General features: G+C 60.3%; 114 protein-coding genes, 2 tRNA genes and 2 pseudogenes (2 of these 118 running past the window's edge). 66 read left to right on the top strand and 52 right to left on the bottom strand.

Annotation, left to right across the window (positions count from 1 at the left end; all coding sequences use genetic code 11):
• The 6 genes in view from C5J26_RS09545 to C5J26_RS09570 are tightly spaced (at most 12 nt apart) and all read right to left on the bottom strand, a layout consistent with a single transcriptional unit that may run on beyond the window.
• On the bottom strand, window positions 1-1,147 hold the 5' portion of the coding sequence (locus C5J26_RS09545) for a glycoside hydrolase family 3 protein (RefSeq protein WP_105401549.1). 515 nt of this gene lie to the left of the window's left edge; the window shows 1,147 of its 1,662 coding nt (coding positions 1-1,147); it begins with the start codon at window positions 1,145-1,147; its stop codon lies beyond the left edge, outside the window.
• A 12-nt stretch (window positions 1,148-1,159) separates the two neighbouring features.
• Complete coding sequence (locus C5J26_RS09550) at window positions 1,160-2,920, bottom strand: sulfatase-like hydrolase/transferase (RefSeq protein WP_105401550.1); 1,761 nt, start codon at window positions 2,918-2,920, stop codon at window positions 1,160-1,162.
• Window positions 2,921-2,923: 3 nt separating this feature from the next.
• Window positions 2,924-3,736 (bottom strand): ABC transporter ATP-binding protein, encoded by an 813-nt coding sequence (locus C5J26_RS09555; protein WP_105401551.1) that lies wholly within the window; start codon window positions 3,734-3,736, stop codon window positions 2,924-2,926.
• Entirely contained in the window at window positions 3,733-5,496 is a 1,764-nt protein-coding gene (locus tag C5J26_RS09560) for a dipeptide/oligopeptide/nickel ABC transporter permease/ATP-binding protein (RefSeq protein WP_105401552.1), read from the bottom strand. The genes C5J26_RS09555 and C5J26_RS09560 overlap by 4 nt, the downstream gene beginning before the upstream one ends.
• Window positions 5,493-6,434 (bottom strand): ABC transporter permease, encoded by a 942-nt coding sequence (locus tag C5J26_RS09565; protein WP_046665924.1) that lies wholly within the window; start codon window positions 6,432-6,434, stop codon window positions 5,493-5,495. Before C5J26_RS09565 ends, C5J26_RS09560 begins: the two co-directional genes overlap by 4 nt.
• A gap of 12 nt (window positions 6,435-6,446) precedes the next feature.
• Entirely contained in the window at window positions 6,447-7,955 is a 1,509-nt protein-coding gene (locus tag C5J26_RS09570; protein WP_105401553.1) for an ABC transporter substrate-binding protein, read from the bottom strand.
• A 170-nt stretch (window positions 7,956-8,125) separates the two neighbouring features.
• Between C5J26_RS09570 and C5J26_RS09575 the strand changes: the two genes are divergently transcribed.
• Together C5J26_RS09575 and C5J26_RS09580 are read left to right on the top strand one after the other, a co-directional pair.
• The gene (locus C5J26_RS09575) at window positions 8,126-9,076 is read left to right on the top strand and encodes a LysR family transcriptional regulator (RefSeq protein ID WP_105401554.1); all 951 of its coding nucleotides are present in this window, start codon (window positions 8,126-8,128) and stop codon (window positions 9,074-9,076) included.
• 113 nt (window positions 9,077-9,189) lie between these two features.
• Window positions 9,190-10,731, top strand: a complete 1,542-nt coding sequence (locus C5J26_RS09580) for a sulfatase (RefSeq protein ID WP_172745809.1) — start codon at window positions 9,190-9,192, stop codon at window positions 10,729-10,731.
• A 9-nt stretch (window positions 10,732-10,740) separates the two neighbouring features.
• Here the strand turns inward: C5J26_RS09580 and iolB are convergent, their stop codons facing one another.
• From iolB to C5J26_RS09605, 5 genes are all read right to left on the bottom strand, one after another.
• Window positions 10,741-11,550 carry a 5-deoxy-glucuronate isomerase gene (gene iolB / locus C5J26_RS09585; protein ID WP_105401556.1) on the bottom strand — a complete coding sequence of 270 codons (810 nt, stop codon included), beginning with the start codon at window positions 11,548-11,550 and terminating at the stop codon, window positions 10,741-10,743.
• Window positions 11,547-12,458 carry a myo-inosose-2 dehydratase gene (gene iolE / locus C5J26_RS09590; RefSeq protein ID WP_105401557.1) on the bottom strand — a complete coding sequence of 304 codons (912 nt, stop codon included), beginning with the start codon at window positions 12,456-12,458 and terminating at the stop codon, window positions 11,547-11,549. The genes iolB and iolE overlap by 4 nt, the downstream gene beginning before the upstream one ends.
• A 1-nt stretch (window position 12,459) precedes the next feature.
• The gene (gene iolD, locus C5J26_RS09595) at window positions 12,460-14,283 is read right to left on the bottom strand and encodes a 3D-(3,5/4)-trihydroxycyclohexane-1,2-dione acylhydrolase (decyclizing) (protein ID WP_105401558.1); all 1,824 of its coding nucleotides are present in this window, start codon (window positions 14,281-14,283) and stop codon (window positions 12,460-12,462) included.
• Window positions 14,280-16,208: a 5-dehydro-2-deoxygluconokinase gene (gene iolC / locus C5J26_RS09600; RefSeq protein WP_105401559.1), complete on the bottom strand. Its 1,929-nt coding sequence runs from the start codon at window positions 16,206-16,208 to the stop codon at window positions 14,280-14,282. The genes iolD and iolC overlap by 4 nt, the downstream gene beginning before the upstream one ends.
• Window positions 16,209-16,336: 128 nt before the next feature.
• Entirely contained in the window at window positions 16,337-17,149 is an 813-nt protein-coding gene (locus C5J26_RS09605) for a MurR/RpiR family transcriptional regulator (RefSeq protein WP_105401560.1), read from the bottom strand.
• Between the two features lie 166 nt (window positions 17,150-17,315).
• Here C5J26_RS09605 and iolG point away from each other — a divergent pair, with 166 nt between their 5' ends.
• Both iolG and C5J26_RS09615 read left to right on the top strand, forming a co-directional pair.
• Window positions 17,316-18,311, top strand: coding sequence for an inositol 2-dehydrogenase (iolG, locus tag C5J26_RS09610; RefSeq protein ID WP_105401561.1), 996 nt, complete (start codon window positions 17,316-17,318; stop codon window positions 18,309-18,311).
• 117 nt (window positions 18,312-18,428) lie between these two features.
• Window positions 18,429-19,592, top strand: a complete 1,164-nt coding sequence (locus C5J26_RS09615) for a LacI family DNA-binding transcriptional regulator (protein ID WP_371681907.1) — start codon at window positions 18,429-18,431, stop codon at window positions 19,590-19,592.
• 3 nt (window positions 19,593-19,595) lie between these two features.
• Here the strand turns inward: C5J26_RS09615 and C5J26_RS09620 are convergent, their stop codons facing one another.
• Genes C5J26_RS09620 through C5J26_RS09645 form a run of 6 tightly spaced genes read right to left on the bottom strand, consistent with a single transcriptional unit; the run spans window position 19,596 to window position 27,735 of the window.
• Window positions 19,596-20,654, bottom strand: a complete 1,059-nt coding sequence (locus tag C5J26_RS09620) for a carbohydrate ABC transporter permease (protein ID WP_105401563.1) — start codon at window positions 20,652-20,654, stop codon at window positions 19,596-19,598.
• Between the two features lie 2 nt (window positions 20,655-20,656).
• Window positions 20,657-21,652, bottom strand: a complete 996-nt coding sequence (locus C5J26_RS09625) for a carbohydrate ABC transporter permease (RefSeq protein ID WP_105401564.1) — start codon at window positions 21,650-21,652, stop codon at window positions 20,657-20,659.
• On the bottom strand, window positions 21,639-22,757 hold the full coding sequence (locus C5J26_RS09630; protein ID WP_105401565.1) for an ABC transporter ATP-binding protein: 1,119 nt from the start codon (window positions 22,755-22,757) through the stop codon (window positions 21,639-21,641). Before C5J26_RS09630 ends, C5J26_RS09625 begins: the two co-directional genes overlap by 14 nt.
• Window positions 22,745-24,109: a glycoside hydrolase family 28 protein gene (locus tag C5J26_RS09635; RefSeq protein WP_046665911.1), complete on the bottom strand. Its 1,365-nt coding sequence runs from the start codon at window positions 24,107-24,109 to the stop codon at window positions 22,745-22,747. The genes C5J26_RS09630 and C5J26_RS09635 overlap by 13 nt, the downstream gene beginning before the upstream one ends.
• Window positions 24,106-25,200 carry a glycoside hydrolase family 105 protein gene (locus tag C5J26_RS09640; protein WP_105401566.1) on the bottom strand — a complete coding sequence of 365 codons (1,095 nt, stop codon included), beginning with the start codon at window positions 25,198-25,200 and terminating at the stop codon, window positions 24,106-24,108. Before C5J26_RS09640 ends, C5J26_RS09635 begins: the two co-directional genes overlap by 4 nt.
• Before the next feature lie 15 nt (window positions 25,201-25,215).
• On the bottom strand, window positions 25,216-27,735 hold the full coding sequence (locus tag C5J26_RS09645; protein WP_105401567.1) for a hypothetical protein: 2,520 nt from the start codon (window positions 27,733-27,735) through the stop codon (window positions 25,216-25,218).
• A 195-nt stretch (window positions 27,736-27,930) separates the two neighbouring features.
• Here C5J26_RS09645 and C5J26_RS09650 point away from each other — a divergent pair, with 195 nt between their 5' ends.
• The 16 genes from C5J26_RS09650 to C5J26_RS09725 all read left to right on the top strand — a co-directional run bounded on the left by C5J26_RS09650 (window position 27,931) and on the right by C5J26_RS09725 (window position 39,341).
• Complete coding sequence (locus C5J26_RS09650) at window positions 27,931-29,208, top strand: ABC transporter substrate-binding protein (RefSeq protein WP_105401568.1); 1,278 nt, start codon at window positions 27,931-27,933, stop codon at window positions 29,206-29,208.
• Window positions 29,209-30,051: 843 nt separating this feature from the next.
• Window positions 30,052-30,324, top strand: coding sequence for a helix-turn-helix domain-containing protein (locus C5J26_RS09655; protein WP_105401569.1), 273 nt, complete (start codon window positions 30,052-30,054; stop codon window positions 30,322-30,324).
• Window positions 30,321-31,559, top strand: coding sequence for a type II toxin-antitoxin system HipA family toxin (locus C5J26_RS09660; RefSeq protein ID WP_105401570.1), 1,239 nt, complete (start codon window positions 30,321-30,323; stop codon window positions 31,557-31,559). The genes C5J26_RS09655 and C5J26_RS09660 overlap by 4 nt, the downstream gene beginning before the upstream one ends.
• A 496-nt stretch (window positions 31,560-32,055) precedes the next feature.
• Complete coding sequence (locus tag C5J26_RS09670) at window positions 32,056-32,628, top strand: hypothetical protein (protein ID WP_046665904.1); 573 nt, start codon at window positions 32,056-32,058, stop codon at window positions 32,626-32,628.
• A gap of 60 nt (window positions 32,629-32,688) precedes the next feature.
• Window positions 32,689-33,081 (top strand): hypothetical protein, encoded by a 393-nt coding sequence (locus tag C5J26_RS09675; protein ID WP_046665903.1) that lies wholly within the window; start codon window positions 32,689-32,691, stop codon window positions 33,079-33,081.
• Between the two features lie 11 nt (window positions 33,082-33,092).
• Complete coding sequence (locus tag C5J26_RS09680; RefSeq protein ID WP_105401571.1) at window positions 33,093-33,536, top strand: hypothetical protein; 444 nt, start codon at window positions 33,093-33,095, stop codon at window positions 33,534-33,536.
• A 177-nt stretch (window positions 33,537-33,713) separates the two neighbouring features.
• The gene (locus C5J26_RS09685) at window positions 33,714-33,917 is read left to right on the top strand and encodes a hypothetical protein (RefSeq protein ID WP_046631777.1); all 204 of its coding nucleotides are present in this window, start codon (window positions 33,714-33,716) and stop codon (window positions 33,915-33,917) included.
• A 311-nt stretch (window positions 33,918-34,228) separates the two neighbouring features.
• Entirely contained in the window at window positions 34,229-34,396 is a 168-nt protein-coding gene (locus C5J26_RS09690) for a hypothetical protein (RefSeq protein WP_172717081.1), read from the top strand.
• Window positions 34,397-34,402: 6 nt separating this feature from the next.
• Entirely contained in the window at window positions 34,403-34,591 is a 189-nt protein-coding gene (locus C5J26_RS32615) for a hypothetical protein (protein ID WP_172745501.1), read from the top strand.
• 182 nt (window positions 34,592-34,773) lie between these two features.
• Window positions 34,774-35,010: a hypothetical protein gene (locus C5J26_RS09695; protein WP_105401573.1), complete on the top strand. Its 237-nt coding sequence runs from the start codon at window positions 34,774-34,776 to the stop codon at window positions 35,008-35,010.
• Between the two features lie 160 nt (window positions 35,011-35,170).
• Window positions 35,171-36,193, top strand: coding sequence for an ABC transporter substrate-binding protein (locus C5J26_RS09700; protein WP_105401574.1), 1,023 nt, complete (start codon window positions 35,171-35,173; stop codon window positions 36,191-36,193).
• A complete protein-coding gene (locus tag C5J26_RS09705; protein WP_105401575.1) occupies window positions 36,190-37,230 on the top strand; it encodes an iron ABC transporter permease in 1,041 nt (346 codons plus the stop codon). Before C5J26_RS09700 ends, C5J26_RS09705 begins: the two co-directional genes overlap by 4 nt.
• A complete protein-coding gene (locus C5J26_RS09710; RefSeq protein WP_105401576.1) occupies window positions 37,227-37,988 on the top strand; it encodes an ABC transporter ATP-binding protein in 762 nt (253 codons plus the stop codon). The genes C5J26_RS09705 and C5J26_RS09710 overlap by 4 nt, the downstream gene beginning before the upstream one ends.
• 130 nt (window positions 37,989-38,118) lie before the next feature.
• Entirely contained in the window at window positions 38,119-38,520 is a 402-nt protein-coding gene (locus tag C5J26_RS09715; protein ID WP_206051168.1) for a hypothetical protein, read from the top strand.
• Between the two features lie 196 nt (window positions 38,521-38,716).
• The gene (locus tag C5J26_RS33635) at window positions 38,717-38,953 is read left to right on the top strand and encodes a GCG_CRPN prefix-to-repeats domain-containing protein (RefSeq protein WP_370651217.1); all 237 of its coding nucleotides are present in this window, start codon (window positions 38,717-38,719) and stop codon (window positions 38,951-38,953) included.
• A gap of 202 nt (window positions 38,954-39,155) precedes the next feature.
• Complete coding sequence (locus C5J26_RS09725) at window positions 39,156-39,341, top strand: hypothetical protein (protein ID WP_105401577.1); 186 nt, start codon at window positions 39,156-39,158, stop codon at window positions 39,339-39,341.
• A gap of 23 nt (window positions 39,342-39,364) precedes the next feature.
• Here C5J26_RS09725 and C5J26_RS09730 read toward each other — a convergent pair whose 3' ends face one another.
• Complete coding sequence (locus C5J26_RS09730) at window positions 39,365-41,020, bottom strand: DapH/DapD/GlmU-related protein (protein WP_105401578.1); 1,656 nt, start codon at window positions 41,018-41,020, stop codon at window positions 39,365-39,367.
• Window positions 41,021-41,300: 280 nt separating this feature from the next.
• Between C5J26_RS09730 and C5J26_RS09735 the strand changes: the two genes are divergently transcribed.
• From C5J26_RS09735 to C5J26_RS09755, 5 genes are all read left to right on the top strand, one after another.
• The gene (locus C5J26_RS09735) at window positions 41,301-42,038 is read left to right on the top strand and encodes a FadR/GntR family transcriptional regulator (protein ID WP_080951073.1); all 738 of its coding nucleotides are present in this window, start codon (window positions 41,301-41,303) and stop codon (window positions 42,036-42,038) included.
• A 289-nt stretch (window positions 42,039-42,327) separates the two neighbouring features.
• Window positions 42,328-42,627: a DUF1778 domain-containing protein gene (locus C5J26_RS09740; protein WP_105401579.1), complete on the top strand. Its 300-nt coding sequence runs from the start codon at window positions 42,328-42,330 to the stop codon at window positions 42,625-42,627.
• 3 nt (window positions 42,628-42,630) lie between these two features.
• On the top strand, window positions 42,631-43,155 hold the full coding sequence (locus tag C5J26_RS09745; protein WP_105401580.1) for a GNAT family N-acetyltransferase: 525 nt from the start codon (window positions 42,631-42,633) through the stop codon (window positions 43,153-43,155).
• Between the two features lie 303 nt (window positions 43,156-43,458).
• Window positions 43,459-44,265 carry a DUF3800 domain-containing protein gene (locus C5J26_RS09750; protein WP_105401581.1) on the top strand — a complete coding sequence of 269 codons (807 nt, stop codon included), beginning with the start codon at window positions 43,459-43,461 and terminating at the stop codon, window positions 44,263-44,265.
• Window positions 44,266-44,693: 428 nt separating this feature from the next.
• Complete coding sequence (locus C5J26_RS09755) at window positions 44,694-44,978, top strand: type II toxin-antitoxin system ParD family antitoxin (protein WP_105401582.1); 285 nt, start codon at window positions 44,694-44,696, stop codon at window positions 44,976-44,978.
• Window positions 44,979-45,194: 216 nt separating this feature from the next.
• Here the strand turns inward: C5J26_RS09755 and C5J26_RS09760 are convergent.
• Window positions 45,195-45,857 (bottom strand): annotated as a pseudogene (locus tag C5J26_RS09760) (Fic family protein); the annotation flags it as partial.
• Window positions 45,858-46,033: 176 nt separating this feature from the next.
• Here C5J26_RS09760 and C5J26_RS33200 point away from each other — a divergent pair.
• Window positions 46,034-46,204 (top strand): annotated as a pseudogene (locus C5J26_RS33200) (integrase); the annotation flags it as partial.
• Window positions 46,191-46,328 carry a hypothetical protein gene (locus C5J26_RS32620; protein ID WP_172745810.1) on the top strand — a complete coding sequence of 46 codons (138 nt, stop codon included), beginning with the start codon at window positions 46,191-46,193 and terminating at the stop codon, window positions 46,326-46,328. The pseudogene C5J26_RS33200 and the gene C5J26_RS32620, both read left to right, overlap by 14 nt.
• 328 nt (window positions 46,329-46,656) lie before the next feature.
• On the opposite strand, the gene C5J26_RS09775 is transcribed toward C5J26_RS32620, so the two are convergent.
• A complete protein-coding gene (locus C5J26_RS09775) occupies window positions 46,657-47,304 on the bottom strand; it encodes a hypothetical protein (RefSeq protein ID WP_172745811.1) in 648 nt (215 codons plus the stop codon).
• 258 nt (window positions 47,305-47,562) lie between these two features.
• Here C5J26_RS09775 and C5J26_RS09780 point away from each other — a divergent pair, with 258 nt between their 5' ends.
• From C5J26_RS09780 to C5J26_RS09795, 4 genes are all read left to right on the top strand, one after another.
• Window positions 47,563-47,802: a helix-turn-helix transcriptional regulator gene (locus C5J26_RS09780; RefSeq protein WP_105401584.1), complete on the top strand. Its 240-nt coding sequence runs from the start codon at window positions 47,563-47,565 to the stop codon at window positions 47,800-47,802.
• Between the two features lie 213 nt (window positions 47,803-48,015).
• On the top strand, window positions 48,016-48,336 hold the full coding sequence (locus C5J26_RS09785; protein ID WP_105401585.1) for a hypothetical protein: 321 nt from the start codon (window positions 48,016-48,018) through the stop codon (window positions 48,334-48,336).
• Window positions 48,337-48,450: 114 nt separating this feature from the next.
• Window positions 48,451-48,666 carry a hypothetical protein gene (locus C5J26_RS09790; protein ID WP_105401586.1) on the top strand — a complete coding sequence of 72 codons (216 nt, stop codon included), beginning with the start codon at window positions 48,451-48,453 and terminating at the stop codon, window positions 48,664-48,666.
• A 26-nt stretch (window positions 48,667-48,692) separates the two neighbouring features.
• Window positions 48,693-48,968: a type II toxin-antitoxin system ParD family antitoxin gene (locus tag C5J26_RS09795; RefSeq protein ID WP_105401587.1), complete on the top strand. Its 276-nt coding sequence runs from the start codon at window positions 48,693-48,695 to the stop codon at window positions 48,966-48,968.
• Window positions 48,969-49,564: 596 nt separating this feature from the next.
• Here C5J26_RS09795 and C5J26_RS09805 read toward each other — a convergent pair.
• Window positions 49,565-50,356 (bottom strand): discoidin domain-containing protein, encoded by a 792-nt coding sequence (locus C5J26_RS09805; protein ID WP_105401588.1) that lies wholly within the window; start codon window positions 50,354-50,356, stop codon window positions 49,565-49,567.
• Between the two features lie 11 nt (window positions 50,357-50,367).
• Window positions 50,368-52,149 (bottom strand): heparinase II/III family protein, encoded by a 1,782-nt coding sequence (locus tag C5J26_RS09810; protein WP_105401589.1) that lies wholly within the window; start codon window positions 52,147-52,149, stop codon window positions 50,368-50,370.
• A 172-nt stretch (window positions 52,150-52,321) separates the two neighbouring features.
• On the opposite strand from C5J26_RS09810, the gene C5J26_RS09815 reads away from it, so the two are divergent.
• The 7 genes from C5J26_RS09815 (at window position 52,322) to C5J26_RS09845 (ending at window position 60,444) form a co-directional block, all read left to right on the top strand.
• Window positions 52,322-53,320: a carbohydrate ABC transporter permease gene (locus tag C5J26_RS09815; protein ID WP_206051169.1), complete on the top strand. Its 999-nt coding sequence runs from the start codon at window positions 52,322-52,324 to the stop codon at window positions 53,318-53,320.
• A 3-nt stretch (window positions 53,321-53,323) separates the two neighbouring features.
• A complete protein-coding gene (locus C5J26_RS09820) occupies window positions 53,324-54,160 on the top strand; it encodes a carbohydrate ABC transporter permease (protein ID WP_040125532.1) in 837 nt (278 codons plus the stop codon).
• 4 nt (window positions 54,161-54,164) lie between these two features.
• A complete protein-coding gene (locus tag C5J26_RS09825) occupies window positions 54,165-55,337 on the top strand; it encodes a glycoside hydrolase family 88 protein (protein ID WP_105401590.1) in 1,173 nt (390 codons plus the stop codon).
• 9 nt (window positions 55,338-55,346) lie between these two features.
• Window positions 55,347-56,456 carry an ABC transporter ATP-binding protein gene (locus tag C5J26_RS09830; RefSeq protein ID WP_046665887.1) on the top strand — a complete coding sequence of 370 codons (1,110 nt, stop codon included), beginning with the start codon at window positions 55,347-55,349 and terminating at the stop codon, window positions 56,454-56,456.
• A 21-nt stretch (window positions 56,457-56,477) separates the two neighbouring features.
• Entirely contained in the window at window positions 56,478-57,209 is a 732-nt protein-coding gene (locus tag C5J26_RS09835) for a DUF624 domain-containing protein (RefSeq protein ID WP_046665886.1), read from the top strand.
• A gap of 31 nt (window positions 57,210-57,240) precedes the next feature.
• The gene (locus tag C5J26_RS09840; RefSeq protein ID WP_105401591.1) at window positions 57,241-58,521 is read left to right on the top strand and encodes a sugar ABC transporter substrate-binding protein; all 1,281 of its coding nucleotides are present in this window, start codon (window positions 57,241-57,243) and stop codon (window positions 58,519-58,521) included.
• Between the two features lie 63 nt (window positions 58,522-58,584).
• Window positions 58,585-60,444: a DUF2264 domain-containing protein gene (locus C5J26_RS09845; protein WP_105401862.1), complete on the top strand. Its 1,860-nt coding sequence runs from the start codon at window positions 58,585-58,587 to the stop codon at window positions 60,442-60,444.
• Window positions 60,445-60,484: 40 nt separating this feature from the next.
• Here the strand turns inward: C5J26_RS09845 and C5J26_RS09850 are convergent, their stop codons facing one another.
• Entirely contained in the window at window positions 60,485-61,486 is a 1,002-nt protein-coding gene (locus tag C5J26_RS09850; protein WP_105401592.1) for a substrate-binding domain-containing protein, read from the bottom strand.
• Between the two features lie 193 nt (window positions 61,487-61,679).
• On the opposite strand from C5J26_RS09850, the gene C5J26_RS09855 reads away from it, so the two are divergent.
• The 8 genes from C5J26_RS09855 (at window position 61,680) to C5J26_RS09890 (ending at window position 71,183) form a co-directional block, all read left to right on the top strand.
• A complete protein-coding gene (locus C5J26_RS09855; RefSeq protein WP_172745812.1) occupies window positions 61,680-62,705 on the top strand; it encodes an ABC transporter substrate-binding protein in 1,026 nt (341 codons plus the stop codon).
• An 81-nt stretch (window positions 62,706-62,786) separates the two neighbouring features.
• Window positions 62,787-65,018: an iron ABC transporter permease gene (locus C5J26_RS09860; protein ID WP_046665882.1), complete on the top strand. Its 2,232-nt coding sequence runs from the start codon at window positions 62,787-62,789 to the stop codon at window positions 65,016-65,018.
• Complete coding sequence (locus tag C5J26_RS09865; protein WP_105401593.1) at window positions 65,015-66,076, top strand: ABC transporter ATP-binding protein; 1,062 nt, start codon at window positions 65,015-65,017, stop codon at window positions 66,074-66,076. Before C5J26_RS09860 ends, C5J26_RS09865 begins: the two co-directional genes overlap by 4 nt.
• A 28-nt stretch (window positions 66,077-66,104) precedes the next feature.
• Entirely contained in the window at window positions 66,105-66,926 is an 822-nt protein-coding gene (locus C5J26_RS09870) for an inositol monophosphatase family protein (RefSeq protein WP_105401594.1), read from the top strand.
• Window positions 66,927-67,030: 104 nt separating this feature from the next.
• A complete protein-coding gene (gene ugpB, locus C5J26_RS09875; RefSeq protein ID WP_105401595.1) occupies window positions 67,031-68,335 on the top strand; it encodes a sn-glycerol-3-phosphate ABC transporter substrate-binding protein UgpB in 1,305 nt (434 codons plus the stop codon).
• Window positions 68,336-68,400: 65 nt separating this feature from the next.
• Complete coding sequence (ugpA, locus tag C5J26_RS09880; protein WP_105401596.1) at window positions 68,401-69,282, top strand: sn-glycerol-3-phosphate ABC transporter permease UgpA; 882 nt, start codon at window positions 68,401-68,403, stop codon at window positions 69,280-69,282.
• Window positions 69,283-69,291: 9 nt separating this feature from the next.
• Entirely contained in the window at window positions 69,292-70,140 is an 849-nt protein-coding gene (gene ugpE, locus C5J26_RS09885) for a sn-glycerol-3-phosphate ABC transporter permease UgpE (RefSeq protein ID WP_105401597.1), read from the top strand.
• Window positions 70,140-71,183, top strand: coding sequence for a sn-glycerol-3-phosphate import ATP-binding protein UgpC (locus C5J26_RS09890; RefSeq protein ID WP_105401598.1), 1,044 nt, complete (start codon window positions 70,140-70,142; stop codon window positions 71,181-71,183). The genes ugpE and C5J26_RS09890 overlap by 1 nt, the downstream gene beginning before the upstream one ends.
• 379 nt (window positions 71,184-71,562) lie before the next feature.
• Here C5J26_RS09890 and C5J26_RS33205 read toward each other — a convergent pair whose 3' ends face one another.
• From C5J26_RS33205 to C5J26_RS32630, 4 genes are read right to left on the bottom strand one after another with little or no spacing between them, the layout of a single operon-like run.
• Entirely contained in the window at window positions 71,563-71,835 is a 273-nt protein-coding gene (locus tag C5J26_RS33205) for a hypothetical protein (protein ID WP_245441134.1), read from the bottom strand.
• 4 nt (window positions 71,836-71,839) lie between these two features.
• The gene (locus C5J26_RS09895) at window positions 71,840-72,253 is read right to left on the bottom strand and encodes a hypothetical protein (RefSeq protein ID WP_105401864.1); all 414 of its coding nucleotides are present in this window, start codon (window positions 72,251-72,253) and stop codon (window positions 71,840-71,842) included.
• A gap of 36 nt (window positions 72,254-72,289) precedes the next feature.
• Complete coding sequence (locus tag C5J26_RS33640; RefSeq protein ID WP_371681908.1) at window positions 72,290-72,565, bottom strand: hypothetical protein; 276 nt, start codon at window positions 72,563-72,565, stop codon at window positions 72,290-72,292.
• Entirely contained in the window at window positions 72,493-72,666 is a 174-nt protein-coding gene (locus C5J26_RS32630) for a hypothetical protein (RefSeq protein ID WP_172745814.1), read from the bottom strand. The genes C5J26_RS33640 and C5J26_RS32630 overlap by 73 nt, the downstream gene beginning before the upstream one ends.
• A gap of 386 nt (window positions 72,667-73,052) precedes the next feature.
• Between C5J26_RS32630 and C5J26_RS09905 the strand changes: the two genes are divergently transcribed.
• Together C5J26_RS09905 and C5J26_RS09910 are read left to right on the top strand one after the other, a co-directional pair.
• On the top strand, window positions 73,053-73,316 hold the full coding sequence (locus C5J26_RS09905; protein WP_105401599.1) for a hypothetical protein: 264 nt from the start codon (window positions 73,053-73,055) through the stop codon (window positions 73,314-73,316).
• Between the two features lie 682 nt (window positions 73,317-73,998).
• Window positions 73,999-74,904, top strand: a complete 906-nt coding sequence (locus C5J26_RS09910) for a nucleotidyltransferase and HEPN domain-containing protein (RefSeq protein WP_105401600.1) — start codon at window positions 73,999-74,001, stop codon at window positions 74,902-74,904.
• Between the two features lie 254 nt (window positions 74,905-75,158).
• Here C5J26_RS09910 and C5J26_RS09915 read toward each other — a convergent pair whose 3' ends face one another.
• The 3 genes from C5J26_RS09915 to C5J26_RS32635 are packed head-to-tail and all read right to left on the bottom strand — an operon-like array spanning window position 75,159 to window position 76,315.
• The gene (locus C5J26_RS09915; RefSeq protein ID WP_105401601.1) at window positions 75,159-75,446 is read right to left on the bottom strand and encodes a hypothetical protein; all 288 of its coding nucleotides are present in this window, start codon (window positions 75,444-75,446) and stop codon (window positions 75,159-75,161) included.
• Complete coding sequence (locus C5J26_RS09920; RefSeq protein WP_105401602.1) at window positions 75,443-76,117, bottom strand: AAA family ATPase; 675 nt, start codon at window positions 76,115-76,117, stop codon at window positions 75,443-75,445. The genes C5J26_RS09915 and C5J26_RS09920 overlap by 4 nt, the downstream gene beginning before the upstream one ends.
• Window positions 76,118-76,171: 54 nt before the next feature.
• The gene (locus tag C5J26_RS32635) at window positions 76,172-76,315 is read right to left on the bottom strand and encodes a hypothetical protein (RefSeq protein WP_172745815.1); all 144 of its coding nucleotides are present in this window, start codon (window positions 76,313-76,315) and stop codon (window positions 76,172-76,174) included.
• Here C5J26_RS32635 and C5J26_RS09925 point away from each other — a divergent pair.
• Window positions 76,314-76,625 (top strand): hypothetical protein, encoded by a 312-nt coding sequence (locus tag C5J26_RS09925; RefSeq protein ID WP_172745816.1) that lies wholly within the window; start codon window positions 76,314-76,316, stop codon window positions 76,623-76,625. The genes C5J26_RS32635 and C5J26_RS09925 overlap by 2 nt on opposite strands.
• On the opposite strand, the gene C5J26_RS09930 is transcribed toward C5J26_RS09925, so the two are convergent.
• The gene (locus C5J26_RS09930; protein ID WP_080951042.1) at window positions 76,617-77,462 is read right to left on the bottom strand and encodes a class I SAM-dependent methyltransferase; all 846 of its coding nucleotides are present in this window, start codon (window positions 77,460-77,462) and stop codon (window positions 76,617-76,619) included. The two genes, C5J26_RS09925 and C5J26_RS09930, sit on opposite strands and share 9 nt — an antisense overlap.
• Window positions 77,463-77,642: 180 nt before the next feature.
• Here C5J26_RS09930 and C5J26_RS09935 point away from each other — a divergent pair, with 180 nt between their 5' ends.
• Window positions 77,643-77,894 (top strand): glycosyl hydrolase 108 family protein, encoded by a 252-nt coding sequence (locus tag C5J26_RS09935; RefSeq protein WP_105401604.1) that lies wholly within the window; start codon window positions 77,643-77,645, stop codon window positions 77,892-77,894.
• An 18-nt stretch (window positions 77,895-77,912) separates the two neighbouring features.
• Window positions 77,913-78,197: a putative peptidoglycan-binding domain-containing protein gene (locus C5J26_RS09940; protein WP_105401605.1), complete on the top strand. Its 285-nt coding sequence runs from the start codon at window positions 77,913-77,915 to the stop codon at window positions 78,195-78,197.
• Between the two features lie 649 nt (window positions 78,198-78,846).
• Here the strand turns inward: C5J26_RS09940 and C5J26_RS33210 are convergent.
• Together C5J26_RS33210 and C5J26_RS09955 are read right to left on the bottom strand one after the other, a co-directional pair.
• Window positions 78,847-79,074: a hypothetical protein gene (locus C5J26_RS33210; protein WP_105401167.1), complete on the bottom strand. Its 228-nt coding sequence runs from the start codon at window positions 79,072-79,074 to the stop codon at window positions 78,847-78,849.
• Between the two features lie 262 nt (window positions 79,075-79,336).
• Window positions 79,337-79,708, bottom strand: a complete 372-nt coding sequence (locus C5J26_RS09955; RefSeq protein ID WP_105401607.1) for a hypothetical protein — start codon at window positions 79,706-79,708, stop codon at window positions 79,337-79,339.
• Window positions 79,709-79,813: 105 nt separating this feature from the next.
• Between C5J26_RS09955 and C5J26_RS09960 the strand changes: the two genes are divergently transcribed.
• The gene (locus C5J26_RS09960) at window positions 79,814-80,047 is read left to right on the top strand and encodes a helix-turn-helix domain-containing protein (protein WP_105401608.1); all 234 of its coding nucleotides are present in this window, start codon (window positions 79,814-79,816) and stop codon (window positions 80,045-80,047) included.
• Window positions 80,048-80,227: 180 nt separating this feature from the next.
• Here the strand turns inward: C5J26_RS09960 and C5J26_RS09965 are convergent.
• The 9 genes from C5J26_RS09965 to C5J26_RS10005 all read right to left on the bottom strand — a co-directional run bounded on the left by C5J26_RS09965 (window position 80,228) and on the right by C5J26_RS10005 (window position 85,694).
• Window positions 80,228-80,303, bottom strand: a tRNA-Phe gene (locus tag C5J26_RS09965).
• 166 nt (window positions 80,304-80,469) lie between these two features.
• Window positions 80,470-80,679: a DNA gyrase inhibitor YacG gene (gene yacG / locus C5J26_RS09970; RefSeq protein ID WP_046607348.1), complete on the bottom strand. Its 210-nt coding sequence runs from the start codon at window positions 80,677-80,679 to the stop codon at window positions 80,470-80,472.
• A 126-nt stretch (window positions 80,680-80,805) separates the two neighbouring features.
• Window positions 80,806-81,426 carry a Maf-like protein gene (locus C5J26_RS09975; RefSeq protein ID WP_046607347.1) on the bottom strand — a complete coding sequence of 207 codons (621 nt, stop codon included), beginning with the start codon at window positions 81,424-81,426 and terminating at the stop codon, window positions 80,806-80,808.
• A gap of 25 nt (window positions 81,427-81,451) precedes the next feature.
• Window positions 81,452-81,670 (bottom strand): translation initiation factor IF-1, encoded by a 219-nt coding sequence (infA, locus tag C5J26_RS09980; protein ID WP_004435948.1) that lies wholly within the window; start codon window positions 81,668-81,670, stop codon window positions 81,452-81,454.
• Window positions 81,671-81,822: 152 nt separating this feature from the next.
• Complete coding sequence (locus tag C5J26_RS09985; RefSeq protein ID WP_105401609.1) at window positions 81,823-82,302, bottom strand: low molecular weight phosphatase family protein; 480 nt, start codon at window positions 82,300-82,302, stop codon at window positions 81,823-81,825.
• 2 nt (window positions 82,303-82,304) lie between these two features.
• The gene (locus C5J26_RS09990; protein WP_046629732.1) at window positions 82,305-82,778 is read right to left on the bottom strand and encodes a UPF0262 family protein; all 474 of its coding nucleotides are present in this window, start codon (window positions 82,776-82,778) and stop codon (window positions 82,305-82,307) included.
• Between the two features lie 3 nt (window positions 82,779-82,781).
• Window positions 82,782-84,095 carry a histidinol dehydrogenase gene (gene hisD / locus C5J26_RS09995; protein ID WP_105401610.1) on the bottom strand — a complete coding sequence of 438 codons (1,314 nt, stop codon included), beginning with the start codon at window positions 84,093-84,095 and terminating at the stop codon, window positions 82,782-82,784.
• Between the two features lie 68 nt (window positions 84,096-84,163).
• Window positions 84,164-84,598, bottom strand: a complete 435-nt coding sequence (locus tag C5J26_RS10000; protein ID WP_105401865.1) for a DUF2948 family protein — start codon at window positions 84,596-84,598, stop codon at window positions 84,164-84,166.
• A gap of 205 nt (window positions 84,599-84,803) precedes the next feature.
• Window positions 84,804-85,694, bottom strand: a complete 891-nt coding sequence (locus C5J26_RS10005; protein ID WP_105401611.1) for a LysR family transcriptional regulator — start codon at window positions 85,692-85,694, stop codon at window positions 84,804-84,806.
• A gap of 103 nt (window positions 85,695-85,797) precedes the next feature.
• Between C5J26_RS10005 and C5J26_RS10010 the strand changes: the two genes are divergently transcribed.
• Window positions 85,798-86,667, top strand: a complete 870-nt coding sequence (locus C5J26_RS10010; RefSeq protein WP_105401612.1) for an SDR family oxidoreductase — start codon at window positions 85,798-85,800, stop codon at window positions 86,665-86,667.
• Between the two features lie 39 nt (window positions 86,668-86,706).
• Entirely contained in the window at window positions 86,707-87,180 is a 474-nt protein-coding gene (locus C5J26_RS10015; protein WP_105401613.1) for an SRPBCC family protein, read from the top strand.
• 174 nt (window positions 87,181-87,354) lie between these two features.
• Here the strand turns inward: C5J26_RS10015 and C5J26_RS10020 are convergent, their stop codons facing one another.
• A complete protein-coding gene (locus C5J26_RS10020) occupies window positions 87,355-87,567 on the bottom strand; it encodes a hypothetical protein (protein WP_206051170.1) in 213 nt (70 codons plus the stop codon).
• 265 nt (window positions 87,568-87,832) lie between these two features.
• Here C5J26_RS10020 and C5J26_RS10025 point away from each other — a divergent pair, with 265 nt between their 5' ends.
• From C5J26_RS10025 to C5J26_RS10045, 5 genes are read left to right on the top strand one after another with little or no spacing between them, the layout of a single operon-like run.
• A complete protein-coding gene (locus C5J26_RS10025) occupies window positions 87,833-88,798 on the top strand; it encodes a lysylphosphatidylglycerol synthase transmembrane domain-containing protein (RefSeq protein ID WP_172745817.1) in 966 nt (321 codons plus the stop codon).
• Window positions 88,795-90,123: a glycosyltransferase family 2 protein gene (locus tag C5J26_RS10030; RefSeq protein WP_105401615.1), complete on the top strand. Its 1,329-nt coding sequence runs from the start codon at window positions 88,795-88,797 to the stop codon at window positions 90,121-90,123. Before C5J26_RS10025 ends, C5J26_RS10030 begins: the two co-directional genes overlap by 4 nt.
• 1 nt (window position 90,124) lies before the next feature.
• A complete protein-coding gene (locus tag C5J26_RS10035) occupies window positions 90,125-90,895 on the top strand; it encodes a bifunctional 2-polyprenyl-6-hydroxyphenol methylase/3-demethylubiquinol 3-O-methyltransferase UbiG (protein ID WP_105401616.1) in 771 nt (256 codons plus the stop codon).
• Window positions 90,892-91,629 carry an FkbM family methyltransferase gene (locus tag C5J26_RS10040; RefSeq protein WP_105401617.1) on the top strand — a complete coding sequence of 246 codons (738 nt, stop codon included), beginning with the start codon at window positions 90,892-90,894 and terminating at the stop codon, window positions 91,627-91,629. The genes C5J26_RS10035 and C5J26_RS10040 overlap by 4 nt, the downstream gene beginning before the upstream one ends.
• A gap of 21 nt (window positions 91,630-91,650) precedes the next feature.
• Window positions 91,651-92,499: an FkbM family methyltransferase gene (locus tag C5J26_RS10045; protein WP_105401618.1), complete on the top strand. Its 849-nt coding sequence runs from the start codon at window positions 91,651-91,653 to the stop codon at window positions 92,497-92,499.
• An 86-nt stretch (window positions 92,500-92,585) separates the two neighbouring features.
• Here C5J26_RS10045 and C5J26_RS10050 read toward each other — a convergent pair whose 3' ends face one another.
• From C5J26_RS10050 to C5J26_RS10075, 6 genes are all read right to left on the bottom strand, one after another.
• Window positions 92,586-93,560, bottom strand: coding sequence for a bifunctional 2-polyprenyl-6-hydroxyphenol methylase/3-demethylubiquinol 3-O-methyltransferase UbiG (locus tag C5J26_RS10050; RefSeq protein WP_245441135.1), 975 nt, complete (start codon window positions 93,558-93,560; stop codon window positions 92,586-92,588).
• Window positions 93,561-93,585: 25 nt separating this feature from the next.
• A complete protein-coding gene (locus tag C5J26_RS10055) occupies window positions 93,586-94,593 on the bottom strand; it encodes a fatty acid desaturase family protein (RefSeq protein ID WP_105401620.1) in 1,008 nt (335 codons plus the stop codon).
• Between the two features lie 107 nt (window positions 94,594-94,700).
• The gene (locus C5J26_RS10060; protein WP_172745818.1) at window positions 94,701-96,230 is read right to left on the bottom strand and encodes a hypothetical protein; all 1,530 of its coding nucleotides are present in this window, start codon (window positions 96,228-96,230) and stop codon (window positions 94,701-94,703) included.
• Between the two features lie 523 nt (window positions 96,231-96,753).
• Complete coding sequence (locus tag C5J26_RS10065) at window positions 96,754-97,596, bottom strand: oxidoreductase (protein ID WP_105401622.1); 843 nt, start codon at window positions 97,594-97,596, stop codon at window positions 96,754-96,756.
• A 140-nt stretch (window positions 97,597-97,736) separates the two neighbouring features.
• Window positions 97,737-99,029, bottom strand: a complete 1,293-nt coding sequence (gene murA / locus C5J26_RS10070) for a UDP-N-acetylglucosamine 1-carboxyvinyltransferase (protein ID WP_105401623.1) — start codon at window positions 99,027-99,029, stop codon at window positions 97,737-97,739.
• Window positions 99,030-99,154: 125 nt separating this feature from the next.
• Entirely contained in the window at window positions 99,155-99,385 is a 231-nt protein-coding gene (locus tag C5J26_RS10075) for a hypothetical protein (RefSeq protein ID WP_105401624.1), read from the bottom strand.
• Between the two features lie 152 nt (window positions 99,386-99,537).
• On the opposite strand from C5J26_RS10075, the gene C5J26_RS10080 reads away from it, so the two are divergent.
• The 4 genes from C5J26_RS10080 to C5J26_RS10090 all read left to right on the top strand — a co-directional run bounded on the left by C5J26_RS10080 (window position 99,538) and on the right by C5J26_RS10090 (window position 104,023).
• Window positions 99,538-99,612: transfer RNA gene (locus C5J26_RS10080), tRNA-Thr, on the top strand.
• Between the two features lie 260 nt (window positions 99,613-99,872).
• Window positions 99,873-100,244 carry a hypothetical protein gene (locus C5J26_RS32640; protein WP_172745819.1) on the top strand — a complete coding sequence of 124 codons (372 nt, stop codon included), beginning with the start codon at window positions 99,873-99,875 and terminating at the stop codon, window positions 100,242-100,244.
• A 522-nt stretch (window positions 100,245-100,766) separates the two neighbouring features.
• Window positions 100,767-102,548: an ABC transporter ATP-binding protein gene (locus C5J26_RS10085; protein ID WP_105401625.1), complete on the top strand. Its 1,782-nt coding sequence runs from the start codon at window positions 100,767-100,769 to the stop codon at window positions 102,546-102,548.
• Window positions 102,549-102,775: 227 nt separating this feature from the next.
• On the top strand, window positions 102,776-104,023 hold the full coding sequence (locus tag C5J26_RS10090; protein ID WP_105401626.1) for a hypothetical protein: 1,248 nt from the start codon (window positions 102,776-102,778) through the stop codon (window positions 104,021-104,023).
• Window positions 104,024-104,133: 110 nt separating this feature from the next.
• On the opposite strand, the gene C5J26_RS10095 is transcribed toward C5J26_RS10090, so the two are convergent.
• On the bottom strand, window positions 104,134-106,131 hold the full coding sequence (locus C5J26_RS10095; protein ID WP_371681905.1) for a glycosyltransferase: 1,998 nt from the start codon (window positions 106,129-106,131) through the stop codon (window positions 104,134-104,136).
• 356 nt (window positions 106,132-106,487) lie between these two features.
• Entirely contained in the window at window positions 106,488-107,288 is an 801-nt protein-coding gene (locus C5J26_RS10100; RefSeq protein WP_172730132.1) for an FkbM family methyltransferase, read from the bottom strand.
• Window positions 107,289-107,851: 563 nt separating this feature from the next.
• Between C5J26_RS10100 and C5J26_RS10105 the strand changes: the two genes are divergently transcribed.
• Window positions 107,852-109,258: a sensor histidine kinase gene (locus C5J26_RS10105; RefSeq protein WP_105401629.1), complete on the top strand. Its 1,407-nt coding sequence runs from the start codon at window positions 107,852-107,854 to the stop codon at window positions 109,256-109,258.
• Window positions 109,255-109,923, top strand: coding sequence for a response regulator transcription factor (locus C5J26_RS10110; protein WP_105401630.1), 669 nt, complete (start codon window positions 109,255-109,257; stop codon window positions 109,921-109,923). The genes C5J26_RS10105 and C5J26_RS10110 overlap by 4 nt, the downstream gene beginning before the upstream one ends.
• Here the strand turns inward: C5J26_RS10110 and C5J26_RS10115 are convergent.
• Window positions 109,903-110,511 (bottom strand): hypothetical protein, encoded by a 609-nt coding sequence (locus tag C5J26_RS10115; protein ID WP_105401631.1) that lies wholly within the window; start codon window positions 110,509-110,511, stop codon window positions 109,903-109,905. The two genes, C5J26_RS10110 and C5J26_RS10115, sit on opposite strands and share 21 nt — an antisense overlap.
• 531 nt (window positions 110,512-111,042) lie before the next feature.
• On the opposite strand from C5J26_RS10115, the gene C5J26_RS10120 reads away from it, so the two are divergent.
• Window positions 111,043-111,159, top strand: partial view of a DUF1236 domain-containing protein gene (locus tag C5J26_RS10120; protein ID WP_105401632.1) — the 5' end (the start) only. 690 nt of this gene lie beyond the right edge of the window; only the first 117 of its 807 coding nucleotides appear in the window; the start codon lies at window positions 111,043-111,045; its stop codon lies off the right edge, out of view.

Consider the following 111,159-nt stretch of genomic DNA (forward strand, 5'->3'; position numbering starts at 1 on the left):
GCGCAAAAGCCTCGCTGGCCACTTCCTGGGCAGCCGGTTCCCTCACATGGGCCGGCATTTCGACGCTGCGATGCAGGCCGACCGACGCCTTGAGGGCGAGGACGCGTGTGACGGCATCGTGGAAACGCTCCGCCGGAATGCGCCCGGAATGGGCGGCGTCACGCACAGCCGCGATTTCCGCCTCCGGTCTGGAGGAGAAAAGAACCATGTCGCAGCCACTCGCGATAATCTCGATCTTCGCGTCATGCGCCGGCATCACGCCCGAAAGGCCCGCCATCTCGCTGGCGTCGGAGACGATCAAGCCATTGAAGCCGAGTTCGCCCCGCAGGAGTGCGGTATTGAGCGGCGCAGAGACCGAGGCCGGCAGATAGGCTTCTTCGCCTGCATTGGGATCGCGTTCCAAGACATAGGCCGGCAGCGCGATATGCGCCGACATGACCGACTTCACCCCCTGATCGATGGCGGCCTTGTAGAGCACGCCGAAGGTGGCTCGCCATTCTTCCATCGATAGGGGATTGATGGTGGTGACCAGGTGCTGGTCGCGTTCGTCATAGCCTTCGCCCGGCCAGTGTTTCACGGTCGCGGCAAGGCCGAGGCGCTGGAAGACGCGCATCTGCGCCAGTGCGTGACGTGCGATCAGCGCCGGATCCGAGCCATATCCGCGGGTTGCGACGATCGGGCTGCGAAAGGCCGCGTTGATATCCAGTACCGGCGTGAAGGACCAGTTGATCCCGACGGAACGGGCTTCGCGTGCCATCAGGTCGGAGATCGCCTCCGTCAGTTCGACATCGTCGACGGCGGCCAGCGCCAATGGATTGGGAATGGCCGTGCCGAAGGGGAGGCTCATGCGTGAGCCTTCGAGATCGGCGGAAACCAGCAGAGGGACCCCGGCCTGGGCCTGGATCGCTGCCATATGCGCGCGTTCCCCCGTGCCGTCTGCGCCGAAATAACGGGTGATGCCACCCGGCTGCAGCTCGCCGAGGCGGGCGATCTCCGCCTCGCGGTCGTCCCCGCGGGAATTGAGATTAAAAAGCTGGGCGGCGCGGGCGGTATCGTCCAGGGCCTGGAAGGTCTGCGTCACCCAGTCGAGGGCTTCGCGATCGAGATTGAAGGGTGATTTCGTCAGATGATCCAGTGTCGATGGCATCGTTCTCTTCGTTCATACCTGCTCTGTGAGCGCCCGCTCGATCGCCTCGAGCTTTTCCCGGTCCAGCTCCGGCCAGGCCGTTGCGGCCTGCACGAGCGTCTTTGCGGCGAGCGGGGCGGGCAGCGGCCTGTCCGCAAGACGAGGAACCTCCGCGATCAGGATGCGGCGCGTCGTTTCGTCGGCCATGAGTTTCGCGATCGGGATATTCGCCACCCGAGCCCCTTGTGGGAAATCGCTTGCCCGCGCCACGCTGCGCTGGCCGGAAACGACCTGCGCCCATTGTCTTTCAATGAGCAGATGTTCGTCGCGCACCGGCCCCGTCTCCGGAAGGCCGAGCCGCTCGAACTGGTCGGAGGGTGCATCGGAGGCCCGCATCAGATCGACAAGCAGCTCGGCCATCCGCAATTCGATCCTATCGTCTCTGAGCGGATTTTTCTGCTCGGGATCTGTCTCAAGGTCGTAGAGCAGCGTCCCGAACACCCAGGGCCCCCGGATCGTCCATCCTGGGACCCGCAGGACAGGAGCCCCTTTGGTGAAGGAGAAAGGCTGCGCAAGCTCCGCCTTGGACAGTTCGTCCGGAGAGAAGCGGGCACGCATGTGGGTCGGCATCAGCGTATATTCATGGAGCGGCGAATTGTCCTCGGTGGCGCAGCATCGCATGTAGACGTAACGGCCGTCGGTGACACACACGTGCCCCCCGAAATTCCCGAACAGCCCCGCCGTGCGGACCGGAACATCGTTTCTGACCGTCTCGAGAAGCGGTTTTCCCTGGATATCGGGCGTTGGCCGGAGGCCGAAGAGGTCGAGGAGCGTCGGCGCTATGTCTATGGTCTGAACGAGCGCGGAACGCCGTTCGCCGGCAACCCTGGCCCGCGGATCCCAGATGAAGAAGGGCGTGTGGATCGTCTCGTCGTACCACGGCATGACGGATTTACCCCACCAGCCCTTTTCGCCGAGCATATAACCATGGTCCGTGCAGACGATCAGCATCGTATCGTCCCACATGTTCTTCTCGTCCATCATGTCGAGCAGCCGGCCGAGATTGCGGTCGCACATCGAAAGCAGCGCCAGATAACGATGCCGCGCCTGGAGGACCCGTTCTTCCGGCTCGGTCACACGGTCGTAGGGCGGCCAGTCGAAATCCTCGCCGGTATCGGGATAGAGCGCGTGATATTCGGCATAGCTGAAAAATGGCTCATGCGGATCGAAGGTCTCGATCTGCAGCATCCAGTCGTCCTGGCCGGCATTGGTTTCGATGAATTGCAGGCCGGCATCGAATGTCCGCGTCTGCGGGTGGTCTCGCTCGTCCCTGAGATAGGCCCGGTTGATGGGATCCTGCCGCCTCATCTGGTAGAGGAAGTCGACGAGACGGGTTCGATCCACACCTTCGACGATGCCTTTCCAGAGGTCGCCTTCCTGGCCGCGAAAGAACTCGTGCGAAGAAAAGCGCGTGTGATAGGTCGCACCCCCGTCTTCCCAATAATGCTGATGATCGGTGACGAGGTGGGTGTAGATACCGGCGTTTCTCAGCAATTCCGGCACGCTGTCGTCGAACGGCTCGATCGGTGACCAGGACCGATGGAGAAAGTTGTACCTGCCGGTATGCATTTCGCGCCGCGCCGGCATGCAGGGCATGGACCCGGCATAACAGCGGTCGAACGTGGCCGTCTTTTCCGCAAGCCGCTCGAAATTCGGGGCATGGGCCGTCCTGTCGCCATAGGGCGGCAGAAGGCGGCGGTTGAGGCTGTCGAACATCAGGACGATGGCGCGCATGGTTTAAGCCGTCATTGCAAGGGCGCGGAACGCCGCGCGCCGTTCCGCCTGCCTTGCGGGATCGGCGACGGGCGCGGCGAGAAGCAGGCGCTTCGTATAGTCGTGAGCGGGGCGCGCCGTCACCTGATCGCATTCTCCGAATTCGACGATCTCGCCGAAACGCATGACCGCAACACGATGCGAAATGTGGCGCACCGCCGCCAGATCGTGTGAAACGAAAAGATAGGCGACGCCCGTCCGCTCCTGGATCTCGATGAACAGATCCATGACCCGCGACTGGGTGGAAAGATCGAGTGCGGAGACCGGTTCATCGCAGACGATGAGGCGCGGAGAGAGCGCCAGCGCCCGGGCAATGGCGATGCGTTGACGCTGGCCGCCGGAAAATTCGCGGGCGAACCGTTCCGCCGCGTCGCTTGGCAGCGCGACCTGATCGAGCAGCCTGCGGACCTGCCGGGAGGCATCGGCACGCGAGGCGAGCCGGCGCGCGACTATCGGTTCCGTCAGGATGTCCTCGATCGTCATCGACGGGTTAAGCGAGCTGTAGGGATCCTGGAAGACCGCCTGGATGGCCGCCTGGACTTTGCGGGCGCGGGGCAGTACCCCGGCGATATTCTCGCCGTCGAACCATATCTCGCCGGAGCTGACCGGACCGATGCCGAGAATGGCGCGCCCGAGCGTCGTCTTGCCCGACCCGCTCTCGCCCACCAGCCCCACGGTTTCACCGGGGCGGATGGTGAGATTGACGTGTTTCAGGACATGGTGGGCGCCGAAATGGACGTTCACGTTGCGGCAATCGACGAGGATCTGATCGTTCATGCGCGCATCCCTTCCGTCATCGGTGGTCGATATGTCCGCGTCATGCCATCTTCGAGAACGGATCCGAGAAGCATGCGGGTGTAGTCGTGCGCCGGAGCGGCGAAGAGGTCAGCCACGGTGTTGATTTCCACGATCCTGCCGTCCTTCATGACGGCCACCCGGTCGCAGCTGTCCGCCACGACACCGAAATTGTGGGTCACCAGCATGACCGCCATGTTGAACTCCTTTTGCAGGTCGCGCAGAAGGTCGAGCACTTCGGCCTGCACGGTGACGTCGAGCGCGGTGGTCGGTTCGTCGGCGATCAGAAGGTCGGGGCTGCAGGCGACCGCACCGGCAATGAGGACGCGCTGGGCCATGCCGCCGGAGATCTCGTGCGGATAGGCGCGAAACACCCGTTCCGGGTCCGGCAGCTTCACGCGGGCGAGCAGTTTCAGCGCCCGCCGCGTCGCTTCGGCACGCGAGATCCCGAGCACCGTCATCATCGGCTCGACGAGCTGGAAGCCGATCCGGAACGCCGGATCGAGATTGGCCATCGGCTCCTGCGGAACATAGGCGATGCGCCTGCCCCGAAGAGCCCGGACCTCATCTCCGGAAGATTTCCCGAGATCGATACCGTCGAACCGGATGGAGCCGGAAAGAACCCGGCCTCCGGGCGATAAAAGTCCGAGGATGGCAAAGGCCGTCTGGCTCTTGCCCGATCCGCTTTCACCGACGAGCCCCAGAACTTCGCCACGCCTGAGGCTGAGGCTCACGCCCTTGACGACTTCCCGCCAGCCCTCGTTCGCAGGATAGGCAACAACCAGATTCCGCACGTCGAGGAGCACGTCGGATGCGGTTTGCGGCAGCGGTTCGCTCACCGCCAGGGGAAGGACCTTCGGCGCCCTGACCTGAACACCGCCCTGCTGCATGCGGTCGCGGATGGCATTGGCAAGCAGCACCAGCGACGCCACGGTTGCCGTGATTGCCAGCCCTGGCCAGAGGATCGCCTGCGGCGAGACATAGATGTTGGAGAAGGCATCCTGCAGCATGCCGCCCCAGGTCGGCGTGCTGGGGTCGCCCAGCCCGAGGAACTCGAGACCGGACTGGACGACGATGGCGATCCCGGCAACGATGGAGGTCTGGATGACCACCGGCGCCCGCACCGAAAGCAGGATATGCCTGGTGATGATCCTGAGGTCGCTGAGGCCAGAGACCCGCGCCGCATCGATATAGAGCTCGTGTTTGACGCCGTTGACGAGATTGCGCGTCAGCCGGAAAAAGCCCGGCGACAGCATCACCCCGAAGACCGCCATCGACAGGTAGATCGAGGCCCCGAGCGCCTGGTAGAAGGCGAGCAATACGATCAGCGCCGGCAGTGCCATGATGCCGTCGGAGATCCAGCGGGCCACCAGATCGAGCTTCCTGCCGTAAAAGCCGGCGAAGAGCCCCGCCGTCACCCCGATGGATGCCGCGATGACGACCGTGATCAGCGCGCCGAGGAATGTGTTGCGGCCGCCATGGACGAGACGGCTCCATATGTCGCGGCCCGAACCGTCGCCGCCGAGGAGATAACCGTCGCCGGCGACGGCATTGACCTTGAATATCTGGACGGCGGACGGATCGTTGGGGGCAAGCAGAGGCGCGAAGATCGCCGATGCGATGACGATCAGCAGCGCCAGCGCCGCGACAAGGCCTGTCGGATTGGTGAGAACCGAGCGGACGAAATGACGGCGTTGCGAAGCGGCGGGGATTGGCGGCTGGGCGGTGTTGATATCGCTCATGACATCCTCACCTTCGGATTTGCCCATGCGTTGAGGAAGTCTATCAATATATTCACCAGAACGACCACGATGATCAGGGTCACGACCACTCCCATGAGCACGGGAACATCGCCGATCAGCGCAGCCGAGACCGTCAACGATCCCATGCCGGGAATGGCGAACACGCGCTCGATGACGGCGGCGCCGCCGAGAAGCGCGATGAACTGTACGGAAAGAACGGTCAGCGCCGCCGGCATCGCGTTGCGCAGCGCATGGCGATAGAGCACCGAACGGGGGCTGACGCCGCGGGCGCGGAGTGTGCGCACATAATCCTGCTTGAGCGCATCGATAACCGCGCCCCGGATCTGCTGGGAGGCCGAGGCTATCCCCGAAAGCACCAGCGACGTTACGGGAAGCACCAGGGAAGCCGCCCATGCGGACGGTGAAGCGCTGAACGAAACATAACCGGTTGCAGGCAACAGGCCGAGCTCGACCGAGAAGGTGAGGACCAGCAGCAGGCCAAGCCAGAAGTTCGGCATCGCAAAACCTGCGACGCTGACGATCTGGATGGCGCGGTCCGCCCAGCCGCCGCGGACAGCCGCGGCGATACCGAGCATCGCCGAAAGGAGCGCCATCAGCGCCACGGCGATCGTCACCATCGACAGGGTGACGGGCAGCCGGCTCGCAAGTGCCGACGCCACGCTCTCGCTCATCGTCCATGACGGGCCGAGGTCGCCGCGGACGGCATGGCTCACCCAGTCGCCGAATTGGACCATCAGGGGTCGGTCGAGCCCCAGCCGGCTGTTCAGCGCCGTCACCTGGTCGGCCGTCGCGTTCTCACCGAGGATGTTGCGGGCGACGTTGCCCGTGGCGCCGAAAACCATCATGAAGGTTACGGTCGAGACCAGGCAAAGCAGCGCGATGCCGGAAGCGACCCGTTTCAGAAGATACCGTATCATCGGCGTCCGAGCTCACTTTGCGGGCGCATAATTGCGCGGCCAAGGCACGATGTTCTGCGCCTGCATCTGGACCTTCACCTGCGCGTTGGAAACGTAGATGCTGTCGATCCGGAACCAGGGCGCAAAGAAGGCATTCTCGACCATATATCGATTGGCGGCCTGCATCGCGGCATTCTGATCCTTGCCCGGAGGCGTGTACTGGGCGGTCTTCAGGAGAGCCTCCAGCTTTTCGTCCTTTGCCTTGGAGGTATTCCAGGGGGAGTTTGCGAAGGCGAATTTGTTGAAGTCGGCCCAGGGCGACTGGCTGCCCAGACGGAAGAGGAACATCGGGTATTTGCCCGACAGCAACTCGGCGATCGTGACGTTCGGCGGGACTTTCACCCAGCTGACGGTGACGCCGATATCCTTGAGCTGCTGGGTGATGATCGGCGTGTAGGGAGCAAGCGTGCCGATATCCGGCATCGTGACGCTGAAACCGCTTGCATAACCTGCTTCGGCAAGCAGGGCACGGGCCGCCTTCGGGTCATATTGATAGGTCCCGTCGAGCGATGGATCAAACGCCTCGCTCGGCGGGACGAAAGGCTGATCCGTAACCTCCCCATAACCCCTGGCGACGAACTTCAGGATCGCTTTTTCATCGAATGCCATATTGAGCGCGCGCCGGACCCGGACGTCGGACAGCGCCTTCACCATTTTGCCGTCGCGGTCGGAGAGAAACAGACCCAGCCAGTCCACGGGCAGTCTGGAAACCGTCAGCTTGCTCGCCTCGGCCTCGGTGACGACCTGCCCTTCGCCCGCGGCGGCATCCACCTGGCCGGATTTCAACGCATTCATCCGCGCGCTGAGATCGTTGATCGGCGTCATCGTCATGGTTTCGAACGGGAAGGCGCCGGCGTTCCAATAATCCGGATTGCGCTTGTAGACGTATTGCCGCCCGGTCACCGAGCGCGCCGTGTCGTAGATGTAAGGCCCGGAGCCGATCGGGAGCATTTTGGAATCAGCCTTGCCGAGCGTCGCGGGGCTCGCCATGGCGCCGCCGACGGTCGCCAGATTGAAGAGCATGCCCGGATCCGGTTCCTTGAGATGCAGCTTTACCTCGGCGGGGCCGACGATCTCGACATTCTTGATGGCGCCAGCCATCCAGGTGTTCTGCCCGACGCCATCGCGCAGATATTCGAGGTTTGCCTTCACCGCCTCCGCGTTAAAGGGTGTTCCGTCGGTGAACTTGACGCCTTCGCGCAGCTTGAGCGTCAGCTCCGTGCCCTCGCCGTTGAAGCGCCATTCGGTGGCCAGGTTCGGCATCGTCTTGCCGTCGGGGGCCGTATAGAGCAGCGTGTCGAAGACCGGCATCCAGTATTGGGCGCGATGGCCGATGGAAAGGCCGGCACGGTCGAAGGTGTCGTTATCCAGAATGCCGGCAAGCGCAAGCGTCTCGGGATTGTTCCCGACCTCTGCTTGGGCGACTGGCGGCACGGATAAAAAAGCCGCCGTCAAGGCGGACAAAATCAATCGGTTTCGCATGCTCTCCTCCCCGAGAGCCTGACTTGCCCGCTCCCCGGCCAGACAGGCTGCATGTAGCGAATAAGATCCTGCCAGATACATATTCTTGGCGTTCCGAAGCCATACCAGTTGAGGCAATGCACGAAAAATGCAATTAACGGCGTGACCGATAAACGAAGCTTATCACTGCCATGCTGGATCAGATCACCCACCTCTTCCGTCTGCAGGCGATCGTGGAGGAAGGCAGCCTCCGCCGGGCCGCCGAGCGGCTGAACCTCACGCAACCCGCTTTGTCTCGATCTCTCGCCCAGTTGGAGGCCCATTTCGGGCGGCCGCTTCTGGAGCGGCACGCACGCGGTGTCCGTCCGACGCTGTTCGGCGAGAGGGTTTTATCAGAATCGCTGCGGATGATGCGCCACTGGGAAGTGGCCGAGCAGGAACTCATGTCCGACAGGGCAATAGGCAAGGCCTATCTGCGGATCGGCGCCGGACCGATGTGGCGTCCGGCAATCCTGCCGGAGCTGCTCGTCGACATGCAGCGGCGGTTCCCCAAGATCGTGTTCGAGCTCAGGAACAGCCGTTATGCGACCTCGATCACCGATCTCCTGGAGGGGCGCCTCGACATGCTGTTCACGGGAATGACGGTCGATGATCCGCAAGACTTCCGCCTTGTTGCGCTTCCGCTGACGAAAGTGATCAACAATGTCATGGCCCGCGAGGATCACCCGATCTTCGCCGCACGCGATGCGGCGGGCGCGGTTCCGCCGGAGCGCCTGCTCGATTATCCCTGGCTCGTGCATTCCGAGCTACCGATCTATCAGGCCACCACCCAGCACGGTCTTTTCGAGCGGCTGGGACGGGAGCCCGATATCCGGTTGAGCTGCGAGAGCCTGCATTCGACATTGTCCATCCTTCAGCGGAGCGATTGCCTCTGCCTGCTGCCCGATGCGGCCGTACTTGCGACGTCCTGCCCGCGCATCGTCCCGGTGCCGGTCAATCTCAGTTACAGGCACACGCGGACGGGGGTGATCTATCGCGAAGAACTCGGCGACTGGGCTCCGGTGCGCCAGCTGATCGCACTCTGCAGGGAGCTCTTTCATCTCGATAATCCACCGGAGGCCGGGCAAGGCGATCGGCAGTGATCAGTTTTCAGCATCGCTTGCTTCTGAAATTGCATTATTGGCGCATGGCCTGACGCTGTATCCTTGATCAAGGCGGCGGGTTCGATGGTTGCGACCATAGGTATTCCTGCCGCATGCGAGGGAGGAAAGACTTGCGACCGAATATCCTTTTCATCATGTCGGATGACCATGCCGCGCGGGCAATCTCGGCCTATGGCGCTGGTCTCAACCACACCCCCAATATCGACCGCCTCGCAAAGGAGGGTGTGAGACATGACGCGACCTATGTGACCAATTCGATCTGCACGCCGTCGAGGGCCGCGATCCTGGCCGGCACGCACAACCACGTCAATGGCGTCACGACGCTCGTGACGCACATGAACAATCGTCTCCCCAACGTGGCCAAGCTTTTGAAAGCGGCAGGCTACCGCACCGGCATATTCGGCAAATGGCATCTCGGCGAAGGGCCCCTCCACGAGCCGAAGGGGTTCGATGACTGGGCCGTCGTTCCCGGGCAGGGTGATTATTGGGACCCGGCTTTCATAGATCGTGATGGCCGGCGGCGAATTCCGGGTTATGTCACCGATATCATCACCGACAAATCGATCGATTTCATCGAACAAGGCGACGGCCGGCCGTTCTTTCTGATGTGCCACCACAAGGCGCCTCATCGCCATTTCGTGCCCGACCCCAAATACAATCATCTCTGGGCGGAGGAAGATCTTCCGCTGCCGTCGACGTTCAACGACGATTATTCCGGCCGCGCGGCCGCCGCCGCCGCAGCACGCATGCGCGTTCGTTCCGACCTCAACTGGGAGGACCTCGGGTTGGTGCAGCCGGAGGGGCCGGCCACTGTCGCGGGCGAACTGATGCTGGATCAGATCCAGGTTCGCCGCGTGCCCGAACTTAAAAGTGGCGAAAGCATCACCGTGGTCTGCGCTTCGACCGGCCGGAACTACACATTCAGCGATCCACAGGCTTTCGCGGAATTCAAATACCAGCGTTACATGAAGCGCTATCTCCGGACGGTTCAATCGATCGACGACAATGTCGGCCGCCTGCTCGACTACCTCGATGAAAAAGGCATGACCGAGAACACGCTGGTGATCTACACCTCCGACCAGGGCTTCTTCCTTGGTGAGCACGGCTGGTTCGACAAGCGTTTCATGTACGAGGAAAGTCTGCAGATGCCGTTTTTGGCGCGTTACCCGGCGGCGATCCCGGCCGGCACGACCAGTCGCGACCTCGCCTGCAACGTCGACTTTGCGCCCACCTTCCTGGACTACGCAGGGGTGCGGACGCCTTCCTTCATGCAGGGGCGGTCGATGCGACCCGTGCTGGAAGGGCGAACTCCGGACGACTGGCAGCAATTGGTGTACCATCGCTATTGGATGCACAACGATGCCATCCATGGCGCCTGGGCGCATTACGGGGTGCGCGACGCCCGCTACAAACTCATCTACTGGTACAATGACGATCTGGGACAGCCAGGCGCCAGACCGAACGGCGCCCCGCCGGAATGGGAATTATTCGACTGCGTGGAAGATCCGCACGAGTTGAGGAACGTCGCCGACGATCCGGCCTATGCGGGCGTTTTCCGCGAGATGCTCGACAAGCTCGACACTCATATGGCCGAGATCGGCGACATCGCCGAGCATCCCAGGGAACTGATTTAGGCAACCGGCTTAGGGATTGTCCCTTCTGAAGATCCAGTCGTGGTCCGGGTGGTTCTTGAACCGCCATTTGCGGATCGGGCCGGCCATGACGTTCAGATAATACATTTCGTAGCCATAGGGCGCGCCGCAGGGATGATGGCCCTTCGGCACCAGCACGAGATCGTGGTCCGAGACGGCCATGGTCTCGTCAAGCGAGCCGTCTTCGGTGAAGACCCGCTGGAAACCGAACCCCTGCGCCGGGTTCAGCCGGTGGTAATAGGTTTCTTCCAGATAGGTCATGTCGGGGAAATTGTCCTCGTCATGCCGGTGTGGCGGATAGGAGGACCAATTGCCAGCCGGCGTGAACACCTCGGTAACCAGAAGGCTGTCGGCGACGTCCCGCTCTTCCATGGCGATCGGGAAGATGTAGCGGGTATTGGCGTCCTTGCCGCGGGTATTGAGGGAAAGCCCTTCCGGCCCGATCACCGCCGCTTCGCGCCCGGGCTTGGCCGGCGCGGTGCAGACAGCGAGCGTGCATTCGGTGGTCGCCTTGGCGCTCCAGTCGGAACCAGCGGGCACATAGACGCAATGCGGCGGCTTGCGCTCGAAGACGTTCATCCGGTCGCCGAGTTCGCCGAAAGCGTTGCCGCCTCCGGAGATATCCGCCCTGCCCTCGACCAGCACGAGGATGACTTCCGTCTCGCCTGTCTTTTCGGCAGCACTTTCGCCCGGTTTGAGGCGGTAGAGGCCAAAGCCGACATAACCCCAGCCGGCATCCTTCGGCGTGACGTCATGCACCTTGCCGAATGCGCCCTTCGGCTTGCGCAGCAGGTTCGTCATGCGTTGTCCCTCCCCTTGTCGAGTCCGGCGGCTTGCGCCATCGCCTTCAGCGAGGAAAGACCCATGCTCTGGTATTCGAAGGGGTTGCGCACGTCCGGATCCTGTTCGGCTTCGATCACCAGCCAGCCCTCATAACCATGCTCGGCGGCGATTTTCAGCACCGGGGGGAAACCGACGCCGCCTTCCTTGTCGCCCGGGACGGTGAAGACGCCACGGCGGACGCCTTCGAGAAAGGAAAGACCTTCGTTCCGCACCTGCGCGGCGATATCGGGCCGGACGTTCTTGGCATGGATATGGCCGACGCGGGCCATGTGATTGCTTGCGGCGCGCTCTGGGTTGCCGCCGCCGAACAGGCAATGGCCGGTATCGAGCAGAAGTTTTGCATGCGGGCCGGTATGGGCCATCAGCCTGTCGATCTCGTCTTCGCTTTCGACGATCGTGCCCATGTGGTGGTGGTAGACGAGCGTGATGCCCTGTCCGGCCGCAAACTCCGCCAGCGCCTCGACGCCAGCGCCGAAGGATTTCCACTCGCTGTCGGGGAGTTTCGGACGGTCGTTGACGGCCTTGCCGTCGTCGCCATGGATGGCGTTCGAGGTCTCGCAGACGATGATGACGTTTGAGCCCATCGCCTTGAGGAGGTCGAGCGCCGGCTGCATCGCTCGTTTCTCGTCCTCGACGGAATTGACGAGCAGGTTCAGCGAATGCCAGCCGGAAACATAGCGCAGCCCGCGCGGCTCCAGCACGGCCTTCAATGCTGCCGGCTCCTGCGGGAACTTGTGGCCCTTCTCGATGCCGTCGAAACCGATCCTCGCGGTCTCGTCCAGGCACTGGTCGAGGCTGATATGAGCGCCAAGCGAGCGGTCGTCATCGTTCGACCAGGCAATGGGGTTGGTACCGTAGAGGATCATGTCAGCGTCTTTCCTTGAGTGCGGCTTCGTAGGCGGCGCGAGCTTGCGTGACTTCAGCGCGGGTCGAGACCTCCGGCACCGCGACGTCCCACCAGTATCCCCCGCCTTCAGGCGTCGGATAAGGATCGGTGTCGATGACAATAACGGTTGCGACCTTCGCTTCCCGAGCACCGTTCAGCGCGCCTTCCAGATCCGCGATCGAGGAGACCTTGCGGGCATCGGCGCCCATCGCGGCGGCATGGGCGGCGAAATCGATCTGCATCGGATTCGCCTGATTGGTGTGCGCATAGAGGTTGTTGAACTGCTCGCCGCCGGTCGCCATCTGCAGCCGGTTGATGCAGCCGTAACCGCGGTTGTCGGTGATCACGACGGTGATCTTGACGCCCATGGCAACGGCCGTCGCAAGCTCGGAGTTCATCATCATGTAGGAGCCGTCGCCGATCATGACGATCACGTCGCGATCCGGCTCCGCCATCTTGATGCCGAGCCCGCCGGCGATCTCGTAGCCCATGCAGGAGAAGCCGTATTCCATATGGTAGGAGAGCGGCCTGCCTGCCTTCCAGAGCTGGTGCAGCTCGCCCGGCATGGTGCCGGCGGCGCACATGACGACCGTATTGTCGCGCGAGGCGCGTTGCACGGCGCCGATCACCTGCATGTCGGTCGGCAGAAGATTGCCGTCCTTGGGGGCGGCGGTGACCGCATCCGCATTGGCGAACCAGTCCTCCTTGAGCCCGGCATCCACTCCTCGGAAACGATGATCGCCGAGCGCCGCACTCACCAGTTCCAGCCCGACCTTCGCGTCCGAGACGAGCGGGATCGCTTCGTGCTTGGCACTGTCATAGGGCTGGACATTGAGCGACAGGATACGGCGTGTGGGATTCTTGAAGAGCGCCCAGGAGCCGGTGGTGAAATCCTGGAACCGGGTGCCGACGCCAATCACCAGATCGGCGCTTTCGCAAACGGCATTGGCGCTCGAAGCGCCGGTCACGCCGACCGGACCGAAATTCGATGCATGGTCCCAGGGCAGCGCCGACTTGCCGGCCTGCGTCTCGACGACCGGGATATTGTGCCGGCTCGCAAACGCCGCGAGTGTGCCGGTCGCGCCGGAAAAATGCACGCCGCCGCCAGCGACGATGACCGGGTTCTTTGCGGCCCGGATCGCCTCGAGGGCACGATCAAGCTCGTTCTCATCCGGCCGCGGCCGGCGCCAATGCCAGGTCTTCGGTTCGAAGAAACTCTCCGGATAATCATAGGCCTCCGCCTGGGTATCCTGGCAGAAGGCCAACGTCACCGGTCCGCAATCGGCCGGATCCGTCAGGGTCCGCATGGCGCGCGGCAGCGCGGTCAAAAGGTGTTCCGGCCGGCTGATGCGATCGAAATAACGGCTGACCGGCCGGAAGCAGTCGTTGACGCTGGCAAGACCGTCGCCGAAATCCTCGATCTGCTGCAGGACAGGATCCGGACCGCGGTTGGCGAAGACGTCGCCCGGAATGAAAAGCACCGGCAGGCGGTTCACATGCGCCAGTGCCGCCGCCGTCACCATGTTGAGCGCACCCGGTCCGATCGAGGAGGTCACCGCCATCGCTCGGCTGCGGCGCAGCTGTTTCGAATAGGCGATCGCCGCATGGGCCATCGACTGCTCGTTCTGGCCGCGATAGGTCGGTAGGTCAGGCCTAATGCCCGCCAGCGCCTCGCCCATGCCTGCGACGTTGCCATGTCCGAAGATCGCCCAGACACCGGCGATGAAGGGCACGCCCTCCTCCGTCATCTGGTTTGAGAGATAGCGCACCATCGCCTGCGCGGCGGTCAGTCTCACCGTTTTCATCGCCCGTTTCCTCCTCCGCTGCCAGCTCTTGCGCGTGCCGTGTCCCAGGCCGTGCAGAGTCCGCGGTATTTTCGCACCATGTCGGCCACTGCCTCGTCATCACCGATCGTGCCGGCAAACCAGCGCCGCGCCGCATCGCCAAAAATCGTCCGGCCGACGGCAAAACCCTTCACAAGGTCAAAGCGTGCCGCGGTGGCAAAGCTTTCCTCCAGCTCCGCCATCGGCGCATCGAGCCCGAGCACGACGATGCCGCGCACATAGGGATCGTGCTTCTCGATCGCGGCGCAGGCATTCGCCCAGGCGGCCTCGCTCTTCATCGGCTCGAGCTTCCACCAATCGGGATAGACGCCGATCTCATAGAAACGCTCGATTATATCGGCAACGGTTCGATCGTTGACCGGGCCGACCTTAGAGGGGATCACCTCCAGCAACATTTCCAGCCGGTTGCGGCGGGTGGCGGCAAACAGGCGCTGGATCACCTCTTCCTGTTCTTCCCGCATCTCGGCCGGGTCATCGGGATGGTAGAAGCAGAGAACCTTGGCGACATTCTCGACCGGCCATTCCGTGATGCCGCCGAAATCGGGACCGAGCTCGGGCTCCAGGGTCAGCGGGCGCGAGCCCGGCCATTCCACCGGCCGGCCGATCCACAACCCCGTGCCGGTTGCCTTGTAAAGCGTCTCGCGGCCGAGCCGCCCGTCGCAGAGAATGCCGTAGCCCTGCCTGCCGTCCGAGACGTCGAGCGCGGCCTGCAGGCAAAGCGCCTTGAACGCGTCGATCCGCTCCGAACTCTGGCCCGCCTCGTCGGCAATGGTTTCGAGCTGGATGCGGTGATCGAAGGCAAAGACCCGCAATTGCGGCCACTCGCCGGTCCGGTTGGTCGACCAGTGTACCTGCTCCAGCGCGCCGTCCTTGCGCAGCGCCCTGTCCCGGATGCCGGTGCGGAAGAAATACTGCAGCTCTTCCCAGCTCGGATAGGCCGGCGTGCAGCCGTGACGCGAGACGGCGAAGGCGCCGCAGGCATTGGCGTATTTCAGCGCCGTCGGCCAGTCCTCGCCGGTGAGCCAGCCCTTCAGCAGGCCTGCCATGAAGCCGTCGCCGGCGCCGAGCACGTTGAAGACCTCGATCGGAAAACCCTGCCCCGTCTGGCCCTTGTCGAGGCTGTCGGGGATATCGCCTTCGAAGACGGCGGCGCCCATCGGGCCGCGCTTGCAGACCAGCGTCGCCTTGGAAACGGCGCGAACCGCTCTCAGCGCCTCGAGCGTATCGGTCGAACCGCCAGCGATATGAAATTCCTCTTCCGTCCCGACCAACAGGTCGAACAGATGCAGGCTCGATTGCAGCTTGGCGGTCACCTTGCCGGACTCGATAAAGCGGCTTTCGCCGGCCTCATGGCCCGCAAGACCCCACAGGTTCGGGCGATAGTCGATGTCGAGGGCCGTGCGGGCGCCGTTCTCGCGGGCGAGCCGCAGCGCCTTCAGGACGGCAGCCTCGGTGTTCGGGTGGGAAAGATGGGTGCCCGTGGCGCAGACGCAGCCCGCTTCTGCAATAAAGGCCGGATCGATATCGTCTTCGCAAAGCGCCATGTCCGCGCAGTTCTCGCGATAGAAGATCAGCGGAAACTGGTGCTGGTCGCGGATGCCGAGCAAAACGAGCGCCGTCAGGCGCTCCGGATCGGTCTTGACGCCGCGCACGTCGACTTTCTCGCGGATCAGCTGCTCGCGAATGAACCGGCCCATATGCTCGGCGCCGACGCGGGTGATCAGCGCCGATTTCAGCCCGAGCCTTGCCGCACCGGCGGCGATGTTCGTCGGCGAGCCGCCGATATATTTGTTGAAGGAGGCCATATCCTCCAGACGCCCGCCGACCTGCACGCCGTAAAGATCAACGGACGAACGGCCGATCGTGATGAGATCCAGTGACGCCAAGACTTCCTCCCTCGCGGCGGTTGGGCTTTATGCCCGTCGATACCGCCCGGAACCGGCCGATCCTCCCCGGCCGCCTCCACTCAGAAATGGACTATAAATTCTATTTTTCTATTTTTCAACATAAACATTCACTCGGATCGCTTTGTGCCCACCGCCACCGACAGCACGATGGCCAGACAGAGCGTCGCCGACAACGAGCGGAAAGCGCCGAAATCAACCTCCGAGACGGAAAGTGTGATCGCCTCGAACTTCCGCAAGGGGCTGACGATCGTATCGGTCAGGGCCACGACCGGGATGCCCCGCGCGCTCACTGCCTCGACCATATCCACCGTCTCTGCCGAATAGGGAGAAAAGGTGACCGCCAGCAGCACGTCGCCGGTCCGGATGGCATTGTGGTTGTCGAGCCCGCCGACGCCGGAATGCAGCATGGCCGGAACGTTCATCTTCTCGAACGCATAGGAGATGTAGCTTGCGACCGGAAAGGAGCGCCTGAGGCCGATGATGTGGATCATCTGGGCCTTCGCCAGCGCCTCGACGGCCGCGTCCAGGGTCTTGGCGTCGATCGTCTTCAGGAGGTTTTCGAGGGAGGCGCGGCCCGCATCGACGAACTCGCCCAGCAGGGCGGAAGCGCTGCCCTCGGCCTTTTCCCGCAGGTTTTTCAGCCGTGTCGAATAGTCCGGCCAGCCGCCGGCGTAGGACTCGCGAAACAGCCGTTGCATTTCGGAGAAGCCGGAAAAGCCGAGGATCCGGCAGAAACGCATGAAGGCCGAAGGCTGCACGCCGGCCCCTTCCGCCATCTCGGCCACCGTAGACACCGCGATCCGGTCCTTGTTGGCCGCGACATACTCGGCGCATTGCCGCAGCCGTTTCGGCAGGCTCTCCGAAACGTCGATCAGCCGTTCTTCGAATTGCTTGATGCTGGCGGGCGCCCTGTCCTCCATTCGGTCCTTCCGTTCTCCTTGACATGGATGAAATCACAAACTAGCAAAATAGAACATATATTCCAAATTTCGATTTGGACAGTCTGAAACGCAGCAGGAAAAACGGCTGCGTTGCCCGCGCAGGCGGGTCTGGCTGAAACAGCGGACAATGTCACGGGAGGACATCATGGTCACGAAACTGGCGCTTCTCGGCGCAGGCCGGATCGGCAAGGTACATGCGCGCGCCATCGCGGAGGACAAGCGGGCGAAACTCGTGGCGGTCGTGGATGCCATGACCGACGCGGCGCAAGCAATTGCCGACAGCACCGGCTGCAAGGTCAGCACGATCGACGCGGTCGAGGCCGATCGCGAAATCGATGCCGTCATCATCTGCACACCGACCAACACCCATGCGGACCTGATCGAACGCTTCGCCAAGGCCGGCAAGGCGATCTTCTGTGAAAAGCCGATCGACCTCGACGTGGACCGCGCCAAAGCCTGCGTCGAGACGGTCCGCAGGACCGGCGCCAAGGTGATGCTCGGTTTCAACCGCCGCTTCGATCCGCATTTCCGGGCGGTGCGACAGGCGATCGACGACGGCAGGATCGGCAAGGTGGAAATGGTGACGATCACCAGCCGCGATCCCGGCCCGCCGCCGGCCGAATACATCAAGGTTTCCGGCGGCATTTTCCGCGACATGACGATCCACGACTTCGACATGGCGCGTTTCCTGCTCGGCGAGGAAATCCACAGCGTCATGGCGTCCGGCGCCGTGCTGGTCGATCCGAAAATCGGCGAGCTTGGCGACTATGACAGCGCAAGCCTCATCCTGACGACGAAAAGCGGCAGGCAGGCCATCATCTCCAACTCCCGCCGGGCGAGCTACGGTTACGACCAGCGCATCGAGGTGCATGGATCGCTCGGCTCCGTCGCTGCCGAAAACCAGCGGCCGGTCTCGATCGAGATCGCCAACAAGGACGGCTATACCCGCCCGCCGCTGCACGACTTCTTCATGACCCGTTATACCGAGGCTTACGCGGCGGAAATTTCCGCCTTCATCGACAGCCTCGAAAGCGGCTCGGCCCCCTCGCCTTCCGCCGAAGACGGTGTGATCGCGCTGATGCTGGCCGACGCAGCCGTGCGGGCCGTCAAGGAAGGCAAGTCGATCGTTATCGACGAATAAAGTCCAAGGCATCTGAACAACAACGGCGCGGCTTTTCGGCGAAAGGCCGCGTCAAGATTGTCTTGCGTTGAAGCCCCGTGAGCATGCATGATGGACGAGGTTCATCGCATCAGGGGGATGAAGCACCGCTCCGGCAACGGGTCGTGCGCGGAGATATCCAAATGGCCTGCACGAACAATGCGAGACATTGTTTGCTCGCATCGGCGCTTCAAAACCCAGCTTAAATCGAAAGAAATTCCGTTGAAAGCCAAGCTAGGCTTGAAAGATGTGGCTCTGGATGCCGGTGTTTCACTCAGTACCGCGTCCCATGTTCTCAACGGAACCGCGCCGATATCCATAGAGGTTCGGGAGCGGGTGCTCAATTCCGCACAAAGGCTGGGCTATCTGGAAAAGCGTCGAAGCCGCGCGACGATCGCCACGCTTCGCACCATCCTCCTGGCGATCACCAGCGATGCGGCGCCCCACAGCGACGTCAATCTCGTCAGCTGGACGATGCTCAACAGCCTGCGCCAGGAATGCGAGCGGCTCAGCATCCGGATCGTGCCTTTTGTCAGCGCCGGCAGCCGGATCGACGCGAACGAGGTGCGCCGCATGGCGCAGGCCGAAAACGTCGACGGCATCGTCATCCTCAACGACGATCGGCCGGAACTGATCCGCACCCTTGCCGCGGGGCGGGCGCCGCTCGTCATCCTGAACGGCGAGGACCCTTCGATGCTGGTCGATACGGTCACCGGTGAGAACCGCTTCGGCGCCCGCCAGGGAACCGAGCACCTGCTTTCGCTCGGCCATCGCCGCATCCTGCATCTGACCTGGAAAGGCAGGACCACCATCCGCCGCCGGTATGACGGCTATGCCGATGCGCATCTTGCAGCCGGCCTTGCCGTATCGCCGGAGATGATCGTCGAGGCGGAGGGATACGAGCCCCACCAAGGTGAGCAGGCGATCCGCCAATTGCTTTCCGAAAATGGCAACCTGCGCGGCGCGACGGCGATCTTCTGCGCCGCCGACAACTTGGCGCTGGGCTGCCTGAGGGCGCTGGCGGCATTCGGCATGCGCGTGCCGGAAGAAATGTCCGTGCTCGGCTTCGACGATATCGTGCCCGGGGAATTCAGCACGCCGCCGCTCTCGACGGTCCAGTTGCCGACCGACCGGCTGGGGGCGGCCGCAATCAACCTTCTGGAACAGCGGCTCGTCGCCAACGATCCGCTGCGGCCGGCCTACCGGCTGGAGCTCGGGTGCAAGCTGGTGCTGCGGGGCAGCGTCGCGCCGCCCCGCAGGTGAATCTCACTTCATTCCGGTGCCGGCAATACCGGTTGTGATGTATTTCTGCAGGAACAGGAAGACGACCGTCACCGGCGCCAGGCTCAGGAAGGTCATGGCGAGGATGTAGTTCCACTGCACGGAAAACTCGCCCTGGAAGGCGTTGAGCCCGACCTGCAGGGTGAAGTTTTCGCGGCTGCTGAGCACGATCAGTGGCCAGAGGAAGTCGTTCCACCGCCAAAGGACGGAAAAGATCGCCAGCACCGCGAGCGCCGGCGCCGTCAGCGGCAGGACGATGCGCCAGAAGATCCGGAACTCGCTTGCCGCGTCGACACGCGCCGCCTCGATGAGTTCGTCGGGAATGGTGAGCATGTACTGGCGCAGCAGGAAGACACCCGTCGGCGAGGCGATCGTCGGGATGATGATGCCCCAAAGACTGTCCACCAGGCCGACGCCAACGACGACCAGATAGGCCGGGACCATCACCACCGTCAGGGGAATCATCAGCGTCGAGATGATCAGCACGAAGATCGCCTTCTCGCCCCGGAACCGGTATTTCGACAGCGCGAAAGCCGCAAGCGCGTTGACGACGAGCGTCAGCAGTGTTGCGACGAAGGTGACGAAGACCGAATTCTTCAAAAAGGTGAGGAAGTCGAACCGGGTGAGCGGATCGGTATAGTTCTCGGTCGCGATGGTGAGCCGCTGGACCGGGGACATGTTTTTGACGTCGACGCTGACCGGCGGTCCGGGATTGCTCGGGTCGACCATCTGAGCCTTCAGCCCGATGCGCCGGATCATCGCCATCTCGCGCGGCTGCCCGTCGACATGGACGGTCCAGAGGCTGAGCGGGGCGTCGAAGCCCGGTACGGTCTGCTGGACCGCCGCACGCGGCAGCAGCGTCGGTGGAAAACGGGTGATCTCGGCGGCCGGCTTGAACGAGGAAAGGCCCGCCCAGACCACCGGAATGAGCACGGCAAGCGTGCCCAGGACCAGCCAGGCCCAGGAGAGAATGTCGGTGACGCCGATCCGGCCCGGCCGGCGGGTGCGTGTCAGGAAGGCGATGGGTGAGAGGCCTTGCGACATGGTCAGGACTCCATCTTGCGGCCAAGCCGCAGCTGTATGAGCGTCAGGGCCAGCAGCACGAGACCCATCAGCACCGAGGCCGCCGAGGCGAGGCCGAAAAGGCGCAGGTCGCTGCCGAAAGCCATCTGGTAGATGTATTGCACGATGAAGCTGTTCGCGGTGCCGGGCCCGCCGCCATTGGTCAGCACCCAGGCTTCGTCGAAGATCTGGACCGAGCGGATCATCAGCAGGATCAGCACGACGAGCAGGTTCGGCCCGAGAAGCGGAAGCGTGATCCGGAAAAGCGTGCGCCGGGGCGAGGCCGCGTCGATCGAGGCGGCTTCGTAGAGATCCTTCGGAATGGCCTGCAGGCCGGCGAGAAGGATCAGCGTATAGAAACCCATGTGGAACCAGACTGAAACCACCACCACGAAGAAACGCGACCAGCCGACGTCCAGCAGGAAGATTTCCGGCGGAACGCCGAGCATCTGCAGGAAGGCGTTGAGCAGGCCGTTGCGGTCCAGGAACCACTTCCAGATCAGGCCGATGACGACCGGCGACAGCAGGACGGGATAAAAGAACATGGCCCGGAAGAAACCGCGCGCGGCCATCGCCCGGTTGAGGATGAGAGCCGTCACCAACGCCACGAGCAGGGTCGCGGCAACGTTGAAGCCTACGAACCAGAGCGTGTTCCAGACCGCCGTCCAGAACAGGGATTCGCGGCAGCTCCCCGGACGAAGATAGTCCTCGCACTGCAGGAGCTGACGGAAATTGTCGAAGCCGACGAAAGGCCTCTCCGACACGAAAAGGCCGGTGCCGCCGGTAAAGGCATAACCAACCGCGATGGCGATGGGCAGGAAGGTGAAGATGCCGAAAAGGATGAGGTTCGGTGCGAGGAACAGATAGGGCATCCGCTTCCTGCCCATCAGCCGCTCGAACCCGTTGATCGGCGCCTCGACGATGCCCATGACGAAGTCGAGGGCACGGCCGCCGAAATCGGTCGCCTTAGGCGTGCTCATGGACATCACTCCGTTGGCTAATGGATTGCGGCAAAGCCAGGCCGCTATCGGGATCGAAGAGGTGCACCCGGCCGGATAGCGGCATGATCCGCAGAAGGTCGCCGGGCCGCGGCGCGAAATGGCCGGTCTGGTGGACGATGATCTGTTCGTCCCGCCCCTCGAGCGTCCCGTAGACATAGGTCTCGGTCCCAAGGCTCTCGTGATACTGGACGACGAACGGCAGTCCTTGGTCGCCGACCAAAAAATGCGCGGGCCGTATGCCGACGAGCACGGCCTGGCCTACTTTCGCCGCGGCGGGATCGATCGACGCAGAGAGCGGTGCGCCGTAGCCGGCGTCGATCGTCACCCCGGCTTCGCCGACCGCCGTCACCTGGCCCTTCAGCATGTTCATCCGCGGTGAGCCCAGGAAGCCCGCCACGAAGAGGTTCCTCGGATTGTCGAAGAGTTCGAGCGGCGTTCCGACCTGTTCGATCCGGCCGGCATTGAGCACGACGATCTCGTCGGCCATGGTCATCGCCTCCACCTGGTCGTGGGTGACGTAGATCATCGTCGTTCTCAGCTGGCGATGCAGCCGGGTGATTTCCGCCCTTGTCTGTACGCGCAGCGCCGCGTCGAGGTTCGAGAGCGGCTCGTCGAAGAGGAAGATATCGGGATTGCGCACGATGGCGCGTCCGATCGCGACACGCTGGCGCTGGCCGCCGGAAAGCTGCCGTGGCTTGCGATCCAGATAGGGCTCGATCGCCAGCATGCGCGCCGCCTCCCCGATCCGGGTCTCGATTTCGCTGCGCTTGAATTTCAGGTTCTCGAGCCCGAAGGCGAGGTTCTTGCGTACGCTCATATGGGGATAAAGCGCATAGGACTGGAAGACCATGGCGATCTTCCGTTCCGCCGGCGAAAGCTGGACGACGTCGCGCCCGCCGATCTCGATGCCGCCGGCGCTGATGTCCTCCAGCCCTGCGATGATCCTGAGGAGGGTCGACTTGCCGCAGCCGGACGGACCGACGAAAACGACGAACTTGCCGTTGTCGATCGTCAGGTCGATGCCGTGCAGAACGGTCAGCGCGCCGAACGCCTTGGTGACATTCGTAAGTTTCAGATTTCCCATTCCCTGCTCCCGTCAGGTTCAGTCACTTTATGGATGACGCTTTCGACGTTCCAGCCTTCCGGTATCGGTTGCGGCCTCTCGAAATGCGTCTCCTCGATCGTAATCCCCTCTATGCCGGCGGTAAAAAGTGCCGGCATGCCACCCGGGTAGTCGACAAGGCCGACCACCCGTCCGTCCGCGCCCTTTGTCCATGCATTCGCCCGGCCGGCAGCGGCCGCACTCGGTGCGATATCCGCGTTGGTCGGCCTCAGATCATACCGAAGTCCGGTGCCGAGCGGCCCCTTCCGCTGCCGCAGTCGCAGCCGCGAAAGCCTGACGCCGTCGATTTCCGCGGCGGAAGTCGAAACGAGCGCGATCGCCCCGTCCATCTGGCCGTGGAGGTCCTCGACGACGAGGTTTCGAACCGCACCGGCCCGGCGGGTGGGGATGCGATCCACCACCGTTACCGTCAGCGCTTCGCCCGATCCCCAGAAGCCGTCGAGCGTCTCGTGGCAATCGACCTCTATCCGGGAGAAACGGATATCGGTCATGTGCCCGCCGTCGCGCGAAAACAGCCCCAATCCCCGGTTTGAATCGTGGACGCGGCAGTCCTCGAAGACGACGTCGGTGAAATCGCCGTAGGATTCCGTGCCGATCTTGAGCGCGCAGCTGTTGCTTTCGACGAGGCAGCGGCGCACGAGCACGTTTTCGCATTCTCCGATCGCTTGGCCGTCCGGTCCGGCGCTGGTCTTCAGGCAGATGCCGTCATCGGCCGTCGATATGACGCAGTCTTCCACAACCGCGTGCCGGCAGGCGTCGAGCACGAGGCCGTCGGTATTCGGCATGCGCCGGTTGTTCGATACCTTCACACCGCCAACATAGACGTCGTCGCAATTGACGAGGTGCAGCGTCCACATCGGCGAATCGACGATTTCCAGCCGCTCGATCCGGACGCCGCGGCAGGATTCGAAGACCACCACCCGCGGGCGGAATTCCGCCGGGACAAACGTGCCCATCGCCTCATCGTTGCCGGCGATGAAATGTTCGCCGCCCGCCTCGATCCGTCCAGGGCCGGTCAAGGCGATGTCCGTCGCGTTTCTGGCGACGATCATGGCACGGTTCGATTTCTCGGCGACAACCGAAACCGATGTCTGCTCGTAAGCCCCGTAGTCGGCGGCCGGGCGCAGGATCGCGCCCATCGCCAGATGAAGCTCGACGCCGGATTGTAGCCGCAGGCCGCGCGTATTGTGGATGCCTTCGGCAAGTTCGACGCAGCCGCCGCCGCGCGCTGCCACTTGGTCGATCGCCGCCTGAATGCGCGCCGTCTCATCCTCCTGCACGGGTTCGATGAGAAGGGACGGGAACCTGTTCATGCGCCCTCCTCACCCTCGAGCAGGACTTCCGTTAGAAGCAGCATCGTCAGCGCCTGCCCGTAAGGGGTCGGCAGGTTGGGGATACGACGATAGAAATCCAGATCGTGCCCCATCGGCGTGCCATCCGAAACGCCCTGGACAACGCCCTCGTCATCGACCTGTGAGAGCACGGCCGAAAGCGCGCGTTCCGCATGCACCCGGTTGGAGGCATCCAGGATGCCCGCATCGATGCCGCGCAGGATGCCATAGGCGATCCCGGCCGTCGCCGATGTTTCAAGCGGAGATGTCGGATCGTCGAGCAGCGTATGGAACATGCCGTCGGGGCGCTGCAGTCGCTTCAGCGAACGCACCTGGCTCGCAAGCACGTTCGACAGGAAACGCTTGTCCTTTTCCTCGAGGTCGGGAACGAGCTCGAACAGTTCGGGAATGGCGACCGTGATCCAGGCGTTGCCGCGCGCCCAGAAGGCCTTGGCGAAATTGTGCCGGCCGTTGAAGGTCCAGCCGTGATACCAGAGCCCCGTGACCGGATCGGACAGATAGCGGGCATGCACCATGAACTGGTAGACGGCCTCGTCGACCCAGTCGCGACGCGCGCAGGCGACGCCTGCGCGCGCCAGAAACAGGCCGGCCATGAACAGCGTATCGTCCCAGAGCTCGCCGTCGTTCAGCCGTTCCTTGACGACATGCTGAAAACCGCCGTCCTCGGTCTTCGGAAGACGGTGGACAAGCCAGTCCGCCCAGTCCTCGACAAGCGCTCGGAAATCCGGCCTGTCGACATGGTCGATGAGGATGGCGAGCGGCAGCATGGGGGCCGTGCTGTTGATCTGCCGCGGCGGCAGGCCCCTGCCGATTTGCCGGCCGTACCAGGCGACGAGGTCGTCGACGGCCTTCCGGTCGCCGGCGGCAAGCGCGCGGCGCAGGAAGCCGTAGAGGCCGACGCCGACTTCCCAGTCCCATTCGTCGAACTGGATACCGCCGTCCGCATCGGCACCGGCAAGGCCTTCCTTGATGCCCTTGAGGCGGCTGAACGCAACCGCGACCTGATCGATCGTCTCCTGCAGGGCCGGTTTGTTGAGGGTCATCGAATCCATCGGTCGGAATGTCCTTTATGAATAGAATGGATGGGCGCCGTCGCCGGCGGTCGTGCTGTCATAGGTCAGGATCGGCACGGGCTGGCCGTGGATGAAAGGTCGTGGTTCTCCGCCGACGATGAATCCGCCGGCATAAGCGAGCGTCAGCGTTTCGCGGTCCGGCGGCGTAAGGCTCAGCGCCCTGCTGTCGGCGTCGAACGAGACGGAGGTGGCGCGGATACGTTCGACGAAACGACGGAAAGCGGCTTCGTCGCCCGCGCCCACCACGGCCGCCCAGCCGGTGAGGGCACCCTCGGAGCGCACCTCGCGCCCGGCGGTCGCGCCGTCGGTCACGAGTTCAAGTCCGTTCGTGGCGTAGAGTGCCGCAAAGCCCCGGCCCGAGCGGGTGAGGAGCCAGTTTCCGTCCATGACGACCTCATCGAGGCCGTCGCGACCGAGATAGGCATGGGTCCAGGCATGGCGGGTGCCTTCGGTGTCGGCGATCAGCAGGGCGACGTCGCGATATTGCATGACGCGCGGCAGAACGCCGTTGCCGGCCCAATAGGACGGGCGCTGCGTGCCCCATGGGTCGTCTTCCCCGGGATGGTTGACCCAGAGCCTCGCCATCGGGTGGCAGGCAAGCCGAATGTCGAGCACGTGCTGCTGGTGCCCCCGCCGGCCGGTCTTGTGATCGACCACGGTCGAGAGCTGCGAGGCTTCCGTCTTGAAGAGCACGAGCTTGCCGCTTTCGAGCCCCTGCGCGTAACGTGCTTCTATCGAGCGTCCGGGCGCCAGCTGGGCAAACTCCGGCAGGTCGGCCGGCGGCGCGTAGGAACCGGCGCAGAACATCGGCAGCGAAGCGACGCCGCCGTTCAGCCAGCCGCTGCCGAACGCCACGCGGGCGAATGGCGCCAGTTCGGTGAGCGGCCCGGCCCGCAGCTCCTTGTCGTAGGCGCGTCCCTGGGAGCCCGCGGGAACGCCCGCCAGCGTATGCAGCGCGATCATCCGGAAGATCAGATCCAGCTGATGGCGGGCACGCGGGGCGATATCGCCCCCGCCCCAGCGTTCGAGGGCGAGCAGACCGATGAAATCCACCGGATAATAGGCTGCGGAATTCCATTCGGCGAGGCCATGCGCCTCAACGCTGTCGAACCAGCGGCGAAGCCGACCTTCCGCCAGCCGCGCTTGCTCGCGGCCCGTCCTGCCGGAAGCGGAGAACACGGTATCCGGCATCAACCTGCCGGCGATCAGCTGGCTCGTGTGGAAGCACAGGACATGGTTCTCGCTCCAGAACCACATGACGTCGTTGCCGGGCTCGTCCACCCAATAGCGGTAGCCGGCGACGGAGGCGCGGATGCTTTCCGCCGTCTCCGGTGCCAGGACATGCTCATATTCGCCGAGGAGCCAGAGGAGCGGCACCATCACGAAATCCGAGCAGTCCTCCCGCCGGTCGATGATCTCGAGCGTGGCGGCGATGATCCTGTCCATCGCCTCGCGGTCGGTCTCGCCGGTTGCCGCCATGGCAAGCACGCGGCCGATCCGCTCGGCGCCGAAACGGGCGCTGAAGATCAGCGCCTCACGCTTGCGATCGGCAAGGGTGGCGGCGGCTTGCGGCAGGACGAGGCCGCTCATGAAGGCGGCGTCGATATGGCGGGCGACGGCCGCGGCGCCGGAACCGATCTTCAGCCTGATGCCGTGATATCCGTCCGGCAGGCCTTTGATTGCGGGAGCGACAAGCCGTGTCTCGCCGGCACCCAGCATCAGGTCCGCCTTCGCCAGCACGGCCCGGTCATGACCATGGCTGTAGACCTCGATGCCGACGGGCAGATCGGCACCCGTCGGACTGTCGAAAAGGATCTCCAGCGGGCGATCGACGAAAACGTCGGCGGCGGGCCGGATGGCACGCGCGAGGAGTTCGAGCCGCCGAACCTCCTGCCGGTCCAGCGCGGTGGGCAGGGCGATGTCCAGGGGCTGGGTATCGGCCAGTTCCAGCTCGAAGAACCAGATCGTGTCCCGCTCCGCCAGGTCTTCAGTCAAGAGAAGGATGTCATTGTCGCCGGCCTTCAGCGCCAGGACGATCTCGGTCTCGCTTTCGACATTACGCCGGAAGGGCTCGAACCGCACCTGTTCCTCGCCGTTGACCCAGATCCGCACGCCGCCGCAGGTTCTCAGCCGCATCGGGACGTCACGGGCAGCCTCGGCGCGGAAATTGCCGCGCAGCCAGCGGCCGACATGGGTGGCCACGTGCCAGAAGCCGGTGAACTCGACGCGGCGGTTCGGCCCGGGCAGGTTCAGGGAGGCCGGCTTCCAGTCGTGCTCGGCACGGATCTTCCGTCCGATCATCTGCGCCTGGAAGGCCTTCCGGCAAGGCAGGTCGCCGACATCCACGAAGCCGTTGATGAAGCGGTAGTTGACGCGATCTTCCGCCGGCGCCGGTTCACCTGGAAAATACGTCTGGCGCAAATCCGAGACGACCCACGCGGTGACGGTTTCGCCCGGGGCGACATGATAGCTGGCACCGCCGGAACGGCCTGCGGCTGCAGGTGAGTGCTCCATGACTGCCTCCCTCAGATCATGAAAATCTTTTCATAAGTTGAAACTCGCTACGTCAGCTTTGTGAGCAGTTTCGAATTTAGGGCGACAAGACAGCTTGACGTTTGGATTGTCAAGCTTCAAAAAGGAGAAATTCGAAGGAAAATCCGAAAGGAAACCTTCCGAATTGTGAAAATATTTTCATTGGGAGGATGGAAAATGCAGAGACTTCTATCAGGGATAAGCGCGTTCGTATTCTCGGCCTTCGCTCTTTCGGGCGCGGCCATGGCGGACGCCAAGACCATTACTTTCCTGTTCACCGACGACGACCAGGGCTATGTCGAGCGCATGGCCGCCTTGAGCAAGGAGTTCGAGGCGTCACATCCCGACGTCAAGATCAATTTCGTGTCTTCCGGCTATGACGCGGTGGTGAAGCAGCTGCCGGTCCAGCTGGCGGCAGGCAAGGGTCCGGATCTCGCCAAGATAACCGATTGGCAGCTCGCGCCCTATTATCTCGACATGCGTTCTCACATGAAGGACCCGGACGCCTTCGCCAAGCTCCACGGGGACAGCCTCAACCAGCTCCGCCTGCCGAATATCAACGACCCGAAGTCGATCAACGGCTACGTCGCGTCCCAGACGCTGAACCTGCCGTTCGTCAACAAGACCTTGTTCGAGCAGGCCGGCGAGCCGCTGCCCGGCCCCAAGGCAACACTCAAGGAGATCGTGGAAGCCTCCGCCCGCGTCGCAAAGGCGACAGGCGCGCAGATCCCCTTCACCATGGACCGGTCGGGCCACCGTTTTTCCGGCGGCGCCTATTCCTACGGCTCGGTCTATGTGAAGGACGGCAAGTTCAATTTCCCGGATGCAGGCGCCCGCAAATATATCGCCGACCTCTATTCCTGGACCCAGAACGGCAGTTTTCCCAAGGAGATGTGGGGGGCAGCCGGCGGCTCGCAGTACAAGAACATGGGCGATGAGTTCGTCAACGGCAATGTCGTCACCTACCTCGCCGGCAACTGGATGGTGAACCCCTTCCAGAAGAAGATCGGCAACGCCTTCCAGTGGACGGCCATCAACGCACCCTGCGGGGATGCGGGTTGCTATGCGATGCCGGGTGCGACCGCGATCGTCGGCTTCAAGCGCACCGAACATCCCGAAGCGGTAGCGCAGTTCATCGAGTTTCTCGGCTCCGAGAAGGTGCAGCGCGAAATCGCCGAGACCTATGTCATCCTGACGGGAGCGGACATCAAGAACCCGCAATACAAGATCTCCAGCGACGACGCCAAGGCATCCATGGCGGTGTTTCTGGACAACAAGAAGAACGTTCCTCAGGCGGCGCGAGATTTCGAACGCATGAAGGGCGGGACGGCGATCTACCAGCAGATCGTCCAGCGCATGAGCCAGCTCATCGTCGGCGAATTGAGCCTGGAGGAAACCTACAAGAACCTCGAGGCTGACGCCGGCAAGATCAACGAGGCGCTGGCGGTAAAGTAACGATCCGGCATGCCGGGTGGCGACGCAACCCGGCATGCCTTACCAAAGACCTAAGGTAAAAAAGCGCATCTGGCGACAGGGGCTCGGCTGCCTGTCTCTCAGACTGAACGACTAGAGGCCCGCCCGGGCATCAACGTCCATATTCGTCTGCGGGCTCACTCGTTGGAAACGAACGACAGTACTGACCTGCGAAGGGCTGTTGACGCGGCACGCGCGCTCGGCGGCGATATCGACCAGCGCTGTTCGAGCGCTGCGGATGCTGCGTCGCGAGCAAAACGCGAAGCTGCATTGGCCATGTAGCAGCTGGTGCCCTGGGTCGCGAGCGAAGACTACCTACTCAAAATCGCAACACCTTCGAACGATGAACTGCAGGAGGTCCCCGAACTGGCCTCGACAGTAGAGCAAGCGACGTCAATGCCCCGCCGCCTTGGCGACGGGGCCGCATTGCGTGCAATTGAGATCGAAGAGAGTCCGCCCGAGAATTCATGAGCGGCGTGCGAAGCATTTGCCCATATCAAAATTGATCTGGAGCGCTGGGAACAGCAAATCGACTCTGGATGATCTCGGCTGGCGCAAGCCGTTCTCGCCGTCAGACCTGATGATATCGTTTCTCACAACAGAATGTGCGTTCGTGCGCCTTTCGGCGGAATCGGTGGGACTTTCCGCAGATAGCCGCGCGATACCCTGAGCTCAAGGACCCAGAATTGGCGTTCTCCTTCGACTGTAAAAACTTCCCGATCGGGGTGAATCTATATGTCCAAGAGCGACACTTCCCGATCGGGAAGGATGGCATTGAAACTCAGGAAATCTTCCTGTACGGTAAGCCGATACAGGAGATGCTCAATGTTCAGATCCGCACGCGATTTCGGCGCTGCCGTCAGGGAAAAACGTAAAGGCCTCGGCTGGACCCAGAAAGAACTTGCCAGCCGTTCCGGCACGGGCGAACGCTTCATCGTCGAACTCGAATCGGGCAAACCGAGCTGCCAGCTCGAGAAGGCGCTGATCGTCACGCGCACCGTCGGCATCGAGATCGGTGACCTGAAGACAGCCCAAGCGTCATCCACAGCATCGGAAGATGGCCTCGGCTTCCTGCCGACTTTCGGTGATGGTCGATGACAACCATCTTCTACGAAACCTTCCGCGTTGGCGAGATGACTTTCGAAGGCGAATGGCGTCTCGACTACGATCCATCCTGGGAAGCGCGCCGCTCGGCCTTCCCAATCTCGCTGACCATGCCGCTGCGATCAGGAACGGTCGATGCAGACAGGCTGCTGCCATGGCTCGCCAACCTGCTTCCGGAAACCCATCTCGCCGAGATCGGCCAGCGGCTGAAAGTCTCACCTCAGGACATCGTGGGCCTGCTCGGCCACATCGGCCGAGACACGGCGGGAGCGCTCTCGATCGGCGAACCACGAAAGGCAGGCGTCAACCTCCAGCCCATTCCGGACGAGGCAAAACTGGAGCGCATTCTCAACGAACTTCCCGCCAAACCCTTCCTGGTCGGTGAGCGAGGGGTTTCCATGTCGCTGGCAGGCGTGCAGGAAAAGCTACCCGTCTTCGTTGATGAGAATGGCGCTATCTCGATCCCGGTCGATGGCACGCCATCGACCCATATCATCAAGCCAGACACCAACCGTCTGGCTGGAAGCGTCGAGAACGAAGCCTTCTGCCTGGCCCTTGCACGGGCCTGCGGACTGCAAGCGGCCGAAGCTACGCTCGGCATAGCCGGCAAACGACGCTATTTGCTGGTGAAGCGCTATGACCGTTTTACGGATCCACAAGGTGAGATCCGCAGGCTTCACCAGGAAGACCTTTGCCAGCTAACGGGTCATTTTCCATCGCAGAAATACGAGCGATCCCAGACGGGCCGCGGCGTGACATTGAAGATGATGTTCGACGCCGTCAGCGATCTTGTTTCCCCCGGCGAGCGCCTGACGCTTCTCGACGCAGTGATTTTCAACGTACTGATCTGCAATTCGGATTCCCATGCAAAGAACTACTCCATCCTGCTCGGTGCTGGCGGATCTGCGAAGCTGGCGCCGCTTTACGATTTGATGTGTGCGGCGGTCTACCGGCAGGTTGATCAGAGTCTGCCTCAAGGCATCGCCGGGCGTTTCATCGGGCCTGACTTGAGGCGAGCAGATTGGCAAGCATTCGCCGAGGAGGTCGGGTTGAGCGGTGCATCGACTATCAGGCGTGTCCAGGAGCTTGCGGCGGTAATTGATGGCTTCTGCGAAGATGTCGCGAAGCAGATCGTCGACACCGCTGGCGATCCGACGAGATTGCTGGAGCGCATCACCCATAATATTCAGAAGCGATGCAGGCGAATTCAGGGGCAGATTCGAGCCTGAAACGAGCTCGAAACAGAGCATCTCGGGATATCTGCGGGCAAGCACGAAGCACCATACCCAACGGAAAAGTCTTTGTCGGCTCGGCAAGTGGTTTCCGTTTTACCGCTGCCCTCTCGCAGGGACCCGCCAAAGAAGGCGCTCCCTCCCGCCAGCCGCCCTCAGGCCCGCTCACCCGGCTGCGGCGCCGACGGTGGTCATTGCGACAACCAGCAAGGCGATGATGATCAGCAGCCAACGCGCCTGATACACGCTCTCTTCCATCTGAACCTCCTTTTTCGAGACGCCTTGAACCCGCAATTGCGGTCCAAGTTCCGCGTTAGCGACCTCTTCCCCCTCGCTCGGGACCTTGGTCGGTGTCGCCCATGGCCCAAGGTCCCAGCCTGGATGGGACTGAAGCCTGAGGCCGGGAACACGCGCCGTCGAAAGCGAGTTTTCTTCACAGCTTCGGAAACGCTGTTCGCGGTCGGAAGCATGTGGAAACTCAAGGAGATAAGAGATGAACATTGTTACACGCGCGGCCTTTGCCGCGGCGCTTCTCGCGGGCACTACACTGTCAGCCTTCGCCCAGACCAGCAGCACTGTCGGCACCGGAGGAACCAGTGCCGGCGGCGGCACGTCCAGCAGCACGGTCGGGACGGGCGGCAGTTCTGCCGGAACCAATTGCGCGCCCGGCACCACCAACTGCGGCACCGGTTCCGCCTCGACCCTGGGCACCGGCGGTTCTTCTGCCGGCGGCGGCCAGTCGAGCAGCTCGGTTGGCACCGGCGGTTCGGCGGCAGGCTCGGGCAGCGGCTCCGGCTCGGCATCGACACTCGGCACCGGTGGCACCTCGGCAGGCGATGGCCAGTCCAGCAGCTCCGTTGGCACCGGCGGTTCGGCGGCAGGTTCCGGCAGTGGGTCGGGCTCCGCTTCGACGCTCGGCACCGGCGGCACCTCGGCCAAGGACGGCATGTCGACCAGCTCGGTCGGAACCGGCGGCAGCTCGGCTGGCGCGGCCGGCTCTGAACACGGACAGGGCAAGAAGGCATGTCCTCCGGGCCAGGCCAAGAAAGACGGCGCTTCCTGCTAGTCCCATCCATCGGACGAGGGCGGATAGCTCCGCCTTCGTCCTATCAATAGGAGAGCCGAAATGACCTCGGCATCATTCGCATACAAGGGCACGTTCGCACTGCCGCTGATCCTGGCGACCATCACCGCGATCTCGGCCTTTGCCACCGAAACCATCAAGCTTGACGACGGCACCACCTGCACCGTCATCGAAAGCACGGCCTCGACCGGCAGCGGCACGTCGACATCGGTGACCGCAGGCGGCGGCAGCGTATCGTCCTCGACGACAATCGACGGCAAGACAACGACGATGCATTCGGGCGGTGGCTCGGCTTCGTCCAGCGCCGGTTCGTCCGTCACAACCGGCACGGCCGGCAATCAGGCATTTTCGACGGCAAGCGTCACCAAGCCTGATGGAACGGTTATCACCCGCCGGTCGGACGGCACCTGCGACGTCACCCAGCCTCGGAAATGAAGGAGATAGACATGTCGAAGAAAATATCCCTGGCGTGCCTCGTGCTTATGGCCTCGGTCGCCACCACACCCGTGCTTGCACAGGACTGCAACTCGGCCGGCACGGTCGGCTCCGCCGGCACCGCCGCCGCAGGCGGCACATCGGCAAGTACACTCGGCACCGCGGGAGCCTGTCAGACCGACGACGGCACGACGGCCTCGATCGGCTCTGGAGGCAGTGCGGCGACGGCCGATGGCAAAGCCCGCAGCCAGACCAAGGTCAACGAGAACCCGAACCAGCTGAAGGCGCAGTCGAAGGCGCAGGCGATGGACCAGGGCACATTCAGCAAATCTCAGACGAAAACGCGGGTCAAGGATGATGAGCTGCAAAGCAAGACGCGCAGCATGTCCCACGTCCCGGGGCAGAAGCCGGTCAAAAGCACCACCGACAGCAACGTGGTTCTGCCACCGCATTGACCTGGAAAACGACAAATCGGCTCCCACGAAAGAGCGGGAGCCGGAGCCTTCGGCAGCAAGCGGATGATCCCCAGATGTTTAGTCCGCGGCCGCTTACGAATTCTGCCGTTCAGTTCGCTGATTGGAACTGAATGCCGGCTTCGGGCTTTAAAACCGCGCAGACTTCGGAGGATGAAAATGGACGAAAATACTTTTGAGCAACTCGGCACCATGAGCCAACAGCTGCACAAGCGCGCCCTCGCGCTGTCCCACCAGGGGAAGGACGCTGACCTTGCGATGCTGATGTCGGCACAGGCCGTGACGATGGAAGCGGTCAAATCCCTCGGAGAAGCCTTGAACAGGATCAATGGGCCGCTTGGGCTTGGGGCGGCGGGAGACTAGACGGCGCGTTTTCCTGTTCTTCTTCGTGCAATCCCTTTTCAGCGCCATGACAATGCCGGCCGGAACTTTCTAACGCGACGGCAGGTTGAGATTTCAGGAGGAGAACGAGATGCACCGCAAACCCAACCACCAACACGAGCTGGCGTTTTACATCGGATTGAACGCAGCGCTTGCCTGCTTGATCGTCGCCAGCGTCCTGCTTGCGGCAGCGGCTTGAAGACCAGCTTGATCCGCGACCGCTCTTGGAGCGCCATCATGAGCTCCCGGCATCGGGCGAGGAACTATTAGCCGACCAGCATGTTGGAGCCTTCATGAACGACACGTCCAGAAAAGCCGGCAACAACATGATGAAATTTGTCACCGCCATTCTAGCGGCCGCACTTGTCATCGGTGCAGTCTATTTCTTTTTCCTGACCCCCGGCGAGCCCACGGGTCCTCAAACACCGCCGTCTCCGCACGCCATCGACCAGACGAAGTGATTGACGATGAAGCCAAACGAAACGCCAAGGAGCGAAACACCGACTGGATTGTCGCCGTCGGCGGATCCCGAACCCGAAAAGAAGCGGAAAGTCATCGCCGGCCGCGGCTTGGTGATGTTTATCGCCGGCGTCGCGGTCGCAGCCTTCTGCCTTTACGCATTCATCGCGCTGTATGGGATCTATGCCGGCACCTGACGCTACCACCCCGCTGCGCCTTCTTCCCTAGCGCGGGAAGATAAGGCGCAGGCCGTTCAAATTGCCGCGCTGCGGGTTTCAGATCGGTAACCACTCCGCCAGCTAAACCCACGCGCATTCTTACCATATGATAATTGTGACCAAAATTCGCATCAGAACGATACGCCGAGGAAACCCGAAAAATGCCCGACCGGATTCCGGGATATGCACGCGTGCCCGCCACGGTGCATTGTTGGTCAGACGACGTCCCCAGCCGGACCTTCGTCTCGCTGGAAAAGGCCTTGGCCTATTGCAGAAAGAATATCCGCGAGCTTCCGGCAATCGAACTCTTCGTTCATTGCGGCCAAATCCCCGAGCCGATCGTCAGCGGTGACGAGCTCGCAGCCCTGATAAAGGCAAAACAGCACAACCTGATCTGATGGAGCCTGTTTCAGCTCCGCCGCGGCCCGGATCTGCAACGCAGGCGACAGTGCGCCTTCGGCAGGATGTCAGCTTGCTACATCAAAGGTGACTGGCTTTATCTTGTTAAAACGAGCAGGAACGGCTATTCGCCATGGCAGACTTGAACCGGGACCTGCCATGCTCACGCTAAAATCCACCTTGACCGCGCTGTTGATCGCTACTGCATCCAGCTTCACTGTTTCCTCGGCATTCGCATCGACGAAATACCCCCTGACCATCGAAAACTGCGGCGCCCAGGTCAGCTTCCAGAAGGCGCCCGAGCAGGCAATCGGGCTTGGCCAGAACAGCGCGGAAATCCTGCTGCTGCTCGGCCTCCAGGATAAGATGGCCGGCACCGCCTTCTGGCCGAGCAAGGTTTTGCCGCAGCTTGCGGAAGCCAATGCCAAGGTCAAGCTTCTGAGCGTCGAATTCCCGACCTTCGAATCGATCCTGGCGGAGAACCCGGATTTCGTGGCCGCCGCTTTGCCGAGCCTGGTCGGCCCGAGCAGCAAGGTCGCCAAGCGTGAGGATTTCGACAAGGTCGGCGTGCCGACCTATCTCTCGCCCAGCACCTGCCTCAGCACCAAGGAGGTCAAGGACCAGTACGGCAGCCGCGCCCAGCTCTGGAACATGGATCTGCTCTACAAGGAAATCGACGAACTATCGCAGATCTTCGATGTCACAGATCGCGGCCAGGCGTTGATCACCGACTTCAAGGCGCGCGAGGCCAAGCTCCGCTCCAGCGTTCCGAAGGACGGCAAAAGCCTCTCCTACGTCTTCTGGTTCTCCAGCCCCAGCCCCTCGGCCGATGCCTATCTCGGCGGCAAGAACGCAGCGTCCGGCTTCATCGCCGATGTCCTGGGCGGCCGCAATGCCGTCACCGCCGAAGCCGAATGGCCGACGCTCGGCTGGGAAAGCATCATCGCTGCCAATCCGGACGTGATCGTCGTTGCCAACCTGGACCGCAACCGCTGGGAGCTCGACAAGCCGGAAGCAAAGATCAAGTTCCTGACCACCGATCCGGCCGTCAGCCAGATCACCGCCGTGAAGAACAAGGCAATGGTGGTGATGGACGGTCAGGCCATGAACCCGACCGTGCGGACGATCTATGGCGCCGAACAAGTGTCCGAACAGCTGAAGGCCCTCGGTCTTCTGAAGTGACGGAAAAGCGCCGCTCCCTTCAGCAGCTTTTCGCCTTCGCAGCCGTGCTGGTGGCATCGCTTGCAGCCATCGGTCTCGTCGTCGGCATAAGCGTCGGGATCGGCGATCTGCCGATCCCGCTCGCGACGACCTTTTCTGCGGTCACCAATCGGCTGGGATGGACGGCGGTAGGGCTCAACCGTATCCATGAGACGGTCATCTGGGACTACCGTCTCAGCCGGGCGCTGGTCGCGGCCTTTTGCGGTGCGGGCCTCGCCCTGTCGGGAGCCATCATGCAGTCGCTGCTGCGCAACCCGCTGGCCGAGCCCTACGTTCTCGGCATTTCGGCCGGCGCGTCCACCGGCGCCGTCGCGATCGTCATCCTTGGTGTTGGCGCAGGCGCGGTTTCATTGTCGGCCGGGGCTTTTGCCGGCGCCTTCGCGGCCTTCTTCTTCGTGGCGCTGCTATCCAACGGCACGCGCGGCGGTGCGGACCGCACCATTCTTGCCGGCGTCGCCGCCTCGCAGCTCTTCAATGCCTCGACCTCCTACATCGTCACGACGTCGGGCAATGCCCAGCAGGCGCGCGACGTGATGTTCTGGCTGCTTGGCAGTTTCGGCGGCGTGCGCTGGCCGGAACTGACGCTGGTCTCGATCATCGTCGGCATCGCGCTGCTGGCCTGCCTGCTTTATGCCCGCGTGCTCGATGCCTTCGCCTTCGGCGATGAGGCGGCGGCGTCACTCGGTGTCAATGTCGCGCGCGCACGCATCGTGCTTTTCGCCCTGACGGCGATGATGACGGCGACGATCGTCAGCATGGTCGGCTCGATCGGCTTCGTCGGCCTCGTCGTACCGCATGTGGCGCGGTTTGCCGTCGGGCCACTGCATGTCCGCTTGCTTCCGGCCTGCGCCGTTATCGGTGCCGTTTTCATGGTGGTGGCCGACATTGCGTCACGCACCCTCATCCCGCAGCAGGTCCTGCCGATCGGCGTCGTCACCGCGCTGGTCGGCGTGCCGTTCTTTTCGATCATCCTCTACCGGTTCCAGCGCGCGTCATGAGCATCAAGACCGAAAACCTCACCTGGAAAATTGGCCGGAAGACCGTGCTCGACGGCGTTTCGTTCGCGGCACAGCCGGGCAAGACGCTCGGCCTGCTGGGACCGAACGGTTCGGGTAAGACCTCGCTCCTGCGTCTGCTCGCGGGTCTGAAACTGCCGCATTCGGGCTCCATCATGCTTGAAGGCAAGGATCTCAAGACCATCGGGCGGCGCTTGATCGCAAAGCGGGTCGCCTTCGTTGAACAGCACGCCACGACCAATGCCAATCTGAGGGTCGTCGACGTGGTGAAGCTCGGGCGGTTTCCGCACCGGTCGATATTTTCCGGCTGGTCGCTCACCGACGACGAAGCGGTCGAGACCGCTCTTCTACGCGCCGGCATGGCCCACAAGCGCAACGACCGCTGGCAGTCCCTTTCCGGCGGCGAAAAGCAGCGGACCCATATCGCAAGGGCGCTGGCGCAATCGCCGAAGGAACTCATCCTCGACGAACCGACCAACCATCTGGATATCCAGCATCAGATCGGCCTGATGCGGCTGGTTTCCGGCCTGCCGATGACGAGCATTATCGCGCTTCACGATCTCAATCATGCAGCGATGTTCTGCGATCAGCTGATCGTCCTGCAGGACGGCAAGATCGTTGCCGGCGGGGCACCGGAAGCGGTGCTGACCGAAGCCCTGCTGAGGGACGTATTTTGCGTCGAAGCACGGGTCGAAGCCTCGCCGCACCATTCACGACCCCATATCCACTACCTCGTCTGATAATTCCGCCGACGACGGTGTTCGGCCCCAGACCCGAGTGGACAGAGCTGACGGCCGTTGCGCGAACGCCGGCTGGAACAAACAAACCCTTGTCATTGTTCGTTGGTCACCCGGAACCGGAGGGCCCGACATGAAACGTCTTTTCATCACGGCAGCGGCCGTTCTTTCGCTGTCGGCCAACCTGACACTCGCGCAGGAAACGCCTAACGCGTCTCCCAGCACCCCGCCACAGGCTGAGCGGGATCGCGCCCCGAACCCACCGCCGCCCGGTCCTCAGGAACCGGCCGCTGACAGGGACGCAGACGAGTGGCGGATGCCTCCGATGGCCGACCGTCGACCGCCACGGGAGCGCGGCGCGCGTTTCCGCATCGAGAACGGGCGAACCACGATCGACCTGCGCTGCGCCGATGGCGAACCCACAAAGGATTGCGCGGATCTTCTCCTGCAGGTGCTGGACCGGCTGGAGCGAGGAACGTCTTCGGACGATTCCGACTCCCGTGACGACGGCCGGGACCGCTCGCGTTATCGCTGAGATCGGCTGAAACCAGAGGGAAACCCCCGCGCAAAATGTACATAAGCTGAAGCTCAGATGAATGCGAACTTCAGCAACGGTTCAAGGATCGCGCCGCAATCTGTCACCGTGTGCACTCTGGAGGAAACCGATGCGCAGGATAGTCTTAGCGGCCAGTTTGATCGCAGCTTGTCTTTTTGGAGGCGCGGCAAATGCCATGCCGATCGGAAACATTGCCGTCCCGGCAAAACCAACCGCCGAAAAGGTCGATTGGGCTTGCGGCCGCGGTTACCATCTGAACCGGTGGGGCGATTGCCGCCCCAACCGCTGGCGGCCGCCGCCGCCCCGCTACAGCCATCGTTGGGATCGTCGGGATCGATGGGACCACCGAGGACCGCCTCGCTGGGAATGGCGAGGCCATCGCGACTGGCGCGATCACCGGGATTGGCGTTGATACGAGAAAGCCCTTCTGCTCTGCAGAGGGGCTTTTTCTCGATGGGAAGGTCGGCGACACGCTTGGCTGAGCCCGGTAGAGCCTGATGCGGGCAATATCCCCTCTCACGCGACAGCGGATTCTGACGGCAGGGGTTGAATTTTAGCTCCTTCTAACGAACAATCACCCCCTTTGGAGCGTTGTACAGTCAGGAGGAAGCGTCATGAAAAAAGATACCAGTCGGCAGGTCAGAATTCCTGGGCCACGCGACCACGACGTCGCCGAACATTGCCGCAAAAACGGAATGCGGCTGGAGGACGAAAAGAAGATGTTAAGGCTTCTGGGAAAGCATGCGCCTGTGCACGAAATCCACTCGAACTCGCCGCCACGACCTCCGCGGTTCCGCTAGGCGACAATCAACGCCCGCAAGCGCTACAGTCCCATTCCCGCCGGTCGCGTCCGATGCACGCCTTTGGGAACGAAGGCGAAATTTTCCGCCAGGCCCAACAGGTCCGCGGCAAGGTGCAGGGTCGAAAGCCACATTTCCGTGCCCTGCAGGCTTCCTGTCTGACCGTCGGCGAAGGCAAAGCCCCCTTTTGCCTGCCACCGGTCCGGTGAACGCAGAATGATGTCCGCAGCCACTGCTTCCGCCTGACCACGCATGAAATCCGTCTGCTTGAGGCACAACCAAAGCGGATGGATCGTATCGAGCAGATTGCAGGCCGTGTAGGTTGGGCCGGAAAAGCCGCGGTTGTTTCGATAATGCGTCATAACGGAATTGATGGCGGCTTCAGGGAAAGGGACCGGGATGCCGAACTGGGCATGGGCTCCGCGTGTGAGGCGATAAAAGCCGTTGACCGGTTGCAGCAGCCCTTGTTCCGCGGTCGGCTTGCCCCACAGTCCGGTCGAACGATCGATATGGGTCGAAAGCCAGCCAAAGAGGATTTCCTTACCCCTGCCGCTCCTGAAATACCGGGCGTTGAAATAGAGTGCTGTGGCGATAGCGTCCACCCGGTCGCCGCACCACCATGCCCGGGTGCTCCAGGGCAACGTCTCCAGCCAATCACAAAACCCAACGGCGTCCATCTCGACGCCCGAGATCGGATAGGATGGATGGGCGCCCAGTATCTCCAGCGCATAACCGACCGCCAGCACGTTATAGAGAGCGAGGGAGTCATCGCGGATGTTCTTCGCAGGATCGGGTGACCGAAACGGATCGGGGAAAAAGCCGGTCGCGGGGTCCTGCAGCGCCTGCAGACGATCGACGATGGCCTTCGCCTCATTCCCGGAAGGCTGCTCTCCAAAGCCGGCGGCGATCTCGATCGCGTCGCATTCATGCCTGACGCTCATGCGTGCCATGCCATCGGCATCCGGCGACAGATAACCGTCGGGCGTCAGATGCCGTTCCCGCACGTCCCGCCACTCGGCTTCCGCTATCCTGCTGATCAGCAGCAACGCCTGCTCTACCTCGGCGCGGCGCGATTTTCCCGCAGTTGCCGTTTCCCCGCGACGGCGCACGACTTTGGCCGGCACTCCCGCTGCGATCGCCAGATCTGGAATGTCCTTGGTGACAACGGCCCCGGCGGCGATAACGGCACCCCTCCCGATCGTCACGCCGTCCAGAATGACCGCATTGGCGCCGATCCAGACATCATCGCCGATCGTAATGCCGAGCGTCTCATGAGGCTGATCGTTGATCGGTATGTCCGGATCGTCGAAGCCATGATTGAAACCGACGATCGAAACGAGCGAGGCAATACGCACGCCGTTTCCGCACCGGACCTTTCCGGAGATGCATGCGTAGGGGTTGACCGAACAATTGGCGCCGATCTCCACATCTCCCCGCACGAGGGCGTGCCCTGCAATCCAGGATCGATCGCCGAGGATCAGAGATGATGTGAAAATGCGGGCGTCGCTTGCGATATAAGCGCTGTCTGCGATTTGCGCCCCGGCGGACCGCGCGAGTTTCTCCTTCAGCCTCTTTTGGGAATCGCTTTGAATATCTGCAGGCCTGCGCTCCCAAGTGAGGAATTGCAGCCTGGCTTCCCGATCCAACTCGGATTCGGAAACGTCTGGATCTGTCCGCATCTCGTCACTCGTTTGCACGCCGGCTTCCATGCTCGAAAAAGGCCGACAGGTCGGAAAACGATGGCCGATGTCATCATACCAATTTTTGACATTTGCCGAGTAGACGAAATACAGCAGACGAATTTAACCGTCCAGCTTTTGTTTTTGACCTCCGCCGGCGCCGATCAATGCCTCTCAAGGTAAATGGAATTCACTCCCGCATTGATATGAGTCCGGATTTGTCATACACGTGTGATGAATACGGCGCAGACGCGTCGCGTCGTTGCAGCGGGGATTGAGCGTGACAACCCAGACCAAGGAGCGGAACAAGGGACCGGGATCGCTGGTGTCACGGGTCGGGGAAAGTCTTCGGACGGCAATCGCCAGCGGTCAATACTTACCCGGCGACAAGCTGCCCAGCGAAGTCGAACTGACGGAAACCCACGGCGTAAGCCGTACGGTGGTCCGCGAAGCGGTCGCGGCGCTCAGATCGGACGGGCTTGTCGAAGTGCGGCAGGGCGCGGGAATTTACGTACTCAGCCAGGATGCGCCGGCCCCTTCCGGCCGGAAAATCGACCGGGCGCGCGTATCGTCCGATCTGGAGGTGCTCGAGGTGCGGGCTCCACTTGAGATCGAGGCTGCCGGTCTGGCGGCGATGCGCCGGTCTCCGGCGCAGGAAGAGGCTATCTTCGATTGTCATCGGCATATTCTGCAATGCATCGAGCAGAATGAATCGATCCGCGAGGCGGATCTTGCGCTGCATTTCGCCATCGCGGACGCCACGAACAATCCGCTGTTCCGGCAGCATTTGGAATTTCACGGTACCGCGGCCATTCCGCAATCGAGGGCGACGCCCGGCGAACGGTCCGGCGAACAGACCGCCTACCGCCGTATGATCCACACGGAACATGAAGCGATCGTCGTGGCGATCTCGGATCGCAACGAGGAGGCGGCGCGCAATGCCATGCGCGACCACCTGAGAGGAAGCCAGATCCGCTACCGGGATGTGCTGAGGGATTTTAAAGCGTTTTCGAGCTGATGCTGCAGCAGGTCGGCCGCATGGCCGGCCCGGCTCTTGGGGCCCAATCCGCGGTGAAATAGCACCGGAGGTTGATCCTGTTTAAAAGGCGGTAAGCGACTGACTTGACTTGCAAACTCGCAAGGAGGGTGGGGCCGTCATCGGCGCCGATCGTGACACCACCCGATCTGCATTTCATTTCAGATCAAGGCTCTACGGTACCGATCATAGGGGGCAAGTTTCGACGCTGTTTCACAGGTGTATTGCATTTGGCGCTACACGTCATTATGTTGCGCCCAAGGAGATAGTCATGGCCACCACCGTCGAACGTAAGGAATATCCGATCTCGATGCGTCTGCCCGAAGCGGACGTTGCGATGATCGATCGAGCCGCTGCCCTGCGCGGCCGGTCGCGCACGGATTTTGTGCGGGACGCAGCCGTGCGCGCCGCCGAAGAGATCGTCATGGAACAGCGGCTGATCCGCATGGGTCCCGAAGGCTTCGCCGATTTCATGGATATCCTGTCCCGTCCGGCCGCTCCGGTTCCCGAGATGGTGGAACTGGCCAAGCGGCCCGCGCCGTGGGAGTCAGGCTACGTCGCGAAGCGGTGAGCCGTGACTTTATCGGCTCCCGAATCTCTCACCGCTGCACATAATGTGTCCGAGTTCTCCTGCGGCAAGCCTACGCTCGATCATTGGCTGAAGACGCGCGCGCTTTCCAATCAGGAAAAGGGTTTCACGGCGGTTCTCGTTGTCCACGAGGCTGGACGCGTCGTTGGGTATTACGGCTTGGCGCCGACGGCCGTCATTGCTTCGATCCTGCCGCGCTCGATACGCACCGGCCAACCGCCCGATCCGGTTCCCTGTCTTCTTCTCGGCCAGCTTGCCACGGACACGGAATGGGCCGGGCACGGCATCGGCACAGGCTTGGTGAAACATGCTCTTGAGCGCTGCGTCCAGGCCGCCGCTCTGATCGGCGGGCGGGCATTGATGGTCAATGCCGTCGATCACGAAGCGGCTCAGTTCTGGCAGCGCCGAGGTTTCATGCCCTCGAAGGACGACCCGCTCGTCCTGTTTCGCTCGATCGCGGCAATCGCCGCATCGCTGGAGGAAGCGCGGCAGCAGGGGCAAGGCGCATAACCTGAAGTCTTCACAATTCAAGCAACTCGGCAAAAGCCATAAAGAACGCATTTGGTAATGGACCACGAAGACCACGTTCTCGTTTCAAAACATTCTGAATATCGGAAAGCTCTCCGAGACGTCCAACCATACACGTCATTTATGCCATATGGGTGGTTCGAGCAGCCGGCTCGATACGGTGTGAAACAGCACCGAAGGTTGACCCCGTTTTGAAAAGGCGGCAAGCGTCTGACTTTATTTGCAAACTCGCAACTGCGGAAAACTTCAAAGCATTGCGATGCGGTTTTAGCTATATAGCCATCCATGACAGCAGTTCCTGAATATCACCTCTTTATCGACGACAGCGGCAGCCGCGATCCCGATCGCCGGCCAAAGCATAACCGCGACGACCGCATGGACTGTTTTGCCTTGGGCGGGGTCCTGATCAAAGAAGAGGACGCCGACGAGCTGAAGACCCGTCACGCCGATTTCTGCGCCAGGCATGACATCACCTATCCGCTGCATTCCAATCCGATCCGCGGCGGTCGGGAGAACTTCGGTTGGTTGAAGAATCCGGAGAAGGCCCGGGCGTTTTTCCCCGAGCTGGATGAGTTCATGGTGAGCCTCCCGGTACTGGGCATTGCCGCCGTGATTGACCGGCCGGGATATGTCGCCCGTTATAAGGAGCACTACGCCGAACGTCTTTGGCTGATGTGCAAGACCGCCTATTGCATCCTGATCGAGCGGGCAGCCAAGTACGCAGACAGCCAAGGCCGCGTGCTGCGCGTGTTTTTCGAGGAGACGGGCAAAGCTGAGGACCGGGCGCTGATCGCCTACCATAAAAGCCTGAAGGAGGTCGGTATGCCATTCGATAGCGGCACATCATTCAGCTACGGATCCCTTAGTGCGGCTGGTTTTCGCCGCATCGTTATGGGCGATGCCAAGCGCCGTACCAAGGAGACGCCGATGATCCAGGTCGCGGATCTGATACTCTACCCAATGGCCAAGGCCGGCTATGACCCGACCTATCGGCCGTATGTGCAGCTGATGAAGGCCGGCCGGCTGATTGACGCGCAGCTGGAACCGGAAGATCGGGCATTGTTAGGGATAAAATACAGCTGCTTCAAATGAATAAGGCCCGATAAATCGGGCCCTAAACATTTCGGCCGGCGCCTTGCGCTGACCCCGGAGCGTTGCTCTAAGGAAAATATAGGTCACTATTGCATCCGTTGCAACAGTGTTCAAACACCCTCGTATAACAGCAGATAAAACCAACGACTTATTTCCAGGGTGGAAAGCCTGTAATCCGGCTTGACTGGTAGTGTCTGGCGGGCAACGGGCGGGGAGTGGCACATACCGTTAGCTGCGGTGTGAAACAGCACTGAAGGTTGACCCCGTTTAAAAGGCGGTAACCGGCCGACTTTACATGCGAGCTCGCAACGAGGGCGGGGCCATCATCGGCGCCGATCGCGACCCAAGGGATTCTAAAACCGTCAGGATATGAGTAGGATTCTATCCTATTTGATGCTAGAGGATGTAGAAATACAGGAGAGCAACCCATGCGTTCAACTCAACAGATGAGTATCACGCTGCCGATCGAAATGGCGACGTTGGTTAAAAGCCGTGTATCCAGCGGAGATTACGCTTCCGAAAGCGAAGTTATCCGCGAGGGATTGCGGGCTTTGCAAGAACGCGAAAACGCTGTCGAACAATGGCTGCGCAACGAAGCTGCAGTTGTGTATGACGCGCATAAAACCAGTCCCGGTAGAGCCCGGCCGCTGGATGAGGCGTGGGAGAGTATCGAAGCGCAGATGGATGCCATTGACCGGGAAGAGGGCGCGTGAAGCGCTATCGCGTTCGCCTCACCGAGGAAGCAGAAGCAGATGTCGCCTGGATTTACCGGTCAGTGCGCAGGATGTCATCGTCCGCACCCGTAGCCCGCAACCATATCGCGCGGGTTCGGGCATTCCTGACGGAGTTTGAGACATTTCCCGAGCCAGGCACGATTCGCGACGCACGCAATGGAATGCGGCTTATCGGTTTTGAGCGCCGTGTCAGTGTGGCGTCCAATCCTGTTCATCGGTTCGGATTGTGCCCTGTGTCCGTCGCAGTGCAAGATAATACGCGTCCTTGTTTTGCTCGATGACGTTTTCGAGGGAGCTATAGGGCACATAGGAATAACCGGCCCGAAGCAGGAGCAAGGTGGAAGGCGCGCGAGAGCCGGCCATTGCCGTCCTGAAATGGATGGATCTCCAGAAAAACGACGACAAAAACCGCCACGATGAGCAACGGATGAAACGTACCATCCTTCTCCTGAGCCTGTTGCCAGGCCACCAGGTGCCGCTCATCCTTGGTCGAGTGAACGAGCAGGTCCCGATGGAGTTGGCGGATATGGTTTTCGTTCACGGAGATCTCTTCGAAAGCGGAAAAGATAGTTTCCATCACCTCGGCATAGCCTGCGACTTCCTGTTCGTCACGGCTGGTGAAAGAGCCGATGCACAGGTTCGAGAGTAGCCTCTCGACCTCGCGGTCGTTCAGTTTTGCTCCCTCGATACGGGTTGACGATCCGATGCTCTCGATCGTTGCAACCCGGCGCAGGCGGGACAGTCGGTCGGGCGCGATCCGTCCCAACGCTCGCCAGGCGCCTTTGAACTCGTCAATCTCGGCGATCAGCGACAGGATTGAGGCGTGATGCGCAGTTTGGATAGGTCGAGCGCCGGCATCCATTAGTCCATCCATTTCCATCCAATAAGCCGGCTTTGAACCAATTGCTGGAAAGATCGGTCTTCGCAGTCATCGATGCGGTGGTCTATGACAACAGGCCCGGAATGGCGCCGACCATGCTGAAGATAGCGATGGCTTTCAGTGGATCGATGAGCTTTGGTGCACGTGATGCGGCGGCTTACGTGACCGGACCATGCTGCTGATCGGCTTTGCCGGCGGCCTACGCCGTTCGGAGATCGTCGGGCTCGACTGCGGCCGCGACCTAACCGAAGACGGCCGTGGCTGGATCGACATCCTCGACAAGGGGAGGCTGGTGACGTTACGAAGCCCTGATGCAGACCGGCAAGGAAGCTCTTGCCGAGAGCAGCCGTCTGGGCTTGTCGATCTCTGCCAAGGATCTTGAAAACGCGGCCAAGGATCGGGCTGAACACGAACACGATGAGCCAGCGCCTGCGGCCATGAGGCAGTAATCGCTTCATGCCGGAACTGTCGTGCATTCCCCTCGGTGGGCCGAACGGCTCCGGCAAATCATCCGCCTTCGCCAAGCTAAAGCTCGAAGGCGTCTGGATCAATGCCGACGAGATCGCCAAGGCATTGCCCGAATCCGACGGCGGAAAGTCGAAGGAACGCCGAGCATCTGAGATCGCCCTACGCCAGTCGGCTTTCGTCCGCCCCTCAGGGGATGTGTTGGTGTCTCGCTCATCACTGACGCGCCAGAGGCCGACCAGACAAAGAACGGCTCGCCTCTAAGACCTGAACCCGGTCCGGGTCATCTTCCCCCTCTTATTTATTCCTCACTCAAATCGCATTCGGACCTGCGCAAATCCGCACAAGGTCGGCAAGGATCGTACGAAGCTCCGGCCACGGCGCTTCCTGGAGGGCAGAGCCTGGATCCTCCATTTCCAGGAGGGAATGCAGCTTCACCGCGACGCCGGCGACAGATCGAGGCGCGGTGCTCCACATTTCCTTTGCCAATGCTTCCTCGACATCTGCGATTTCCTCCTCGGCTTTTCTCGACCTCGTATATCCAACACGCTTGTCCGCCGCCTTCCATTCGCGCCGGCGGGCCGCCAATGCGGCCCTTGCTTGCCGCCGCATTTCATCCTGATCCGCGTTCGGCAAAAGACGGTCTATCTCCCGACCCGAATAGGCCCACATGAAACCACAGTCTTCGGAGAGTGGGACTTTGGTGCGGGGGAAACTACCGAATTGCCGCAGCAAATCTGTTTCAAGCTTTTGCTGTCGGCGGCAGGCTTCCCCGCAGAGCCTGTGGGCAACCATCCAATCTCTCCAAAGTGATACCACCGGATCGTCTTGCTCCGATCTCTCCGTCCGCACCATTGCACCTGCGCGGGCGGGCGCGGCTGCGATCGAAGTCGCAACGCGTGCAAGGAAGTTTCTGCGCGTTGTCTCGGGGGAGGCATCCCTATTCCCGGAAGAGGTCATTGGAGCCGCCTCCGATCAAAACCACATCCGTGAGTATCGCCCCCAGTTCCGCCCACGGTAATTTTCGGCGGGTGATTGCAGACAAAGTTCTGCTATTCTCAGAATCAGCCATGATCCAAGCTCCAAACAGCTAGATTGTGGTCAGGCCAGAGGGGATGTTACCGCATTCCCTTTGGCCGACTGCTGCAACGCAGTGTCCTAGACTATATCGTGTAATCGTGGCGGATCAACAGTATTCGCCTAAAATAGGCGATTTTAATGCTGCCGGTTCAATGCAGGATGGCTCGTGCAGCCCTTGGATTAGCTATTGCTGACCTGGCTAAATTAGCCGGTGTCTCCACCAACACGGTCGTTCGCTTCGAGACTGGCGCCGAACTCAAAAAATCGACAATTGACGCACTCCGATCCGTCTTCCAGGATGCAGGCCTTGAGTTCATCGCCGAAAACGGTGGAGGAGCTGGCGTGCGATTTTTAAAACCAGCGCGCGCTCAAAAGTAAGCCTCGCAGACTCATCGTACTCATCCTTGCTCGTCCAGCGCCCTCCCAATCCGTCAACAAACCAGAAGGATTGACTAGGCTGCGGATGCAATAAGACTCGAGCGTGTCTTGTGCGTCGCCAAACTCCACGTGTGCCAACCTCTCCACGACCGCATGGGTGAAACGTGTTCGCCATCGGCCGGTCAATCTCTTACCGTGGCGGATAGGTGCGAGATGGCATTGGTGGACTGGACACGCATTCAACTAAAATCGATGCTGCTCGTCAGCTTCCTCCTGGTTCGTCATGGAGTGCCGCCGACGGACTATCAGAAGGTGTGGGGAATAGAAGGAAAGGAAGTTGGAGATGAGCCGGAAACCCGTGTCACCTGGATCGTCGCGCTGCTAGCGGGGCCAATCGTCGAGCTAATCTCCGAGCTATCAAGCTCGGATGATCCGGGAGACCAGGAGCGGGTACCTGAGCGCTCAGGTGAGCGAAGGTCATCGCCCAGTTTCCACCGGGCGCTGGGCGAATACCGCGAGGACTATTCCGGATAAAAGAACCCCGCAGGGTGAGCCGCGGGTCAAGTTCACAGAGATCAAGAATCATCCGCCTTCGGCAAGCTCAAGCTCGAAGGCGTCTGGATCAATGCCGACGAGATCGCCAAGGCATTGCCCGAATCCGACGACGGCAAGTCGAAGGAACGCCGAGCATCTGAGATCGCCCTGCGCCAGATCGCGGAGATGATGACGGACGCCAAGGGCGAATGGTGTGGCAGGCGCCGCGTGGCGACGGTGGCGGTAGAAAACGCCTATTCCGTGGATATGCGGCAGCTTTCGTTCCCTGGCGCGATGATGCAGTATGGCTTCCACGCCCTCAAATCCTAACAATGATTGTGCTATAAGGCTGAAGAATGAAAGCCACGAACATGCGCACCCTCACAGTGTCCCTCACGCCCCAGCAGGCGGCCATGCTGCAAAGCGCCGTCGATGGCGGCGGCTATGCCTCCAACAGTGAAATCGTCCGCGATGCCCTCCGCTTGTGGGAGCAGCGCGAAGAAATCCGGCGCATGGAAATCGACCGCCTCAAGAAGGCTTACGATGAAGGCATGGCCAGTGGCGAAGGGCGCGAGGTGAGCGCCGACGCGCTCTTGTCAGAATTGAAAGCGGAAGCCCGCAAGCGTGGCTAAGTACGTCCTCAGCCCTCGCGCCGATGAAGACCTACGTGGCATCTGGCGCGACATCGCATCCGACACGAGCGTGCTGCCGATGGCCTGATACTGCGGATTCTGGATAAGGCCAAGTTGGCGGCCGAGCATCCGCACATGGGGCCTGCTCGGCCCCACGGCGCGGGTTCTAATTAAGGGGCGCTATATCGCCATTTACGAGCCGATGCCTTACGGCATCTTCGTGGTCGCCGTGGTCTATGGCCCCCGCGACATCGAAAACTGGCTTACCTAGCTGCTAGAAAAAATCTTCGGGCCACAGGTTTTGAGGCAGATGTGCCCAAATGAGAGCCGAAGCCTGGTTAAGGCCTCGCGCCTCTAATTCCCTTACAAAATGAGGCCACGTCGGAATGTTGCTTCGGTAAACGTTGGCCGAGGATGTGAAACAGCACCGAAGGTTGACCCCGTTGAAAAGGGGGCAAGCGCCTGACTTGCCTGGCCAACTCGCAACGAGGGCGGGGTCATCATCGGCGCCGATCGTGACCCCACCCGATCTGCATTACATCTCCGTAGATCAAGGCTTTACGGGACCGATCATAGGAGCAACCTTCGCCGCTAATTCACATATCCGCCTCGCGTCCCCAGACTTCGATCTGGGTCAGCGCCGGAAAGGGTGACGGGTCGTCGGCCTTGATCAGGCTGTGCAGTCTGATCCATTCCACGGTCTGCTCCCTCACCGGGAAATGCTGAGCCGCCCCCGTCTTGACCAGCGAGAAACATACGGTCTCGGCGTTGGAAAAGGTGACGCTGGCTTTTTCCCACCAGGCGTCATGCGGAAAGTCCGCCCGCAGGTAGAGGACGATTTCGTCGATTTTTACCGGCCGGCCGAAATCGAGCGTCAGCGTCGCATCCGGATCGCGGTTGATCCCCCAACTCGTATAGGGCCAGAAGCCGTGATCGTCGTTCGCCTTTTCGCCGTCTATGGCGTTGCGCGCGGCGAAGACCGCCTCCCCGCGTGTCTCCACATTCGCCTTTGCGTGCGGAAAGACGGAGGCATTGGCGTGGTCGTCCCATGGATTGAACGCCAGGTTCCGGCGTGCCGCGATTTCCTCCGGCCGCGCCTTGCGGACGCATAATCTGTGGATCCTGCCGTCGAAGGCCCGCGGAGAATAAGGGATGCGCTTGGCACCAAAAGGGACCCCGAGCGCATAGCTCTGCCCCTTCATATAGACGATCGCGGGCGTCATCGCGTCGTCGAGCGCGAGCATGAGATACCCCGGCTCGGACCCTTCGACGACGACCTGATCGCCTTCGTTGTAGCTGTCGCGATAAACGAGATATGCTTCGTCCGTGCCCGTTGCCCTGGCGCGAACCTCGCCCGCCACATCTACGACTTTCAGTGTCAGTTCCATGCTCGTCCTCCTCAGACGATCCGCAGTTTCAGGCAGGTCCCGGCAAAGGGGATGCGCAGTCGGTAAATTCTTGGGGGCCAGGAGATGCGCAGGCGGGCGTCGTCGATATCGATTGTGTCCACCTGGATCTCGCCGGCTCCATCAAGGTCGATGCGGCCGAGACCGTCGAAATGAATGGCGCGGTCGATGATCGGTTCGACGCAGGCCATCAGCGAAAGCACCGCCGGCAGTTCGCCCTCATGGATGTCCACGACCTCGATCTCCTGCCCGCGCCGAAGCGTGACGGTTCGCCGGTAGGATCGCACATGTGCCTCGGCCGGATAGGCGGGCGCTATGTCCAGCGATATCTGCGCCTGATTTTCGGCGAACTCGGCCTGGACATTCCGCGCCGAAAAATCCGCGCCGGCAGCCTGGTCCACACCACCGAAAGTCGGCAGGTTGTGGAAGCCCGACTGCATGGTCCAGATATCGTACCGCTCGGAGGAAAAGGTTTTTGCCGTGTAGGTTTCGACGCCAATGTCGATCAGGAACGGCTTGCCATCCTTATAGGCCGTCAGGCTGCCGACGTCGTTGTGGTTATGGCTTTCGCCGTTATTGCCGCCTTTGACGGCGAGCGCAAAATGGTCGTCGCGGGCAACAAACAGGCCAATTCCCGGGTAGAACACGTCGCCTGCCGGCTTGGGTTGTCCGCCGATTGCCGGCGTTACCAGCAGTTCCTGCACGCGGTACCAGAGGTTCCACTCCTCGGGCAAATGCTTGTGTTCAGACGACAGCTGATCGCGGGCTGCGAATGCCGCCAAGACATCGGACCCGACGGCCTTGCCAAACAGATATTCGCGCACGGTGCAGGGTTCTATGACCGCGGCGGAATCGGCAAAATTGAAATACCGGCGGCCAGCCACATGCATCTTGACGATATATTCCGCCATGCTGCGGATTTTTGGAGCCTTCCAGAGCGGCGTCATCGAAGCCGGCGCCACCGTGTCGAGGATGGACATCGCCCCGGCCATGCAAAGCGCCGCATGGCGATAGTAGACCACGCCCTCTTCGCAGGCCCCGTCCGCCGCGTAATCCTTGATAAAGGCGTCCAGGCTGGAAAGTGCCTTCTCGACGACCTGCCGCCGCAGGTCCTGTTCCGTCTTCAGGGCAAAGGCCGTAAGCAGGACGTTCTGCGTTATCCACGCCGTCCAGTTGTTCATTCGCTCCGTGCCGTTGCCCATCCACCAGAAATGCCGGTCGAGATAGGGCGACAATACACGCAGCCGGATCTCCCGCTCGATGCGGGCGACGACCTGCGGGCTGACCTGGTCGAGCCGATCCTTCATCAGAGCAGCCACGGTCGCCAAAAGGGCCCCCGTCTCCGCCGCAAACAGATCGACGACCGGCTGCTCCGGATCGGGCAATGCAAACCGCTGCCCGCCCCGCTCGTAGGCGTTGTGAGCCGGAAGCTGCCAGCCGCTTTCCTCACAGATCAGGAAGACACCGTCGATGATTGCATCGATAAAGCGTCCCTTGGCCTCGAGCAGCTCGGCAAGAACCAGATCGTTCAACATCCGCCGACGCGAAAAATACAGCGCTTCAAAGCGCGAGCGGTTGCCGTTCAGCGAATATTCCCGATAGTCGGAAGCTTTGATGACCGACCACGACCGGCCAAGCGCCGCCTCCGCATCCCGGATGACCGCGAAGCGAATATCATCCGATACGGCATCCCAAGCGGCCCGGTCGCCGATCGGCGCGCCGGGCATGAAGTCCGCCAAAACCGGCGGCAACGACCCGGCGATCTCGCTGAACATCAACCTTCCTCCATGCGACCGATAAACGACCTCATTTGCCACCTATCATACGTATTTTAAGATGACTACAGAATTCATATGATTTATCCATAAATTTGTTTGACCAATGTGAGAGATGTGCTATCCCCTCGATAGGGAGGCGGCACGCTCGTAAGACAATGAGCGGTCGTGGATGGCCCTTGGGCATCGATCGGAGCATCCTGATTCGAGGAGGGATAAAGTGTCCATGTCGAATTCGACCATTGCCGCAGGTGATGCGCCGGCCGCGTCCCGGCGGTCGAGCAAGGTGTTGTCGCGCCGCCGGCGCAAGATACAGAGCGCGCTGGTCGCCTATTCCTTCATCGCCCCGAATTTTCTCGGTTTTGCCGTCTTCACGCTCGGCCCGATCCTGTTCGCCTTCGTGCTGGCGTTCATGCATTGGGACGGCTCGAATGCGATTACCTTCGCCGGTCTCGACAATTTCTGGCGGCTGTTCGAGGACAAGGTCTTCATTGCCGCATTCTGGAACACGATCATCTATACGGTCGTCTCGGTCCCCGCGACGCTCGCCTGCGCGCTCGGCCTGGCGATCCTGCTGAACCAGAAGATCTTCGGGCGCGACTTCTTCCGAACGGCGATGTTCTTTCCTTATGTCGCCTCGCTGGTGGCCGTCGCCGTGGTCTGGAACATGATCTTCAACCCCGAAATGGGGCCGGTGAACATGATCCTCTATACGCTCGGCCTGGACCCCAAGGATATGCCGGGCTGGGCAGCCGACCGGCATTGGGCGATGGTGACGGTCATCCTCTTCGGCGTCTGGAAGAGCATGGGGTATTACATGGTCATCTACCTCGCCGGGCTGCAGGGCATCAATTCCGAGCTCTACGAGGCGGCCGATCTCGACGGCGCCAATGCGTGGCAGAAATTTGTCTATGTCACCGTGCCGCAGCTCGGGCCGACGACCTTCTTCGTCACGGTCATGCTGACCATCCAGTCGTTCAAGGTCTTCGATCAGATCTACATGATCACCCAGGGCGGCCCCGGCACCTCGACACTGGTCCTCGTTTATCACATCTACAATGAAGCCTTCATTTCCTGGGACCTCGGTTATTCCAGCATGATTGCGCTCGTTCTCTTCTTTCTCGTACTGGCGGTCACGGTCGTCCAGTTCCGCCGACAGAGGGAGGATTGATCCGTGAAGATTGCCGGACGCAAGGTCACTGCCAAGAGCATCGCAGTCTATGCGACGGTCATCGTCATCACCGCTGTGATGCTGATGCCTTTCGCCTGGATGCTGTCCGCCTCGCTGAAACTCAGCCGGGACGTCTTCGTCTTCCCGATCGAGTGGATTCCGTCGCAGCCGCAGTGGCAGAACTACGTGGACATCTGGACGAAGATCCCGCTTGGCCTGTTCATCTACAACACATCGAAGCTGACGATCATCGTCACACTGCTCCAGCTGCTGACCTCAAGCTTCGCGGCCTATGCGTTTGCCAAGCTCGATTTTCCCTACAAGAACACCCTTTTCCTCGGTTATATCGCGACCATCGCCATGCCCTGGCAGGTCTACATGGTGCCGCAGTTCCTGCTGATGCGCGAATTCGGCTTGAACAATACGCACCTGGCGCTGATCTGCCTGCAGGCCTTCACCGCCTTCGGCGTATTCCTCATGCGGCAGTTCTACATGTCGATCCCGACGGAGCTTTGTGAAGCGGCGCGCATCGACGGCATGAACGAATATCAGATCTGGGCGCGCATCATGCTGCCGCTGTCGAAGCCCGCGCTTTCGACGCTGACCATCTTCACCTTCGTCACCACCTGGAACGACTTCCTCGGTCCGATGATCTACCTGACCAAGACGGAGCTGAAGACGATCCAGATCGGCCTGCGCATGTTCATCTCGCAATATTCCGCCGAGTACGGGCTGATCATGGCGGCATCGGTCGTCGCCCTCATTCCCGTGCTGATCGTCTTCCTGTCGCTGCAGCGCTTCTTCGTCGAAGGCGTCGCTTCGTCGGGCCTCAAGGGTTAACGTCATGGATGCCGTTGTGCAGATCGCTCCCCAACCGATCACAGATGCCGAGGTCAAGGCAGCGCTCGATCTCGGCGTCGCCCAGATCCGGCGCAATCTGCCGGCCTTCACCTATGCGTCCCAGAACCATTCCAGCGTCGGCAATTTTTATCCCACCGTCGCCAATACCCAGTGGACCGCCGGTTTCTGGCCGGGAGAAATCTGGCTGGCGTTCGAGCATACCGGCGACAAGGTGTTCCAGCATGCCGCCCAGATCCAGGTGCAGAGCTTCCTGCATCGGATCGAGAACCGCATCGAGACCGACCACCACGACATGGGCTTTCTCTATTCGCCGTCGTGCATCGCCGCATGGAAGCTGGTCGGCGACGAGGACGGGCGCAAGGCCGCCATCCTGGCCGCGGACCAGCTTGTCGAGCGCTTCCAGCCGATCGGCCAATTCATCCAGGCCTGGGGTCGCAAGGGTGTCGCGGAGGAATACCGCTATATCATCGACTGCCTGCTGAACCTGCCACTGCTCTATTGGGCAAGCCGCGAGACGGGTAATGACAAATACCGCGACATCGCGCTCATCCATGCGCGCACGACGCTGGCAAATTCGGTCAGGCCGGACAATTCCACCTATCATACGTTCTACATGGACCCGGTTACCGGTGCGCCCGTGCGTGGCGCGACGAAACAGGGCTACAAGGACGACAGCTTCTGGGCGCGCGGGCAGGCCTGGGGCATTGCCGGCATGGCGCTTTCCTATCGCTATGAGCCGATCGACGACTATCGCGACACGTTCGACCGGCTTCTCGATTTCTATCTGAAGAAGCTTCCGGCCGACATGGTGCCCTATTGGGACCTGGTGTTCTCCGAGAAGGACGGCGAGCCGCGCGATACGTCATCGGCCTCGATCGTCGCCTGCGGATTGCTCGAAATGGCCGAGCTTGTCGAGGCCGATGTCGCCACACGTTACCGCGAGCTCGCGCGGCGCATGATGAAGAGCCTTTCCGAGCACTACGCGGTCAAGGATCCGACCATGTCCAACGGCCTTGTCCTCAACGGAACCTATTCGAAAAAATCGCCCTACAACACCTGCCGCGGCGAAGGCGTCGACGAGTGCGTCTCCTGGGGCGACTATTATTACATGGAAGCCCTGACGCGCCTGTCGCGCGCCTGGTCTTCCTATTGGTGAGAGAATCCGATGGCCAGCATTTCACTGAAAAAACTGAACAAGTCCTACGGCGCCCTCACTGTCGTCCATGACATCGACCTGGAGATCGCCGACAAGGAATTCATCATTCTCGTCGGGCCTTCGGGTTGCGGCAAATCGACGACGCTGCGGATGATCGCCGGGCTTGAGGAGATTTCCGGCGGCGAGCTTCAGATCGGCGGAGACCTGATGAACGATGTGCCGTCGAAGGACCGCGACATCGCCATGGTCTTCCAGAACTATGCGCTTTATCCGCATATGACCGTCTACAAGAACATGGCTTTCGGCCTGCAGCTTCGGAAAGTGTCCCGGGATTTCATCGACAGCCAGGTTCAGGACGCGGCAAAGATCCTCGACATCACCCACCTTCTCAACCGCAAGCCGAAGGCGCTGTCCGGCGGCCAGCGCCAGCGCGTGGCACTCGGGCGTGCCATGGTGCGCAATCCGGCGGTCTTCCTGCTGGACGAACCGCTCTCCAATCTCGACGCCAAGCTCCGCGGCACCATGCGTGCGGAGATCACCAAGCTGCACAAGCGTCTGCATGCCACCTTCATCTACGTCACCCACGACCAGATCGAGGCGATGACCATGGCGGATCGGATCGTGGTGATGAAGGACGGGCATATCCAGCAGGTCGACACGCCGCAGAACCTCTATGATCGGCCGGTCAACATGTTCGTCGCCGGCTTCATCGGCGCACCGCAGATGAACATGATGCCGTCCGTGATCGAGCGGCGCGGCGAGCGGTATTTCGCCTCGTTCGACGGGCGGGAACTGCCATTGCCGGCGCATTTCGACAAAAGCCGCATCGCACCCTACGAAGGCCGCGAACTGGTCATCGGCATCCGGCCCGAGAATTTTCACGAATTGCCGCCGGCCGATATCGCGCCGGAAAACCTGGCGCCCTTCGGCGCCATCATGGAACTCGCCGAACCCATGGGCTCGGAAATCCATCTCAATATCGTCGCCGGAGGACGCAGCTTGATCGCGCGCGTGTCGCCCCGCTTCAAGGGCGCGATCGGCGACGAGGTCAAGCTGGTCGTCGACACGACCAATATGCAGTTGTTCGACAGGCAAACGGAGCGCTCGATCCTTTATTAGGCGAGCGGGAGGAAAACGGCCATGCAATGGCTGCGCAACATGTGGACGAAGGAAGGGCCGGGCATTCCGAAGAATGCGCCGAAGAAGACCGGTCTTGCCCTTTTCGCCGATACGTTCGCGCGCGAGTGGTGGGAGATGGTCAAATTGAACATCCTGTTCATTCTGGCCGCACTCTTCGTCGTCACCATCCCCGCTGCAATCGCTGCGACCGCCCGCATTTCGATCGCTTTCGTCGAAGACCGCAACACCTACCTCCTGCGGGATTTCGTCGAAGCGTTTCTCCGGTATTTCTGGCGGGCGACCGCGTGGGGCCTGGCCTTCACCCTTGCGATCGGCCTCGGCGTCTATGCGATCGTCACCTATGCCGCGACCGCAAAAGACAACCTTGTGCTCGCTCTGCCGCTGACGATTGCGCTGATCGCCACGGTTTTCATCGTCGTGGTGGCCTGCCACCTCGTCGTGCTGATGGTGATGCGTGATCTTTCGGCGCCAGTGCTGCTGCGGCTGGCAGCCATTGCATCGGTCGTCCGTCCGCTGCCGGCGCTCGGCGCGCTTGCATTCGTGGCGGCACTCTGGCTCGCGCATATCGTCTTTTATCCGGTGTCCGTGTTCATGCCGGCCACCCTCAACTTTTCACTCGGAATGTTCGCCGTCACATTCGGCGTCCATCGGGCAGCGGTTATGGTTCTAGCCCTGCCAATGGCAATACAGGCGCATCGCGAACCGCAGGCTGGTGACGCTAAGCATATCTAATCCAGAGACACTTCAGGGAAGGAGAACGGAAATGTATTTGGGGAAATTCGGGAGATCGGTGAGGTTCGCGATGGCGGGTCTCGCCATGGCGACGTCGATCGCGGGATCGGCATACGCACAGTCGGGCAATGCCGTGACGCTCAAATGGGCGCTGTGGGATTGGGACAAGGTGGCTTATTACAAGCCGCTCATGCAGGCATACCAGGCCAAGAATCCGAACGTTAAGTTCGAGTCCGTGGACCTCGGTTCGCAGGACTACCAGCAGATGATCGCCACGCAGCTCGCGGGCGGCTCCAAGGATATCGACATCGTCACGGTCAAGGACGTTCCAAACTACACGAACCTCGTTCGCGCCGGCTCGATCTTAGACCTCTCCGGCTTCATGACGGAACAGAAGATCGACCCGGCGTCCTTCGGCGGCCTCGTCGACGAGCTCAAGATCGACGGCAAGATCTATGCCCTGCCGTTCCGTTCGGATTTCTGGGTTGTCTATTACAACAAGGACATTTTCGACAAAGCCGGGGTCACCTACCCGACCAACGACATGACCTGGGCGCAGTTCGACCAGATCGCCACAAAGCTCGCCGGCGGCATGGGCGCGAACAAGACCTACGGCGCGCTCTTCCACACGTGGCGCTCCACGGTCCAGCTTCCGGGCATTCTCGACGGCAAGCAGACGCTCGCGGGTCCAGACTACGCTTTCCTGAAGCCATGGTATGAGCGCGCGCTTGCCCTGCAGAAGGCCGGCGTCGTTCCGTCCTATGCGTCGCTGAAAACCTCCAATACCCACTACTCGGCTTTGTTCTTCAACGGCACGATCGGCATGCTGCCGATGGGTACCTGGTTCGTCGGCACCCAGATCGCCAAGGTCGCCTCCGGCGAATCCAAGAGCAAGAACTGGGGGATCGTGAAGTTCCCGCATCCGGATGGCGTTGCAGCAGGCACGACCGCAGCGCAGATTTCCGGTCTCGCCGTCAATGCCAACTCCACGCACAAGGCAGAGGTGCTCGACTTCATCAAGTTCGTCACCGGCCCGGAAGGCGCGGCCATCATTGCCGGCACCGGCACGATCCCGACCGTCCGCACCCCGGAAGTCACGGCCAAGATCGCATCGCTGCCGGGCTTCCCCCAGGACCAGGCGAGCAAGGACGCGCTGCAATCCGGCAAATCCTTCCTGGAAATGGCCGTCAATCCGAATGCCGCGAAGATCGAAGTTGTCCTCAACCGTGCACATGACTCGATCATGACCGACAACATCTCCATCGACGGCGGCCTGAAGGAAATGACCGACGGCGTGAAGGCCATCAAGTAACAAACGACCCGCGGAGGCCAAGTCCTCCGCGGGTCACTTTTTTCCGATGAAAATGGTTTGCCCGTGATCTACGACCCAGTCCAAGCCAATCCCCTTTGCGGGAACCCTCTTCTTTCCCGAGCCGATCTTGGCAGAGCGGTCCTGGATCTGTTCAAACCGCTTCTTCCCTATTTTTCCGAAGGCGGCGCACGGGTCCGCCTGAGCGCGACCGGCGCGCATTTCGATCGTGCCGCGGCGGACCTCGAAGGTTTTGCCCGACCGCTCTGGGGGATCGTGCCGCTCACAGCTGGAGGCCATGACTTCCCGCATTGGGACCTCTACCGCCGCGGCCTTGCAAACGGCACCGATCCCTCTCATCCGGAGTATTGGGGCGATATCTCCGATCGCGACCAGCGTCAGGTGGAACTGGCGGCGGTCGGTTTTGCGCTTGCCATGGTGCCCGAACACATCTGGGATCCGCTTGGCGAAGGGCAGAAGAAAACCATTTCAGCCTATCTCCTGTCGGCCCGCGACAAGGAATTCATCGACAACAACTGGAAATTCTTCCGGGTTCTCATCGATCTCGGCCTGACGCGCGTCGGCATAAGCTTCGACCGATCGATGATGGAGACATATCTCGACGAGACGGAGGCCTTTCGGCTTGGCGAAGGCTGGTATCGCGACGGGCCGGTCAAGCGCGTCGACCACTACATCCCCTTCGCCCTGCATTTTTATGCGCTGATCTATTCGGTTCTCGCGAAGGCCGATACTGCGCGCGGCGATGCCTATCGCGAGCGTGCCCGTGCCTTTGCCCAGGATATCCGCCACTGGTTCGGCCCGGATGGCGCCGCGCTTGCCTTCGGCCGCAGCCAGACATACCGGTTTGCCGCCGGCGGCTTCTGGGGCGCATTGGCGTTTGCGGGCGTCGAGGCCCTGCCCTGGGCCGAGATCAAGGGCTATTACATGCGCCATATCCGCTGGTGGTCAAAGCTTCCGATCGCCGACCGCGATGGGGTTCTGTCGATCGGCTACGGTTATCCCAATCTCCTGATGAGCGAGAGCTACAATTCGGCCGGCTCGCCCTACTGGGCGCTGAAATTCTTTCTACCCCTGGCGCTGCCCGCCGACCATCCGTTCTGGCTGGCAGAAGAAGCGCCGGCACCCGCCTTTGCCGACCCGGTTCCGCTCAAGGAACCCGGCATGGTCGCCATGCATACACACGGCAACGTGGTCGTTCTCGCCTCCGGGCAGCAGCACGACAGGATGCGCGGCGCCCATGAGAAATATTCGAAATTCGTCTATTCCACCCGCTACGCCTTCAACATCGAGGCCAACGACCGGCATTTCGCGGCAGCAAGTTTTGACGGCATGCTGGGCCTTTCCGACGACGGCGTGCATTTCCGCATGCGCGAGACGCTCGAGGAGGCATTAATCGCCGGCGACAGGCTCTATTCCCGCTGGAAGCCCTGGAGCGACGTCACGGTGGAGACCTGGCTGGTGCCGGCCAATCCCTGGCATATCCGCATCCACCGCATTGTCACGCCGGGCACTCTGCAAGCGACGGAGGGCGGCTTTGCCATCGAACAGGCGGATTTCCAGGCCGATATCGCCAGCCGCGGCGAAGGTCTGGCCGTTTGGTATGGTCAGACCGACACCAGCGCAATCATCGAGCTTTCACCTGCCTTCCGGCGGGAGGGCCATGCCATGAGCCCGATCGCCAATAGCAATCTCGTTCACGCAAAGACGCTTCTTCCCCAGCTGCGTGGACAGGTCGAGGCAGGGACGACACTGCTTGCCGCAGCGGTCATCGCGCTCCCCAATGCCCAGATGGACCCGGCCTTTCTGCAGTCTGTGCCGGCCTGCCCGGATGTGGCGGAACTGGAGCGGCTGTTCCGTGCGCAAGGACAGGTGATCCCCGCCTTCAACCTCGCCGGCGCCAGGTGAAGGCAAGCCACAGCGGCCTATCCAATACTTGCCTGCCGCTTCATCCGCCCCTCACCGATCCGCGCCAGACGAGGTCCGCCTCAAGTCTTCGCGAATTCGTCTGAGCCGGCGTGGCCTGATCGAGCCAGGCCACGGCTTCGGCTGCAATCCGGTCGACGGGTTGGGCAAAGGTCGTCAGATTGTAGGAGGTCCAGGACGCCTGCTCGATGTCGTCGAAGCCGACGACGCAGAGTTCGGACGGGACGGCCAGGTTGAACTGGAACCGAGCGGCATCCATCAAACCACAGGCAAGCAGGTCGTTGACGCAGAAGATCGCGTCCGGCCGCTTCTCGCGGGTGAGCAGCCGCTGCGCCAGCACCGCGCCGCTCTGATAGGTGGTGGAGCCGAAACGCTCGACAGTCACCTCCAGGCCGTGTTCGCGGCCGGCCGCGCGAAAACCCTCCTCGCGGGCCATCAGGCTCGGCGTCATCGCTTCCGAATTGGCAAAGGCGAAATTGCGGCAGCCGGCGCGCAACAAGGCGATGAAGCTACGCCGGGCCGCATCGCGATCATTGAGGTTGATCATCAGGGCGCCGTCGCGATCCTCGTCGCGGTTGATCAGCACCAGCCTTTGCCCGCTCTTCAGGCAAAGATCGGTGATCGACCTTTCCGGCATGCCGGAAAGGATGATGGAGGCATCGGCGCGGTAACTGATCGCCTGCCGGAGCGCCTGGTCGACGCTGTCGTCGGAGCGGTCGGTATTGATCAGCATGGCGATCTTCGAGGCACTCTGGAGCTGGCCGGTGAGCGCCCGGATCAGGCTGGCACGGTAGGGCGTATCGAGCTCGGACACGATCAGGCAGACGATGCCGCTTTCGTTGCGCATCAGTCCGCGAGCGAGGTGGTTGACATGATAACCCAGCGCCTCGGCCGCCTCGATCACCCGTCGCCTCGTCTCCTCCGAAACGCTTGCACCCGGCGTGAACGTGCGCGAAACGGCCGACCTGGACACACCAGCCCGGTCAGCGACTTCCTTGGCGCTGACAAAAATCCTGCGGCTCATCGCCCTCTCCCTTGCCTCAATCAATGCCTATTTTTGCAAGCGAGTGCAACAAGCAGATGACAAGAAATGGCGCCGGTGGTCATATTCTTTAGCAATTTGTTATTGACAAGGCCCACAACTCCATGAAACCATTGCACACGCTTGCAAAGGCGGGGTGATGTGGAGGCGTCACCATAATCTTGGGAGGATAATCATGCGCTTGGCTCTCACAGCTGCCGCTCTGGCGGCCGGCTTGACTATGAACGTATCGGCATCTCGTGCCGCGGAAGAACTCAACCTGATCTGCTCTGCCGACGTGGTCATCTGCGAAATGATGCAGCAGATGTTCCAGAAGGATACCGGCATTCAGGTGAACATGGTTCGCCTGTCTTCCGGAGAAACCTATGCCAAGATCCGCGCCGAGGCGCGCAATCCGAAAACCGATATCTGGTGGGCCGGGACCGGCGATCCGCATCTGCAGGCGGCATCCGAGGGCCTGACGCAGGAATACAAGTCGCCGCTTCTGGGAGAGCTCAACGACTGGGCGAAGAAGCAGGCGGAAAGCTCCGGTTTCCGCACGGTCGGCGTTTATGCCGGCGCGCTCGGCTGGGGCTACAATACCGAACTCTTCAAGCAGAAGAACTACAAGGAGCCCAAGTGCTGGGCCGACCTTCTCGACGCCTCGTTCAAGGGCGAGATCCAGATGGCCAACCCGAATTCCTCCGGTACCGCCTATACGGCGCTGGCGACGCTCGTGCAGATCATGGGCGAGGACAAGGCCTATGACTATCTGAAGAAGCTCAACGCCAATATTTCGCAATATACCAAGTCCGGCTCGGCGCCGGTCAAGGCCGCAGCCCGGGGCGAGACGGCGATCGGCATCGTCTTCATGCATGATGCGGTGGCCCAGACGGTCGAGGGTTTCCCGGTCAAGTCGATCGCGCCCTGCGAGGGCACCGGCTACGAAATCGGCTCGATGTCGATCGTCAAGGGCGCTCGCAACCTGGAGAGCGCCAAGAAGTGGTATGACTGGGCGCTGAAGGCCGACGTGCAGTCGCACATGAAGGAGGCGAAATCCTTCCAGCTTCCGTCAAACGCCAAGGCGGACGTGCCGAAGGAAGCGCCGAAATTCGCCGACATCAAGCTGATCGACTACGACTTCACCAAATATGGCGACCCGAACACCCGCAAGAAGCTGCTCGAGCGCTGGGACAAGGAAATCGGCGCGAGTGCCAACTGATCCCGATCGTCATCGTCGCGCTGCGGCCTGGCCTGTGGCGCGACCGGACTTTCCATGCTCTCGTTGAGGTCGCGGCCTGCCATGGACAATCGCAATCGCAGACTTGACCTTGTCCTTGCCTTCGGCGCCGCGGCCTTGGTCGTTTTGCCATGGTACCGGATCGAGAAGGGTTTTCTGTCATTCTCCTGGCTGGGGGACTTCCCGGGGGCGGCTTCGGCTGCTCCCGGGATGCTGCAGATCTTCGTGCACGGCCGACTCTGGTTGTTGGCCGCCTTGCTGGCACTTTTCGGCGCGGCCGCGGCGCGGTTCGTGACCGACCCGATGCGGCGCGGCGCGCTTCTCGCCTGGGCGGGCGGCTTCGGCATCGTCTTTCTCGCGCTCCAGGGGCTTGCAATCGGCAATACCGGCTGGAACTGGGCGATCACCCAGACGCTCTTCGGTGAACTCGCCGGCGGCCAGTCGTCGATGGGTGCCGGCGCCGTCCTGATGTCCGTGGTCTTCGTCCTGATATTTTCCTTCGGCCTTGCCGAAAGGGGCGTGATGCGCGGCGACGCCTTCGTCGTCTCGACCATCTCCGTGCTGATCTTCCTCGTCGCGGTCTTCGTCTTTTATCCGATCGGCAGCATGTTCATCGGCGCCTTCCAGGACTTCGACGGTTCGGTGAATTTCGATGGATTCAGCCGCAACATCGCCGAATCCTCGATCTGGAGCCTCGATTGTCTTGCCGGCGGCACACGCTGCGGGATCGCCTGGCGCACACTTTTCCTGGCGATCATGACGGCGGCGGGTTCAACGCTGCTGGGTCTCGCCTTCGCACTGGTCGCGACCCGCACGCATTTTCCCTTCAAGAAGGGCCTGCGGCTCTTGACCGTGCTGCCGATCATCACACCGCCCTTCGTGATCGGCCTGGCGCTGACGCTCCTGTTCGGCCGTGCCGGCGTCGTCACCGAGGGCCTTTCGTCCGTCTTCGGCATAGAGCCTAGCCGCTGGCTCTATGGCCTCACTGGCATCTGGATCGCCCAGGTTCTCTCGTTTACGCCAATCTCCTTTCTCGTCCTGATCGGCGTCGTCGAAGGGGTCAGCCCCTCGATGGAGGAGGCCTCCCAGACATTGCGCGCAAACCGCTGGCGCACGTTCTGGCGCGTCTCCCTGCCGCTGATGAAGCCGGGGCTGGCGAACGCCTTCCTGATCGGGTTTATCGAAAGCATGGCGGATTTCGGCAACCCGCTGGTCCTCGGCGGCAGTCACGGCGTGCTTTCGACGGAAATCTTCTTTGCCGTCGTCGGCTCGCAGAACGATCCGGCCCGTGCCGCGGTGCTCGCGATGATCCTGCTCTGCTTCACCCTGTCTGCCTTCCTCGCGCAGCGGCTCTGGCTTTCGGGCAAGAATTTCGCGACCGTTACCGGTAAGGGCGACAGCGGCGCCCATATCGCGCTGCCGCGCCCGGTATCGATTGCCGTCCATGCACTCGTTTTCCCCTGGATGATCTTTACGCTCGTCGTCTACGGCATGATCATCTTCGGTGGATTCGTGAAGACCTGGGGTCTCGACAACACGCTGACGCTTGCCCATTACGCCAAGGCTTTCTCCGTCACCGTCCGCGACGGTTCGCTGGTCTGGACCGGGGTTGCCTGGAATTCCTTCTGGACGACGATGGAGATCGCGCTGATCTCGGCGCCGCTGACCGCTGCCGTCGGACTGGCCACGGCCTATGTGATCGTGCGGCAGAAATTTGCCGGCCGCGAGCTCTTCGAATTTGCGCTGATGATGAGTTTCGCCATTCCCGGCACGGTCATCGGCATCAGCTACATCATGGCCTTCAATCTGCCGCCGCTCGAAATGACCGGCACGGCGCTCGTCCTCGTCGCCTGCTTCGTCTTCCGCAACATGCCGGTCGGGGTGCGCGGCGGCATCGCCGCCATGAGCCAGCTCGACAAGAGCCTCGACGAAGCCTCGATGACGCTCGGCGCAACCAGCTTCCGCACCATCCGCAAAGTCATCCTGCCGCTCCTGAGGCCGGCGATCACCGCCGCACTCGTCTATTCCTTCGTGCGCGCCATCACCTCTATCAGCGCCGTCGTCTTCCTGGTCAGCGCCCAGTACAACATGGCGACCTCCTATATCGTCGGGCTGGTCGAAAACGGCGAATACGGCGTGGCAATCGCCTATTCCTCCATGCTGATCGTGGTGATGATCGCTGTCATTACCGGCTTTCAGCTGATCGTCGGCGAACGGCGGCTAAGGCGCGAAAACCGCATCTCGGCCGAGTTCGCCCGTGTCCCGACGTCCCTCCCGCAGGAGAAAATCGCATGAGACCCGCCAATGCCGGATCGGTCGTTTTCCAGAACGTCCGCAAGACCTTCGGCGCATTCACGGCCATTCACGACCTGTCGCTGACCGTCGAGCCCGGCACGCTGGTGACACTGCTCGGCCCCTCCGGCTGCGGCAAGACCACGACGCTGCGCATGCTCGCCGGCCTCGAACACCCGGCCTCCGGCCGCATTCTGATCGGCGGCAAGGACGTCACCATGCTGCCGGCCAATGAGCGGGACGTCTCGATGGTCTTCCAGTCCTACGCCCTTTTCCCGCACATGACGTCGCTCGACAATATCGCCTACGGGCTGGAGTCATCGGGGCTGAGCCGGAGGCAAGCGCGTGAAAAGGCCGAGCACGGGCTCGAACTCGTCGGCCTTGCCGGAATGGGGCGTCGTCTTCCCGCCGAACTGTCCGGCGGCCAGCAGCAGCGCGTCGCCGTTGCTCGCGCGCTGGTCCTCGAACCCCAGGTCCTGCTGCTCGACGAGCCGCTATCCAACCTCGATGCCCGGCTGCGCCGTCGCGTCCGCACCGAGATCCGCGAGCTTCAGCAGCGCCTGCAGTTCACCGCCGTCTACGTCACCCACGACCAGGACGAGGCGCTGGCGGTCTCCGACAAGATCATCGTCATGAAAGACGGCGGCATCGCCCAGGAGGGCAGCCCGCGTGAGCTTTACGAGGCGCCCGCCTCATCCTTCATCGCCGACTTCATCGGCGAGGCGAATGTCGTGGATTGCGAGATCATCGACATCTCGGGCGCGCAGGCGACCGTCAGCATCGAGGGACTGCGCCACGTCGTGCCGGCACGCGGGGCAAGGCCCGGCCGCGGCAAGCTTGCGGTGAGACCGAGCGCCATCACCGTCGAACCCGCCGAAAGCGCCGCCTTTTCCGGGCGGATCAGCCACACGGCCTATCTCGGGGATCATATCGAATACGAGGCGGAAACGAGCGGCGGGACGTTGTTCATCGTCGACCCGTCGGTCGACCGCCCTCTTCCTCCCGGCACACAGGTTGCCATCGGCCTCAAGAGCCGCGGCATCGCCATCATCGCGGAATGAGAGTCTTTGAACAGGGGCATGTTTCTTCATGAATAATAACGAGCAGCACATCAAGGATCGCCACGCGCTTGCCGAAAAGATCGCGCGGGAAGCGGGAAAGGTCGCGTTCGACTATTTCAGCCGGCGCGAAACATTGGTCATCGAAACCAAGGGCGATCCGCAGGATGTCGTCTCGATCGCCGACCGGGAGGTGGAAAACCTCATCCGCGACCGGGTGTCCGACACATTCGCGGACGACGGCTTCCTGGGCGAGGAATACGGGCTTGCCGAAGGCAGTTCCGGCTATACCTGGGTCGTCGATCCGATCGACGGCACTAGCCCCTTTGTCAGCGGCATGCCGAACTGGTGCGTCTCGATCGCCGTTCTCCATGACAAGAAGCCGGTCGTCGGCGTGATTTTCGTGCCCTGTTACGAAGAAATCTATTCCGCAGCGGCCGGACAGGGCGCCACGTTGAACGGCAAGCGGCTTTCGCTCGATGGCCGCAAGACGATCCGCAACGGGCTGACTGGCATCGGCGCCAACCACCATGTCACGCCGGCCGCGGTCGGCAAGATCGTCAACGATCTCCTCGAAGGCGGCGGCAATTTCGTCCGGCTGGGATCGGGTGCGCTCATGCTCGCCTATGTCGCCGCCGGCCGGCTGGTCGGCTATTATGAGCCCTATATGCACGCCTGGGACTGCCTCGGCGGCTATTGCATCGTCGAGGAGGCGGGCGGCTGGTTCCTGCCCTTCCCCACCGAAGGCGGGCGGCTGACCAAGGGTGCGCCGGTGCTTGCCGCCGGCCCGGGCGCCGTCAGCGATCTCAAACGCATCGCCGGTGTCGGCGCAGGGGATTCGGCGGCTGCGTAACCGCTTCATTCACGCGTCGTCCGAGCCATAAGGTCCGGCGGCGCGCAGAAAAGGGTCCTCGTCGGACCTTATCTTCGGTTCATGGTCAAGGGAGGAAAACATCCATGAAAATCGTTCTTGCTTCAGCAATTGCCGCAACCACATCGCTGCTCATGGCGTCGAGCGCGATGGCCGTCACCGAAATCCAATGGTGGCACGCCATGACCGGCGCCAACAACGAGGTCGTCGAGCAGCTTTCCAAGGAATTCAACGAAGGCCAGAAGGACTACAAGATCGTTCCGGTCTTCAAGGGCAGCTATCCGGAAACCCTGAATGCCGGTATTGCCGCCTTCCGTGCCAAGCAGCCGCCGGCGATCATCCAGGTGTTCGACGCGGGTAGCGGCGTGATGATGGGCGCCCAGGGCGCCATCGTGCCGGTCGCCGACGTGCTGACCAAGGGCGGCTACAAATTCGACAAGTCGCAATACCTGCCGGGCATCGTCGCCTATTACTCGAAGCCGGACGGCACCATGCTGTCCTTCCCTTACAATTCCTCGTCGCCGATCCTCTATTACAACAAGGATATCTTCCAGAAGGCCGGCCTCGATGCCGCCAACCCGCCGAAAACCTGGCCGCAGGTGTTCGAGGCAGCCAAGAAGATCAAGACCAGTGGGGCGGCCCCCTGCGGCATGACCTCGACCTGGCTCACCTGGATCCAGACCGAGAATCTCGCCGCCTGGAACAACGTCTCCTATGGCAGCAACGAAAATGGGCTGGCCGGCGTGGACGTGAAGCTTGCCGTCAACTCCGAGTTCTTCGTCAAGCACTTCCAGTCGATCGCCGATCTCGGCAAGGACGGCACCTTCCGCTATGGCGGCCGCACTTCGGAAGCCAAGCAGCTCTTCACGTCGGGCGAATGCGGTATCATGACGGAATCCTCCGGCGGTCTCGGCGACATCATCAAGACCGGCATGAACTACGGCATCGGCCAGCTTCCCTATTACGAGGGCGCCGGCCGGCCGCAGAACACCATTCCCGGCGGCGCCAGCCTCTGGGTCTTCGCCGGCAAGAGCGATGCGGAATACAAGGGCACTGCGGAGTTCTTCAATTTCCTGTCGCAGACCAAGATCCAGGCCCGCCTGCACCAGGTTTCCGGCTATATGCCGGTGACGATGGCCGCTTATGACGACACCAAGAAGTCCGGCTTCTACGACAAGAACCCCGGCCGCCAGGCGCCGCTCCTGCAGATGATGGGCAAGGCGCCGACCGAAAACTCAAAGGGTGTCCGCCTCGTCAACCTGCCGCAGGTCCGCGACATCATGAACGAGGAGTTCGAGTCGATGCTGGCCGGAAAACAGGATGCCAAGACGGCGCTCAACAAGGTTGTCGAACGCGGCAATGCTGCGATCCAGCAGGCAATCGGCAAGTAAGCAGCCAGGGCCGTCCGCGTCAGCCGATGCGGACGGCCTCATTCGCATTCCAAGGGAGCCCGCCCGTGCAAAGCGTCGTCTTTCCGAACAAGATCCTGCCCTATTTCCTGGTCGCGCCGCAGATCGTCCTGACAATCATCTTCTTCTTCTGGCCCGCAAGCCAGGCGCTCTATCAATCGGCGATGCGGGAAGACCCGTTCGGCCTGCAGAGCAGTTTCGTCGGATTGGCAAATTTCCGGTTGATCCTGTCGGACGAGAATTACCTTCATGCGCTGCAGGTGACGATCGTCTTCAGCGTCGCGACCGCCCTGCTCTCGATGGGCCTGGCGCTGCTGCTGGCGACGGCGGCGGATCTGGTTGTGCGCGGCAAGGGCTTCTACCGCACCATGATGATCATTCCCTATGCCGTGGCGCCGGCCGTTGCCGGCATGCTGTGGCTGTTCATGTTCAATCCGGCCATGGGGACGCTCGCCTATCTTCTCAGACGCAATGGCATTGCCTGGGACCCATTGCTCAACGGCGATCAGGCGATGGTGCTGGTCGTGGTTGCCGCCGCCTGGAAGCAGATCAGCTACAATTTCCTGTTCTTCGTCGCCGGCCTGCAGGCCATCCCGAAATCGCTGCTGGAGGCCGCCGCAATCGACGGCGCCCGCGGCAGCCGCCGTTTCTGGACCATCGTCTTCCCGCTTCTCGCGCCGACGACCTTCTTCCTGCTTGTCGTCAACACCGTCTACGCATTCTTCGACACGTTCGGCATCATCCATTCGGTGACCGGCGGCGGGCCTGCCAAGGCGACCGAGACGCTCGTCTACAAGGTCTACAACGACGGTTTCGTGAACCTCAATCTCGGCTCGTCCGCCGCCCAGTCGGTGGTGCTGATGGTCATCGTCATCGCGCTGACGGCTTTCCAGTTCCGCTTCGTCGAGCGGCGCGTGCATTATGGTTGAGGTGATCCGATGATTGAGAACCGCCCGCTCGCCACCCTCATGGGGCACCTGATGCTGATCCTCGGCATCGTTATCGTTGCCTTTCCGATCTATTATACCTTCATCGCTTCGACGGCGACGTCGAGCGCCATCATCCGTCCGCCGCTGTCGCTGCTGCCCGGCGGCCACATGATGGAGAACTACACCGAATCCATCTCCGGCGGCGTCGAGCGCGTGGTCGGGGTGAGCCTCGAGCGGCTGTTGTTCAACAGCTTCGTGGTGGCGATCGCGATTGCCATCGGCAAGATCGTCATCTCCTTCCTGTCGGCTTTTGCGATCGTCTTCTTCCGTTTTCCCTTCCGCATGGGCTTCTTCTGGATGATCTTCATCACCCTGATGCTGCCGGTCGAAGTGCGCATCCTGCCGACCTACAAGGTCATCGTCGATCTCGGCCTGATCGACACCTATGCGGGGCTGACGCTGCCGCTGATGGCCTCTGCCACCGCCACTTTTCTTTTCCGGCAGTTCTTCCTGACGATCCCGGGCGAGATGGTCGAGGCTGCCCGCATCGACAATGCCGGGCCGTTCCGCTTCATGCGCGACATCCTTTTACCGCTGTCGACGACCAATATCGCGGCACTCTTCGTCATCCTGTTCATCTACGGCTGGACGCAATACCTGTGGCCGCTGCTGGTCACCAATGACGCGAAGATGAACACGATCATCATCGGCCTGCGCCGCATGGTCGATTTCGCGGATGCCTCAACCCCCTGGAACTACGTCATGGTCACCGCGATCCTGGCGATCATTCCTCCCGTCATCGTCGTGGTGCTGATGCAGCGCTGGTTCGTCAAAGGTTTGGTGGAGACCGAGAAGTAATGGCAAGAATTGAACTGAAGGACGTCCGCAAGGTCTATGGCGGCAATATCGAGGCGATCAAGGGCGTATCGCTCGATATCGAAGACGGCGAGATGATCGTGCTGGTCGGCCCGTCGGGCTGCGGAAAATCCACCCTTCTGCGCATGGTGGCGGGTCTCGAAGGCATTTCGTCTGGCGAGGTGACGATTGCCGACAAGCGGGTCAACGAACTGGAACCGGCAGAGCGGGACATCGCCATGGTTTTCCAGAACTACGCGCTTTATCCGCATATGACCGTGCGACAGAACCTCGCCTACGGCCTCAAGAACCGCAACACGCCGAAGGATGAGATCGACCGCCGCATCACCGAGGCGGCGCGTGCGCTGGAGATCGAGCCGTTCCTCGCACGCAAGCCGCGCCAGTTGTCCGGCGGCCAGCGCCAGCGTGTCGCCATGGGCCGCGCCATCGTGCGCAAGCCGGCAGCCTTCCTGTTCGACGAACCGCTCTCCAACCTCGACGCCAAGCTGCGCGTCCAGATGCGGGTCGAGATCCGCCGCCTGCAGCGTTCGCTCGCCACGACCTCGATCTACGTCACCCACGACCAGATGGAGGCGATGACGCTGGCGGACCGGCTGGTCGTCTTGAATGCCGGCCGGATCGAGCAGGTCGGCACGCCGATCGAACTCTATGAAAAGCCCGAGACCACTTTCGTCGCCACCTTCATCGGCTCGCCGTCCATGAACCTCATGAAACTCGGCAACGGCGCCGGCTGGAAGATGTCGCCCGAGGCGCGACTGCCCAACAGTGCCGCCACGATCGGCATCCGCCCGGAGGACATCGTGATCGCCAATGGCAACGTTGCCGGCCCCGTCAGGGCCGAAGTCCAGGTGGCGGCGGTCGAACTGGTTGGCGCCGAAAGCTACGTCCATGCCCTGACCGCCGACGGCAGTCCCGTCGTCTTCCGCGTCCCAGGCCGCTCCGCCATCCAGATCGGCGAGACCATGGCCCTGACCGCCGACGCCGCCCGCTTCCATCTGTTCGATGCCGCCGGAAAGAGGGTTTGACGGTCGGCCAACACTCGTACCGTGGAAGATCGCCGGCTGTGGCGCGCAACATGTCATCGTGAAGCCCCAGGGTCAGTACCCCGGATCTTACGGCACAGGCAGCGTTCGAACCGCTCCGGCATCCAATTCAGGTGTGCATTTTGCAGCCCAAGCGTGCCATGCTTTCTGCCGCCAATTGGCTACATGGGCAGAAACTGGCAACTTCGGCAGAAGGAACCACTGTGGCCTTGAGCGACCCGAAAACGAAAAGGGTGGCGTGCGCACTTCCCGCCCGGACAGGTGAAAGCATTACCGTCGCAATGCGTGCGGCGCTGATGGAGCGGTTGCGTTGCACCAGCTCGACGCCCAGAAGGCAGCGCTGCTGGTGGATCTTGCGGACTTATGTAGCAAATGCCACCAGATTCCAGCCGTGGACATCGATGCCGAAATTTGCGTCTCCGCACAGCCCATTTCTAAAAATCGGAATTCTGCGCCGTCCCTGTACAAATGTTGCCGCGCCTCTAAGTCTGAAAGTTTTCATAACTGCCTCATTAATTTTGAAAAGTTTTCGTTCTCTCAATTTTGCCGTTGTTAAGGTCGGGACGCCCTGATCAGGACTCTCGACTTCGCGCAGCGCTACGCGCATGCCGACGTCGCGGAGGCGGATGGTCACCTCACTACTTCAGCACCGTCACGTTCATCGTAGTGTCTGCGATTTTCCCATCCCCGTAGGGCGATCTCAGCACGAAACTGTCCTCTCCGACATAGCCCGCTTTGGCGGTATAATAAGCAACCAGGCCCATGACTTTAACGGTGCGGCACCGCTCAAGTTTTCCTGACGAGGTCGGGAAGACCGATTGACGGACGATTTCGACGCGTCCGTGTTTGGGCGCTTCGACGATGCGGACAACCGGTACGTCAGCCAAACTGCAATCGTTGTTGATATGCCAGTGCTGGCCCAGCTTTGTCCGGACACCGCTCATGACGGTTCTGGAGAGGGACTGCTTTTTGAAACTGTCGGAAGCCTCCGCCAGTCCGCTTGCCCCGATGGAAAACACGGCAAGCGTGAAAGCGGCAATCATATTTCTCATCATCTACCCCCGGCTGAGATTTTCCTAAGCGATATTCTATCCTGACGAGAAATCAATCTGCCAAACGCAAAAACTTGTTCCAGTCCGAGTGGCCGGAAATCGTGCCACAACCTGATCCCGCAGCCGGTGAACGTCGGAAATATCATCGGGATCGCGCAGCCCCTTGAATGACGGGTGCCGCAGCTTTTCGTCATTCGTCCACGCGCGATACTCGATCTCGGCGGCAAGCGCCGGAGCAGTCAGCTCCAGCTTCTTCCCGGCGCCTTCACCAACGACAGCTTCGTGAGCTTGTCGAGCTGCTTCTTCGGCGATGGGGCGACGTCGTGCCGGAAGCCGGTCCCGACACGGCCGACGTATTTGTAGCCATCCCGATACCGCGCGTCCGGCAGCAGGCTCATCGAATAGAACAGCACTCGAAACCTTCCACCCAAGCCAGAAAAGGCTCTGGGTCAGAAACTGCGCTGTAGGGACAGGAGCTAGCATCTCCTCGGTGCTTCGCCGCCTGAGTGCCTTGCTCGAAGGCCAAGGAAAGCGCTTCCTCAATAGCCAATGGCGAGTCGCCGTATTCACGGTCAATGTAGGCGGTGAAAATTTCTTTGCAGCGAGCATCCAACAGTCTGCGCCTCCATTCTCACGACTGAATGTTATCCGATCTGGAGCCGCCATTGTCTGCAATCGACCTGTACAGCAAATGAACGAGGAGGGAGCGGGGCTGGAGGAAGGGGCCGGTGCCGGAACCCAATGCCGCTCCAGGAATTATGGCCTTGTCGAGCCGGAATGAGTTTTCGAAGGTGACAATATGCGTATCATCGACGATTGGCTGGAGGACTGGATTTCAGAGCGAACCAACGTCTTGGCAGATGATGTGGTTTCCCTCTCAGGCCGCCTACGACAGTCAGCACTCGACGAGGGTTACTCGCTGAAGACGCTCGACCAGGCCAGCAACGGCGATTTGAACCGGTTCGTTCGACGAGCCGTCGTTCATCGTCTGATTGCGCAGTCCGCTATCGCGCCAGTCACGCCATCCCCTCGTGATACGAGCTTTCCAAACGGCTTCGTCTAGCGCCGGGAGCTGCAGCAGTGCGGGGCAAGCCGTTTAACCGGCTCGTGAACGTCGCCCGGTGCTCCCAGTAGCACGGCATCGCGAGGGCACTCGCCCCGAGCGATTTTGCCGCTGGCGAACGCGGCATCCGCTCCGTCGAAACCCCGCCGGCGCAAAACCGGAGCCAGCGGGCAGGGTGGCCGGATCGAAGTCTTCTGGAGCGTGGGGCGGAATGAAGCTATGTGCGCCTTAAAGACGGGTGTGCGATTTTACACTTGTTTCAGCGATAAAAGCGCACACCATGTCGTCGCGAGAAGGCGGCTGGTGGCCTTGGCCCTGTTGATCACTCGGCGTATAAAAGATATCTGCATACTGTCCAATCGCAGCAAGTGAGGAATGCGGTCGGGATCTCTTTTGGTGAGGCTCCGGCCCCTCCTCAAGCTCCGCTTCAACTTGCAATTACGCGCAGCTTGGCCGGTTGCGCTCGATCAACGATCCGGACGGCGGCTTGCCACGACCTGATCAATGCCCAAGAGGTCATGCGACTGCTGCACGACGCGATACGTTGAAACTAGAAGAGCGGTGTGCACGGCCGGTCTTGCGATCCCTGCTTCCCCGCGCCCTGCGGTGTGTGTAGAAACAAGCGACGCAACCAGTCGTATTGCACCAGTCGCCCCAGTCCTTCCTGAGGTCATCGCCGTTCATGATGAAGTCATCCCTCGATCATATGCCACCGCGCAAACAGCGCGAACTGGCCCAGGTTCTGGAGATCCTCCACGAGGAATTCGAGGACGCCCTGAAACAGGGGACGGCCGACTTCAAGAAGCGCGGCCGGATCCTAAAGATCATCCTGTTCGGCTCCTATGCCAAGGGTGGATGGGTCGACGAGCCGTTCACCATGAAGGGTTACCGGTCGGATTTCGATCTGCTGGTCATCGTCAACGACCGCAGGCTCTGCGAATTCGCCGACTACTGGTACAAGGCCGCCGACCGGCTGATCCGCGACACGTCGATCGAAACGCCGGTCAGCTTCATCGTCCATTCCAGGCGCGAGGTGAATACCTACCTCAAAGAGGGGCAGTACTTCTTTTCCGACATCCGCAAGGAAGGCATCGTCCTTTACGAACTGGATGACGAGTCGCTGGCGGAGCCGCAACCGCTGTCACCGGCGGATCGGCTGAGGGTTGCGAAAGATCACTTTGAACATCGGTTCAGGAGCGCCTCGAAGCTCCACAAGGTATCGATGTTCTGCCTGAATGAGAAGGACTATAACGAAGCCGCGTTCATTATGCATCAATCGCTTGAGCAGGCTTATTCGTGCATCTTGCTGACCCTCACGAACTACGGCCCGCCTTCCCACAACATCAAGTTCCTGCGCTCGCTTGCCGAGGAACAGGACCGGCGGTTGGCCGAAGCGTTTCCGCGCGATCAGCACCGCGAGCGCGCCTGGTTCAACACGTTGAACGAAGCCTATGTGAAGGCGCGGTACTCGAAACACTACGAGATCAGTGAAGAGGCCCTCTCATGGCTGGGAGAGCGGGCCGCCGTATTGCTGGAACGGGTGGACCAGGTCTGCAGGGAACACCTTGAAAGACTGCAAGGGGCGTAAGCCGAACTGAAACCCGGGCTGCCGGCTTCGATTCGGCCGACCAAACGAGTTCAATTTCGACGCTTCCTCATGTGGCCCGCCAATGGGATCCAATGACAAGCTTCACGATAGGCGCGAAGGTTGGGCACCTTGAGAACCAGTACGCGTATTTTTGTCTATAAATCAGGTCGTGGATCTTTATCCGCCCCGACCGTGGAGCGGAATCGGAGAATTGTTCCCAAACGCGTTCATGTGCGTCAACGCTGCTGCGTCAATCATACCCCTGCCCTGTCCATCAGTTCCTTCAGCCCCTCGGGATACGACATCCGATTCCGCTCGCAGAATTGCAGGAAACGATTGAACGTGGTGATCGACGGGCGGATATTGAGGTTGGCCGATGGCTCTGCTGGCTTCCGGCGGCTCAACTTCTGGACCGGTTCGCGGGCCATGAACCCGTGGCGATCGCCGATTTCATCGATCTTCCGATCTGAGATCCCAGGTTCAGATTCGGTGTCCGGCTTGATATCGGCAAGCTTGCCAAAGCCAAGGTTCTTACCGGTCATGCTGCTGCCCTCACGCTGGCGACGAGATCAACGAGTTCCTCAGCGAGCCGCAGAGCATTGTCCCTGGCCGCCGGCAGCCCGTTCACCTCGGATGGATCGAGCTCGACCAGGTCGAGCTGGTGGAAGAAGAGCGCCTTGTACGCCGACCGTTCGTACAGATGGTTGCGGAACGTCGGCACATCCCCCGCCGCGAGCTGGCTGGTAATCTGCTTTTCGAGTTTGGTGGCGATCGCCGGCGACGTCCTCGTGAACAGAATGCGGTAGGGGATCGTCTTCTCGAAAGCCTGCTCCTCCTCTTGAATGAGATGGATGGCCCGCGCTGCCAGCTCGGCGTCGGTCGGGCTGGCCTGAATGGGAATGACGACCAGCTGGGCCCTGGCGAGCGCCCGAGACATTAGCCGGCTGGCTGTGCCCTCAAGGTCCACGAACACGAACTGGTATTTCTTTCGGTATTCGTCGAGCTTGGAAGTGATGGTGCTCTCGTTGACCCCACCGTCGACGATGACAGGGTTCCTTGACGCTCCCCGCCTCCAGCCCTCGATCGGCCTGTTCGGGTCGCAGTCCAAAATGACGACGCTAGCGCCCTGCTGGGCCAGTGTGGTTGCGAGAACAAGTGTCGTCGTCGACTTGCCGGCCCCACCTTTGGGGTTCGCAACGGTAATGACAGGCATAGGAGTCTCCTTTGACGCTGCATGCGTTAGGACGCTTTCCGAAGCGTTACGATGCTACTGCGTTAACGCTGAAGCATCAAGTGCGTCCTTTTGCATTAACGTTGATGCGTCAATATGGCCACGGAGCATCATCAGCAGGCATTCGGCATCATTCGCTTGTTCGTGGATTTCTGGAACTTTTCGCTGCAGCGGCGCCATGAGGGGCACCGAAGATGGCTCCGGTCCGGCGATGACATACATTCAGAAGGCGGATGAAGCAGCTCACTATCTTGCAGCGGCTGATCCTGTCGTATCAGATTATCCGCTGCTTTCTGCTGAGATCGGAATTACCGCGCCGACAATCGGTGAAGTTGCTGGAATCGTCCACACTGCCTTTACGCAGTGGCAACAGATCGGCGCGGCGATCGAAGCTTCAAGGCTAGGAACGAAAACAACTATCGACGCACAGCACACGGTCGAAGCCGCGCAGGCGATAGCCGATGCGGTGACGTGGCCTAACCTACTGTAGCCTCTTTTCTCCGAAGGACACGCCTATACCCGCGCCGGGATACCAGTGATCTTTCGGTTTTTCCGAAAAGAACAGAAACTTCCTACCAGTTTCGCGCGAGAAGCGAGATAGGCAATCTGTCACGTGGGCGTTATCGCCAAGAATGATCGCGCTGTCCGATAGTTTGTCGGCAATCGCCTGATACTCACGGTACTCGTATTCGCTGCTGTGATCACTGTCGTTGATGAACATATCGATCGGCTGAGTAAAGGCGTTAAGCGACTCGATGGAATCACCGTATAGGATTTCCCCCGTAGTCGCGTATTTTCCGGTGAAGAGTTTCCCAGCTTCGCGCCGTATCTCCGTTCCGTAGTATCGTCCAGGATGCCCATCCGCCGCGTTTCGGAGCAAGGCGCTTGCGATAACGCACGATCCTACGCCGTGATCGATACCGGTTTCGATTACCGTTCTCGGCTTTGTCATGCGGATGAAGGCGTACCATCCCAGTCTGCGGCCATAGTCGATTTCGATGTCTCTTCCGTAGCCAGTGTTCTTGAGTTGAGTTTCGAGGTGAAGACGAAGCTCGTCATCCTGCTCCAGCTCGGCAACGAATCCTTCTATGGCCGAGTATCCTCCGCCCGTGATTGTCGAGATCAGCTGGATCAGCTGGTCCCGATTGCCTGGCGTCAGTTTGTAATAGAAGTTCGACGGTTCTTTTTCTTGCGCAGCCCATGCCTTCGCCAGTTTCACGCTCGGCAAGAGATGGGCCATAGCGATGCGTTCCCGCTGCTTCCTTCTTCGCCGAGATTTTTTCCAGTTGCTTAAGGCCGTGCGTAAGCGGCTGATGGCGTTTGACATGCGATGCGTCCCCTTGGATCGCGATGAGAAATACACACCTACCGCCGCAGCCACAACCGTGCAGACCTACCATCCATGATAACATTCGCCGTTCATTGCCTCCGCTATTCCTCTGTGCTTTGCGCCTTTTCCCCCTGACGCCGATTATCCGGCCATCTCTTACGGCTGGAAGATCAAGCGATGGTAGACGAATTTCAGAGGTCCTTGCAGAAGGTGCTCGTTCACGAGGGCGGGTTCTCGAACCATCCGAAAGATCCGGGCTGCGCGACCATGAAGGGTGTCACCCAGCGCGTCTATGACGAGTATCGCCGGTCGGTCGGCGCCCCGACCTGGTCAGTCAAAAACATCAGCAGCATCGAGCTGCAAGCGATCTACCGTCAAAAATACTGGAACGAGATCAAGGGCGACAGGCTGGCGGCCGGGGTCTCCTAGGTCGTATTCGACGGTGCCGTGAATTCCGGCGTCGTCCAGTCCGTGAAATGGCTGCAGCGCGCGCTTCAGGCGATGGGCCTGTACAAGGGCGCGATCGACGGCAACCTCGGCACGGGGACGCTGCTCGTTGCTTCCTCGGTCAACGACAACGACGCCGTGGTCGCAGCGATCATTGATCGCCGTCGCGCTTTCCTGAGGGCGCTCAAGATCTGGTCGACCTTCGGTAAAGGTTGGACGGCCCGCATCAATGGCGTCCGCGCCGTCGGCCAGGCATGGGCAACCGGTTTGGCCAGACCAAAATAACAGTCGTAGTAATGCCTGATCAGCGGAACAGGCCGGCCACCGTGGATATGGTCGAACTTAGGAAAGCCTTTAGCCTCTAGGAGCGGCAAGTTGCTCCGCTTCCACTCCGCGGCTCGAGCCTTCCCAACAATAGCTATGGCGATGTCGGTTGCAAAAGCGGGAGTTTCGAGAGGAAATCAGTCATCCTTCTGCCGCTTCCGGTTTTTCTTCAGCAGCGCCAACGCTCGATCTGTGCTGCTACGTGGGCCCGACGGCAGGTACACAGCAGGCTTCCCGGAACGAGGCCACGGATTGGGCTCGGACTCCGGCTCAAGCAGCTTCGGAATGTCGTCGACGTGGATCAGCATGGATCTGCCGATCTTCTTCACAACGCCTATGCGGCGAGCCTTCTCCCATATTGTGCGCGGGGCAAGCGTGACGCCGGCCGATGCCTTGATACGTTCGGAAATCTGCTGGGGGCGACATCAGCCCGTCGAGTAGGCCGGGAGTTGGTCTTCTGCCATGCAACACCTTTTTCCAACGAAAACACAGATATGCCGTCGGCAAGGTTGCCGACAACGTTGTCGATGTCTCCTCTGTGGTGGTGGCGCTGGTGAGGCGTTATTGGAAAGCTATTTCAGCGTTTTGGCGCGGTCAAGCGTGTCGAGCGTCACGAATAACCACCCAGAGCCAACAGAAGTGCGCCTGCCGCGATTATGGCTAGGCCTGGCCAGTTTTTCGATATTCCCAGGTACCTGAGGCCCTGGCGCCGTGGCTCAAGCGTGCCGCCGCCTTGCGGCATTCGATGCGGATCACTCGGTCTTCGACCAAGTGCAGACGAAAAGAGAAGAAGAAGTCCGCCGATTATTAGGGCGGCACCGATCAGGATTGCCCACATGGTAGTCTCCGCTAGCGTCAATGTGGATTAAACCAGAACCAAACTTGATCGTTCCTCTTTGTCAAAACTCACTTCGGGCCGGTTCGCCTATCTCATTAAAAAAAGCCCTCTCCCGGGCAAGGGAGAGGGCGTCGCGCCAGCTATCGCCGGCAGCGGAACGTGGCGTAGGGTTGGTGGCCCACGATGGTGGTGTCGCCGCCGTTCTGAAAGGGAACCGGAACGCGCTGTGTCCAAGCAACGCGCCCCGGCCGCACCGACGTTATCAAGCGCCGGCACTACCCCGCTGGCTTGCCAGCAGGGATCGAATTCGTTCATCTCGCCGCCGCATGCGGAGCCCAGCGAGGTAGACCTTGTACAGGCGGTCGGCTTCTACTGGATCGCTCGGCGCTGCCGCAAGGGCGCGGCCGAGGACCACCCGAAAGGGGCTAATGTCGCCCGGTCTGAACAGGCTATAAAGCTGGTTGCCGTTAGTGGTGCGTTGGCGATCGACGACCGTCCACGTCGTGCCGCCGAATGTGACCAGTTGGCTGATGTTGAAGGTGTAGGCGGCGGTGTAGGTTCTGCGAGGTCTCTTGATCAACGCACGTGGCAGCAAAGTTCTGTCGGCGAAAGTCGTGGGGGCATAGATGGTCATTGAGCGGCTCCTCGTGTTGCGTTTGTCACAGCGAGTTTGTACGCTGTACCGATACGACAACCGATTTCGTATCAATGTCACCATGCATTTGTACAGGGTATCAATATGAAATCGATTCAGTTGAAAATGGCCCGCGCCGCAGTTGGCCTGGGTGTCCGAGAATTGGCGGCAGCCGCAGGAGTCACAGCGAATACGATCACAAGGATTGAAAACGGCGCAGACGCAAAGCAATCCACGCTCGACGCGATTCGCGCCGTTCTAGAGAAGGACGTGATCTTGCTGTCCGACGGCGAGACCACCACGGGCGGCGTTGGGGTACGCCTACGCTCTTTGACTTAGGCCTTTTGCCGCAGTGTTCTGCAGGGTGGCTTTTAGCTAGTTGCCATGTTGCAAACGTGTTGCACGGACTTGTTTGCAACACCTACACACCCGTTGAAATCATTGGGAATCTTTTGCAACACGGGCGCAACACGCTAAAAAGCTCAACTGAGCCAACTACTTGATTTCCTTTAGGAGAAATGGTGCCCGGAGGCGGATTTGAACCACCGACACGCGGATTTTCAATCCGCTGCTCTACCAACTGAGCTATCCGGGCATCGAGGCCTATGAAGCCTTCCGGCCCGAGGCCGGCGGGGGCGTATCCCCCGGAGCGAGCGGGGTTATAACATCTTGTTCGGCCTTGTCCAGCGCCAGAGACCACTTTTTTGACAGGTTTGCGAAAATCGCGATTTCCTGAACAAAAACAGGCGCGACCTGCCGGCTCAATCGTCCGAACCGTCGGCCTTGGTCTCGTCGTCCGAGACGGGAATAGCGTAGGAGCCCGTCAGCCAGCGCGACAGGTCCAGCGTGCGGCAGCGGTCGGAGCAGAAGGGATAGTGGTCTCGCGCCGACGGCTTGCCGCATTCCGGGCAGGGCCTCGTCTTCCTAAGCGGCTCGACCTTGCCGCCGGTCTTGATCGGTTCTGATGTCATCTTTTGAATACTCCTTTCTACAGGGGCATGGCGCATTCGGCAGCCTTCCAACACCGATGACACCCTGGGGGCGCAGCCGGAGCACCTTTCGGGTTGCTCCATCGGCGCCGTCTGAATCCGCCTCTATCAGCCCTCCGGCCAGGCCGCCACCACGTCGAAGCCTTCGCCGGCCAGAAGTCCGGTCACTTCGAAAAGCGGCAGGCCGACGACATTGGTGTAGGAGCCGACGAGTTTCTGGACGAACGATCCGGCAATACCCTGGATCGCGTAGGCGCCTGCTTTGCCGCGCCATTGCCCGGACGCGATATAGTTTTCGATCTCGCGGGTGGAAAGCCGCTTGAAGCGCACCTTGGTCTGCACGACCTTCTGGCGGAACTGGCCGCCTGGGGTGATCAGGCAGATGCCGGTATAGACCCAGTGGCCGCGCCCGGAGAGCAGGTGCAGGGCCGACGAGGCCTCCTGCGTATATTCGGTCTTTTCGAGAATGCGGCGGCCAACGGCGACCACCGTGTCGGCCGACAGGATATAGCTGTGCCGCCAAGCCGGATCGTTTCTGATCCCCGCCAACGCCGCTTCTGCCTTTTCGGTCGAAAGCCTGCGGGCGAGCGAGCGCGGATGTTCGGATTTCTTCGGCGTCTCGTCGATATCCATCGGCATCAGCCGCGCCGGCGTAATGCCGGCCTGGTTGAGGAGGTCGAGGCGGCGCGGAGAACCGGAGGCCAGTATCAGCTTTTGTTCCAGCGCCATGAGAGCCCGCCGCGGATGATGAGGATTACTTGAAGCGGTAGGTGATGCGGCCCTTGGTCAGGTCGTAAGGTGTCATTTCGACGAGCACCTTGTCGCCGGCCAGAACGCGGATACGGTTCTTGCGCATGCGGCCGGCCGTGTGGGCAATGATCTCGTGTTCGTTTTCCAGCTTCACGCGAAACGTCGCGTTGGGCAGGAGTTCGGTCACGACGCCCGGGAATTCGAGGACTTCTTCTTTAGCCATCTATAGTTTTTCTTCCTGTGTTGGTTTGGGCCGGCAACGCTTTTCGCGCCCGCCCGGAAATTTGCGCGGAAACTACACAATCATGTCCGCTTTGTGAACCTCGCTTGAGCGCTATTCTCAATGTCGTTTCAAGCGGCCTGCGGCGAGCGGTTTCAGGCGGTCTCGGCCGGATGCCGGCTGATGCCGGAAAGGCGCTCGTCGATCAACTTCCAGAGATGGTCGCGAACCTGCCGATAGGCATCCAGCATCTGGTCACGGGTGCCCGTCGCAGCGGTCGGGTCCATGGTCGGCCAGTAGACCACGTCCACGGCATTTGAACGGGTCAATTCCAGCGCGGCATGGTGGGCTTCCGGCGTCAGCGTGACGATCAGGTCGAAAAAATCATCCTCGAGTTGCTCCAGCGTACGCGGCTGGTGGCGGCCGATCGAAAGCCCGACCTCCTCCAGTACCGCATCCACGAAAGAATCGCGCTCGCCGGAGCGTACACCCGCCGACTGGATGTAAATATCGGGTGGCAGCAGCCGCTTTGCAATGGCCTCCGCCATCGGCGAACGGATGACGTTGAAGCCGCACATGAAAAGAATGGCGCCCGGTCTTTTGGCCTTCGTCAGGGGTGCGGGCACGGCCTCCATGCTCAGCCGCGCCAGTAGAGCACGCAGACCAGCGTGAAAAGCCGCCGCGCGGTATCGAAATCGACGCGGATCTTGCCGTCCAGCCGGTCCATCAGCGTCTGCGAGCCTTCGTTATGGACGCCACGGCGGCCCATGTCGATCGCCTCGATGCGGCTCGGGGTCGAGGAGCGGATCGCCTCGTAGTAACTCTCGCAGATCATGAAGTAATCCTTGATGATCCGCCGGAAGGGGGTCAGCGACAGGATATGGGTCGCGACCTGCTCGTCTTTGTCCGTGGTGATGCCGAGCATCAGCTTGGCATCGACGAGCGAGAGCTTCAGCTTGTAGGGGCCGCCGGCATGGCCGAGCGGCTCGAAGGAGTTTTCCTCGACGAGGTCGAAGATGGCGACCGCCCGCTCGTGTTCCACATCGGGCGTCGAGCGCCCGATCGAGTCGTCCAGAACGACGTCGTAGAGCCGGAAGTCTCCTTGCCCCATCCGTCAGCCCTCGTCGTCGAGGGGTAAGCCGTTCAGGCGGATCGCAACGGAACGGGCGTGGGCATCGAGGCCTTCGGAATGGGCAAGCGTGATCGCCGCGGGGGCAAGCTGGCGGAGCTGATCAGGCCCGAGCCGTAGGATCGAGGTGCGCTTGACGAAATCGAGCACCGAAAGGCCGGACGAGAAACGGGCCGAGCGGGCGGTCGGAAGCACGTGGTTGGAACCGCCGACATAATCGCCGATCACTTCCGGCGTGTGACGGCCGATAAAGATCGCGCCAGCATTGCGGATGCCCGGCAGCAGCGCGTCGGGATCTGCAACGGCGAGTTCCAGGTGCTCGGCGGCGATGCGGTTGGCGAGCGGCAGCGCGGCCTGCAGGTCCGGCACCAGGATGACAGCCCCGAAATCGCGCCAGCTGGCGGCAGCGGTCTGCGAACGCGACAGGGTCTTCAGCTGGCGTTCGACGGCCGCCTCCACCGCCTTGCCGAGCCCGGCATCGTCGGTGACGAGGATCGACTGCGCACCGGCATCGTGTTCGGCCTGGGCAAGCAGATCGGCCGCCAGCCAGTCCGGATCGTTTTCCCCGTCGGCGATGACGAGGACCTCCGAGGGGCCGGCGATCATGTCGATGCCGACGGTGCCGAAGACATGGCGCTTGGCAGCCGCCACATAGGCATTGCCGGGGCCGACGATCTTCGCGACCGGGGCGATCGTCTCGGTGCCATAGGCGAGAGCCGCCACGGCCTGGGCGCCGCCGATGCGGTAGATCTCGGTGACGCCGGCGATGTTGGCGGCGGCAAGCACTGCGGGATTGATCGTTCCGCCATTGGCCGGCACGACCATGACCACACGCGGCACGCCGGCGACCCTTGCCGGCACTGCATTCATCAGCACAGAACTCGGATAGCTCGCGGTGCCGCCCGGAACATAGAGCCCGACCGCCTCGATCGCCGTCCAGCGAGACCCAAGGCCGACGCCGATCGCGTCCTCGTAGATGTCGTCCTTCGGCATTTGCCGGGCATGATGGCGCTCAATGCGCTCGGCGGCGAACTTCAGCGCGTCGATGACCTTCCGGTCGGTCGCGGCAAGTGCGGCGTCGATCTCGGCCTCGGTCACCTTTATTCCGACCTTGGCGAGGTCGATACCGTCGAAACGGGCGGAATAATCGATAAGCGCCTGATCGCCGCGAGCGCGCACATCATCGATGATGGCGCGCACCACCGTGTTCACGTCTTCCGAGACCTCCCGCTTGGTCGACAGAAATGCCGAAAACCTTGCCTCAAAATCCGGCGACGCCTGATCCAGCCAAATTGCCAAGCGGATATTCCTTCCAGCTCAAAAAACGATGTTATCCCGGTCGGGCTGTTCGGACAAACGGGGCCAGATCAGGGATGACGGGGCTTGGACGCCGTTTCCCATGCGCCGCCGACATCCGCAAGGGCAACTTCGATGCATTCGACGTCGAGCGCAATCGTCGATTTGCCGGAAAGCACCAGTTCGATCGTGCCTTCCGGACCGCCGCCCTTCTGCGAAAAGGTGATCGCCAGCAGTGACAGGACCTCGTCCTTGCGGCCGCGATTGATGCCGGTCGAGCGCACCGCCTCGACCCGCTTGAAGACGATCGCCGCACGGCGACGTTCGAACCCCTTGCGCTGCTTGGCCGCGGCATTCTCCCAGACGAAGCGATTGGCCGCGAGCGAGAAGTTGCGCTCGGGCTGCGACCAGCGCACGTCGCCCACCTTGAAGACCGCGTCCTGCATATGCGCGGAAATGACGCCCAGATCGTCCGTATCAAGGGCCAGCAGCTTCAAGTCGGTCATCGCTTCCAATATCCATCCAGAGGCGCGTATTCACGCGAAAGTTCTCAGGACTTGAGATAGGATGTGGCGAGGCAAGAAGCAACGGCGGAGCGCAAGACAGAACGTAGCTTTATCCGCACCGATGGATGTGTCGCACGGTTGAGGAGAGAAATGGGGCAGGCGGACATCGCACAGACCTTCCTGCGCCTGAAAGCCGGTCCGGTCATCACCTGCCGATATAGGCGGCGAGTTCGTCCGGCGTTCCATTTGGGAAGGCCTGCTTGAGAAACTCCAGAAACGCCGACACGCGGGCACTGAGCAGCCGCCGGGAAGGGTAGAGCGCCCATAGTGCGATCTCCGATCCCTCTATATCCCCCCAGTGCAGCAAGGTGCCGTCGGCCAGATCGTGTCTCACCAGCGAGATCGGCAAACGTGCGGTCCCAACGCCTGCCCGGACCGCATCCCGCACCATGATCAGCGACGACAGAGAAAGGACGGGCTCGATGGTGATCTTCGCAGACCCTTTTGAAGTTGCGACATTCCAGATTTGTCGATCGCCGGCGCCGCGTATGACACCCGGCGCTGGCGAGTCGGCGGCCGGGCGAGGAAGGTCAGGACTCGCCACGACGACCAGGCGGTCGCGCAGAAACGCCCGTCCGACCAGATTTTCGTCGGGATCCGGGTTGACCCGGATGACCAGATCGTAGCCTTCCTCGATCATGTCGACAGGCCGATCCTCGGTCGTCACCTCCAGCCTCACCTCCGGGTACTTGAGGGCAAATCCCGCCGCAATCCTGCCCATCGCGCTCTGGGAAAAAAGCGCCGGCGCGCTGATGCGCAATTTTCCCTTGGGCGTCTGGCCGCCCGAAGCAATCGCCGAAGCCGTCTCGTCGAGTTCGGAGAGCAGCCTCGCCGTCCGCTCGAAGAGCGCCCGTCCTTCCTCGGTGAGCTTCAGGTCACGCACGCCCCGTTCAAACAGGCGCAGACCAAGGCTGCTTTCCAGTTCTCCAACCCGGCGGGACAGGGTTGCCTTGGGCCGGCCGGTGGCCCTTGCGGCTTTGCCGAAGCCGCCGTGGCGGGCCACGAGATTAAAATCGGCGAGGGCAAGAAGGTCCATGTGTGTCCCACCAGCGAGACGGCGCGTCTATAATTTCCGTCTATTGGGCTGCCAGTGGATCACACATATTCGGCGTGTCAAGTAACCAACACGGAGAAATATCATGACCATTCTCGTTACCGGCGCCACAGGCAATGTTGGCAGCCAGATCGTCGAACACCTCGTCAAGCGCGGCGCTGATGTCCGCGCTCTTGTCCGCGACCCCTCGAAAGCCGTTTTCCCGGCGGGCGTCAACGTTGTGCAGGGCGACTTCCTCGATATCGATTCACTGCGAAACGCCATGTCTGGAGTTTCCACATTGTTCCTCTTGAACGCAGTGGTGCCGGACGAATTCACCCAAGCGCTCGTCGCGCTGAACGTCGCCAGGTCGGCCGGCATCGAGCGGATCGTCTACCTGTCGGTGATCCACCCGGACGTCTACGTGAACGTGCCGCATTTTGCGGGCAAGTTCAGCGTCGAACGAATGATCGAGCGGATGGGCATGCATGCCACCATCCTGCGCCCGGCCTACTTCATCCAGAACGACTTGATGATCAAGGACGTCATCACCGGCTACGGCGTTTATTCCATGCCAGTCGGCACCAAGGGGCTTGCGATGATCGACGTGCGTGACATCGCCGAGATCGCCGCCCTCGAGCTGCTGCGTCGCGAACGGGCCGCACAGCCACTTCCACTCAACCGCATCAACCTCGTCGGTTCCGACACACTCACGGGAACGGACATCGCCGCCATCTGGTCCGAGGTGCTCGCCCGCCCGATCGGCTATGGCGGCGACGATACAGAAGGCTTTGAGCAAAACCTGAAGCAGTTCATGCCCGCCTGGATGGCCTACGACATGCGCCTCATGGGCGAGCGGTTCCTGACCGACGGAATGCTGCCCGAAGCCGGCGATGTCGAGCGCCTGACTGCGCTTCTGGGCCGCCCACTGCGCCGATATCGCGACTTCGCCACGGAAACCGCGGCCGCTGCCTGAGGCAGGCCGCCCCACAATATCAAAACAAGGACCATCGTCATGATCTATGCGACCGCCATCGTCCCGGTAAATCCGGAAGGCGAAACAAAGCTCACCCACGAGCAGGTCTGGAAAGGCCTGCAGCTGAAGGCGCGCGATGCGCGCCTGTTCCTCCCGCCGGGTCTCTGCACCCGCTGCGATGTCGTGGAAGAAAGCGCGACTCACTTCGTGCGCGAAGCCACCATCGCCGGCTCCGACCTTCGTGAAATCATCACCCTTGAACTGCAGAGCAAGGTCACGTTCTTCCAGGCAACCGGTCCGCGCGAAGGCGCCATCATCAATGAACTGTTCGAGGATGAAGCCGGCGCATTGCAGCTTCGGTTCTATTGCTACCTCGGCCTGCGCGGCAAGCAACCAAACGGGCCGGAAGAACAGGCCGAACAGGCGCAGTTCGACAGCGATAAGGGCTACAAGTCCGCATTGCTATCGACGCTGAAGCGGACCCGCGAGCTGCTCTCAGAGGGAAGGCTCTAAATCGTCACCAAGAGATTTCAAACAGCAGGGCCGCCTCTTAGGGAGGCGCCCTGCGTTGCGAGTGAACCAATTGAACCAAATGATGACCAAGTCTGTCACCGACGCGTCCCGCCACGCTTTCGATCTCGCCAACATCAATCGATAGGTGCGCCAGCAGACCCACCGTCATCGAATTCAAGTGGGAAAATCGGCTGAAAGGCTGATTTCCTCCCAGAGTTCGATCTGGGCCTGGCGCTCCTTCAGCTTCTGGGTGACGGCGTTATAGCAGATAGCTCCCAATATTAGGTGGCGGGGCGGCTGATCCGCTTCGGTCGCGGCGATCATCGCCTCGCCGGTGCGCACCGGATCGCCCGGCTGGCGGCCGCTATAGCCGGAGGTCGCGCCCATGCGGGCGGCGGCGGTCTCGGCATAGTCGGCGATCGTGCTCGGCGTCTGCTTCAGGGAGCGGCGAAGAACATTGTCGCCGCCATATTTTGGTCCGCCCTTATAATTTGCCGAGCCAGCTCGTCGATCAGTTGATAAACGTCACAGGCTGAGAATGAAGTCTTTACTAGATCCCACATCTCCGATTAATGAGGACATTCTTTTTCGTTGGGCGACATGCATATGCAGATTAGATACGAAATGCGACCGGGTGCTTAGGCGACGAGTTGTGCAGCTGCTAATCGCAAGTGCGATCAGCGTGTTGTCTATCTTCCTCCTGATGAGGGCGGTGGATTGGCGACATGCGGTTGAGATCTTTCATCAGGGGGTATCCGTTCGCTGGCTTGCCCTGTTTCCAATCGCCGCAATCTGCATCGTGGTCCTTTGCGGGCTTAGATGGCGTATGCTGGTTGGATCCAATCTCAACAATGGTGCCGCTTTCATCGCTGCCATCCTGGGACTGGGCGGCAATATGCTCCTTCCCGCCAGAGGTGGCGACCTAGTGCGGGCCCATTACACCCAGGAAAAGGCCAAGATTCCCTATCCGAGTATCATCAGCAGACTTCTTGTCGAGAAAGTGATCGACTTGTCGACCGTTTTCGCACTCGGAATAATTGGCATCTTCGTGATTGGAAGTCCTTATTCCATACACGATTCCGGTGTCTTGGTCTGGGCCATCGTGATAGGAGGAGGCAGCACTGCGTTTCTTGTTTTAGTGCTGGTGCGATTCCAGAGTGCTATAATCTCAATGTTGCAACCGTTGTTCCGGCTCGTGCGCACGCCGCATTTCTTTGAAAAGTATGTCGTTCCGTTGCTCAGCGATGCCAAACAAAGCCTGTCCTTCTCGTTCATGACGGTACCTGCGCTAATAACGCTCGCCATGTGGCTTTTTGTCTATTCACCTGCGTACATCGTAGTTGCCAACTTCACCGGAGTGGCACTTACCTATCAGGAAGCACTACTTGTGCTGTTTGCTGGCACTCTCGGCCTTATGGTCCCCGCGGCCCCATCCGGTATTGGAACATATCACGCTTCCGTCGTCTCGGTCTTTATTCTCATGGGGCGCCCAGCATCCGAAGGGCTGTTGCTTGCCACGGCCGTCCACTTCCTGTTCTTTCTAGTTTATTCCATTCCTGCATTGTTGATGTTCGGCTGCATAAGTGCCGCCCGCATGCTGCCGAGGAACATTGAATGAGACGCTATTTCTACACCTTGCTTCGAAGGTACCTATCTCTATTTGTCCTCGATCAAAACGTGGTCGTCGAAATCGATCCGACTACGAATGCGATCGTTGGGCAAATGCCCAATGGCCGAATTGCATTTCGCAATCCACCGGGAGCAGGATCTCCGACAAGTTCTTTCCCGGTTGAGAAGGTAATCGAGTTTTCGCAGATAAGGGATGCAGAACCCGAGTATCTCGTCATAACTGGGCTGATCCACTATGAGCGCGATATCCAAAGCCTCTTCCGCAGCGTCCGGGAGGTTTGTCCGCCTGATTGTCGTTTGTTGTTGACTTATTATAGCAGCTTATGGAAGCCGCTTGCCACGCTTGCCTCCAAGCTTGGGTACCGGACAAAGGCACCCGAACCGAACTGGCTCGCTCATGAAGATGTAAGCAATCTCCTGACCCTTGAGGGTTTCGAGCTTATCCGTTTGGACCAAAAGGTCCTGATCCCACTCTACGTTCCCTTGATCAGCAATTTTGTGAACCGTTATCTCGCACCTTTGCCGATTATCCGTAATTTTTGTCTGCTAAATATAGCTTTGGCAAGGCCGGTGCTCGATGTTGCACCTTCTATTACTCCCTCGGTTTCCATCGTCGTGCCTGCCCGAAACGAAGCACTTAACATCGAGTCGATTGTCACTCGTATTCCGCCGATGGGACCTGAGGACGAGATCATCTTTATCGAAGGAAACTCGACAGACGGCACTTGGGAGGCGATCAAGGCCGCTCAGGCGCGTCACCCGGAGCGGCGAATTCTCATCGGTCAACAGGAGGGCAAGGGAAAAGGGGACGCCGTTCGCAAGGGATTTGCGATGGCAACGAGAGATATATTGATGATCCTCGATGCCGACATGACAGTCCCACCAGAGGATCTTCCCAAATTTTTCGATGCGATTAGAAGCGGCAAAGGTGAATTCATCAACGGCACCCGCTTGGTATATCCGATGGAAAAGAAGGCGATGCGCTTCTTCAACCTTCTCGGCAACAAGTTCTTTGCTGTGGCCTTCTCATTCGTCCTGAGCCAGCGCTACAAGGACACGCTCTGCGGAACCAAGGTGATTAGCCGAAGCAATTACACGAAACTCAGCTTCAATCGGTCGTTCTTTGGCGATTTTGACCCATTCGGCGATTTCGACCTGATCTTCGGGGCGGCAAGAATGGGGCTCAAGATCATTGAGGTGCCGATCATCTACCGCGAGCGGCAGTACGGTGAGACGAATATTTCCCGTTGGCGTCATGGCACAATTCTGCTCGCGATGCTCATCTTCGCGGCGCGTAAGATAAAGTTTCGCTGACATGGAAAGCACTTCTTATGAGTCTGATCTCGAGGAAACGCTGGCCAACCGCGAGCGACTGCGATCCAATCCCAATCTGTTGTATTGGTACGAGCAATTGTATCGATATCAGTTCGCTCACGAGCCCGGCCTTGACTCGGCCAAGATCCTCGAAATCGGAAGCGGTACCTCACCACTCAAGCAATTTGTCCCGAATGTCACGACATCCGATGTGCTGGCCCTTGACTATCTGGACCTTGTTTTCGATTGTCACCGCATTCGCGATCTCGCCGAAATTCCAGACCGGAGCGTTGATGTCATCACGATGACAAATGTTCTTCATCATCTGAAAGATCCCTTAGCATTCCTACGTGACGCAACCGCGAAGTTGGTTCCAGGTGGTCGAGTCTATTTTGCAGAGCCATTCTTTTCGGTTCTTTCGTATCCGATGTATCGGCTACTTCATCACGAACCTGTTGATTTTAACATCGAGAGACCTGTGCTGAACCGGGTGCATGGTCCTCTTTCGACTTCGAACCAGGCGATGCCGCATATGATATTCTTTTCCCGGCCGGAGTGGCTGGCGGAACTGGGGGATGTTTACGATCTCAAGCAGACGGATGTGCGCTATTTCTCAGGAATTTCCTATCCGCTCACCGGCGGCATATCACGGCGTTTTCCGATGCCGGCACCACTATATAAACTCGTCCACAGCATCGATCAGGCGCTGGTGAGGCGTCTCCCACGTGTTCTTGCCTCGTTCTTTGTCGGCACCCTGGTAGCCTCCAAATGAAAGCAAAGCATGCAGTTTATCGGGTCGCGAACGGCTTTTTCGAATATGGCTACCCTGTCTATTTTCCCCTCTATTCTGGGTGGAAGGCTTTTGCCGATCGTCGTGAACGCGCTCTGATCCGTGGCATTCTGCGACGAGGAATGACCGTTATCGACATAGGTGCGAACATCGGAGTATATACTCGCTTTCTCTCGCGAGGAGTCGGGTCCTCGGGCGAAGTACACGCATTTGAACCGTCGGAACTTAATTTCCTGCGGCTCGGCCAGTCGGCATCGAAGCTTAACAATGTATTCCTCAACCAAGCGGCTGTGGGGGATCGCAGCGGGACTACGACGCTTTTTGTCTCCCAGGAACTTAATGTTGATCACCGCACTTTCGATAGCGGTGATGGTCGCAAAGAGGTGCCGGTCAGGGTTATTGCGCTCGATGACCACTTCTCCCCTGCAAAACGCATCGATTTCATGAAAATCGATGTTCAAGGGTTTGAGCTAAGTGTGTTGAAGGGAGCAACTCGAATCCTCAAGGAAAACCGAGATCTTAAAATCCTGATGGAGTTCTGGCCCTTCGGGCTGAACCAGGCATCGACCTCTGCACGCGAGTTGATCGATTTTGCCCGAGATTTAGGTTTTTCCGTCGAACCGGTGCCGAACTCAGGTTCACCATCAATCGAGACGATGCTGGCAGCACCTGTCGGTCTCGAAAACTATTGGAATGTTGTCCTTTCTCGTACGTGAAAGGATTGTGAGGGAAACACAATGTTATCGACTGCGGCTAAAGTCAGGATTGCCCGCTGGCTTTCTACAATTGTCCTCGGTGGCAGGAGCCTTCTGGGGCTCTCGTCCAAGGTAACGGTCCATCGACGAGGCATCAAATGGCAGTTGAACCTGAAGGAAGGTATCGATCTAGCTATCTATGTATTGGGCGGCTTCGAGGTGAGGACGCTCAAGCGTTATGAAGCGCTAATCAAGGAGGGTGATGTCGTGTTGGACATCGGTGCCAATATCGGCGCGCATACCCTGCCCCTTGCAAGTCTTGTTGGTCCATCGGGCAAGGTCTATTCGTTCGAGCCGACAGCCTATGCCTACAGCAAACAGCTCGTAAACATCGGTCTGAACCCAGGTCTGGCCGCTCGCATCGCTGCAAACCAGATCATGCTGACAGACTCCGACTCGTCTGCATTGCCGGAGGCAATATATTCAAGCTGGCCACTTGAGTCCGCCGAAGACTTGCACATTGAACATCGTGGACGCCTGATGGGCACCGAGGGAGCGAAAGTTTCTACCTTGGACGCGTTCCTGGAAGGGAACGCTATAAAGCGCGTCGATTTTATCAAGATTGACGTAGACGGCAACGAAGCTTCGCTCCTAAGGGGAGCCAAGGCATCATTGGTCAAATTTAGGCCCCGGATCATGATTGAGCTCGCCCCCTATGTTCATGGCGATAACCCATATGAATTCGATGAGCTGGTGGCTGGAATTACCGCTCTTGGCTATCATTTCGACGACATGGCAACAGGCAAACGCTTGCCGTCGGATCCTTCCAAACTGAAGGCTTTCATCCCAGCGCTGGGTGGATTGAATGTGCTGGCAACCTCAAGCTATTAAATACTGCAGATTTAACAGAAGGCCGTTGCGACCCGGCCTCACCATCGACGACAAAACCATACGGGCCGATGGCTGATCCTCACCGGTCACGCGGCGGTTCCGTCGCTTGCAGTCGAATTGGTCTTATGGGCGACGGCCTGTTGATTGGATGTCGTTACGCCGATTGCCGACATAATCACATCGAGGATTGTGAAGGCTGCTATAAGTGGGAGGTTCTTGACGCCAAACACCGAGGCAATACCTGTCTTCCAACCGAACCACTCCTGCGTTAGGCCTTGTAGCGAATAGCTCCAGATGAGTGGCGCCGGCAGGTGCCGTTGTGAGGTTACCGAAAGCCCGGCCCGCTGGAGCAGCCCCGAGAGCCGTTCGAAATTGTAAAGGTTCAAATGACGCGGGAAATAGTAGCCGCCCCAGGTGCCACGAGCGAAGAGGCGGCGATCCCAGCCGTCGGTATTGGGTGTTTCTATCAACATGCAGCCATTCGGGGCAAGGGCCGATACGAGCCGCCGCGTGCTTTCTTCTGGCTCCCATAAATGCTCAATGAGCTGCAACATGAGGATTAGGTCGAAAGACTGGTGCGGAAGCTCCGCCGCCTCAAGCGGCGCCTCAATTAGCGCTATCTGACCAGCTTCTAGGGCCGTCCGCGTGGCTGCTGGAAAATGCCAGTCGAGACCGAAGAGTTGAATATCTGGACGTCGGCTTCGAATGGCCAGCAGCAACTCTCCATTACCGCAACCCACGTCAAGAACACGCGCTCCACTGGGAAGCGCTCTCATGACGGCATCGATACGCCTCAGGTTCACGACCGTCTTCAACCGTCCAAGCAGGCTAGAGCCGGCGCGAAACCGCTCTGAGAATGTTCCGTAGTTCGACGGGTACATAAGCGGCAGGGAAGCCTGCGTCGGTTGCGGATTGAGGTATATGTGGCCACAAGCGTGGCAGCAGGCCTGTTGAAATTGCTCGGATGTGCCGTGATAAATATAATCCTTACCGGTAGCAGTCACCGTGAAATCATGGCTGCCACACCCTGAACATCTCGTCGGCTTTGTTTCGATAGTCACGATATGAGCAGGCTCCAAATTATTGTCAGGTCGTCAGCGCGTCCTCGACCGGATCGCTGAAATCATCGTGCGTCCGATTCTTAGAAAGTTCGACGAATTTTCGGAATCCGCTCTTTTGCAGACAGCCGGGAAAACGTTTGTAAAACCCTCTTTCCACAAAATGGCGATGTAGAAAAGCGAGATTGTGCTGCGGCACGCTCGGAAATAAATGGTGTTCTATATGATAGTTGAAATTGGCTTGATACATCAGCCATTTCTCGAAAAAATTGGGGAGTGTGGTGCGGGCAAGCGGCGTCAAACGAATTTCACCATTGTTCATGGTGGGATAGTCCTCCGGCTGATGCTCGGCAATCGTTCTGATGATGTTCAACACGATAGCTACGGCGATAATTGGATACACCCACAAGAGAAAATATAAATACCAGCGGCCGGTTCCGATGCAGGCTGCGAGCAGAACTAAATTAAAAGTGACCGTGACAAGTGGAGCAATCCATTGCGGTGATACCGCAGCTGAAGCCGCCGCGGCCTTTCTCGCCCCTGGACCGTATTTGTTGAATACTAGCCAAAGTCCCAGGCCCCCAGATAGAGCTTTCGCCAGAACCCATGACAGTGCCCAAGGGCCTTTGATCGATTGGCGATACGGATAGCTATCACCATCGTCAGCTGTCCCAAGATGAGCGTGATGTGTCATGTGGCGTGAACGATAAGCGGCTACCGACATCCCCACCGGACCTGCAAAAAACAGGTCGCACCAGATATCGTTGGATCGTTTCCCGAGCCTTAGATGGTAGTGGGACGCTTCGTGGACCCACAGCAGCATGGCCTGAGTAATGGCACAGTTGACTAGGAATGGTATCCACGCCAGCCACAGTGGGCCATACAGAGCGAGAGCCCAGGACGCCAACAATTGTATCCAGATTGCTGTCGTCGCCCAGGATACCGCTGATGGTCGAGGCGTGTAGAGCGACTTCACGTAATCCATATCGAGCAACGCGCGCGCTGTCTTCATGCAATCGGCAAACTTAGCATCCATGCTTTTCTTTCCCAACGAATAGCCCGACCAGACTTCGATACTATACATTTTCAGGCGTCATTAAGACCAGTTATATCCAGTACCGTCATGAATTATTGAAAATCCGACTATGAGGTGGTTTGTGGCGACGGCTTGAATTTACTAGCGGCTCGCTCGCCGACCACGACAAGGCCAAGAAAATATAGCGGCCACAACGGGTGAGAGTAACGTGTGTTTCCAACGACGCTCGCCATAAGCGAGGCGGCATAGATCGGCGCCATACAAATGATCAGAATTGAGATCATCTGCCAGTTCCTGCGTGCAATGATGAAGCCCGCAAGCCCCAAAATAATGAAAAAATCGGGGGGGATGAGGCGAGTAATACCCAAGGCTGGCCGGAACATGTATGCCTGATCAAAGATGTAGGGCCCTACTCGGCTCGTATACCAGTCGATAGCGGCTTGGCTATAGAGGTAGGGTGGCTGCAAATAGAGAGCATTGTACGTTTCGAACGTTCGCTGGTAATTTTTTGCCAGGCCGGCGTTCCAACGATAGTAACGCTTAAGATGATCGAGCATTGCCTTCCCATCGAAGCCCCTCCTCAGGGCACGTGATGAATCGCAGCAGGTCGCTAGATACTGAAACCCAAGGGATGAAAGCGACAGCTGTAACTGGCGTAGCATGATTTCGGTGGATTGCGTTCTGACGGTTTTGGAGGCGGTATTGATAAGGTCTCCGGCTTGGTCACGACTTAGTCCCCGCGCCTCAAGGTCGCTCACCAGCTTTAAAACGTCGTTCGTGTTGAGCGCTTCGCGCTGTAACGTTAGCTTCTCACGAATCACGGGGTCAAAAACGACGCTGTCGAGTGCACGCTGAGATCGAGCGTCCAAGTCCCAGGCCACGTAGCTGGTATGCATCAGCATCAATGCATCCACGTTTAAGGGCTTGAACCGTCCGCCTGCCGCCGCTCTGTATGCAGGGTACGCCACGGCACTTGCCACCGCGACCACCGCGACCACACCGTAAAGCCAGAACTGCCTAAACCGCCTGCGTTCGAATACCGCGAGCGCGCTACAACCCGCACCGATGACCACCAGATAGGACCGGAACTGACAGCCGATGAACGTTAGGATCAGGAGACTAATCAATGCCCGGTAAAGAGGATATTTGCCATCAAGGCAACGAACGGTAACTGCGATGATTAGTAGTGCTAGCGACGCAGACAATGACTCCGTCAGGATTGCGCTGTGAAAATCCGAATAGTAGGCAAACGTTTCTATTAACACGACCAAGATGAGTTGAGAGCTTCGTTTGATCAAACCATCAAACCCTCTCGCGAAATAAACGCAGACCGCTGCGCTGAGGCCGTACTGCAGCACGGCGAAGGCAGGCCACAGCATTGTGCCAAAGATCTTTTCGAAAAGAAGGATTAAAAGTGGAAGTCCGGGAACAATGTGTTGAAAAAATAAGCCAAAATTACTTTCATTCAATTGGTGAAATGCAGCTGGGTCAGCTATAACCCTTGCGATCTCAAAATAAGCGATGGTATCGAACCAATATGACGCTCCGCGGCTGAACGCCATAGCCCCATTTAGAACAAAACTGACAATTAGAAGCTTGAGGGTGAAGTGGCGCTCGTTTAGAAACCAAGCGAGCATAGGTAACTCCATGACATTTGGATTGCGGAATCTAAGACGACTTTAACTGTCGCGTCGACCAATAACCGAACACCGAATGTCCGTGAAGTGTGTTTTGGCCTGGAACTGGTCCTGAGGCAAATCTGGTGTGATTTCTCTCAGGCGCGATGCTAGCGGCGAGTCGTGCTGAGACCCTTCGCCGAGACCCAGATATTTTTGCTGCCTCTCGCGTTCTCTTATAGGGAGCATGCGCCACAATCCACGCCATTCTCCTGTTTGATTCACCTCATTACGAAGCGTATGGCAGCGGCCACCGGACGCGCCGCCCAGGCGAACTTATCAGATGATGAGTCAAGCGACGCCACTCACCTGCCAAACTGGCCTCACTTTGCGGTGGATGAGCATCGGCGATCACCTCAATCAGGCTGCGGGAAGCAAGTTGGAGCCCATCAAGTTCAGCGGCACCTTCCACTCGCGAACATGGTCCTTTCGCACCGATGTCAAGCTATAGGACGAACCCTTGGGCATCGGTCTGCCCCGACATTCAAGTGGGAAAATCGGCGGAAAGGCTGATTTCCTCCCAGAGTTCGATCTGGGCCAGGCGCTCCTTCAGCTTCTGGGTGACGGCGTTATAGCAGATGGCCCCCAATACCAGGTGGCGGGGCGCCTGGTCCGCCTCGGTCGCGGCGATCATCGCCTCGCCGGCGCGTACCGGATCGCCCGGCTGGCGGCCGCTATAGCCGGAAGTAGCGCCCATGCGGGCGGCGGCGGTCTCGGCATAGTCGGCAATCATGCTCGGCGTCTGCTTCAGGGAGCGGCCAGCCCAATCGGTGCGGAACGGACCGGGCTCGACGCAGGTGACCTTGATGCCGAGCGACGCGCCTTCATGGGCGAGCGCATCCGAAAAACCTTCGACCGCATGTTTGCTCGCGGCGTAGTAGCCGGAGCTCGGAAGGCCCATGAAGCCGGCCATCGAGGTGATGTTGAGGATGTGGCCCTTGCGCTGCGCACGCATGCCCGGCAGCACGGCCCGGGTCATGGCGAACAGACCGAAGACGTTGGCGTCGAACATGGCGCGGATCTCGTCCTCCTCGCCTTCCTCGATCGATGCCTGATACCCGTAGCCGGCATTGTTGACCAGCACGTCGATGCGGCCGAATTTCTGCTCGGCGGCGGAAACGGCATCAGAAATCTGCTTCATGTCCGTCACGTCGAGATCGAGCGCCAGGACATGATCCTTGCCTTCCGCCAGATCGGCGACCCGATCCTTGCCGCGGGCAGTGACGACGGTTGGCCAGCCGCGCTCGATCGTCAGCTTGGCGAGTTCGCGGCCAAAGCCGGTGGAGCAGCCGGTGATGAACCAGACGGGGGTTTGAGTATGGGTCATGGGGAAAATCTCCGTGGGGTGCCGGATCAAACGATATGAGGCGGGAAAGGGATGGACGTCTCAAAGAGATAGAAACGCAAAAAAGGACGGCAAGGGCAATGCCCCGACCGTCCTTTGCAAATATCCGCCTTGCGGATCGATCAGTCGCTGACGCGTTCGACCACAGCGCCGCAGCGGGTGAGCTTTTCTTCCAGCCGCTCGAAACCGCGGTCGAGGTGATAGACACGGCTAACCACGGTCTCGCCTTCGGCGGCAAGGCCGGCGATGACCAGCGACACGGAAGCGCGCAGGTCCGTTGCCATGACCGGAGCGCCCTTCAGCCGCGTCACGCCTTCGACCCGGGCCTTCTGCCCGGAGAGCGAGATCCTGGCGCCGAGGCGGGCGAGCTCCTGCACGTGCATGAAGCGGTTCTCGAAAATGGTCTCGGTAATGTTCGAGACGCCGGAAGACCGGGTCATCAGCGCCATGAACTGCGCCTGCAGGTCGGTCGGGAAACCCGGGAAAGGCTCGGTGGTGATATCGACCGGCTGGATGCCGTTGCCGTTGCGCACGACGCGCAGCCCGCTTTCCGTCTCGGTGATATGGGCGCCAGCCAGGCGCAGCGTGTCGAGAGCGTTGTCGAGCAGCGAAGCTTCGGTGCCCTCGAGCACGACGTCGCCGCTGGCCATCGCAACCGCCATGGCATAGGTACCGGTCTCGATGCGATCCGGCAGGACCCGGTGGCGGGCGCCCGAGAGTGAGGTGACGCCGTCGATGATGATCGTCTGGGTGCCGGCGCCGGAAATCTTGGCGCCCATGGCGGTCAGGCATTTTGCGAGATCGACGACCTCCGGCTCACGTGCGGCGTTTTCGATCACCGTCGTGCCGCGGGCAAGCGTCGCCGCCATCATCATCACATGCGTCGCGCCGACCGACACTTTCGGGAAGACGTAGCGGGCGCCGATCAGGCCGCCCTTCGGCGCCGTGGCGTTCACATAACCGCCGTCGACCTCCAGGGTGGCGCCGAGAGCCTGCAGCCCTTCGAGGAAGAGATCGACCGGACGCGTGCCGATGGCGCAGCCGCCCGGCAGCGAAACGCGCGCCTGGCCTTCGCGCGCGAGCAGCGGCCCGATGACCCAGAAGCTCGCCCGCATCTTCGAGACCAGCTCATAAGGAGCGGTCGTATCGACGATGGTGCGGCAGGTGAAGTTGATGGTGCGGGAATAACTCTCTTCCTGACGCTCGCGGCGGCCATTGACGGCGACATCGACGCCATGATTGCCGAGGATGCGCAGGAGCTGTTCCACGTCGGCCAGATGCGGCACGTTTTCGAGCGTCAGCGTATCGCTCGTCAGAAGGGAGGCGATCATCAGCGGCAGAGCGGCGTTTTTCGCTCCCGAGATCGGAATGGTGCCCTTGAGTTCGTTGCCGCCCACAATTCTGATGCGATCCATAAGTTGTAACTCTTCCTTCTGAGCGCGAAAGGTGGCGTCCTTAAACGAAATCCGCCGCTGCTTCAATGAATTGCTGAAATGGCCTGCCCGAATAGACTGGCCGCTGCCCCGTCCCGGCGCATAAGCTATGATGATTCGTCCGTTTTTGCGGCAGGCAGCCCTTCCGTCGAATCCTCCTCGCCCGCCCGGCGCGCCCGCGCCTGGGTCTTGCGGCGCATCAGGTTCTCGCGAAGTTTGGCCGCAGCCTTTGCCTTGCGCTGCACTTCGCGCGCTTGAGCCGCCTTGCGAGCCCGGTCGCCGCGGCCTTCGCCGACATCTGCGCCTTCTGGATCATGCCGTTCTTCATCATTCGCCATGGCTCTCCATACCCAAAAAGCGGGGTTCTTGAAAGCGGAAGCGACGTTTTCCCCACTCGTTGGCAAAGAACTTGGAATTTGCGGCTTGCGCTGCCGGTGAACCTATGGCAATAGGCCGCTGCCGACGACGCGGGTCTTTCGCGCCGGCTGACGCTGCTATAGCTCAGGGGTAGAGCACTCCCTTGGTAAGGGAGAGGCCGAGAGTTCAAATCTCTCTAGCAGCACCACTTTCCTTCTGGAAAAGTGATTTGGACTTACACTCTCATTGACAGCTCCCCTCGCTCGACGAGCTGCAGAACCTGTTCCGAATTGCCCCACGTGCCGCGCCTCCTCCGGCGAGACGCTTCTTGCCGTCTCTCGGCAATTCTCCCTTCTATTATTAGGCGTGAACGCCAAAGGCGATGATCCGGCAGCGAACGGAACTTGTTATGCTGCCGTTCATTTTAGCTCTGCTAATTTGGCTTATTACCGTTGCTGGAGAGAAACAATGAAAGCGAAACAATTCGGATTGCTGGCGGGCATATCGGCCTTGCTTGTCGGCGTCAGCATTCAGCCTGCACCTGCCACTGCCCAAGGGTTCGAATTTGAATTCGGAGAACGTGGCATGCGGATCGAGCGCCCGGATTACTATGATCGGCGGTACGATCGGCGATATGAGCGCCGCGACGAGCGCCGCTATGATCGCGGCTGTAGTCCGCGTGCAGCTCTGAACGCCGCGTCACGATATCTGGACGACCCGTATATCACCGCGACGAACCGCAATTACTATTTTATCGCCGGATACGGCAAGCGCGGAGGAAACCGTGGCCGTTCAGATTCTGTCATTATCTCGCGGGCTCCCGGGTGCTCCCGAGCTTAAGGGGTCATCCGGTCGCACAATAAGGCTTGGCCTTGGATGGCGCCGGTCTACTCTATGCGGATTCGATACGTACTGGCGTTTGCATGGCCGCTCTGCGGATGCAGCAGAAATTGTCCACGTTGTGCTTGCAAAGGGGGCGATGGCCGCATTCGGGGAGAGGAGCGATGGAATCGTCGGCGGGCAGACAGCCCGCCGGCTGTGTCCGCAGCGTTCTCCTTTCTTGCACCCCCACACCGCCCGATGCTCTGGCGTGGCGGGCCACGATGGTTCCAGCCCATCCGCAATCTGAACCGACCACACTGTCCGCACAGTCGCTTCAGACAACTCCCGCTCAGCGATCCCAAAGAAGTGCTAACACACCAGAATATGATCTCAACAGCGGCGAAAGGCCCGTAAGGGGCCACGCGGGCGTGCAACCGCGGTGGAGAATCGTATATTGCACGGTTGGCAAAGTGGTCCCCGAACGTTTATTACGCCACCCATGTGAGAAGTTATCGTCGGGTACGACGAGCGGGAGCCCAATTGAACGCCAAGAAGAACCATCTAGATTCAGGCACTGTCGCTAGCGTTCTGAAACGGGTGATCGCCGAAAACGGCAGGGACCACATCCGCGGTTACGCGTTTGCGATCTTTTGTCTCATTGCGACAGCCATGTCCACCGCCTTCACGGCGTGGATCATGGAGTCCGTTGTCAACGAGGCTTTTGCTAACAAACGGGCCGATATGGTCCTGGTCATCTGCTTTGCGATTTTTGCGGCCTTCGTGGTTCGCGGGCTGGCGACCTACGGGCAAGCGGTGACGCTATCTAAGATTGGCAACAATATCGTTGCCCGTTACCAGCAGCGTCTTTATTCGCATCTCATGAAGCTGTCCGTGGGCTTTTTCGCGGAATCCCGCTCAGCCCGCCTCGCCGGGCAAGTCAATCAGAATATCGGTGGCATAAAAGACGTTCTCAACCTGGTGGTCACCTCGACCGCGCGCGATCTGCTGACGCTGGTGTCGCTGATCGCCGTGATGGTTTTGAAGGACTGGGTTCTCTCGCTGATCGTATTTGCTGTGGCACCACCGCTTATTCTGGCGATCCGCTACCTATCGCAGAGGCTGCGCAGCGTGACGCGCGAAGCTGTCGAGGTGAGCAGCAAAGTGCTTGGCGCCATGCAGGAAACGATCCAGGGCATTACGGTCGTCAAGGCATTTACGATGGAACAGCAGCTGGAACAGAAGGTCCAGCGCATTATTGAAACGTCCGAAAGACAGAGCAACCGGATTGCGCGCCTGTCCGAACGCACCGCGCCCCTTACCGAGACATTTGCAGGCGTGGCAATCTCCAGCGTGATCGGCTACGCCGCCTTCCGCTCCATCTATGATGATGTTGCCCCCGGCGCTTTCTTCGCCTTCATCACAGCGTTATTGATGGCTTACGACCCAGCCCGCCGGCTTGCCCGGATGCAGGTTCAGATCGAAAGAGCCGTCGTTAATGCGAGAATGATCTACAGTTTGCTCGACATGCAGCCGCTACAGCGGGAAAATCCAAGCGCACCCGACCTTGTCGTCACCAATGCTCAGATCGAACTGAAGGGCGTCGTGTTCGCCTATGGAAGCGGAGCGCCAATCCTCAAGGGGGTAGACCTGATCGCAGAAGGCGGCAAGACAACCGCTCTGGTCGGCCCGTCGGGAGCAGGCAAGTCGACGATCATCTCGTTGATCCCTCGTTTTTATGATCCGGCCGAAGGCCAGATCCTGATCGACGGACAGGACATAGCCAATGTGACCAAGGCCTCGCTGCGGCATAGCCTCGCCTATGTCACGCAGCAACCCTATCTGTTCGAAGGATCGATCCGCGACAATATCCGCTATGGACGGCCGGAAGCGACCGATGCCGAAGTGGAGGAAGCCGCCCGACTTGCCCATGCCCACGACTTCATACTCATGCAGCCGGCGGGTTACGAAACGCCGGTCGGCGAACACGGCATGACCCTCTCCGGCGGTCAGCGGCAACGTCTGTCGATCGCACGCGCACTCGTGCGCAATGCACCGATCCTCCTTCTCGACGAAGCCACCTCGGCGCTCGACAACGAATCCGAAGCCGCCGTGCAAAGGGCACTCGATTCCGCCATGCACGGGCGGACCGTCGTCGTCATCGCCCATCGCCTGTCTACAATCGTCAATGCCGACAAGATCATCGTCATGCATGAAGGCCGGGCAGTGGAAGAAGGAACACACGAGGAACTTGCGACACGCACAGATGGCCTCTACGCTCGCCTGAACAATCTCCAATCACCCGAAAAGGTTGAGCTGGAATGAGATGCAGGATGCTAGACGTGAGGAACGATGAATTCTGAAGCTCCAGTGCATCGAGCGGCTTAGATCCAGATACAAGGTTCTTGCGAACGAACTTTTGTCCCTTGCTGGAACAATAATATCTTGATGCCTGCCCAACAAAGTTTGTACGCAGCTGCATAAACGAGAATTCATTGGGCCGATCTGATGCCTCTTCGACCTGGGCCCGGCCCTCCAACAGAGCAAGACCCATGAACGATGCAAGCGCGCGGCAAAAGCTGCTGATCGTGGAACGGAAACTCGTCCACAATCGCGGACACCATCATACACAAATTGCCGCGTTGCGTCGGTACTTCCCGCATCACGAGACGATCATCGTGGCTGGGGAAGCCTATGACGGGTTCCTGGGAGCAGCGGCGGGAAAGCTTACCAACAGGTCGATCAAGCTTGCAAAACTGCGATCGCGTCTGCTCTACGGAAATGCCTTCGAGCAAATGGCTGCCGTATTCGGCGTCCTTAAAGCCAAGCATTCGCTCAAGCTGCCTCGTTCCGCCTTCGGTAAGCAACTGGCTGACATCTGCCGTAGCCTTAGTGTGGGTGCCAACGATCTCATCGTTATACCGACGGCAGACTTGGATACCCTCGAGTCAGCGGTTGAGCTGAGCACCGTATTGGCAGATGAAACACCCAGAATTTGCCTCCGCTTCCTGAATTCCGAATTGGGGGACCGAAATGAAAAGGTTCGGTCGAGGCGGCTGAGCGCGATCCTTGCAAAACTTCCGGCGAACGTTTTCCTGTTCAGCGAGACCGAGGAACTGGCGGCCTATTTTCAGGCGAGTTTCGGCATGCCCGTCGAAGGCGGGTTTTACCTCCCCTGCAGCATGCCAGTCGCAGTACCTCCACACTACAAGACGGATAATGGCGGTAGCTTCCGGGTGGGAATATTCGGCGAACCTCGCCCCGAAAAGGGTAGTGCGCGAATAGCAGATATCGTCGCCGCCGTTGCTGAACTGGCTGAGAGCGGATCCGTCGGCGCGTTAGATTTCGTCATCCAGGGCTCGATGGCGGACTTCAGTGAAGGCGGCGTGTATGGAGACCTGCAACGTTTCAACGGTAGCGGACGAAATATCACCGTTTCTCCCCAAGGCAATCGTATCTCGCCACAGGAGTTCGAGCAGCTGTTTCAGTCGACAGATGCGATCCTATTGCCTTATGAGGCGGCGATCTATGGTCTCCAAGGATCCGGTGTCGTTCAAGACGCCGTCGCGGCCTATAAGCCCATCATTTATGCCCAGGGGATGTCGATGAAGGCGTTTCTTTCGTTCGGAAATGCCTTGCCCGCGACGACCAATCAAGATTTCGCGGCAGCGATTTTACGAATCGCAGCCGATCCCTCTCGTTTTCAGCCGGGCACCGAGCGCGCGGCCGGGTATTTCCAGGATGTCCTTCTCAACAATCCGATTTTGCGCGTCTTGGATACACCGATGCATGACCGGTAGCGGGCTTCATAAGCAAGCACGGGCAAGCCGGTCAGCACTTTCAAAGCACGAAAATGCCGCTATCGGTCCAGACGAACCGCGCGGATCGGCTCCAATGGTGCCGATGTCAACTACAAGTCCGCTGCTTTTATTAGCTCGTCAAATAGCTTGGCGTATTTGGAGGAAACAGAGGCTAGATCGTATTCTGTAATGGCCTTTTCACGTGCGGCAAGTCTTAGGCTTTCCGCTTGGGCTCGATTGGTAAGCCATTTTATCCCAGCGGCCAAATCATCCGTGTCGAAAGGGCGCGCCAGCCAGCCATTTACCCGGTGGTTAATCATGTCGCTCAAGCCGGCGACGTCGAAGGCCGCACATGGTGTGCCACAAGCCAGTGCCTCTGCAATCGTGTTTGGCAAATTATCTTCCCGCGAAGCACAAACGAACACGTCTGCAGCGGAATATGCCATGGCTAGGTCATCATTATTTTTTATATTGCCGAGCGCATGCAACCGGACACCATCCGGAAGTTGCGAACCAAAATGTCCATCACCAAACGTGAGTAACGTACACGGAATTTTAAGTTTTCCAAGACTTTCAATGAGAAGATCGCTTCCTTTTCTAGGATCCTTCAGGCTTTGTGCTCCAAATAGAATTACGCACTCTTCTACTGAAATACCAAAATGTGCTCGCGCTACTTCTTGATCATACGGCTTAAATACATCTGTATCCAAACCATTTGGAATGACTTCGATCCGGCGGCCAGCCAATAGGCTACTTTCGGCTGCAATCTCGGCAAGCCATCTACTGGGGCAAACAATCGTTAGATCCATCTTCCGATATATCTCAGCCTTGGTTTGTATCAGTTGCCGAGAGATATCAAAAGCATCCGAACTTCCCAGTTGCGGACATTGACCGCACTCCTCGCGGTATCTGGTGCAGTCTCCGGTGTAATGGCAGCCACCAGTAAAAGCCCAGGTGTCATGCAATGTCCAGACAACAGGTCGCTTTAAGGCCACCAGTTCGTCAAAGTCCACAACTCCATCTACGACCCAATTTAGGTGCACAAGTGCAGGCCTTGTCCGAGCGAGAGAGATCCTCAAGGGATTCTGGCTCAAGGACGGAGAAAAGAAGGCCCCCTCGCGGAGGGAATACCGCCTAAGCAGCCTTTTTTCGTGACGCGTGAACCGTCGCGCAATTTTCCCCCGGATGGATTGGCCATCAAGCCCCCAAACCGCTGAGTCGGAGTCCTCTCTGACGAGGGTAAGATAGACTGAATTTGGGTAGATCTGCCGAATGCCACTAAACACCCTCCAAGCAGCCCGCGCCGCTCCACCCTTTTTCTGGTAGGTATTAACTGTGAGTATATCAACTTGGGAGGGAGAGCCGAAAGCGAAGCTGGACAGAAAAGAGGGCAGGCTCCGGCCGTAGCTTGCTACCTTTCGTGCAGCGCGCTTTATGCCACGAAAAGGACCGCTCTGCCGAGGATATAGCGGTCCGTTAAACGCGGTCACAAACCGAGCTGCGATTCGCGGATCCATAACATGGGCCGGGCTAAAACGTGTTGGATACCAGTCGTCTTCGAGCTTTGTGTGGACGAAGCGCGGATTTGGTTTGGTGTGCACCCCTGAATTGTCCAATCCGATATTCTGGACCAGCGACTTTCTCGGATACATGCAACGCATGTCGTTTGCATAGTGAGCGAAACTAAAGCGGATCGCCCAGGAGTCGATCTTACCTTCCTTCTGCTGGCGAAGCATTTTAGTAAGATCTCGACCACCCTTGTCAAACTCCGCCCTTGCCGTCTCGTCCTTCATGAAATCGGCAAAATAGCTCATGTCCCAATCAACGAGATTCCAACGATCGCGCCAAGTCCCCCAGGACCACGAGGAGCAACGGTATCCCGCGAAGGTATCGTAAGGAAAGTCACGAGGAATATGTAGATAACCCTCGGGGAGCCGATATCCGGTTACTGAAAAAGCCTTTGGATCACTTGAATAGCAATCCAAAGCATCGTTCATGAAGGCGATAAAATTCTTAGTTGTGACGAGATCATCTTCCAGAACTATGATCCGACCATGCTCTCTTAGCAATTCGCTCACTCCGGTGATGACGGAATTCGCCAACCCCATGTTGACTGAGCGTGTGATGAGGGAGACGGAGGCAAATCCCGAGACCCCGCGAACGACTTCACGAACCGATGCAACAGAGGCTGTATCAGCATCCGACCTGGGCCCGTCGCTAAAAACGTAGAGGTCTGTCTCCGGAGCCAGCGTGTTCCTGACGAGGGCCTCGAGTGTTGCCCTCGTGTGTTCAGGACGGTTATAGGTGAATAGTGCGACTGGCGCCCGTATTGGCATAGTAGATGTTGGCTCCCCAACGCTAAGCAGATTTGAAGACTGATTTCGCCCTAGGCGTCTGAACTAAGTGCGCAATGTTTCGGCTTGTGGCATTTCAAAGGCGCAAAATATAAAAGCAAAGCCAAGTGCTATTCTCGTACAAATGTCGCATTACAGCCTTCGATGGTAACGCAGCGCATTCCGGCACCGGATAGCATGCTAATATGTTGGGCAATTCGGTCATCTGCGCGGCCATCAAGCGGAGAATGGCATTCATCGAACTCGATCAAAAGGATGCGCGGCAAAGTGAGCGATGAAACGATGTCCTCAATCACTTGATACTCAGCTCCCTCAATATCTATTTTCAGCAAATCCAATTGCGTGTCGCCATGACTTTCCATCAGTGTTTTGACACGATGGCACTGTGCGATAAAGAAATCCTCAGTACCTTGCAAATTGACTGCAGAGCAAGAGACATGATCCGGATTTTTTGGCAGATAGAAACGCATTTCTGCGTCTTTCCCCGCAAGGCCAACCTCCCAAAATGTAATTCTCTGCAGATCCTGCTGGCTCACGTCATAGAATTCGGTCTCGCCGCTACTCACGCGGAACAGTAGACCCGAAGCAATCGCATTGGACAATTGCTTGAAGTGCTCGATGGCCCTGGGCGTTGGATCGATTATTCGCACATCACACGAAAAATCACGGGCCAATTGGCAGTCAAAGCTAATATCTTCCCCGGCCCCAGCGAGATAGCATACACTTGCTGAGGTTAAACCATGGGCTTTCGGCAGGTGCCATCCGCCATAGCCGCTACCAAGCCTTATGATTTGGGACGATGGCAGGAGGCCAGAAGGAGCAACATGCTTTGAAAGCGGCGAATCTCTACGGATCTCTCGATGTTTGCGTCCGAATGCTCGATCCGAGAGGCGCTTCAACAGTTGAACCACGCTATTTATCTCCAACGACTTAGGTTGCCGAACCTACCGACAATCCGGCTTTACGTCAAAGCTGATTACTCCTTCGGCTTCCAAACGGTGATTTCCACTTTGGGACGCTCAAGAGCTCGAACTTCACGCATGACCGGGTAGCGATCGAGGACAGCTACTTCTTCAGCCGATATCCTCTCATCTGGGGGTGGGCGACCTGAATCTAATTTGTTGCGTGTATTTGGTAAACGCCGATGATAGGAGGCTCATCATCTTCTACAGATAAGATTGTAAGCAGATAGAGACCTTCCCCACTATTCTACTGTGCAAATCCGGGACCGGACCTATCGACGCGTTGGGCTGCAATTCGACAACCTCACCCCATTGGTAGTATTATCCGGAAAGGGAAGTAGGCTGGACTCATCCAGCAAAGCAGCTGAGGTGGATATTTCTGCAGGAAAGCGAACAGTCCACGCCCGCCTCAGGACGACATGCGGATCAGATGAGCCACTCCGAATTGCAACTATCGGCCACCTTCCGCGTTGCGAGGCATCGGCTCGCGTGGTGCGGGCCATCGGAACGGCATGCTGATGCGGCTTGGCGCAATTCTTGATCGCTGGAACGACCAATCCCTCGCCCGGCAGTTCCTGCTGGCGGGAGGTTTGGTTGCCTTCGCGGCGATGCTTCTGGTCGGCGCCTTCGTGACCAGCCTCATCGAAGCGGCGGTCACCCGCAATTCGGCCGCTTCCACCGCCCTTTATGTCGACAGCATCATCGCCCCCCTGCTTCCGGACATGAAGACCAACCAGATGCTCGACGACGTCACCACCCGTGCGCTCGACGAGACCTTCGGCCAGGGCGCGCTCGGTGGCAAGGTCATATCCTTCAAGCTCTGGCGCAGGGACGGCACGATCCTCTATGCGACGGACAAAAGCATGGTGGGACAGAGATTCGGTCCGAGCGAGGGCCTGCAAACCGCATTTTCCGGACAGATGGTGGCGCGCTTCGGACTTGCCGAAGACCCTGAAAGCAAGATCGAGCGGGCGACCGGGATGCCACTTCTCGAGATCTACAATCCCATCCTGCAGCCCTGGTCGGGAGAGGTGGTCGCGGTCTCGGAGTTCTACGAGGTTGCGGGCGATTTCGAGCGAAGCCTCTATCAGGCGCAGCTTCGAAGCTGGGCGGCGGTCGCCGGCGTCACGATCGCCTTCTTCCTGATCCTTTCGGCGATCGTTTTCCGCGGCAGCCGCACGATCGACCATCAGCGACAGGCGCTGACGCAGCGGGTCGCGGAACTCTCCGACCTGCTTTCGCAGAACAAGGCCCTTCACGCGCGGGCCCAGCGGGCCTCGCGGCGCGCCACCGCCCTCAATGAAAGTTACTTGCGCCGGCTCGGCGCCGACCTGCATGACGGACCGGCCCAGCTTGTCGCCTATGCGGCATTGCGGGTGGACAGCCGGCTCCTGACGGATCCCGCAACGCCACCGACCGACCGCGAGGCGGAGGTCACCACGATCAAGGCCCGCCTCGACGAGGCGATGGACGAGATCCGCAGCATCTGCAGCGGTCTGGTTCTACCGCAGATCGAGACTGCCGAGCTGCCGGCCGTGCTGCAGCGCGCCGTCAACGCGCACCGGCAGCGCACGGGTGTCGCGGTGGCGCTGTCGGTGTCGACCGGATCGCGGCCACTTTCGCCCTCGGCCAAGATTTGCATCTATCGCTTCGTCCAGGAAGCGCTTAACAACGGTTTCCGGCATGGCGGAGGCGTGGATCAGAGCGTGCGCCAGAGTTTCGACGACGGCAACGTCGTTGTCGAAGTTGCCGATCGGGGGCCGGGTTTCGACCCCCAGCACATACGCCCGGAAGGTCTCGGGCTCGCGGGGCTCAGGGAGCGGATCGAAAGCCTCGGCGGCACATTCGAGATCATCACATCGAAGGACGGAACCACGGTCAGAATGTCGCTGAACGTGCATGAAATGGAGCAGGCCTGATGGCAGGAATAAAGATTGCGGTCGTGGACGATCATCCGTTGTTTCGCGAAGGCGTGACGCGCAGCTTCGGTGAGATCGAGGATTTCGAGATGGTCGGCGAAGGCGGTTCGCGCGACGACGCGCTGCGCATCGTGCGGGAATTGTGCCCGGACGTGATGCTGATGGACATTTCCATGCCCGGAAACGGTCTCGAGGCGATTGCCGAAGCACTCGATCATTGCCCGGACCTCAAGATCGTCATGCTGACGGTCTCGGAGGCAAGCGAGGACATTGCAACCGCGCTGAAGCTCGGTGCAAAGGGCTATGTTCTCAAGGGTGTCGGCTCCAGAGGCCTGGCAGACGTGGTCAGAACCGTGGCATCCGGAGAAAGTTATGTTTCGCCTGCCCTCTCGGCACGACTGATCGCCGGCCTGTCCGCCTCCGGCGAAGCGCCGCCAAAGCCCAACCTGTTGTCGGAACTGACCGACCGCGAACAGGAGGTTCTGAGCCTCGTCGCATCCGGACTGAGCAACAAGCGGGTGGCGCGGGAGCTCGACCTTCACGAAAAGACCGTCAAGCACCACATGACCCGCATCCTCTCGAAGCTGAAGGTCACCAACCGGACGGAGGCGGCGCTTGCTCTTCGCGATGCGACCGATCAACGATCAGCGGTCGAACGACCGTAATCTCGATGCATCCGAGGGTGTCGCAGTCCGGTTGACGATCGTGCGGGAGCGCGAATCCCGCATCTCGTAGCGGCCTTGAGATATCCGCTCCGTCGCGCCGTTGTGATGGCGAACGGTGATCGAGGGTCCCCGAACATCGATCTCGACACTGGCTTTCGCGGGAGCAGCCGGGACCGAAGGCCGCGCGGGAGCAGCGGTTGCGCTGCGCGGCGTTGTGGTTGCGCCTGCCGGGGCCGATCCGGCACCTGTACCGGTTCCGGAGCCACCGGTCCCACCGGCGCCGCCGCTGTTGCCGTTTCCGTTGCCACCGCTATTGCCGTTGCCGGAACCGTTTCCGTTATTATCGGAATTGCCGCCGGCATTGTCACTGCCGTTCCCGTTGCCGGAACCGCCGTTGCCGTTTTCGCCGCCGTTTCCACCGTTGCTTCCGCCCCCGCCCCCACCATTGCCGTTGCCGTCCTGGGCAGCAACGCTTGACAGCGTGACGCGCAGCAAGCCGTCCGCACCGGCCACGACCTTCAAAGGCAGCACGGTTGCAAGAATGACGGTGAGCGCTCCGCTCAGGAACAGCATTTTACGGATTGGCATCTCTTGGCTCCTGGGGTGGCCATCTCCTGCTTGGGACATTTTTGAACCGTTATGCAAGTCTAAACCGGAGGCCTCGCTTATGGTTCCGTAGCCCGAATTCCCCGATCAAAGAGCCCGCCGACCGCGACAGGATGGTCGGCGGGCAAGGTTCTGCGCTGAAAAGGACCGATGATCGCGCAGGAACCGGGTCTGACCTATCGGACGGCAAGCGCTCCCAAGATGGCAATGCAGACAAAAAGCCGCGACGGGGACGATCGCCATCTGGCCGGGAACGTGTCGCTGTCCGTGACGGAACCCCCTGAAAAATCTCCAGGATCACCGGCACCCTACCAGCGCGGTTCGGCGATTTCATCCCCCCTTGGACCTTTACCCCGCCCCATCAGACCAAAGGCCCAAAACATGATCGGCCTGAAGTCCCGCCCTGCCCGACTGAAGCCCGAATCCCGGAACGCGCCATGGCAACGGAAGTTCGAGCTGTGAGTGCGGCCCACCCACGGGTTCGCAAGTCAACCAGAAAATAGAGGAAATATCATGAAACCGTCTATGAAACACACGCTCGCGATAGCGCTCCTGGCCGGCTCGACGCTGTCGGTGGTGCCAGCGATCGCTCAAAGTCAGGCTCAGGACAAGGGCGACGCGGCGGCTCCT

This window comes from Neorhizobium sp. T7_12 (assembly GCF_002968535.1).
GTDB classification, from domain to species: Bacteria; Pseudomonadota; Alphaproteobacteria; order Rhizobiales; family Rhizobiaceae; genus Neorhizobium; species Neorhizobium tomejilense.

Bases quoted from the DNA above. Each gene is read 5' to 3' on its own strand.
- C5J26_RS09550 (WP_105401550.1), bottom strand. From the start codon at position 2,920: ATGCGCGCCATCGTCCTGATGTTCGACAGCCTCAACCGCCGCCTTCTG.
- C5J26_RS09555 (WP_105401551.1), bottom strand. From the start codon at position 3,736: ATGAACGATCAGATCCTCGTCGATTGCCGCAACGTGAACGTCCATTTC.
- C5J26_RS09560 (WP_105401552.1), bottom strand. From the start codon at position 5,496: ATGAGCGATATCAACACCGCCCAGCCGCCAATCCCCGCCGCTTCGCAA.
- C5J26_RS09565 (WP_046665924.1), bottom strand. From the start codon at position 6,434: ATGATACGGTATCTTCTGAAACGGGTCGCTTCCGGCATCGCGCTGCTT.
- C5J26_RS09570 (WP_105401553.1), bottom strand. From the start codon at position 7,955: ATGCGAAACCGATTGATTTTGTCCGCCTTGACGGCGGCTTTTTTATCC.
- C5J26_RS09575 (WP_105401554.1), top strand. From the start codon at position 8,126: ATGCTGGATCAGATCACCCACCTCTTCCGTCTGCAGGCGATCGTGGAG.
- C5J26_RS09580 (WP_172745809.1), top strand. From the start codon at position 9,190: ATGCGAGGGAGGAAAGACTTGCGACCGAATATCCTTTTCATCATGTCG.
- iolB (WP_105401556.1), bottom strand. From the start codon at position 11,550: ATGACGAACCTGCTGCGCAAGCCGAAGGGCGCATTCGGCAAGGTGCAT.
- iolE (WP_105401557.1), bottom strand. From the start codon at position 12,458: ATGATCCTCTACGGTACCAACCCCATTGCCTGGTCGAACGATGACGAC.
- iolD (WP_105401558.1), bottom strand. From the start codon at position 14,283: ATGAAAACGGTGAGACTGACCGCCGCGCAGGCGATGGTGCGCTATCTC.
- C5J26_RS09605 (WP_105401560.1), bottom strand. From the start codon at position 17,149: ATGGAGGACAGGGCGCCCGCCAGCATCAAGCAATTCGAAGAACGGCTG.
- iolG (WP_105401561.1), top strand. From the start codon at position 17,316: ATGGTCACGAAACTGGCGCTTCTCGGCGCAGGCCGGATCGGCAAGGTA.
- C5J26_RS09615 (WP_371681907.1), top strand. From the start codon at position 18,429: ATGAAGCACCGCTCCGGCAACGGGTCGTGCGCGGAGATATCCAAATGG.
- C5J26_RS09620 (WP_105401563.1), bottom strand. From the start codon at position 20,654: ATGTCGCAAGGCCTCTCACCCATCGCCTTCCTGACACGCACCCGCCGG.
- C5J26_RS09625 (WP_105401564.1), bottom strand. From the start codon at position 21,652: ATGAGCACGCCTAAGGCGACCGATTTCGGCGGCCGTGCCCTCGACTTC.
- C5J26_RS09630 (WP_105401565.1), bottom strand. From the start codon at position 22,757: ATGGGAAATCTGAAACTTACGAATGTCACCAAGGCGTTCGGCGCGCTG.
- C5J26_RS09635 (WP_046665911.1), bottom strand. From the start codon at position 24,109: ATGAACAGGTTCCCGTCCCTTCTCATCGAACCCGTGCAGGAGGATGAG.
- C5J26_RS09640 (WP_105401566.1), bottom strand. From the start codon at position 25,200: ATGGATTCGATGACCCTCAACAAACCGGCCCTGCAGGAGACGATCGAT.
- C5J26_RS09645 (WP_105401567.1), bottom strand. From the start codon at position 27,735: ATGGAGCACTCACCTGCAGCCGCAGGCCGTTCCGGCGGTGCCAGCTAT.
- C5J26_RS09650 (WP_105401568.1), top strand. From the start codon at position 27,931: ATGCAGAGACTTCTATCAGGGATAAGCGCGTTCGTATTCTCGGCCTTC.
- C5J26_RS09655 (WP_105401569.1), top strand. From the start codon at position 30,052: ATGTTCAGATCCGCACGCGATTTCGGCGCTGCCGTCAGGGAAAAACGT.
- C5J26_RS09660 (WP_105401570.1), top strand. From the start codon at position 30,321: ATGACAACCATCTTCTACGAAACCTTCCGCGTTGGCGAGATGACTTTC.
- C5J26_RS09670 (WP_046665904.1), top strand. From the start codon at position 32,056: ATGAACATTGTTACACGCGCGGCCTTTGCCGCGGCGCTTCTCGCGGGC.
- C5J26_RS09675 (WP_046665903.1), top strand. From the start codon at position 32,689: ATGACCTCGGCATCATTCGCATACAAGGGCACGTTCGCACTGCCGCTG.
- C5J26_RS09680 (WP_105401571.1), top strand. From the start codon at position 33,093: ATGTCGAAGAAAATATCCCTGGCGTGCCTCGTGCTTATGGCCTCGGTC.
- C5J26_RS09685 (WP_046631777.1), top strand. From the start codon at position 33,714: ATGGACGAAAATACTTTTGAGCAACTCGGCACCATGAGCCAACAGCTG.
- C5J26_RS09690 (WP_172717081.1), top strand. From the start codon at position 34,229: ATGAACGACACGTCCAGAAAAGCCGGCAACAACATGATGAAATTTGTC.
- C5J26_RS32615 (WP_172745501.1), top strand. From the start codon at position 34,403: ATGAAGCCAAACGAAACGCCAAGGAGCGAAACACCGACTGGATTGTCG.
- C5J26_RS09695 (WP_105401573.1), top strand. From the start codon at position 34,774: ATGCCCGACCGGATTCCGGGATATGCACGCGTGCCCGCCACGGTGCAT.
- C5J26_RS09700 (WP_105401574.1), top strand. From the start codon at position 35,171: ATGCTCACGCTAAAATCCACCTTGACCGCGCTGTTGATCGCTACTGCA.
- C5J26_RS09710 (WP_105401576.1), top strand. From the start codon at position 37,227: ATGAGCATCAAGACCGAAAACCTCACCTGGAAAATTGGCCGGAAGACC.
- C5J26_RS09715 (WP_206051168.1), top strand. From the start codon at position 38,119: ATGAAACGTCTTTTCATCACGGCAGCGGCCGTTCTTTCGCTGTCGGCC.
- C5J26_RS33635 (WP_370651217.1), top strand. From the start codon at position 38,717: ATGCCGATCGGAAACATTGCCGTCCCGGCAAAACCAACCGCCGAAAAG.
- C5J26_RS09725 (WP_105401577.1), top strand. From the start codon at position 39,156: ATGAAAAAAGATACCAGTCGGCAGGTCAGAATTCCTGGGCCACGCGAC.
- C5J26_RS09730 (WP_105401578.1), bottom strand. From the start codon at position 41,020: ATGCGGACAGATCCAGACGTTTCCGAATCCGAGTTGGATCGGGAAGCC.
- C5J26_RS09740 (WP_105401579.1), top strand. From the start codon at position 42,328: ATGGCCACCACCGTCGAACGTAAGGAATATCCGATCTCGATGCGTCTG.
- C5J26_RS09750 (WP_105401581.1), top strand. From the start codon at position 43,459: ATGACAGCAGTTCCTGAATATCACCTCTTTATCGACGACAGCGGCAGC.
- C5J26_RS09755 (WP_105401582.1), top strand. From the start codon at position 44,694: ATGCGTTCAACTCAACAGATGAGTATCACGCTGCCGATCGAAATGGCG.
- C5J26_RS32620 (WP_172745810.1), top strand. From the start codon at position 46,191: ATGCAGACCGGCAAGGAAGCTCTTGCCGAGAGCAGCCGTCTGGGCTTG.
- C5J26_RS09775 (WP_172745811.1), bottom strand. From the start codon at position 47,304: ATGACCTCTTCCGGGAATAGGGATGCCTCCCCCGAGACAACGCGCAGA.
- C5J26_RS09780 (WP_105401584.1), top strand. From the start codon at position 47,563: ATGCTGCCGGTTCAATGCAGGATGGCTCGTGCAGCCCTTGGATTAGCT.
- C5J26_RS09785 (WP_105401585.1), top strand. From the start codon at position 48,016: ATGGCATTGGTGGACTGGACACGCATTCAACTAAAATCGATGCTGCTC.
- C5J26_RS09795 (WP_105401587.1), top strand. From the start codon at position 48,693: ATGAAAGCCACGAACATGCGCACCCTCACAGTGTCCCTCACGCCCCAG.
- C5J26_RS09805 (WP_105401588.1), bottom strand. From the start codon at position 50,356: ATGGAACTGACACTGAAAGTCGTAGATGTGGCGGGCGAGGTTCGCGCC.
- C5J26_RS09810 (WP_105401589.1), bottom strand. From the start codon at position 52,149: ATGTTCAGCGAGATCGCCGGGTCGTTGCCGCCGGTTTTGGCGGACTTC.
- C5J26_RS09815 (WP_206051169.1), top strand. From the start codon at position 52,322: ATGGCCCTTGGGCATCGATCGGAGCATCCTGATTCGAGGAGGGATAAA.
- C5J26_RS09825 (WP_105401590.1), top strand. From the start codon at position 54,165: ATGGATGCCGTTGTGCAGATCGCTCCCCAACCGATCACAGATGCCGAG.
- C5J26_RS09830 (WP_046665887.1), top strand. From the start codon at position 55,347: ATGGCCAGCATTTCACTGAAAAAACTGAACAAGTCCTACGGCGCCCTC.
- C5J26_RS09835 (WP_046665886.1), top strand. From the start codon at position 56,478: ATGCAATGGCTGCGCAACATGTGGACGAAGGAAGGGCCGGGCATTCCG.
- C5J26_RS09840 (WP_105401591.1), top strand. From the start codon at position 57,241: ATGTATTTGGGGAAATTCGGGAGATCGGTGAGGTTCGCGATGGCGGGT.
- C5J26_RS09850 (WP_105401592.1), bottom strand. From the start codon at position 61,486: ATGAGCCGCAGGATTTTTGTCAGCGCCAAGGAAGTCGCTGACCGGGCT.
- C5J26_RS09855 (WP_172745812.1), top strand. From the start codon at position 61,680: ATGCGCTTGGCTCTCACAGCTGCCGCTCTGGCGGCCGGCTTGACTATG.
- C5J26_RS09860 (WP_046665882.1), top strand. From the start codon at position 62,787: ATGGACAATCGCAATCGCAGACTTGACCTTGTCCTTGCCTTCGGCGCC.
- C5J26_RS09865 (WP_105401593.1), top strand. From the start codon at position 65,015: ATGAGACCCGCCAATGCCGGATCGGTCGTTTTCCAGAACGTCCGCAAG.
- C5J26_RS09870 (WP_105401594.1), top strand. From the start codon at position 66,105: ATGAATAATAACGAGCAGCACATCAAGGATCGCCACGCGCTTGCCGAA.
- ugpB (WP_105401595.1), top strand. From the start codon at position 67,031: ATGAAAATCGTTCTTGCTTCAGCAATTGCCGCAACCACATCGCTGCTC.
- ugpE (WP_105401597.1), top strand. From the start codon at position 69,292: ATGATTGAGAACCGCCCGCTCGCCACCCTCATGGGGCACCTGATGCTG.
- C5J26_RS09890 (WP_105401598.1), top strand. From the start codon at position 70,140: ATGGCAAGAATTGAACTGAAGGACGTCCGCAAGGTCTATGGCGGCAAT.
- C5J26_RS09895 (WP_105401864.1), bottom strand. From the start codon at position 72,253: ATGAGAAATATGATTGCCGCTTTCACGCTTGCCGTGTTTTCCATCGGG.
- C5J26_RS09905 (WP_105401599.1), top strand. From the start codon at position 73,053: ATGCGTATCATCGACGATTGGCTGGAGGACTGGATTTCAGAGCGAACC.
- C5J26_RS09910 (WP_105401600.1), top strand. From the start codon at position 73,999: ATGATGAAGTCATCCCTCGATCATATGCCACCGCGCAAACAGCGCGAA.
- C5J26_RS09915 (WP_105401601.1), bottom strand. From the start codon at position 75,446: ATGACCGGTAAGAACCTTGGCTTTGGCAAGCTTGCCGATATCAAGCCG.
- C5J26_RS09920 (WP_105401602.1), bottom strand. From the start codon at position 76,117: ATGCCTGTCATTACCGTTGCGAACCCCAAAGGTGGGGCCGGCAAGTCG.
- C5J26_RS09925 (WP_172745816.1), top strand. From the start codon at position 76,314: ATGAGGGGCACCGAAGATGGCTCCGGTCCGGCGATGACATACATTCAG.
- C5J26_RS32635 (WP_172745815.1), bottom strand. From the start codon at position 76,315: ATGGCGCCGCTGCAGCGAAAAGTTCCAGAAATCCACGAACAAGCGAAT.
- C5J26_RS09930 (WP_080951042.1), bottom strand. From the start codon at position 77,462: ATGTCAAACGCCATCAGCCGCTTACGCACGGCCTTAAGCAACTGGAAA.
- C5J26_RS09935 (WP_105401604.1), top strand. From the start codon at position 77,643: ATGGTAGACGAATTTCAGAGGTCCTTGCAGAAGGTGCTCGTTCACGAG.
- C5J26_RS33210 (WP_105401167.1), bottom strand. From the start codon at position 79,074: ATGTGGGCAATCCTGATCGGTGCCGCCCTAATAATCGGCGGACTTCTT.
- C5J26_RS09955 (WP_105401607.1), bottom strand. From the start codon at position 79,708: ATGACCATCTATGCCCCCACGACTTTCGCCGACAGAACTTTGCTGCCA.
- C5J26_RS09960 (WP_105401608.1), top strand. From the start codon at position 79,814: ATGAAATCGATTCAGTTGAAAATGGCCCGCGCCGCAGTTGGCCTGGGT.
- yacG (WP_046607348.1), bottom strand. From the start codon at position 80,679: ATGACATCAGAACCGATCAAGACCGGCGGCAAGGTCGAGCCGCTTAGG.
- C5J26_RS09975 (WP_046607347.1), bottom strand. From the start codon at position 81,426: ATGGCGCTGGAACAAAAGCTGATACTGGCCTCCGGTTCTCCGCGCCGC.
- infA (WP_004435948.1), bottom strand. From the start codon at position 81,670: ATGGCTAAAGAAGAAGTCCTCGAATTCCCGGGCGTCGTGACCGAACTC.
- C5J26_RS09985 (WP_105401609.1), bottom strand. From the start codon at position 82,302: ATGGAGGCCGTGCCCGCACCCCTGACGAAGGCCAAAAGACCGGGCGCC.
- C5J26_RS09990 (WP_046629732.1), bottom strand. From the start codon at position 82,778: ATGGGGCAAGGAGACTTCCGGCTCTACGACGTCGTTCTGGACGACTCG.
- C5J26_RS10000 (WP_105401865.1), bottom strand. From the start codon at position 84,598: ATGACCGACTTGAAGCTGCTGGCCCTTGATACGGACGATCTGGGCGTC.
- C5J26_RS10005 (WP_105401611.1), bottom strand. From the start codon at position 85,694: ATGGACCTTCTTGCCCTCGCCGATTTTAATCTCGTGGCCCGCCACGGC.
- C5J26_RS10010 (WP_105401612.1), top strand. From the start codon at position 85,798: ATGACCATTCTCGTTACCGGCGCCACAGGCAATGTTGGCAGCCAGATC.
- C5J26_RS10015 (WP_105401613.1), top strand. From the start codon at position 86,707: ATGATCTATGCGACCGCCATCGTCCCGGTAAATCCGGAAGGCGAAACA.
- C5J26_RS10020 (WP_206051170.1), bottom strand. From the start codon at position 87,567: ATGGGCGCGACCTCCGGCTATAGCGGCCGCCAGCCGGGCGATCCGGTG.
- C5J26_RS10030 (WP_105401615.1), top strand. From the start codon at position 88,795: ATGAGACGCTATTTCTACACCTTGCTTCGAAGGTACCTATCTCTATTT.
- C5J26_RS10035 (WP_105401616.1), top strand. From the start codon at position 90,125: ATGGAAAGCACTTCTTATGAGTCTGATCTCGAGGAAACGCTGGCCAAC.
- C5J26_RS10040 (WP_105401617.1), top strand. From the start codon at position 90,892: ATGAAAGCAAAGCATGCAGTTTATCGGGTCGCGAACGGCTTTTTCGAA.
- C5J26_RS10045 (WP_105401618.1), top strand. From the start codon at position 91,651: ATGTTATCGACTGCGGCTAAAGTCAGGATTGCCCGCTGGCTTTCTACA.
- C5J26_RS10055 (WP_105401620.1), bottom strand. From the start codon at position 94,593: ATGGATGCTAAGTTTGCCGATTGCATGAAGACAGCGCGCGCGTTGCTC.
- C5J26_RS10060 (WP_172745818.1), bottom strand. From the start codon at position 96,230: ATGCTCGCTTGGTTTCTAAACGAGCGCCACTTCACCCTCAAGCTTCTA.
- C5J26_RS10065 (WP_105401622.1), bottom strand. From the start codon at position 97,596: ATGACCCATACTCAAACCCCCGTCTGGTTCATCACCGGCTGCTCCACC.
- murA (WP_105401623.1), bottom strand. From the start codon at position 99,029: ATGGATCGCATCAGAATTGTGGGCGGCAACGAACTCAAGGGCACCATT.
- C5J26_RS10075 (WP_105401624.1), bottom strand. From the start codon at position 99,385: ATGGCGAATGATGAAGAACGGCATGATCCAGAAGGCGCAGATGTCGGC.
- C5J26_RS32640 (WP_172745819.1), top strand. From the start codon at position 99,873: ATGAAAGCGAAACAATTCGGATTGCTGGCGGGCATATCGGCCTTGCTT.
- C5J26_RS10090 (WP_105401626.1), top strand. From the start codon at position 102,776: ATGAACGATGCAAGCGCGCGGCAAAAGCTGCTGATCGTGGAACGGAAA.
- C5J26_RS10095 (WP_371681905.1), bottom strand. From the start codon at position 106,131: ATGGGGTTGGCGAATTCCGTCATCACCGGAGTGAGCGAATTGCTAAGA.
- C5J26_RS10105 (WP_105401629.1), top strand. From the start codon at position 107,852: ATGCTGATGCGGCTTGGCGCAATTCTTGATCGCTGGAACGACCAATCC.
- C5J26_RS10115 (WP_105401631.1), bottom strand. From the start codon at position 110,511: ATGCCAATCCGTAAAATGCTGTTCCTGAGCGGAGCGCTCACCGTCATT.